The organism is Pseudomonas aegrilactucae, from assembly GCF_019168305.1.
Taxonomy (GTDB): Bacteria; Pseudomonadota; Gammaproteobacteria; order Pseudomonadales; family Pseudomonadaceae; genus Aquipseudomonas; species Aquipseudomonas aegrilactucae.
In genome coordinates, this window is sequence record NZ_JAHTBI010000037.1 from 1 (window position 1) to 112,209 (window position 112,209).

The window sequence follows — 112,209 nt, forward strand, 5'->3', positions numbered from 1 at the left end:
CACAACCTGTGGGAGCTGGCTTGCCAGCGAAGGGCCGCGCCGCAGACTAACGTTACTGAGAACTATTAACAAGTAGCCTTGCGGCGGAAAAGAATAGTGCGCTTGCTAACGAATTCTGGATAATTGGATCCCACTCTCCCGATGGACGTTTTTCCCATGGCCTTGAGTTCTGCCCCGTCAAGTACGCCCGCCGCCGCGACCGCTGCCAGCCAGAGCAGCCCGCTGGTGATGCGCATCATCGCCGCCTGTGCGCTGGCGCACTTGATCAATGACCTGATCCAGGCCGTGTTGCCATCGATCTATCCGTTGCTCAAGACCAATTACGGGCTGAGCTTCACCCAGGTCGGGCTGATTACCCTGACCTTCCAGATCACCGCCTCGCTGCTGCAACCGGCCGTCGGTTTCTACACGGACCGCAAGCCCATGCCGAACCTGCTGCCGCTGGGTACGCTGTGCACCCTGGTGGGCATTGTGATGCTGGCCTTCGTCGGCAGCTTCCCGATGATCCTGCTGGCCGCGGCGCTGGTGGGCATCGGCTCCTCGACCTTTCACCCGGAAACCTCGCGCATCGCGCGCCTGGCCTCGGGCGGGCGCTACGGGCTGGCGCAGTCGAGCTTCCAGGTCGGCGGCAACGCCGGTTCCGCCTTCGGCCCGCTGCTGGCGGCGGCCATCATCATTCCGTTCGGCCAGGGCAACGTGGTGTGGTTCGGCCTGTTCGCGCTGTTCGCGGTCGGGGTGACCTACGGCCTGAGCCGCTGGTACCGCGAGCACCTCAACCTGTTCAAGGCCAAGGCCGGCCAGACCGCCACCCACGGCCTGACCCGCGGGCGGGTGATCGGCGCGCTGGTGGTGCTGGGCCTGCTGGTGTTTTCCAAGTACTTCTACATGGCCAGCCTGACCAGCTACTACACCTTCTACCTGATCGAGAAGTTCGACCTGTCGGTGGCCAGTTCGCAGTTGTACCTGTTCCTGTTCCTGGGCGCAGTGGCGGCCGGCACCTTCTTCGGCGGGCCGATCGGCGACCGCATCGGGCGCAAGGCGGTGATCTGGTTCTCGATTCTCGGGGTGGCACCGTTCACCCTGATGCTGCCGTATGCCGACCTGTTCTGGACCAGCGTGCTGAGCGTGGTCATCGGCTTCATCCTGGCCTCGGCGTTCTCGGCCATCGTGGTGTACGCGCAGGAGCTGGTGCCGGGCAACGTGGGCATGATCGCGGGGATCTTCTTCGGCCTGATGTTCGGCTTCGGCGGCATCGGCGCGGCGTTGCTGGGGTATCTGGCGGATATCCACGGCATCGAGTACGTGTACACGCTGTGCTCGTTCCTGCCGCTGTTCGGCCTGCTGGCGATTCTGTTGCCGTCCACGCGCAAGCGCTAGACGGCCTTGACCCCTTGGGCCTAGCGGTGGCGGTGCGCACAACTCATGTGCTGCCCGCACAGGTCGCCGATCAACGCGGCCAGGCGCTCGGTCTGGGCGCGGTCCAGGCGGTCGGTGCGCAGCACCTGCTCGCCCACGCCAAAGCTGAAATCGAAGTCCAGCTCCATCAGGTGATAGTCCACCCCGTCGGCGCCCGACCACGTGGTGGTCGGCAGGTCGATGGCGTCACCGATGAATTCCATCAACGCCTCATCCGGCGTCTGGTCGTCTTGCCGTTGCCCTGGCAGGCAGGGGCCCGCGAAGTTCTCACCGATGCACACGAACGGGCTGCCGCGGGCGAATTCGAACAGTACCAGCACCTGTTCCTCGTCCGGCTCGACCTCCACCAGGCGAAACAGTTCATGGCTTGGCCGGTACAGCGGGCTTGTCCACAGGCAACCCTCGCTGTCCCCGGTTTCATCCAGCGCCTGCGCCGGCGCAGGTTCCAGCAAGCCCTGGCTCAGCAGACGGTGTTCGAGGCCTTTCCAGTCCGGCGCCTGAACATGCCGGTAGCGGGGGAAAATGAACTGGTGATGCTCGGACATGCGCAAACCCTCTTCCATGGTGGTGCGAGGTTAGCACGGCGCAATTGACGCCTGGCCCGGCCTTCACCTAGAGTGCCCGCCTTCCTTTCTCCTGTAGCCGCCCCATGAACCGTTTCTCCCGTCCTCGCGCAGCAAAGCCGCCGGTTGTCCAGGCCGTGCTGTGCGACTGGCCGTGCGACACGGTGCTCAAGCGTCGGCGCAGCGTGCTGTTCGCCTTCACCTTTTCGCCCCCCCGCGCCTGAACTGACAGCGGTTTTCAAAGCACAGTCATGTGGATGCCTGCGCGCGTTCGCGCGCCGGCGGGTTTGGAGTTTGAAGATGAACACGCGTTTGCTGGCGGGCCTTCTGTTCGCCGTTTCGATTGTCGGGTTGAGCCTGGGCGCAACCCTGCCACTGGTATCCCTGCGCCTGCTCGATGCCGGCGCCAGCACCCTGCACATCGGCGTCCTGTCGGCCGCCCCCGCAGCCGGGATGATGCTCTCGGCGTTCCTGGTGGACGCCTGCTGTCGCCACCTCACCCGGCGCACCATCTACCTGCTGAGCTTTGGCCTGTGTGCGCTGAGCGTCGGGCTGATCGACTGGGCGTTCGAGGCCACCTGGCTGCTGGGCCTGCTGCGCCTGGGCATGGGCGTGGGCATGGGCGTCGCGATCATCCTCGGCGAGTCCTGGGTCAACGAACTGAGCGAGGAGCACAACCGTGGCAAGGTCATGGCGTTGTACGCCACTGCGTTCACCGGCTGCCAGATGCTCGGCCCGACCCTGCTGGCGGTGCTCGGCGCGCACAGCCCATGGGTGATCATCCTGGTCAGCCTGTGCTATGCGCTGGCGCTGGTGTCGATCGTGTGGACGGTGCCCAACGACTACGTCGAGCATGGCGAGGAGGGCGACAAGCGCTTTTCGCTGGGCGGCTTCCTGCGCGTGGCCCCGGCCCTGTGCATGGGCGTGCTGTTCTTCTCGTTTTTCGATGCGGTGGTGCTTTCGCTGTTCCCCGTCTATGCCACCAACCATGCCTACGCCGTGGGCGTGGCCGCATTGATGGTCACGGTGATTCTTACCGGCGACATGCTGTTCCAGTTGCCGCTGGGCTGGCTGGCCGACCGCTGCGAGCGCACCACCCTGCACCTGGTGTGCGGCGTGGTGGCGATGCTGATCGGCCTGGCGCTGCCGTGGCTGATCCAGGTGCAGTGGCTGTTGTGGCCGGCGCTGGTGGTGCTGGGCGCGGTGGCGGGCGGGGTGTATACGCTGGCGCTGGTGCTGATCGGGCAGCAGTTCAAGGGCCAGGATCTGGTCACGGCCAACGCCAGCGTCGGCCTGTTGTGGGGCGTGGGCAGCCTGGTGGGGCCGCTGGTCAGCGGCGCGGCCATGGGCGTGGCGCCGCATGGCCTGCCGATGGCGCTGGCGGCGATGGCGGCGCTGTTCGTGTGCTTTGCCCGCGGCTCGCGCCGCAGGGCCTATGCGGCGCGCACGGCGCAGTAGCGGGCAGGCCTCAGAAGCTGCCGCGCAGGGTCAGCGAGACGTTGCGCGGGTCGCCGTAGTAGTAGCCGGTCGAGGTGGCGCCGACCTTCTTGTAGTAGTGCTTGTCGAAGATGTTGTTGGCGTTGAGCTGCAGCGAGTAGTGCTGATTCACGCGGTAGCCGAGCAGGGCGTTGTACACCGCGTAGCCACTTTGCGACGCCTCGGCAGCGCCGCTGCGCGAGTAGATGTCGCTCTGCGCGCTGACCCCGCCACCCACGGTCCAGGCGTCGTACTCGCCCGGCAGGCGGTAGCGGGTGAACAGCTTGAGCTGGCGCTTGGGGTCGGTGGAGCGGATCACCTCGCCGGTTCGGCTCGCGGTGTCCTTGAGGTACTCGGTGGTGGTGTAGGTGTAGCCACCCGAGACCTGCCAGCCCGGCAGCACTTCCCCGCTCACTTCCAGTTCGAAGCCTTCGCTGCGGTTCTTGCCGGCGGCGACCTTGCAGTAGCCGCTGGTGTAGTTGGGCAGGCACGGATCGGGGCTGGTCGGGTCGTCCAGGGCGTTGCCGACCTGGTAGATGCGAAACAGCGCCAGCGAGGTGTTGAGCCTGCCGTCGTAGAACTCGCCCTTGAGGCCCATCTCGTAAGCTTCGCCGGTCACCGGGTCGAGCACTGAATTGGCGCTGTCGGTGGCGCTTTGCGGGTTGAAGATCTCGGTGTAGCTGCCGTACAGGCTGAAGTTCCTGTTCAGGTCATAGATCAGCGCGGCATATGGCACGATCTCCTGGTCGACGCTGTACTTGCCTGACGTCTTGACGTTGTTTTCCTGCTCGTAGTCGTACCAGTTGATGCGCGCGCCGATGATCGCCGTCAGCGGATCGGCCAGCGAGATGCGCCAGGTGGCGTGCGCTGCCTGCTGGGTAGTACGGGTCAGCAGCGGGCTGGCCGTGATGTCGATCGAGGGTTCGGGCAGGCTGGTCTTCGGGTCCCAGTCGCGAATGTCGAAAACGCCGGAGGGGGTGAAGTGGGTGGCCGAGGCGATCGAGTCATTGCGAATGCGCTCCACGCCCACCATCAGTTCATGCTCGCGGCCGAGCAGGTCGAACGGGCCGTTGAGGGTGGCACTGAGGTTGGTCTGCTCGCTTTCGCCGCCATCGCCCTCGGTCACCTGGTAGTTCATCAGGTACGGGTTGGTGGTGCTGGCGCGGGTGAAGTAGGTCTGCTTGAAGCCATGGTCGTCCAGGCGAAAGTGCGTGCGCGTGCCCGACACCTTGAGCGTCCAGTCGTTGTCGAACACATGCTCCAGCTCGGCGAAGGTCTGCAGGTTGCTGCGGTTCCAGCGGTTCCAGTCGGCGCCCAGGTAGGTGCTGCGCGACAGCTTGAGCGGCGAGCCATCGAAGTCGGCAGGCAGGCCGCCCCAGGAGCCGGTGGCTTGGAGTTCGGTGTATTCGATGCCGCCGGTGAGCGTGGTGCGCTCGCCCAGGTCGGCGGCCAGCGCACCGTAGAACACGTTCTTGCGCTCCATGCGGCTGTCCTGGAAAAAGTCCTTGTCGTCATGCACGGCAATCATGCGGCCACGGATCGCGCCATTGTCGGTGAGCGGGCCGGACAGGTCGGCCACATAGCGTTGCGCGTCCCAGGAGCCGGCGGTGACGCTGGCCGAGGCCTGGAAGTCGCGGGTCGGGCGCTTGCGCACCAGGTTCACCGTGCCCGACGGGTTGCCGGCGCCGCGCAGCATGCCGGTGGCGCCGCGCAGGATTTCGGCGCGGTCGATGATGGCCGCATCGCTCTGGATGAACGCGCCACCGCCGCTGCCCTGCACCACGGTCGCGCCGTCGTACTGGATGGCATCGATCTGGTAGCCGCGCGAGTAGTAGGTCACGCGCTCGCTGTCGACGTAGTCGACCACCACGCCCGGGGTCTGCTCCATCATCGTGGTGAGGTTGGTGATGTTCTGGTCGTCGAGGCGCTGGCGGCTCAGCACCGACACCGATTGCGGGGTGTGGCGCAGGGTCTGGGGCATCTTGCCGATGGTCACCGCACCGGTGGTGTACGAGCCGGTGTTTTCGGTGGTTTCACCCAGGCGGTCGCTGGAGATGCTGGTGGCGCCCAGCTCCAGGGCATCGCCGCTGTCCACCGCAGGCACCAGCAGGAAGCTGTTGTCGGCTGTCTGCTGCACCTGCACGCCGCTGCCCTGCAGCAGCAGCGCGAGGGCCTGGGCACTGGCGTAGCTGCCCGACACGCCGTGGGTGGTCTTGCCGTGCAGGCTGGCGGCGTCATACGACAGGTTCAGCCCGCCCTGACGTGCCATCTGTTCGAGCGCTGCCGCCAACGGCCCGGCGGCGATGTTCCAGCGCTGCGTCGGCTGTGTGGTGGCAATCTGGTCCGCGGCCGCGTGCATCGGCACGCTCACAGTGGCCAGGGCAAGGCCCAACAGTGCGCCGCGCACGGCCTGCGGCAGGGGAGAGGGTCGAGCAACGCTTGGGCAGATCATTCGGGGCTCCTGTTGGGGAATGGCAGGCTGTGTCGCCTTTATCCCTACAGGCCGAACAGGAATGAGAAACCACCTCATTTATTTTTCAGGTTTTTTCAGACCGCTGAAACGCTCACCCAGTAGCGCGTGCGGTAGTCGATGCGCACTGGCAACGCCTGGGCGATCAGCGCCAGGATCTGGTCGGTGTCGGCCAGCTGATAGGTGCCGAACACCTTGAGCCCGGCCACGTCATCGGCGCAGCGCAGCACGCCTGGGCGGTAGCGCGACAGTTCGACGATGAACTCGCCCAGCGGCATCTGCTGCACGCTCAGTACGCCTTCGCTCCAGCCCCACGGGTCGACATGGCCGAGCGCCGGGCTGATGTGCCCGTTGGCGCGCAGCAGCAGTTGCTCGCCGGGGTGGGCGATGCGCAGTTCGGTGCCGTTGCCGGCAGACAGGGTCACGTTGCCCTCGCGCACCGCCAGGAACGTACCGTCGCTGCGCTCACGCACCAGCAGGCGCGAGTTGCGTGCCTGCAGCATGCCGTCACGGGTGGTGACGCGCAGGGGGCGCGGGTCGTTGCCGGTGGTGATGGCCACCTCGCCCTGGATCAGGCTCAGGCTGCGCAGGTCAGTGTCGAACCGCAGGTCGATGGCGCTGGCGGTGTTGAGTTGTATCAGGCTGCCGTCGGCGGTGTGGTAGCTGCGCCGCTCGCCGGTGGCGGTGTGCCTGTCGGCCAGCAGCGAAGGCAGGCCGAGCTGATCGCGACCGACCCAGCCCAGGGTGCCGGCTGCGCCGAGGATGCCCAGCAGCTTGAGGCTGTCGCGCCGGCTCAGGCTGCGCCGCTGCGCGCCGTCCAGGGTGCGGCGGCTGAGGTCGCGGGGCAGGGCGCTGAACTCATCGCTCATGGCCTGCACCTGGGCCCATGCCAGGGCGTTGTGCGGATGGCGTTCGAGCCAGTGCTGGAAGCGTTGTTCAGCCTGGGCGCTGGGCGTGTTGTAACGCAGTTGCACCAGCCATTCGATGGCCTGGTCGACGTGGGCCTGGCCCAGTGGGGCGTCAGGCCTGGGCATGGCGCAAGCGGTAGCAGACGCCCATGGCCTTGGCCAGGTCGCGTTCCACGGTGGCCCGCGAAATGCCCAGGTGCTCGGCGATCCTGGGGCAGCTCATGGCGTCCAACTGCGCGTGCAGGAACACCTGGCGCACCCGTGGCTTGAGTTGCGCCAGCAGGTGGTCGAGGCGTTCCAGGGTGTCGAGGATCATCCAGCGCTGTTCCTCGCTGGGCACCTCGGCGGGTGGCAGGTGAGCCAGGCTTTCGAGGTAGGCCTGCTCCAGGGCGCGGCGGCGGAAATGATCGATCATCAGGCCGCGGGCGATGCTGCTGAGGTAGGCGCGCGGCGCTTTGAGCGGGTGCACGTGGCGGGCCTTGAGCAGGCGCACGAAGGTGTCCTGGGCCAGGTCTGCGGCGTGGGCGTGGCAGCCCACACGGCGGCGCAACCAGGTGTTGAGCCAGGAGTTGTGGGTACGGTAGAGCAGGTCGACCTCGGACGGGGGGAGCGTGTCGCTGGTGTGCATCGTCGATCGAGGCCTGCGCGGGAGGAGTGATTGTGAATCGTTCGCATTCTATGTGGGCGGCCCTTCGCTGGCAAGCCAGCTCCCACAGGCAGGGCGCCAACCCTGAGAGCCATGCTGCCCCTGTGGGAGTTGGCTTGCCAGCGAAGCATTCAACCCGGTCTTCAGCCAGCCGCCTGCAACTGCCCCGAACTCGCCCGCACCTGCAACTGCGGCGCCAGAATGATCGACTCCGCCGGCTCGCCCTTGATGCGCTTGAGCAGCAACGCCACTGCATGGCACCCCATCTCGGCCAGTGGCAGGCGCACGCTGGTCAGCGGCACGATCAGCTCATTGGCCAGCGGCGTGTCGTTGAACCCGACCACCGCAATGTCCTTGCCCGGCACCAGCCCCCTGTCGCGCGCCGCGCCCCATCAGGCCGATCGCCAGGAAGTCGTTGACCGCAAAAAACGCCTGCGGTCGCGGGCTCAGCCCCAGCAGGTATTCACCCTGCTGGTGGCCCGTACGGCTGTCGAACGGACCATTGAGCGTCCATTGCGGGCGCAACGTGATGCCCTGTTCGCGGTAGTACCGGGTAAACCCGCGGGTACGGTCGGCACCGGTGGACGCATGCCGCTCACCGGCCAGGATCGCCACATCGCGCCAACCCGACTGGTACAGGTGCTCGGCCGCCAGCCAGCCGCCCAGTTCGTCGTTGCTGCCCGCCGTCAGGTGCCCGGCAATCTGCCGGCTGACCAGCACGTAGGGAATGTGTTTGCGCGCCAGCAGCTCAAGCAACGGCTGCTGCTCGCCCACATGCGAGTCACCCACGATCAGGCCCGCCACCGAGCGGCGCAGCGCGTGTTCGGCACGCGCCAGCTGGCGCGGTTGCTGGTCGTCGGTATTGGACACGAAGGTGAGGTAGCCGGCCTGCTCGGCAGCGCTGTCGATGCTGTCGTAGATGGTCGCCATCACAAGGTCCGTGAGGCGTGGCATCAGCACGCAGATCTCCTGACTTTTACGCAGTTTCAGGTTGGATGCCTGCGTGTTCGGCCGATAATCGAGCTCTTTGGCCAACGCGCGAATGCGCGCCACCACCTCGGCAGACGCCGCCCGCTCGACCCCGGCCGGGTCACCATTGAGGACCCGCGACACCGTCGAAACGTGTACCCCGAGTGCTGTCGCCATGGACTTGAGGGTGGCGGGGCGAGATGAATTGGGCATGTGTGAGCGGCTTCCAGGCATGGCGTGATTCAGCGCGCAATTCTACCCCAATCGATGCACAGCCTCTGAAACAAACCTTTACCCAAACGATTGACTAAAACTTTTTGCGTGGCTACATTCGCTCAACCCAAACGTTTGGGTAACACAATAAAAATACGCCGGACGCGGCCGACTTTTTGACTTCTGCCATCATTTGAAGAGTCAGATACCTATGAACAGCCCAGCTATTCCGCGTTTCCGCTACCAGATTTTCTTCCTGATCATGCTGATGGCGCTGCTCAACTACATCGACCGTGGCGCGATTTCATACGCCTCGGCGAGCATTCTCCCGGAGTACGGTTTCGACAAGGCAGACTGGGGCAACGTCCTGGGCTATTTCGGCTACGGCTACATCCTCGGTGCACTGATCGGCGGCATCCTGGCCGACCGCTTCGGCGCCAAGCGCATCTGGCTGATCGCCGGCGCCACCTGGTCGATCTTCGAGATTGCCACCGCGTTTGCCGGTGACCTGGGCCTGGCGTTCATGGGCGGCTCGGCCATGGCCGGCTTCGCCACCATCCGTGTGCTGTTCGGCTTTGCCGAAGGCCCGGCCTACTCGGTGATCAACAAGAGCGTGGCCAACTGGGCCACGCCCAGGGAGCGCGGCTTCGTGGTGTCGGTCGGCCTGCTCAGCACGCCGCTGGGCGCCTTGCTCACCGCCCCGGTGGCCGTGGGCCTGCAAACCCTGACCGGCGACTGGCGCAGCATGTTCGTGGTACTGGGTGTGGTCAGCCTGGCACTGCTGATCTTCTTCATGACGCGCTTCACCAACACCCCGGACGAAAACCCGCGGGTGTCCAAGGCCGAGCGCGAGTACCTGCGTCAGGAACGTGCCGCTGCCGCCAGCGCCACCACCCCGACCACCAGCGCCGCGCCGATCTGGCACTTCTTCAAGAACAAGGACCTGCTGCTCAACGCGGTCGGCTACTTCTCGTTCGTGTATGTGACCTTCCTGCTGCTGACCTGGACCCCCAAGTACCTGCAGGACGAGTTCCACTACAACCTGTCGTCGCTGTGGTACATGGGCATGATCCCGTGGACCGGCGCCTGCTTCACGGTGCTGCTGGGCGGCAAGATCTCCGACCTGCTGCTGCGCCGCACCGGCAACCTCAAGGTAGCGCGCAGCTGGCTGGCCGCGACCTGTCTGCTGCTGACCACGCTGTGCTTCATGCTGGTGTCGCAGGCGCAGACGGTGTGGGGCGTGATCGCCCTGATGACCCTGGCCAACGCGCTCAACGCGCTGCCCAACTCGGTCTACTGGGCCGTGGTGATCGACACCGCACCGTCCAACCGCGTCGGCGCCTACAGCGGCATGACCCACTTCATCGCCAACACGGCCTCGTTCATCGCGCCGATGCTCACCGGCTACCTGACCGTGCGCTACGGCTACTCGTCGATGTTCGTGGCGGCGGCAGTGGCCACGGCACTGGGCATGAGCGCGATGCTGATGGTGCGTCCGGGCAGCCGCCAGGTTGCCGCGTGCCCTTCCTCTTCACCTGCTGCGGTTTGATGGAGTTGTCTGTATGAACCAGGCCAAGCCTTCCCACGCCGGATACTTTCTCGGCCTTTCGATCGCCATGCTGGCCGAGCGCCTGCGCGCCGGCAGCGTGACCTGTGTCGCGCTGACCGAGGCTGCCCTGGACAGCATCGAGCGGCTCAACCCGGCCTTGAACGCCTTCGTCCACGTCGATGCGCCGGTGGCGCTGGCGCAGGCGCGCAAGGCCGACGCGCTGTTCGCCCAGGGCCTGGACCTGGGCCCGCTGCATGGCATACCGGTAGCGATCAAGGACAACATCGACACCTTCGACCACGTGACCACCTACGGTTCGGCGCATTTCGAAGGCTTTCGGCCGGCCCGCGATGCGCTGTGCGTGCAGCGCCTACGCGAGGCCGGCGCGGTGATCGTGGGCAAGACGCTGACCCACGAGTTCGCCTATGGCCCCACCGGCGATCGCTCGCTGCAGGGCGCGGCCCGCAACCCGTGGGATGCGCGCTGCATCACCGGCGGCTCGAGCGCCGGCAGTGCGGCGGCGGTGGCCAGCGGCATGGTGCCGTTGGCACTTGGCACCGACACCGGTGGCTCGATCCGCATTCCCACGGCGTTGTGCGGTGCGGTCGGCTTCAAGCCGTCGTTCGCTGCCGTGCCGCTGGAAGGGGTGTTCCCGTTGTCATCGAGCCTTGACCACGTGGGCCCGATCGCCAACCACATCGACGATGCCCGGGTGCTGTTCGAAGTAGTGGCCGCGCGTACCTGTGCACCGGCCACCCTGAGCCGGCCGTTGCGGGTGGGCTGGATCGAGCCAGGTGCCTTCGGGCCGCTGGACGCCGAGGTTCAAGGGCAGGTCTACCAGGCCGCGCAGCAGCTGTTTGGCGATGCACTGGAGCCCACTGCCGAGCTGGCGCCGCTGGTGGCGGAACTCAAGGACACCTTGCTGACCCTGCAACGCGCCGAGGCGTACGACGTGCACGCCGAGCGCATGCAGGCGGCGCCGCAGTTGTTCGAGCAGGAGGTACGCGAGCGCCTGGAGTTGTCGCGTGAGGTCAGGGGCTGGCAGTACATCCGGGCCCAGGCCAGCCAGGCCCGGCTCAAGGCGGCGCTGGCGCGGCTGTTCGAGCGCTATGACTTCCTGGTGTCGGCCAGCGTGCCGATTGTGGCGACGCCGGTGGATGCGCGCGAGGTGCAGGTGGGTGAGCAGCGCATCGACGTACGTGCAGCGGTGCTCAGCCATACCAGCGCCTGGAACCTCACCGGCCTGCCCGCCATCAGCCTGCCGGCGGGGCTGGTGCGGGGCATGCCGGTGGGGCTGCAGGTGATCGGTGCCGCCGGTGCCGACGATCGCCTGCTGCAGGTGCTGGGGCAGCGTTACGTGCGCTGAGCAATGGGTTCAGATCTGCGCCAGCGCCTGGGCCAGGTCTGCGCGCAGGTCGTCGACGTCTTCCACGCCCACCGACAGGCGCACCAGCGTGTCGCTGATGCCCAGCTCGGCACGGGTGTGGGCCGGGATGGTGGCGTGGGTCATGATGGCCGGGTGCTCGATCAGGCTTTCGACGCCGCCCAGGCTCTCGGCCAGGGCGAACAGTTGCACCTGTTCCAGAAAGCGTCGGGTGCTGTCCAGGTTGCCCTTGAGTTCGACCGAGATCATCCCGCCGAAGCCGTGCATCTGCTGTTTTGCCAGCGCATGCTGCGGGTGCGAGGGCAGGCCGGGGTAGTAGACCCGCGCCACCTGTGGCTGCGCCTGCAGCCATCGCGCCAGCGCCAGGGCATTGCTGCAATGGCGCTCCATGCGCAGGGCCAGGGTCTTGACCCCGCGCAGGGTGAGGAAGGCATCGAACGGGCCGGCGATGGCACCGACGGCGTTCTGGATGAAACCCAGGCGTTCGGCCAGGTCCGGGTTGGCGCCGACCACGGCAATACCGCCGATCACGTCCGAATGCCCATTGAGGTATTTGGTGCTTGAGTGCACCACGAGGTCGAAGCCCAGTTCCAGCGGGCGCTGGATCCACGGGCTGGCGAAGGTGTTGTCGGCCACGCACAGGATGCCGCGTGCGCGGCACAGGCGGGCAATGCCGGCCAGGTCGCTGAGGCGTAGCAGCGGGTTGCTCGGCGTCTCCACGCAGACCATGCGCGTGTCGCCTTCGAGCGCCGCTTCGAAGGCTGCCAGGTCCGACAGGTCGACGAAGCTGAAGCGATGCCCGGCACTGCGCCGGCGTACCCGCTCGAACAGGCGAAAGGTACCGCCATACAGGTCGTTGCCCGAGACCACATGGGCCCCGGCGTCGAGCAGTTCGAGCACCGCCGAGATCGCTGCCAGCCCCGAGGCGAAGGCGAACGCCTGGGTGCCGCCCTCAAGGTCTGCCACGCAGCGCTCCAGTGCCCAGCGCGTGGGGTTGTGCGAGCGCCCGTAGTCCAGGCCCTTGTGCACGCCGGGGCTCTGCTGCAGGTAGGTGGAGTTGGCGTAGATCGGCGGCATCAGCGCGCCGGTCGAAGGGTCGGGCGATTGACCGGCGTGGATCACGCGGGTGGCAAAAGCAGTCTTGTCGTGCTGGGTCATGGCAGTGCCTTGCGCAAGTGGTTGAGCAGATCTACACGGGTAATCAGCCCGTGAAAGCCGGTGGCGTCGGCGATGATCGCCACCAGCCCGCGGTCCAGTTCCGCCTGCAGTTCAGCCAGGCTGGCGGTGGGCGCCAGGGTTTCGAGCTGGCCGGTCATCGCGCTGGCGACGCTCAGGGAAAAGTGCGAGGGGTCTTCGTGCATGCCCAGCAGGATGTCGGACTCGTCGATCACGCCGACCAGGCGCTGGCCGTCCACCAGTACAGGCAACTGCGACACGTCGGCCAGGCGCATGCGCTGGAACGCGGTGAGCAAGGTGTCGTCCGGGCGCACGCTGATCACCCGGCCGTCTTCGAAGCGCCGTGCCACCAGGTCGCGCAGGTCACCGTAGCGGGTGCGTTGCAGCAGGCCCTGGTCGTTCATCCACTGGTCGTTGTAGACCTTGGACAGGTAGCGCGTACCGGTGTCGCAGACAAAGCTGACCACGCGCTTGGGCTCGGTCTGTGCGCGGCAGTAGCGCAGCGCCGCTGCCAGCAGGGTGCCGGTGGACGAGCCACCGAGGATGCCCTCGGCGCGCAGCAGCTGGCGGGCGTGGTCGAAGCTCTCTTCGTCGCTGATGGAGTAGGCCTGGCGCACGCTGGACAGGTCGGCAATCGAGGGGATGAAATCTTCGCCGATGCCTTCCACCGCCCATGCGCCTGGCGTGATCAGGGTGCCGCTGCGGCTGTACTCGGCCATCACCGAGCCGACCGGGTCGGCCAGCACGATCTCAAGGTCTGGCTGCACGCGCTTGAAGAAACGCGTGAGGCCGGTGAGGGTGCCGGCCGAGCCGACCCCGACCACGATGGCGTCCAGGTCGTGCTGGGTCTGGGCCCAGATCTCCGGGGCGGTGCTGCATTCGTGGGCCAGCGGGTTGGCGGGGTTGTTGAACTGGTCGGCGAAGAAGGCGTCGGGTATGTCCTGCGCCAGGCGTGCGGCCACGTCCTGGTAGTACTCGGGGTGGCCCTTGCCGACATCCGAACGGGTAATGTGCACTTCGGCGCCCATGGCCTTGAGGTGCAGCACTTTCTCGGTGGACATCTTGTCGGGTACTACCAGCACCACGCGATAGCCCTTGGCGCGGCCTACCAGTGCCAGGCCCAGGCCGGTGTTGCCGGCGGTGGCCTCGACGATGGTGCCGCCGGGGCGCAGGCGCCCGTCGCGCTCGGCAGCATCGATCATGGCCAGGCCGATGCGGTCCTTGATCGAGCCGCCAGGGTTCTGCGATTCGAGCTTGAGCAACAGCGTGCAGGGGCCGGTATCGAAGCGGCTCACCGTGACCATCGGGGTGTTGCCGATCAGGGCGAGCACGGCGGGGTTGGAGGGGTTGGGCATGTCGTCACCTCGCAACGGGCAGCGCGTCAGCGCAGGCTATACGTCGCTAGTACCCTAGGCGCTGATGGCGGGGCTCGCAACCTTGGGCAGCCCGGTGGTCGCGGGTGACGCTGAACGCCAGAAACACAAAACCCCGTCTCACGGGGTGAGGACGGGGTTGTGTTTGCAGCCGTGAGTGCCGCAGGGCGGCCGGCCGATCAGACGTTGAAGCGGAAGTGCATCACGTCACCGTCCTTGACGATGTAGTCCTTGCCTTCCAGGCGCCATTTGCCAGCTTCCTTGGCGCCGCTTTCACCCTTGAACTGGATGAAGTCGTCGTAGGCGATCACTTCGGCGCGGATGAAGCCTTTCTCGAAGTCGGTGTGGATCACGCCTGCCGCCTGTGGCGCGGTAGCGCCGACGCGGACGGTCCAGGCACGCACTTCCTCGACACCGGCGGTGAAGTAGGTCTGCAGGTGCAGCATCTCGTAACCGGCGCGGATCACGCGGTTCAGGCCGGGCTCTTCCAGGCCCAGGGCCTCGAGGAACATGTCCTTCTCTTCGCCGTCATCGAGCTCGGCGATCTCGGCTTCGATCTTGTTGCACACCGGTACCACGACCGCGCCTTCTTCTTCGGCAATGGCCTTGACCACGTCCAGCAGCGGGTTGTTCTCGAAGCCGTCTTCGGCAACGTTGGCAATGTACATGACCGGCTTGGTGGTCAGCAGGTGGAAGCCACGGATCACGACCTTCTCGTCGGTGCTCATGTTCTTCATCAGGCTGCGCGCAGGCTTGCCTTCGGTGAAGTGAGCGATCAGTTGCTCGAGCAGGCCCTTCTGCACGACGGCGTCCTTGTCACCACCCTTGGCGTTGCGCGCGACTTTCTGCAGCTGCTTCTCGCAGCTGTCGAGGTCGGCGAAAATCAGCTCCAGGTCGATGATCTCGATGTCGCGCTTGGGGTCGACGCTGTTGGAGACGTGGATCACGTTCTCGTCTTCGAAGCAGCGGACCACGTGGGCGATGGCATCGGTTTCTCGGATGTTGGCCAGGAACTTGTTGCCCAGGCCTTCACCTTTGGAGGCACCGGCCACCAGGCCCGCGATGTCCACGAATTCCATGGTGGTCGGCAGGATGCGCTTGGGGTTGACGATGGCTGCCAGGGCCGCCAGGCGCGGGTCGGGCATCGGCACGATACCGCTGTTCGGCTCGATGGTGCAGAACGGGAAGTTCTCTGCCGCGATACCCGACTTGGTCAGGGCGTTGAACAGGGTGGACTTGCCGACGTTGGGCAGGCCGACGATGCCGCAATTGAAACCCATGGTGAATCCCTCTTCGTGGAGTCAGGCCTTTTGGCTGTGCAGCGCTCTCATCGCACGCGTCCAATCGCCGGCGAGGATGTCCGGCAGCACGCCGAGGGCAAAATCGATACTGGCGTCGAGCTTGTCCTGTTCGGCGCGGGGCGCCTTGCCCAGGACAAAGCCGGATACCTTGCTGCTGTCACCCGGGTGGCCGATGCCAAGCCGCAGACGGTGAAAGTCTTTGTTGTTGCCCAGCTGCGCAATGATGTCGCGCAAGCCGTTGTGCCCGCCATGGCCGCCGCCTTTCTTGAGCTTGGCAACGCCGGGAGGCAGGTCGAGTTCGTCGTGGGCCACCAGGATGGCGTCTGGCTCGATTCGGAAAAAATTCGCCAGGGCCGCGACCGATTGGCCGCTACGGTTCATGTAGGTGGTGGGGATCAGCAGACGAACGTCTTGGCCCTGATGGCTGAATTTAGCCGTCAAGCCGAAATACTTGCGATCAGCGGTCAGGTTGACGCGCTGTGCGCTGGCAATGCGTTCCACGAAAAGAGCCCCTGCGTTATGCCGGGTCTGTTCGTATTCGGGGCCGGGGTTTCCCAGGCCGACGATCAGTTGGATGGCGGTCACGTCAGGGGCTCTTCCTTGGTGCTGTGGGCCACCGCGCTAAGCGTGCGGTGGCCCGGTCAACGCCGGCGTGTCGAGTGGATTACTCGGCAGCGCCTTCTGCTTCAGGCGCAACACGCGGAGCGTGAACGTTTGCAACAGCCTTGTCATCACCGTGGGCCAGAGCGACGAACTCGACGCCTTTCGGAGCCTTGAGGTCCGACAGGTGAACGATGGTGCCGACTTCGGCGTTGGCCAGGTCGACTTCGATGAACTCAGGCAGGTCTTTGGCTTCGCAGGACACTTCGATCTCGTTCAGGGTGTGCGAGATTTCGCCACCTTTCTTGACCGCTGCTTCTTCGTTGACGAAGTGCACAGGAACGATGGCGGTCAGCTTCTGGCCAGCAACAACGCGCACGAAGTCAGCGTGCATGATGAACTGCTTGGCAGGGTGACGCTGCATGGCTTTGACAACGACGTTTTCTTTCTTGCCGTCGATGTTCAGCTCGATAACGTGGCTGAAGGCAGCTTCGTTTTCGAACAGCTTGGCCACTTCTTTAGCCAGCATGGTGATGGAAGCTGGCTCTTTGTCGCCACCGTAGACAACGGCAGGGACTTGGGCGGCGAGACGACGCAGGCGGCGGCTCGCACCTTTCCCCAGGTCGGTACGCGCTTGGGCGTTCAGAGTGAAATCAGTCATTTTGTATCTCCAAAATAGCCAGACCCGGCAGGCGTTTGCGACCAGCGCCAAACCCGGGAGGGCAAAAAAGCCCCGCCCCAACAACAGGTGTTGGGGCGGGGCGCTTTACGTCAACGTGGTGTCGCGAGGGCGGTGCCCTCAGCGGAACATCGCGCTGATCGATTCTTCGTTGCTGATGCGGCGAACCGCTTCGGCCACGACCGGTGCAATATCCAGTTGACGGATACGGTCACAGGCTTGTGCTGCAGCGGACAGCGGGATGGTGTTGGTCACCACCAGTGCGTCCAGCACGGAGTTTTCGATATTCTCGATCGCCCGACCCGACAGCACAGGGTGCGTGCAATAGGCGTAGACCTTTGCTGCACCGTGTTCTTTCAGGGCCTTGGCCGCGTGGCACAGGGTGCCGGCGGTGTCGACCATGTCGTCGACGAGAATACACGTACGTCCTTCGACGTCGCCGATGATATGCATCACTTCGGAGTGATTGGCTTTCTCGCGGCGTTTGTCGATGATACCCAGATCAACGCCCAGGGACTTGGCGACGGCACGTGCACGCACGACGCCACCGATGTCCGGGGACACGATCATGAGGTTCTCGAAACGCTGGTCTTCGATGTCATCCACCAGAACGGGGGAGCCGTAGATGTTATCTACCGGAATATCGAAGAACCCCTGGATCTGGTCAGCATGCAGGTCGACCGTGAGAACACGGTCGATCCCGACGACGGTGAGCATGTCAGCGACCACTTTGGCACTGATGGCAACACGCGCCGAACGCGGACGGCGATCCTGGCGGGCATATCCGAAGTAAGGAATCACGGCAGTGATTCGAGACGCTGAGGAGCGGCGGAAGGCATCGGCCATCACTACCAGTTCCATCAGGTTATCGTTGGTTGGCGCGCAAGTCGGCTGAATAATGAAGACGTCTTTACCGCGGACATTTTCATTGATCTCAGTGCTGATTTCGCCGTCGGAAAACTTGCCGACAGAGACGTCACCGAGAGGGATATGCAGCTGACGTACGACACGCCGAGCCAGATCGGGGTTAGCGTTCCCCGTAAAGACCATCATCTTGGACACGCGCAGTACCTGAAGGCTGAGGGTATACCTGGATGAGTATAGGAAAATGGCAGGGGCGGCTGGATTCGAACCAACGCATGGCAGGATCAAAACCTGCTGCCTTACCGCTTGGCGACGCCCCTGTATCTGTTGCTGCGAGTACCTGGTACTCGATTCCTAGAGCAGGCTCTGTAGTGTGCGATGCAACATCGAAACGTTGCTTCCCTTTGCTACAAACCCTGATTGGGTATCTGCAAGAAGGGCCAAAACTTTATCAGCTTCAGCTTTGCTTGGGAAGGCCCCAAACACACAACTTCCAGTTCCGGTTAGCCTAGCATCAGTGAATTTGCCAAGCAAATTCAGTGAGTTACGTACTTCTGGGTAACTCTGCTCTACTACCGGTTGGCAGTCATTACGACTGTTTCCCTTGGGAACGGGGCGCATCTTAAGTGGCAAAGAATCACGTGTCAACAACGGATGCGAAAAAATTTCTGCTGTACTTACAAATACTTGCGGGACCAGCACGACATACCAGGGTTCTTCGGGGTCGACAGGGGTGAGCTTTTCGCCCACACCTTCGGCAAATGCCGCGTGGCCACGCACGAAAACCGGTACGTCGGCGCCCAGGCTCAGGCCCAGTTCAGCCAGTTGATCCTCGCTGCAACCCAGTTGCCAGAGGTGGTTCAGGCCCAGCAGGGTGGTGGCGGCATCCGAACTGCCGCCGCCGATGCCGCCGCCCATGGGCAGGATTTTCTTCAGGTGGATGTCCACTCCCTGCGTGCAGCCGGTCAGCTGCTGCAGTTTGCGCGCCGCACGTACGATCAGGTTGCTCTCGTGCGGCACGTCCTTCAGGTCGCTGCGCAGGTGGACCTGGCCGTCGTCACGGCACTCGAAGCTCAGTTCGTCGGCGTAGTCGAGAAACTGGAACAGCGTCTGCAGCTCGTGATAGCCGTCGGGGCGGCGTCCGAGAATGTGCAGCATGAGGTTGAGCTTGGCCGGGGCCGGGAGGGTCAGTGCGCGCATGTCAGTGCCCCAGTTGGCGAGGTTGCCAGTCCTTGACCACCACGGTCACGTCGATGTTCTGGCCGTGCAGCTTGAGGCGCTCTGGCAGCCAGTAGCCGTTCTGCTCGGTGTAGCTCAGGTACTCGACGCTCCAGCCGTCCTGCTTGAGGGCGGCCAGGCGGCTGTTGCCGTCCAGGGTCAGCTGGCTTTTGCTGTCGGGTGCGGGCAGGCCGCGCACCCACCACACCAGGTGCGACACCGGCAGCTCCCAGCCCAGTTGCTCGGCCAGCAGGCTTTCGGGGTTCTGCGCCTCGAAACGGCCCTGATTGGCCACCTCCAGCACCACCTGGCCCGGGCGGCCGGTGAGCCGCGCCGCGCCACGCCCCAGCGGGCCGGACAGGCGAATGTCGTAGTAGTCCTGGCGTTGCAGCCAGAACAGGGTGCCGCTGCCCGAATCCTTCGGCGCGCGGATACCGACCTTGCCGTTGATCTGCCAGCCGTCCAGGGTGCTGAGCTGCTGCTTGTGTTCACGCCACAGCTGCGGGCTGCCCTGGCCCTGCAGGGCCTCGCGGGAGCCGAAGCTGGTACAGCCGGCAAGCACGGCGATCAGGGTGAAGGTGATGCAATGGCGCAAGAACATAAGCTTATAAAGTCTCGGATCCGGTCAGGCGCAAGACGGTCTTGCGCAGAATAGGGCTTTCGGGCTGGCCTTCGAAGGCCTTGGCCCAGACCTGGCGGGCCTCGCGGCGTTTGCCGTTGGCCCACAGCACTTCACCCAGGTGCGCGGCGACCTCGTGGTCGGGGAAGCGCTCCAGTGCCTGGCGCAGCAGGCGCTCGGCTTCATCCAGATTGCCCAGGCGGTAGTTGACCCAGCCCAGGCTGTCGAGCACGGCGGGGTCTTCAGGGTTGATCTGCAGGGCTTTTTCGATCAGGCCCTTGGCCTCGGCGTAGCGCGTGGTGCGGTCGGCCAGGGTGTAGCCCAGGGCGTTGAGGGCCATGGCGTTTTCCGGCTCACGCTGGATGATGCTGCGCAGGTCCTTTTCCATCTGGGCCAGGTCGTCGCGCTTTTCGGCAAGCATGGCGCGGGTATACAGCAGGCTCAGGTCGTCGGGGTACTGCTTGATGGCCCGTTGCAGCAGCTGCAGGGCCTGGGTGTCCTTGCCATTGTTGCCAAGGGTCTCGGCTTCGATCAGGTACAGCTGGATGCCGTAGTCGGGCTGCGCTTCGCGGGCCTCGGCCAGGCGGCGGCCGGCCTCATCGGTACGGCCGTTGGCAATCAGGATGTCGGCCTGGCGCAGTTGCGCGGGCAGGTAGTCGTTGCCCGGGCCCACCTGGGCGTATTCGGCCAGGGCGCCCTCGGTATCGTTGCGCTCTTCAAGGATGCGGCCCAGGTTGAGGTGCGCGGCATCCACATGGCTGTCGCGCTCGATCAGTTCCTGCAGGTAGCCGGTGGCTTCGTCGAACGCCTTGGCTTCGAGGCTCACCAGTGCCAGCGAATAGCGCAGTTCGTCGTCCTCGGGGTACTGCTGCAGCAGGCTGGCGAACTCGACCTTGGCGTCATCCACGCGGTCCTGTTCCACCAGCATGCGTGCGTAGGTCAGGCGCAGGCGCTTGTCGTCCGGGTAGCGGGCGATGGCCTTGCGCAGCAGTGGCAGGGCCTCGGGGCCGCGCTCCATGCTTTGCAGCAGGCGTGCGCGCAGCAGGATGGGGGCGATTTCATCGTCGGCTGGCGGGTGGTCTTCGAGCAGCGTCAGCGCCGCCTGTGACTTGCCGTCCTGCTGCAGCAGCAGGGCCTTGCCGAACACCAGCTGGCTGTTGTCGGGATACTTCACCAGCAACCGGTCGAAACTTTTCTGCAGACCGTCGCGGGTGTCCTGGTCGGTTTCGGCCGCCGACAGTGCGAGAAAATCGAAATGCGTGTCGCCCTGGCCCTGCAGGACCTTTTCCATGTACACCATCGAATCGTCATAGCGCCCGCTGCGTGCCAGCTGAATGGCGGCGGCGCGCTGTGCGTCGAGGCTGTCGGGGGCGTTCCTGGCCCAGATCAGCGCGGTGTCGAGGGCTGCCTGGTCGGCGCCCAGGTACTCGGCGATGCGAAAGGCCCGCTCGGAGATGCCCGCATCCTGGGTGCTGATGGCCTGGCTGACGTAGTTGTCCAGCGCGATGTCGAAGCGGTTGCGCTGCCCGGCAAGTTCTGCGCTCAGCAGGCTGTACACGGTGTCCTGGCTGAACGAGCCGTACACCGTGGGCTTGGCCTCGACGGTCGGCGCGGCGTCATCGGCCGGTGGCGCGGCATCGCGGGCGCCCGGGGCCAACGTCTGGCAACCCTGGAGCAGGGCAAAGGCGAGGATTAACGCGGAAGATCTATTCATATAGGGGATTTGAGCGGCTTACCTGCGGTCGGATCATCATGACACAAGGATCATGGCAAACCCATCGTCGATGGGGCTTTTGGATACAGACTATAGAGACAATAACGAGCGGTGGTTGTTCTCGATCCAGCGAAGTAGGACAATTATCGGCTTCTCGTCACAATCAGCGACCTTGAATGGCCTTTCTTGCCCTCGGTATCAACCATAAGACTGCCTCGGTAGACGTACGCGAGCGCGTGGCGTTTACGCCCGAGCAGCTGGTCGAAGCCTTGCAGCAGCTCTGCCGACTGACCGCCAGCCGCGAGGCTGCGATCCTTTCGACCTGCAATCGCAGCGAACTGTACATCGAGCAGGACCACCTGGCGGCGGACAGCGTGCTGCGCTGGCTGGCCGATTATCACAAGCTCAGCCTCGAAGAGCTGCGCGCCAGTGCCTACGTGCACGAGGACGATGCGGCGGTGCGGCACATGATGCGGGTGGCCTCCGGGCTCGACTCGCTGGTGCTCGGCGAGCCGCAGATCCTCGGCCAGATGAAGTCTGCCTACGCCGTGGCGCGCGAGGCCGGCACCATCGGCCCGCTGCTGGGGCGCCTGTTCCAGGCCACCTTCAGTGCCGCCAAGCAGGTGCGCACCGACACCGCCATCGGTGAAAACCCGGTGTCGGTGGCGTTTGCCGCCGTGAGCCTGGCCAAGCAGATCTTCAGCGACCTGGGGCGCAGCCAGGCGCTGCTGATCGGTGCCGGCGAGACCATTACCCTGGTAGCGCGCCATCTGCACGAGCAGGGCGTACGCCGGATCGTGGTGGCCAACCGCACGCTGGAGCGTGCCAGTACCCTGGCCGAACAGTTCGGTGCGCATGCGGTGCTGCTGGCCGACATCCCGCAGGAGCTGGTCAACAGCGACATCGTCATCAGCTCCACCGCCAGCCAGTTGCCGATCCTGGGCAAGGGCGCGGTGGAAAGCGCCCTGAAGCTGCGCCGGCACAAGCCGATCTTCATGGTCGACATTGCCGTGCCGCGCGATATCGAGGCGCAGGTCGGCGAGCTCGATGACGTCTACCTCTATACCGTCGATGACCTGCACGATGTGGTCGCCGAAAACCTCAAGAGCCGCCAGGGCGCGGCCCAGGCCGCCGAAGAACTGGTCACCGTCGGCGCCGAGGACTTCATGCTGCGCCTGCGCGAGCTGGCCGCGGTGGACGTGCTCAAGGCCTACCGCCAGCAAAGCGAGCGCCTGCGCGACGAAGAGCTGCAAAAGGCCCAGCGCCTGCTGGCCAATGGCAGCAATGCCGAAGAGGTGCTGGTGCAACTGGCCCGCGGCCTGACCAACAAGTTGCTGCACGCGCCCAGCGTGCAACTGAAAAAGCTGTCTGCCGAAGGCCGCCTCGATGCGCTGGCCATGGCCCAGGAACTCTTTGCCCTCAATGAAGGCTCCACGGATAAAACCCCGCAATGAAAGCGTCGCTGCTGAATAAACTGGACACGCTCCAGGACCGTTTCGAGGAACTGACCGCCCTGCTGGGGGATGCCGAAGTCATTTCCGATCAGACCCGCTTTCGCGCCTACTCGCGCGAATATGCCGAAGTCGAGCCGGTGGCGGCTACCTATGCGCAGTGGCGCAAGGTGCAGGACGACCTGCACGGTGCCCAGGCGCTGCTCAAGGACAGCGACCCGGACCTGCGCGAAATGGCCGTCGAGGAGGTACGCGAGGCCAAGGAGCAGCTCGCTGTGATCGAGGGCCAGTTGCAACGCATGTTGCTGCCCAAGGACCCGAACGATGGGCGCAACGTGTTCCTCGAAATCCGCGCCGGCACCGGTGGCGACGAGGCGGCGATCTTCTCTGGCGACCTGTTTCGCATGTACTCGCGCTACGCCGAGCGTCGCGGCTGGCGGTTGGAGATCCTCTCCGAGAACGAGGGCGAGCACGGCGGCTACAAGGAAATCATCGCCCGCGTCGAAGGCGACAGCGTGTACGGCAAGCTCAAGTTCGAGTCGGGCGCGCACCGTGTGCAGCGTGTGCCGGAAACCGAATCCCAGGGCCGTATCCATACCTCCGCATGCACCGTGGCAGTACTGCCCGAGCCCGACGAGCAGGTGGCCATCGAGATCAACCCGGCCGACCTTCGCGTGGACACCTATCGCTCCTCCGGCGCCGGTGGCCAGCACGTGAACAAGACCGACTCGGCGATCCGCATCACGCACCTGCCCACCGGTATCGTGGTGGAGTGCCAGGAAGAGCGTTCGCAGCACAAGAACCGCGCCCGCGCGATGTCCTGGCTGTCGGCCAAGCTCAACGACATGCAGACCAGCGCCGCGCAGAACGCGATCGCCAGCGAGCGCAAGCTGCTGGTGGGCTCGGGCGACCGCTCCGAGCGCATCCGTACCTACAACTATCCGCAGGGGCGGGTAACCGATCACCGCATCAACCTCACCCTGTACTGCCTGGACGAAGTCATGGCGGGTGGGGTGGAGGCTGTGATCGAACCGTTGCTGACCGAATACCAGGCCGATCAACTGGCTGCACTGGGTGAATAAATGACGATTATTGCCAGCCTGCTGCGCGGTGCGCAGTTGCCGGACTCGCCGACGGCGCGCCTGGATATCGAACTGCTGCTGGCTGCGGCCATCGGCAAGTCGCGCAGCTACCTGCACACCTGGCCCGAGCGGATTGTCAGCAGCGAGGCCGCGCAGACCTTCGCCAGCTACCTGCAGCGGCGCAGCGCCGGTGAACCGGTGGCCTACATCCTGGGGCAGCAGGGTTTCTGGAAGCTCGACCTGGAAGTGGCGCCGCACACGCTGATCCCGCGGCCCGACACCGAGTTGCTGGTGGAGGCCGCATTGCAGCTGCTGCCAATCACCGCCGTGCCGGTACTCGACCTGGGCACCGGCAGCGGCGCGATTGCCCTGGCGCTGGCCAGCGAGCGCGGCGCCTGGCACGTGACGGCCGTGGATCGCGTGCTTGAGGCCGTGGCCCTGGCCGAGCGCAACCGCCAGCGCCTGCAACTGGACAACGTCACGGTGCTCAGCAGCCACTGGTTCAGCGCGCTGGCCGAACAGCGCTTTGCCCTGATCGTCAGCAACCCGCCCTACATCGCCGAGCAGGACCCGCACCTGGTGGCCGGTGACGTGCGTTTCGAGCCCAGCAGCGCGCTGGTGGCCGGCAGCGACGGGCTTGACGACCTGCGCCTGATCATCGCCCAGGCCCCGCAGCACCTGCTGCCGGGCGGCTGGTTGCTGCTCGAACATGGTTACGATCAGGCGCAGGCGGTGCGCGAGTTGCTGGCCAGGCAGGGTTTCGAACAGGTCGAAAGCCGTGTCGATCTGGGCGGGCATGAGCGCATCAGCCTGGGGCGCCTGGCATGCTGACCGACGAGGAGCTGTTGCGCTATAGCCGGCAGATCCTCCTGGCGCAGGTGGACATCGACGGCCAATTGCGGCTCAAACAGAGTCGCGCGCTGATCGTCGGCCTGGGCGGGCTCGGCTCGCCGGTGGCCTTGTACCTGGCCGCGGCAGGGGTGGGTGAACTGCATCTGGCCGATTTCGACAGCGTCGAGCTGACCAACCTGCAGCGTCAGATCATGCATGACAGCGCTTCGGTGGGTAGGGGCAAGGTCGATTCGGCGCTGGCTCGCCTGGGTGCGCTCAACCCCCGGGTGGCCCTGGTCGCCCATCGCCAGGCGCTGGATGAAGACTCCCTGGCTGCAGCGGTGGCGGCAGTCGACCTGGTGCTTGATTGCAGCGATAACTTTGCCACCCGCGAAGCCGTGAACGCCGCCTGTGTGGCGGCCGGCAAGCCACTGGTCAGCGGCGCGGCGATTCGCCTGGAAGGGCAGTTGTCGGTGTTCGACCCGCGCGATCCGTTCAGCCCTTGCTACCACTGCCTGTACGGGCATGGCAGCGAAGCCGAACTGAGCTGCAGCGAGGCCGGCGTACTGGGCCCGCTGGTGGGCCTGGTCGGCAGCTTGCAGGCGCTGGAGGCGTTGAAGCTGCTGGCCGGTTTCGGCCAACCGCTGGTAGGCCGCTTGTTGTTGGTGGATGCGCTGGGCAGTCGCTTCCGTGAGCTGCGGGTCAAGCGCGATCCGGCCTGCAGCGTGTGTGGCGATCACCATGGCTGAGGCGCCGGTCGGGGTATTCGATTCGGGCGTCGGCGGCTTGTCGGTACTGGCCGAGATCAGCCATCTGCTGCCCAACGAGTCGCTGCTCTATGTGGCGGACTGTGGGCATATCCCGTACGGCGAGAAGTCGCCCGAATTCATCCGCCAGCGTTGCCGCAAGGTCGCCGATTTCTTCCAGCAACAGGGTGCCAAGGCCATGGTGCTGGCGTGCAACACCGCCACGGTCGCGGCGGTGGCCGACCTGCGCGAACGCTACCCGCACTGGCCGCTGGTGGGCATGGAGCCGGCGGTCAAGCCGGCGGCGGCGGCCACCCGCAGTGGCGTGGTCGGGGTGCTGGCCACCACCGGTACCCTGCAGAGTGCGAAATTCGCCGCCCTGCTGGACCGTTTCGCCAGCGATGTGCGGGTCATCACCCAGCCGTGCCCAGGGTTGGTGGAACTGATCGAGACGGGCGAACTCGACAGCCCGGCGCTACGCCAGTTGCTGCGCAGCTATGTCGAGCCGCTGTTGGCGGCGGGCTGCGATACGCTGATCCTTGGCTGCACCCATTACCCGTTCCTCAAGCCGTTGTTGGCCCAGATGGTGTCACCGGCGGTGGCCATCATCGACACCGGCGCCGCTGTGGCCCGTCAGCTGCAACGCCTGTTGGGCGAACGCGGGCTGCTGGCGTCGGGGCCGGCGCGGGCTGCCCAGTTCTGGACCAGTGCCAGCCCCGAACATATGAGAAATATCCTGCCTGTGTTGTGGACTAAATCTGACAGTGTGCGAAGCTTTGCAATGTAAAAAAAGTGTGAAAAAACACCGGTATTTGCTGAACTAACGTGCCACTGTCGATTTCTACTAACGTGTCTGATGAGACAAAAAAACCACAACAGAGAATCAAGAAAAAGGATGTTTCTCATGAAGAAACTGCTTGGCTTGGCTGTGCTTGCAGCCGTTACCCTGGGGCAATCCTTCACCTCCGCCAGCGCGGCTGACGCGTCCTTCTCCGTCGGCCAGACCGGCGACTCGACCATGGTCTACCGCCTTGGGCTGCAATCGAACTGGGATGTCAGTTGGTGGCAGACCAGCGTAGGTCGCATCACCGGCTATTGGGACGGCGCCTATACGTACTGGGATGGCGACAAGACGGCGAGCAACCACAGCCTGTCGTTCGCACCGGTGTTCGTCTATGAGTTTGCAGGCGAATCGGTCAAACCCTACATCGAGGCCGGTATCGGCGTGGCCGCGTTTTCCAGTACCGAACTTGAAAGCAACAAGCTGGGGTCATCGTTCCAGTTCGAAGACCGTATCGGGTTTGGCCTGCGCTTTGCTGGCGGACACGAGGTGGGTGTTCGCGCCATCCACTATTCCAACGCTGGCCTGCAGACACCCAACGACGGTGTAGAGAGCTACGCGCTGCACTACCGCATGCCGCTCTGACGGCGAGGTTTCACGAAAAAGGCCCTGACGCGCAAGCGCAGGGCCTTTTTTTCAGGTGGGCAGTGGCCACAGGGTATCGGCTGAAAGTGCCTCCAGCACCAGCACTGGCGGGCGCTGCGCCAACCGCTGCAGGATGGCCTGCGCGGCCTGCTGCGCGGTCCATGGCTGAGGGGTGGCCAAGGGGGCACTGAGGGGGTGCTGCGCGGTTTGCGGTGCCACCACGGTCAGCGCAATGCCCTGCTCGTGCAGCACGTGGCGGGCATCGTCGAATACCTGTGCCAGGTGGTTGGCCGGGCGGGCAGGATGCTCGGGATCGTGCAGTTGCAGGGATGAAAAACGGTTGAGGATGCCTGTCACGTGCGGCGCGCAGCCCGCGCGCAGCAACGGCGTTGCCGCCTCCAGGCAATGGGTGGCGGCCGCCAGGTTGGTGCGCGGGATCTGCTCGATGAACGCCTCGCTCAGGGGCAGGTCAAGGTAGTCGCACGTGCCGGCATTGATGATCAGGCCGTCGAGCGCCTGCCAGTGCTCATAAAGCCTCGCGCAGACCTGTCTTGCCGTGAGCGGGCTGGCAAGGTTGCCCGCCACCACCAGCAGTTGTTGCCCAAAGCGGGCATGCAGTGAGCTGGCATCTTCTGCCCTTCGTACGCCCAGGGCCACCTCGCAGCCCTGTTCCAGCAAGGCCTGGGCCAAGGCGGTGCCAAGACCGCCGCTCCCACCGGTAATCCATATGCGACGAGGGCGAACAGTGTCCAAGGTGAACCCTTTTTAATCGTTGCGTTTAGGTAAGTGCTTGAAAGCATCCAGTGCACGAAGTCGACTTCGACCTAAGTCTACAATCGCCGAGGGGTAATCAGCCAGCGAAGAAAAGAGTTCACCGCTGTTATGGGGCAAATGGATGGATTTATCATCGAGTTCGGCGCGTTCAGGTAGCCAATGACGCAAAAAAGTGCCTTTGCTGTCGAAGCGCTGGGATTGGCTGACGGGGTTGAAAATACGGAAGTACGGTGCAGCGTCGGTGCCGGTCGACGCGCTCCACTGCCAGCCACCGTTGTTGGCGGCCAGATCGCCATCGATCAGATGGCGCATGAAGAAGCGCTCGCCTTCGCGCCAGTCGATCAACAGGTTCTTGGTCAGAAACATCGCGACGATCATGCGCAGGCGGTTGTGCATCCAGCCAGTGGCCAGCAACTGGCGCATTGCGCCATCCACGATGGGTATGCCGGTGCGCCCCTGTTGCCACGCCAGCAGGTCTTCGGGCGCTTTGCGCCAGGGCAGTGTCTCGGTTTCGACGCGAAAGGCGCGGTGCCGGGAGACACGTGGATAGCCAACCATGATGTGCTTGTAGAACTCGCGCCAGAGCAGCTCGTTGATCCAGGTCACAGTGCCGGGGTTGCCGCTGTCGAATTCGCCAACGTTTCCCGCCAGCGCTGCGTGCAGGCATTGGCGCGGGGAAATGACCCCGGCAGCGAGGTACGTCGACAGTTGACTGGTACCCGGTACAGCGGGAAGGTCGCGTTGTACCGGGTAATCCTGCACCGCGTCGTCGAGAAAGCGCGACAGACGTGCGTGGGCCTCGTCCTCACCCGCTGGCCACAGCTCGCGCAACGCGTCAGGCGGCGGTTCGAACCCCGCTACCCGAGTTGCAACCTCGTCACTGGCAATGCCCGGCGGTGCCTGTGTCGCGGGGGCCGCGACCTGGGCGGGCAACCCCAGGTGCAGGCGCTCGTAGCACACCTTGCGAAACTGGCTGAACACCTGAAAGTAGGTGCCTGTGCGGGTCAGTATGCTGCCGGGTTTGAACAGCAGTTGGTCAAGGTAGCTGTGCACCTCGATACCGGCCTGTTGCAGTTGGGCCTGCACCGCCTGGTCGCGGCGTTGCTCATGCACGCCGTACTCTTCGTTGAAGTGTACGGCGCTCACGCCATGCTGCTGGCACAGGCTCAGCAAGGTGTTCGGGGCGTCGGCCCACTGATCGGCATCGCGGATCAACAGGGGGATGTTCAGCACGGCGAGCGACTGGCGCAGGCTGCCCAGGCTACGCAGCCAGAAATCGACCTTGCACGGTGCGTCGTCGTGGGCCTGCCACTGGCCGGGGCTGACCAGCCACACGGCCAGGGTAGGCCCGCGGGAGCAGGCGGCCGCCAGGGCTGTGTTGTCGCGAATACGTAAATCGTTACGCAGCCAGATAAGTTGCATGGCAAGTCCTGATTTCAAGAAGGGATCGACGGGCGAACAGGGGTCAGCTGGGCAGATGCTTGAGCACCGCCAGCGGGGAAACTGCCGAACGCACCGGATGAAGGCCGGTCAACTGGTCCTGGAGGGCCTGTTGATGCAGCGTGACGGCGCTGCCGACCAGCAGTGTGGGAACATCGATCACACTCAGGTTGCGCAGCAGGTCGCGCGTGTCGACCACGGTGTTCAGGCACATCATCAGCATGCAGGGGCGCAGGCGTTGAATCGTCAATGCCAACTCGCGCGGCGGTACGGGCCAGTCGAATACCTCGACCGGGCAGCCGGCGTCGCTGGCCAGCCAGGCGCACAGCCAGAGCTGAGGGTCGAAGGGCAGGGGGCTGGCGTTGATCAGCAGAATCGGGGCCCCCGAGAGCTGACGGTTGTTGTGGTACACCCGCACGCCCAGCTTGCTGCGCAGCCAGGAATGGAAGAACACCTGCTCCATGCGCGCGGCGTTGTGCCCGTGCCAGCGCACTTCCAGTTGTTCGAGCAAAGGCAGTATCAACTGCTCGCACAGGGTGCAGACCGGGTACAGCGCCATGGCCTGGTTGAACTGCTGATCGAGACGGCGCTCGGCCAGCTCGGCAATGCTGTCGATCAACTGCGTGCGCAGCACTTGCCAGTCATCGCTCTGGTCTGGTGGCCTGGCATCGGAGGCGGCTTGCAGCAGTGGCTTGACCTGGCTCACGGCAATGCCGCGGTTGAGCCAATGCAGGATCTGGCGAATGCAATGCACGTGCTCGGCGCTGTACAGGCGGTGTCCCTTGCTGGTGCGGTGTGGCACCACCAGCCCATAGCGCCGCTCCCAGGCGCGCAGGGTGACCGGGTTTACCCCGGTCAGGCGCGTGACTTCACGGATTGGCAGCAGGTCGTGTTCAGATGGCATTGCGCAGACTCAGACCTTCCGGATGCGGCTGCAGGTAGACCTGTTGCATCAGGTAGGGGTCGGGGTGGTGGCGCAAGTGATGCTTGAGCAGCGTGAGGGGCACCACCAGCGGCACCACGCCAGCCTGATACTGCTCGATCAGCGTGCGGATCTCCTGTTTGTCTCGGGGGTCGAGTACACGACGCAGGTAGCCGCTCAGGTGCATCAGCACGTTGCCGTGGGTGCCGCGGCTGGCGCAGCGGGCCAGCGCCTTCATGAGCCGGCTGAAATAGTCAGGGCCGATCTGGGTGGCGTCATCACCGCGTTGCATGCTGCCCAGCAACGTGCCGAGCACCTTGTACTGCTGGGGGTTATGTGCCATCAGCTGGTATTTGTAGCGGGCGTGAAAGGTGATCAGGCCGTGCCGGCTCAGGCCGCTGGCCAGCAATTGTTGCCAGTCGGCGTAGGCGTACACGCGGGTGATGAAGTTTTCCCGCAGCACCGGGTCGCACAGCCGACCATCTTCCTCGACCGGCAGGTCCGGGCGCAGTTCACAGAAGCGCGCGGCATACAGGCCGCGTCCGCCCTCGCTGGCCGGATAACCGTTGTCCTGATACACCTTGACCCGTTCAAGCCCGCAGGATGGTGACTTGTGCATGAAGATATAGCCGCAGATATCCGGCAACTGGCCGGCCATCTGTTCGCCATAGGCCCCCAGGGCGTCGCTGACGTCCAGCGTGCTGTCACGGCTGCCCACCGCCCGGGGCTGCGTCGGGTCTCCGACCAGGCGGATGGCTGCGCGCGGGATACCCAGGCCGATGGCGACCTCGGGGCATATGTTGAGGAATTCGAAATAGTCGGCCAGCACGTCGGTGCACAGTCGTGATGCTTTGTGACCGCCGTTGTAGCGCACTTCCTCGCCGGCGAGACAGGCACTGATGGCAATTTTCGGTTTGTGCGTCGCCATGGAAGGCTCCCGACTAAAATCTATACAAAAATAAAATCATGTACAGCTTGGGTCATCATAGATAACACGCTGTACAAGTCAAATATTCTGTATAACTCCAGTCATCTGAGGCGATCACTCCAGGTGTTCGAGCAGTCGACGTGCCGCTTCCTGGCCACTGAGCCAGGCGCCTTCCACGCGCCCGGACATGCACCAGTCGCCGCAGGCATACAGGCCCATGTCGGCGTCGGCCAGGGCGCCCCACTCATGGCCTACGCAGGGGCGCGCGTACAGCCAGCGGTGTGCCAGGGTGAAGCTCGGTGCCGGCACGGCGCAGCCCACCAGCTCGGCGAAATTGCCCAGCAGGTGTTCGATCACCGCGTCCTTGGACAGGTCGATGTGCTGTTTGCTCCAGTTGGCGGTGGCATGCAGTACCCAGGTGTCGAGCTTTTCGTCGCGCCCAGGCTTGCTGCGGTTACGCGCCAGCCAGTCGAGGTCGCTGTCCTGCACGAAGCAGCCCTGCATGGGGGTTTGCAGGGGTGTTTCGAAGCCCAGGGCAATGGCCCAGGTGGGCTCCATCTGTACCCCGGCTGCCATGCCTGCCAGTTTGGGGGTAGCGACCAGCAGTTGCGTGGCCTGGGGCGCGGGCACGGCAATGATGACCCGGCTGTATGGCCCGTGGCTGCAGCCTTCGGTGTCCTGCAGGTGCCAGTACTGTTTGCCGCGGAACACTTCGGCGATCCGGCAACTGAAGTTGACCGTGACATCCTTGAGCAGGCCGCGGGTGATCGCACTCATGCGGGGCACCCCGACCCAGCGCACCTGTTCATCTGGCGAAGGGGTCAACTGGCCGTCGCGGTAGTTGTACAGCTGGGGCTTCCACTCGGCCACCCACCCCTTGGCCTGCCACGCCTGGACCTGCTCGACGAAACGTCGGTCGCGGGCCGTGAAGTATTGCGCGCCCAGGTCCAGCGCACCGGCGTCGCTGCGTTTGCTGGCCATGCGCCCACCGCTGCCATGGCCCTTGTCGAACAGATGCACGGTCTGCCCGGCCTTTTGCAGGGCCTGGGCGGCGGACAGTCCGGCAATGCCGGCGCCGATGATCGCAATAGGTACAGTCATGATGGCCTCTTCGAACCTTTTTTGAGGGTGCCTGCGCTGACGGCGCTAACCTGTACAATATCCTAATTCTGTATAAGATGAATCCGCTCGTTTCTACAGGTTGGCCTATGTTTATCCGAGAGCGTTCGGTCAAAAAAGTGCCTTGATCTTAAAAATAGACCAGCGCGCGCCATGTGAGGGCACAGCCATGCATATATTGCTGACCGGTGGTACGGGATTGATCGGCCGACACCTCTGCCGCTACTGGCTGGACCAGGGGCATCGCCTGACGGTCTGGAGCCGGCGACCGGAGCAGGTGGGTGCTGTGTGTGGCGCCGGCGTGCGCGGCATTGGCCGGCTGGATGAACTGGGTGATGAACCGCTGGATGCCGTGGTCAACCTGGCGGGAGCGCCGATTGCCGACCGTCCCTGGACGTCAGTGCGGCGTGCCCGGCTGTGGGCCAGCCGCATTACCCTCACCGAGCAACTGGTCGCCTGGTTGCAGGGCCGCGCGCAAAGGCCCGCGGTGCTGATCTCAGGCTCTGCGGTGGGGTGGTACGGGGATGGCGGCGAGCGTGAACTGACCGAGCTGTCGCAACCGGTCAAGGAGGATTTCGCCAGCCAGCTGTGCATTGCCTGGGAAGAAACGGCCCTGGGGGGCGAAGCCCTTGGCATGCGCGTGGTGTTGCTGCGCACCGGCCTGGTATTGAGCAGCGAGGGCGGCTTTTTGTCGCGCCTGCGCCTGCCGTTCAAACTCGGGCTGGGCGGGCCGATTGGCGACGGTCGGCAGTGGATGCCGTGGATTCACCTGCAGGACGAAATCGCCCTGATTGATTTTCTGTTGCAGCGCAGCGACGCCAGCGGTCCTTATAATGCCTGCGCGCCGGAGCCGGTGCGCAACCGCGAGTTTGCCCGTCGGCTGGGGCGTACGCTGCACCGCCCCGCGTTCATGCCGCTGCCGGCACTGGTGTTGCGTGCCGGGCTCGGCGAGTTGTCGGTGCTGCTGCTGGGTGGCCAGCGCGCGCGCCCGGTGCGTTTGCTGGCGGCGGGCTTCACGTTCCGTTTCAACGATGTGCAATCGGCGCTGGACGAGTTGTCCCCGCGCCTCTGAAAAGGATGTTGCATGACCGATCATGCTCTGCTGCTGGTCAACCTGGGTTCGCCGGCTTCTACCGCTGTCGCCGATGTGCGTCGTTACCTCAACCAGTTTCTGATGGACCCGTATGTGATCGACCTGCCCTGGCCGGTGCGGCGCCTGCTGGTGTCGCTGATCCTGATCAAGCGTCCGGAGCAGTCGGCGCACGCCTATGCCTCGATCTGGTGGGAGGAGGGCTCGCCGCTGGTGGTACTGACCCGGCGCCTGCAGCAGGCCGTGCGCGAGCATTGGCAGCACGGGCCGGTGGAAATCGCCATGCGCTACGGCGAGCCGTCGCTGCCCACCGTGCTGCAGCGCCTGGCCGCCCAAGGCGTGCGCAAGGTCACCCTGGCGCCGCTGTACCCGCAGTTTGCCGACAGCACCGTGACCACTGTGATCGAGCAAGCCAAGGCGGTGGTGGCCGAGCACAGGCTGGACCTGCAGATGCCGGTACTGCGCCCGTTCTATGACCAGCCGGTGTATATCGATGCGCTGGTGGCCAGCGCCAGGCCGTACCTGGAGCAGGGCTTCGATCATCTGTTGCTGAGTTTTCATGGCTTGCCCGAGCGGCACCTGAAAAAGCTCGACCCTACCGGCTCGCATTGTTTGCGCAATGCCGACTGCTGTAGCACTGCCTCGCCCGAGGTGCTTGCGGTGTGCTACCGCGCCCAGTGCCTGCGGAGCGCGCAGCTGTTCGCGCAGACAATGGGGCTGGCCGATGGCCAGTGGTCGGTCTCGTTCCAGTCGCGGTTGGGGCGGGCCAAGTGGATCGAGCCCTATACCGAGGCACGTCTGGACGAGCTGGGCAAGGCGGGGGTGAAGAAGCTGCTGGTGATGTGCCCGGCGTTCGTCGCTGACTGCATCGAGACGCTGGAAGAGATCGGTGATCGCGGGCGCGAGCAGTTTGTCGAGGCGGGCGGGGAGGAACTGGTGCTGGTGCCGTGCCTGAATGATCACCCGCAGTGGGCGCAGGCGCTGGCGCAGTTGTGTGAAGCGGCGGGTTAGCGTTCAGCCTGTGCCGCCCTCTTCGCTGGCAAGCCAGCTCCCACAAGGATTGCGGTGATCCTTGTGGGCGCTGGCTTGCCAGCGAAGCTTTTTCAGATCAAGGCAAATGGTCGTCCAGTACCTTGTTCTTCCAGCCATCGTTGCCCGGCAGCAGCAGGTTCAAGCCGATCGCCACCACCGCGCACAGCGCGATGCCCTTCAGGCCCCAGTCGTCCGGGCCGGTACCGGTGCCGACCAGCACGCCACCAATGCCGAACACCAGGGTCACCGACACGATCACCAGATTGCGTGCTTCGCTCAGGTCGATCTTGTGGCGGATCATGGTGTTCATCCCCACGGCCGCAATCGAACCGAACAGCAGGCACAGGATGCCGCCCATGACCGGCACCGGAATGCTCTGCAGCAAGGCGCCGAACTTGCCCACGAAGGCCAGGCTGATGGCGAAGATTGCCGCCCAGGTCATGATCTTCGGGTTGTAGTTCTTGGTCAGCATCACCGCGCCCGTCACTTCCGCATAGGTCGTGTTGGGCGGCCCGCCAAACAGGCCGGCGGTGGTGGTGGCGATGCCGTCACCCAGCAAGGTGCGGTGCAGGCCGGGTTTTTTCAGGTAGTCGCGCCCCGTTACGCTGCCCACCGCGATCACCCCGCCGATGTGCTCGATCGCAGGCGCCAGGGCCACTGGAACGATGAACAGGATTGCCTGCCAGTTGAACGCCGGCGCGGTGAAGTGCGGCAGGGCCAGCCACGGCGCTGCGCCGATTTTGGCCGTGTCGACCACGCCAAAGTAGAACGACAGGGCAAAGCCCACCAGTACCCCGGCCAGGATCGGCACCAGGCGGAACATGCCCTTGCCGAACACGGCCACGATCAGGGTGGTGAGCAGCGCCGGCATCGAGATCATCATGGCGGTGCTGTACGGTAGCAACTCGGCACCGTCACCGGCCTTGCCCATGGCCATGTTGGCGGCAATCGGCGCCATCGCCAGGCCGATCGAGATGATCACCGGGCCGATCACCACCGGCGGCAGCAGGCGGTCGATGAAGCCGGTGCCCTTGATCTTCACCGCCAGGCCCAGGAAGGTGTAGACGAAGCCGGCGGCCATCACCCCGCCCATGGTCTCGGCCAGGCCGAACTGGCCCTTGGCGAGAATGATCGGGGTGATGAAGGCGAAGCTCGACGCCAGGAACACCGGCACCTGACGCCCGGTAACCACCTGGAACAGCAGAGTTCCCAGGCCCGCAGTGAACAGCGCAACGTTGGGGTCGAGGCCGGTGATCAGCGGCATCAGTACCAGTGCGCCAAATGCCACGAAGAGCATCTGCGCGCCGGAGACGACCTGGCGCCAGAGCGGGTCGTTGAACGCGTCCTGCATGCTCAGGTGTCCTTCTGCTTGGTGCCGAAGATCTTGTCACCGGCATCGCCCAGGCCGGGGATGATGTAGCCGTGTTCGTTCAGGCGTTCGTCGATCGATGCGGTGTAGATCTGCACATCCGGATGGGCGCGCTCGACGGCGGCGATGCCCTCGGGGGCGGCGACCAGCACCATGGCGCGAATGTCCTTGCAGCCGGCTTTCTTGAGCAGGTCGATGGTGGCGATCATGGAGCTGCCGGTGGCCAGCATCGGGTCGATGATCATGGCCAGGCGCTCGTCGATCTCGGGTACCAGTTTTTCCAGGTAGGTGTGCGCTTCGAGGGTTTCCTCGTTGCGCGCCACACCCACTGCGCTGACCTTGGCGCCCGGGATCAGGCTGAGCACGCCGTCGAGCATGCCGATGCCGGCGCGCAGGATAGGCACGACGGTGATCTTCTTGCCGGCGATCTTCTCGACCTGCACGGTGCCGCACCAGCCTTGAATGTCATAGCTTTCCAGCGGCAGATCCTTGGTCGCCTCGTAGGTCAGGAGCGCGCCGACTTCCTGGGCGAGTTCGCGAAAATTCTTCGTGCTGATATCGGCGCGGCGCATCAGGCCGAGCTTGTGACGGATCAGCGGGTGGCGGATCTCACGGGTTGGCATAGGGAAAAGGCTCCGGGGGCGGGCAAAAAAACCGCGCTAGATTAATCTATTCAGTCGCGGGTGTCCTGTAGGCAATGTGCACGTTAGTCCATAAACGCTTGATCTGATGCGTGCGGGTGCGTACCTTTGCCCGCTTTTCTCAATAGCTGCCCCCCGGAGAGCATCATGTCTGCCGATCTCGAGCACATCCGTCAAGTCATGCGCGAAGCAGACTGCCTGCACAGCGAAGCCGATGTCGAAGCGGCCATCGCCCGCGTCGGTGCGCAGATCAGCGCCGACCTGGCCGACAGCAATCCGGTAGTGTTCTGCGTGATGAACGGCGGGTTGATCTTCGCCGGCAAGCTGCTGACACATTTGCAGTTCCCGCTGGAGGCCTCGTACCTGCACGCCACCCGCTACCGCAACCAGACCAGTGGCGGCGACCTGTTCTGGAAAGCCAAGCCGGAGGTGTCGTTCATCGATCGTGAGGTGCTGATCATCGACGACATCCTGGATGAAGGGCACACCCTCAGCGCGATCATCGACTTCTGCAAGCATGCCGGCGCCAAGGCGGTGTACACCGCCGTGCTGGTGGACAAGGAACATGATCGCAAGGCCAGTGCCGAGCTCAAGGCCGACTACTGCGGCCTGAGCTGCGTGGACCGCTATGTGTTCGGCTACGGCATGGACTACAAGGGCTACTGGCGCAATGCGGCGGGTATCTATGCCGTGAAGGGCATGTAAACCGCGTCGACCCCTTCGCTGGCAAGCCAGCTCCCACAAGGGCTGCAGTGATCCCTGTGGGGGCTGGCTTGCCAGTGAAGAGGCCGTCAGCTTCACCGAAAACTCATGCTAGAGTGCCAGGCCGCCCCCAAGGAGCCTGCCATGCGCGCCATCCTCGCCCTGCTGCTGCTGACCAGCCTGCCACTGGCCGCCGCCCCCCTGCACAGCCAGTTCCTGCCGCCCGACGACCTCACCCTGCGCCAGGAACCCCCCGAAGCCCAGCAACTGCTGCAGGTCACCCAGTACTCGGTGGTGGTCGGCAATCAGCGCCCGTCCAACCAGCAGCCGATCCCGGTGACCGCGCCGCTGCTGATGCGTCTGAAGGGCAAGCCGATGAACAAGGGCGCCACGATCAGCGACGTGCTGGTCAGTTTCGACGGTGAAGGCAAGAGCCTGCGCAAGCCGGTGTTCGACGCCAAGACGCGCACCCTGACCCTCAATTACCCTGCCAGCCAGTACCGCGTGATCCTCGACCTGCTGCGCAATGACACCGTCTATGTGCAGTTCCTCAGCTACCCCAACGGGCATATCTGGGCCGATCTGCACACCGGCACCCTACGCGCGCGTTGAGCCGCAACGCCGCGCAGGGGTAAACTGCCGGCCCGTGAAAAATGTCCGTGATGGTTCAGCTGGAGTCGGCAATGCGTAAAGACAAGAAGCAAGTGATTGGTGATGAGATCAGCGACGAGTACATCAAGTCGTTCCTCCAGTACGAACCGGCCGATGCTGTCACCTCCCCCTCGCAGCACAAACTGATCAAGGCCTACCGTGGCCTGCGCATCGATGACTTCGAGCGCTTCGTCGGGTTCTTCGTCGAGGCCGGGTACGACCTGGACGGCAAGGACGAGCACGGCCTGACCTTTGTCGAGGTGATCAAGGATCAGCGCAACGCGCCCGAGTACGTCGAGATCATCGACAAGGCTCGCGGCTGAGCTTCAAGCGCCCATGAAAAAACGCCCCGAAGGGCGTTTTTTTATGCGTCACGCTCAGGCGTAGCTTTGCGTCGGCTGGTTCTCGACCAGGCCCAGGGCCTCGTCGTTGTGCGTGCTGACCTTGTGGTACAGCGCAGCGTCGCTGGCCAGGACCTTTTCCCGCGCCGGGAAGATTTCCTTGAGCTTGGCTGCCCAGGCACCGCTGGCCTGCTCGGGGAAGCAGCGCTCGATCAGTTCGAGCATGATCGAGACCGTCACCGAAGCGCCTGGGGAGGCGCCCAGCAGGGCGGCCAGCGAGCCGTCCTTGGCCGCGACCAACTCGGTACCGAACTGCAGGATGCCGCCTTTTTTCGGGTCTTTCTTGATGATCTGCACCCGTTGGCCGGCCACTTCCAGGCGCCAGTCTTCGGCCTTGGCTTCAGGGTAGAAGCGGCGCAGCGACTCCAGGCGTTGCTCCATCGACTGCATCACTTCGCTGACCAGGTACTTGGTCAGGTCCATGTTGTCGCGGGCCACGGCCAGCATCGGGCCGATATTGCCGGCACGTACCGACAGCGGCAGGTCGAGGAACGAGCCGTGCTTGAGGAACTTGGTGGTGAAGCCGGCGTACGGGCCGAACAGCAGCGAAGTCTTGCCGTCCACCACACGGGTGTCCAGGTGCGGGACCGACATCGGCGGCGAGCCTACGGCGGCCTGGCTGTAGACCTTGGCCTGGTGGTGCTTGACCACCTCGGGGTTGTCGCAGCGCAGCCACTGGCCACTGACCGGGAAGCCGCCAAAGCCCTTGCTCTCCTCGATGCCCGACAGTTGCAGCAGCGGCAGCGCCGCGCCGCCGGCGCCGAGGAACACGAAGCGGGCGTCGACGTCGCGGCTGCTGCCGCTGTTGACGTCCTTGATGGTCACGGTCCAGCCACTGCCGTTGCGGCGCAGGCCGGTCACCTTCTTGCAGTACTTGACCTGCGAGTCGGGGGTGTCGGCCAGGTGCTTGAGCAGCTTGTTGGTCAGCGCGCCGAAGTTGACGTCGGTGCCCTTCATCACGCGGGTGGCGGCGATCTGCTGATCGGCCGGGCGGCCCGGCATCATCAGCGGCATCCACTCGTTCATCAGCGCCTTGTCTTCGGTGTATTCCATCTCGGCGAAGGCGTGATGCGGCTTGAGCGACTCGAACCGCTTCTTCAGGAACGCGACGCCCTTGTCGCCTTCGACATAGCTCAGGTGCGGGATCGGGTTGATGAAGGCACGCGGGTTCTTGAAGGCACCCTTTTTGCTCAGGTAGGCCCAGAATTGCCGGGACACCTCGAACTGGGTATTGATGTGCACCGCTTTCTTGATATCGATGCTGCCGTCGGCGGCCTGCGGCGTGTAGTTCAGTTCACACAGCCCGGCATGGCCGGTCCCGGCGTTGTTCCACGGGTTGGAACTTTCCGCGGCACCCGAATCCATCAACTCGACGACTTCCAGCTTCATCGCCGGGTCGAGTTCCTTGAGCAGTACGGCCAGGGTGGCGCTCATGATGCCGGCCCCTACCAGTACTACATCGACTGCTTCGTTCTGCGCCATTAACGCGTCTCCAAAATCTTCAGCACCAAATTGACAGCATAGGATCCCAGGCTTGGCCGGGACCGCCATGTCCGCTACTTCGCAGGTTTTTCAACTTCCACGGACACCAGCAACAGGGCTTTGCGTTGCCTATGAACGCATTTTACCGCCCGTGCGGCAATTCGACTTATGGTCAAGGTGTCCATCGTGCGCTATGGGCCGGCTTCAGTCACCCATCTCAGATGGGCGCTGTTGCCAGCAGTTCGGGGCTGTTCGGGACGCTGTTGATGCTTTTACACCTGCCAGACTGTTCATTGCTCGCCACACTCTTGTGAAGTTGTGAAAACCGTTTTTTCACGCTCTTTTGGAGTCGTGAACCTCAAAAAGGGTGTGCGCGGTGGCAAACCCGCAGGTTCAGGCAGAGCGCAGTGGCGACGAAAAAGCACACGCACCGGCTTGGCAAGACCTGTGTGGGCGGCTCTCTGTGGGCGTTTTGGGAGTGCCGATGCAGTGACATTGGCGGTGTTGCGGGGCCCGATCAGGAGACGTCCTTATAATCGGGGGGAGATTATAGCGAGGTCGCGGGCAGAAACGATCTTTATTAATGACTTTTATTGCTGTTTGCTCAGGCGACCACTGCGCGGGCGAGCCGGTTGTGGCGGGCACGCGGCAGAACCCGGGCGCTGGCAGGCAGCGGGCGGTTCATCCAGTACAGGCGGATTTCGTTGATTTCGACCCAGCCGGCCCCACTGGGCGCCTGCTGGCATTGCCTGAAGGCCAGGCAGTGGCCGTGGGCATCCAGGCGTGCGAACTGGCGTGGGGTCGGGCGGGGGAACAGCAGGGTCCAGAGTGAGCGCATGGCGGGCTACCTGTAGGAAACTGACGCCAGCTTACGGTGAAAGTGATGAAACGATTATGACAGTGGCCCGCCGATAGCTGGGGTGGGCCGCGCTGGTTATACTGGCGGCCTTTACTGCTATTCCTGGAGAGATGAGCATGTTGCAACGTTTGTTGTTCGGTTTGATCGCTGTCACCAGCCTGACCCTGGCCGGTTGTGCCCACAGCCCGCAACAACTCAGCCCGCAACCCAAACTCACTGCCCAGCTCGCGCCGGTCGGTCACGGCCAGCCGGTGGTGGTGAAGGTGGTCGACGGCCGCGCCTCGCAGACCCTGGGCACCCGTGGCGGGCTGTACCCGGAGACCAGCGCCATCAGCGTCAGTGGCAACGACATCCTGCCAAAACTGCAGGCCCAGGCCGAAGCTGCCGTGCGCCTGCTGGGTTTCACCCCGACGCCCAACGCCTACAACGCGCCGCAACTGACCGTGACCCTGGCGGAACTGAAGTACCAGTCGCCCAAGGAAGGCCTGTACGTGACCGAGGCCACCATTGGTGCGACCTTCCGTGCCGACGTGGCCAATGCCAACCGTCGCTACAGCGGCCGCTACGGTGCCTCGCTGGACCAGCGCTTCGGCATGGCGCCCAACCAGGAAACCAACACCAAGCTGGTGGGGGACGTGCTCAGCGATGCATTGACCCGCCTGTTCAAGGACCCGACCGTCGGTCAGGTGCTGGGCGAGTAACGCCCGCCCCGGCTACCCACAAGAAAGCCCGATGTCTGCGTGGCAGGCATCGGGCTTTTTTGTGGGCAGGACGAGGCTCAGGCGGCTTCGATGTAGAAGTCCAGCAGGCTGATGCCGGTGCCGTGGTCCACTTCCGGCAGGTCGTGGTGGGCATGCCCGCCGAGGGCGCAGTACACCAGCCATTGGCGGTCCTGGACGTTGAAGGCCAGGCCGTCGATCAATGCCTGTTGTTCGTCGCTGGGGGCGATCAGATAGAGGCGGTCCTGGTTTTCGGCGTGCAGCATGACAAGCTCCGGTGGTGGTGAAGGCCGATAGGGTGGCGTGTCTGGATGACGAACGTGTGACGGCCGGAATTAATTGTCATCGGTCGTAAAGTGCGGGTGCGCTGCCAAGGCTTGGGTAGAATGCGCGGCGTCCTGATGGTTTCGCGGTTTTTTCGAGGTTTTGCGATGTCGTTGCAAGTGATTTGGGGGCTGTTCGCGGCCCATCCGGCCAAGCTGATCAATCTGCTGGCCCTGTTGATAACCTGCCCGGGCGGGCTGTTGCTGCAGGCGGCTCGCCGCCGTGGCGCGCAGGCGCTGGCGGGAATGGCACGCGATGATCTGAGGGTGGAGGGGATGAACCTGCGGGTGAACCGGTTCTACTACATCATGGGTTTTGCGTGCCTGGCGATGGCGTTGCTGCTGTCGTGGTTCAGTACCTGGATCTGAGGCGTGCCCTTCGCTGGCAAGCCAGCTCCCCCAGGGTCATGTGAGCACCAGAAACCCTGTGGGAGCTGGCTTGCCAGCGAAGCAGGCGACGCGGTCTAGAGCGCCAGCCCGGCCTTGACGCGGTACTGGTTGCGCACCGGCATCGCGTACTGCAACACCAGGTACGGCCGGTGCTCTGCCGGGCAGGCGTCAAGGCGACGCTGCCACTCGGCCTGGGCGCGCGCCAGTTCTTCGGCCGGGAACACCTCGGCCGCCTTGGGCACCTGCAGCTGCGGGTCGGCATCGGCCCACTGCGCATACGCCAGGTAATGCGCCGGGAACAGCCGGTAGCCACCCAGAATCTGCCGGTCGATTTCCACTGCCAGTTGCTTGGTGTCTTCGAAGTACGCACTCACGGGCGGTGCAAAGTTGATGTGCACCCGGCCCTTGTAGCCGGTGATGCCCTGGGCGATGCTCACGTCGTCCTCGCCCGGCACCTTGCTGTAGGTGCCGGTGGTGGCGCGGATGTACAGCTCGCGCGCCTTGGCCTGGTCGCACGGGTCGTACTCGTAGCTGATCGACACCGGGCTCAGGTTCAGCGACTGGATCACCGCACCGAACGGCTCGTCCTTGCGGCTCATGTGGAACATCTTGAGGATGGCCGAATCGGTACGGTCGTCGCCGTCCTTGGCCCGGCCCTCGGCCTGGGCGATCCAGATCGAGGCGCAGTCGTTGCGAATCGAGTGGTTGATGTAGGCCGACAGCAACTGGTAGGCCGCGAGTTTTTCGCGGCGCCCGCTGATGGAGCGGTGCACGATGAAGCTCTTGTTCAGGCGCATCATGTCGCTGACGAAGGGCTTTTGCAGCAGGTTGTCGCCAATGGCGATGCGCGGCGTCGGCAGGCCCGCGTGGTACACCGCATAGTTGACGAAGGCCGGGTCCATCACGATATCGCGGTGGTTGGCCAGGAACAGGTAGGCGCTGCCTGACTTGAACTGCTCGACACCGGTATAGGTGACGCCGTCGGTGGCGCGGTCGATGGTGTGGTCGACGTAGTACTCCACCTTGTCCTGCAGGGTCGACACGCAACTGACCCCGGCAAACTCCTTGCGCAGGCGCCGGGCGATCAGCGGCTTGAGCAGCCAGCCCATGGCCCCGGCCATGCGCGGGAAGCGAAAGTGCGTGAGGATATCCAGGAATGCCGGGTCGCTGAGCAGGCGCGCCAGCACGGCGGGCACCTCGGCGTCGTTGTACGGTCGGATGGCATCGAATTCGCCCATCATGCTCTCTTGTTGGAAACGGCTAGGGTAATAGGTAAGGCTGCGGACTGAAAAAACGGTTCAGACACCGGCAGGGCCTGACAATAGACCGGCAATTATACGCACAAGTCACTTGGGAGGCCGCGATGCTCGAATCTGCTACCTATGATTGTCCTTACTGCGGCGAGGAAGTGGAAACCACCGTGGACCTGTCCGGTGGCGACCAGACCTATATCGAGGACTGCCAGGTGTGTTGCCGGCCCATCACGTTCATCCTGCAGGTGCACGGCGACGAATGGATGCTCGAAGCGAAGAGCGAGAACGACTGATGCAACGAATCTACGAGCCGGAAAGCCTGCTGGAGGCCGAATTGCTGATCGGCATGCTGCGCAGCGAAGGGGTCAAGGCGCACCTGAGCGGACGCGACCTGATGGGCGCCATCGGCGAGTTGCCGATGCAGGGCTTGCTGGGCCTGGCGGTACCCGACGAGCAGGCCGAGTACGCACGCCAGCTGATCGCTGCGTACAATGGCGCCCAGCCGCTTGCTGGCGACGAACCGGAGAGCCTTCCGGGAATACTGATTTGCTAGGTTTTGCTCATGTGTGGACGTTACGCCCTGTTTCGCTGGTCTTCGGCCTTTGCCGCATTGCCGGGCTTCCCGGCTGACCAGCAGGCGCAATGGAACATCTCGCCGGGGGCCTCGGTGCTGATCCAGCGTCAGCTCGACGGCCAGTTGCAGCTGGCGCGTGCGCGCTGGGGCCTGACCCCGGCCTGGCTCACCGACCTGTCGCGCACGCCGGCCCAGGCGCGCGCCGAAACCCTGGCCGAGCAACCGATGTTTCGCGAAGCGTTTCGCCTGCGCCGCTGCCTGTTGCCGGCCAACGGTTTCTACGAATGGCGCGGTACGGCACGCAAGCGGCCGTACTGGCTGACGCCGGGGGAGGGCTCGTCACTGTTCTTTGCCGGGGTGTGGGAAGCGTATCCGGTGCAGGACCAGGTGTGGCTGAGCACGGCGGTGGTGACCCAGGCGGCGGTCAATCAGCGTCGGCCGCTGATTCTGGACGCAGCCGGGCAGGCCGCCTGGCTCGACCCGCAGACGCCACTGGTGAAGCTGCAGGAATTGCTGGCGGGGCCACAGGCGGCGCTGCGCGAGCGGGTGCTGGCCAACCTGGTGAATGATCCGAAGCTCAATGCCCCTGAGTGCCTGACCCCGGCCTAAGGGCGCGCCTGGCAAGCCAGCTCCCACAGGGTTCGGCGAACGCCGAAAACCCTTGTGGGAGCTGGCTTGCCAGCGAAGCTTTTGCGGCTAGACGCGGAACTGATTGATCAGTCGGCGCTGCTGCTCTGCCAGCTTGGTCAACTCCGCACTCGCGCTGCTCGACTCATCCGCGCCACCGGCCACTTCATTGGCCACCTGGCCGATATTGATCACGTTGCGGTTGATGTCTTCAGCCACCGCACTCTGCTCTTCGGCTGCACTGGCGATCTGGGTGTTCATGTCATTGATCACCGACACCGCCCGGGTGATGCTCTCCAGTGCCTGGGCCGCTTGCGCCGCCTGCTGCACGCTGACCTCGGTCTTGCCCTGGCTGTCCTCCATCACCCGCACCACATCACGTGTGCCCTGCTGCAACTGCTGGATCATCTGCTGGATTTCTTCGGTGGCCTGCTGGGTCTTCTGCGCCAGGTTGCGCACTTCATCGGCCACCACGGCAAACCCGCGTCCCTGCTCGCCGGCCCGTGCCGCCTCGATCGCGGCATTGAGCGCCAGCAGGTTGGTCTGTTCGGCAATCGCACGGATCGCCACCAGAATCGCATTGATGTTCTCACTGTCGCGCGCGAGCGCCTGCACCACGCCCACCGCACGGCCGATTTCCTCGGCCAGCGCGCTGATCGAGCTCGACGTGCTGCGTACGATCTCCAGGCCCTGGTTGGCCGCCTGATCGGCGTTGCTCGCCGCTTGCGCGGCATGGGTGGCATTGCGTGCCACGTCCTGGGCGGTGGCGGTCATCTCGTGCACCGCCGTGGCCACCAGGTCGATCTCGGCCATCTGCTTGTGCACGCCCTGGTTGGTACGGATGGCGATGTCGGCAGTGTGCTCGGAGGAATCGCTGACCTTCTGCACCGAGGCCACCACCTGGCTGATCATCGCCTGCAACTTGGCCAGGAAGGTGTTGAAGCCCTTGGCGATCGAGCCCAGCTCGTCGGCACGGTCACTGCTCAGGCGGCGGGTCAGGTCGCCTTCGCCCTGGGCGATGTCGTCAAGCATGCTGACCATCTGGCGCAGCGGGCGGGCAATGCCGTGGGCCAGCAGCCAGATTACCAGCAGGCCGATGGCGGCGATGGCCAGGCCCACCAGGGTCATGCCGGTGATGTCGGTGGCACGCTGGGCACTGAGGTCGTTCTGCAGCGCATCGGCGTCGCTCATCACCGCGCTGGTAGGCAGTTGCAGCATGAGCGTCCAGCGCGCACCGGTGTTGCCGATGATGAAGGGCAGGTACAGCTCGATATGCCCGCCGACGGCATCGAATTCATAGCGCAGGTCGGTGCTGTTGATCTGCTTGAGGTTGTCGATCTCGTTGGCGTCGAGCACGTCTTCGATCTTTTCGCCGAATTTGCTCGCGTCCTTGGTGTAGGCCACGAGGCGATTGTTGCCCGCCACCAGCGCCAGTTCCCCCGCGCCATCGTAGAGCTGGCGGTCGGCCGCGTTGAGCATGTCCTGGATGAAGTCCAGCGACAGGTCGGCGGCGGCGATGCCCTGGAAGGCGCCGTCGACCAGGATCGGTTCGACGAAGGAGGCGAGCATCACGGTCTTGTTGCCGACCTTGTAGGGCGCCGGGTCGATCGCGCAGGCCTTGCGGCTTTCCTTGGCGCACAGGTAGTACTCGCTGGCGCGGATGCCGGTGGGCAGCATGCTCTGGTTGTCGACGTCCTCGAGCTTGTCCAGGCTCAGGCTGCCATCTTCGTTGCGGTACCACCAGGGCAGGAAACGCCCGGTCTTGCTGTCGATGGCCTTGAGCGGGGTGCCGAGGAAGCGTGCGTCATCGCGGTCCAGGGCATTCGGTTCCCAGGCTACATACACGCCCAGCAAGGAGGGGTTGGCCAGGGCGGTCTGGCGGACCAGCTCGACCATCTGTTCGCGCTCGATACGCAGTTGCGGGTTGTCAGTCGCATCGCGCATGCCGATCATCGCGTTGGTGGTGGCAAGGCCGCGGGCAACCAGCAGCGGCGCTTCGAGACCGCGCTGGATCTGGCTTACCTGGGTTTGCGCCAGGGCGCTCAGGCGTTGCTTGATCAGGGCCTCGAACTGCTGCTGGGTACGTGCCTGCACCAGCGCCTGGGTGTGTGCACCGGCATACACCGCATACGCCACCAGGGCGGCGACGATGCTCAGCACGATGGCACCGGCCAGTGCGGCCACGGAAAACTGGATCGACTTGAACTTCATGGGAGCTCCGAGCGCAAAGTAGGTCGCTTGCCTTGCGTTATCGGCGCGGGAGCAGAAAAGCATGAGTGCGTTCACGGAATTCTTCGCGAACGGCGGTAGCGCGTTTATGATGCGCGTCCTAGGATACGCCGCATGTTCGAAGGGAGTGTTTTCATGCGTAGATCAGTTGTTATCGGTGCCTTGAGCGCCAGTGTGCTGCTGGGTGGTTGCCAGGCCGTGAGTACCACCAGTGGTGGTGCGGTGGGCGTGGAGCGCAAGCAGTACATGTTCAGCATGCTGTCGACCGACGAGGTCAACCAGATGTACGCGCAGTCTTACCAGCAGACGCTGGGTGAGGCCTCGAGCAAGGGGGTGCTGGACAAGACCAGCGCCAACGCCAAGCGCGTACAGGCCATCGCCGATCGGCTGATCGTGCAGGCGCCCAAGTTCCGCCCGGATGCCGCGCAGTGGAAGTGGGAAGTCAACCTGATCGACAGCGACGAGCTCAACGCCAACTGCGGGCCTGGCGGCAAGATCATTTTCTACTCCGGGCTGATCGACAAGCTCAAGCTGACCGACGACGAGATCGCTGCGGTGATGGGCCACGAGATTGCCCACGCCCTGCGTGAGCATGGTCGCGAGGCAATGTCCAAGGCGTACGGCGTAGAGATGGCGCGCCAGGGCGCGGGTGCATTGCTGGGCCTGGGTCAGGACAGCATGGCGATTGCCGACACGGTGGTGCAGTACAGCATGACCTTGCCCAACAGCCGCGCCAACGAGAACGAGGCTGACCTGATCGGCCTGGAGCTGTCGGCGCGCGCCGGTTACAACCCGAACGCGGCAATCACGCTGTGGAACAAGATGAGCGCTGCCTCGGGTGGTTCGCAACCGGAGTTCATGAGCACTCACCCGGCGTCCACCAGCCGTATTGCCTCGTTGCAGGCGGCGATTCCGAAGGTGATGCCGCTGTACGAGCAGGCCAAGAAGTAAATCTTCGGCGGGCCTTTCGCTGGCAAGTCAGCTCCCACAGGGATGGCACTGATCTTGAGAGCAGTGGGGTATCTGTGGGAGCTGGCTTGCCAGCGAAGGCTTCACCGCCGGTTGCCGGTCAGCCCACCCACCCGCTGACCTTCATCGCCGAATACACCGCCACCAGCGCCAGCACCACGAATGCCGTGGCCGCCAGGCGACGGATCAGGGTCAACGGCAGTTTCTCCGCGGCAAAATTCCCCGCCAGTACCACCGGCACGTTGGCAATCAGCATGCCCAGCGTGGTGCCGATGATCACCATGATCAGGTGCGGGTACTGCGCCGCCAGCATCACCGTGGCCACCTGTGTCTTGTCACCGATCTCGGCAATGAAGAACGCGATCAGCGTGGTCAGGAACGGCCCGAAGCGTCGCGCCGTGCTGGCCTCATCGTCATCCATCTTGTCCGGCACCAGCGTCCACAGGGCGGTGGCCGCAAAGCTTGCAGCCAGGATCCAGTGCAGGGTGGCTTCGGAGAAGAAACTGCCGAACCAGGCGCCCACCGCGCCGGCCGCCGCATGGTTGGCCAGGGTCGCAGCAACGATACCGGCAATGATCGGCCAGGGTTTGCGAAAGCGTGCAGCCAGAATGAGCGCGAGCAATTGCGTCTTGTCGCCGATTTCGGCGAGCGCAACGATAGCGGTGGGGACGAGCAATGATTCCAGCATCAGGATTCCTACGGGGGCGGGTCGACACGGCTATGACACGTACAGCCTTCCCGCCCCGGGTAAGGTGTGCGTGTCATAGGTCTTGTCAAACCCTGGATCCGTCTGTGCGGACCGTGGGTCGTACGCGCCATGGTCTGAGGACCAAGTATGTTGACGCGTACCGGGCGAGCTGGGTGCTCGCGGGAGACTACTCCCCTAGGACGGAGCGGATTCTGCCTAGGCAAAACCGTTTGGGCAAGCGAAGTTTTTACCGACGTGTTGCCTGATAAATCCGGAAGCCCTGGCCTTCGTCACGAATCGCGCAGTTGCCCAATGCGCCTTCGATCAGCGGTTGGTAGCGCAGGAAGCTGTTGGCCACAAGCCGAAGTTCGCCGCCTTTTTTCAGATGATCGGCCGATTTTTTCAGCAATGTTTCCGATGCCTGGTAATTGGTGTGCACCCCGGTATGAAACGGCGGGTTGCTCAGGATCACGTCCAGATCACGCGGCGCGGCGTCGATGCCGTCACCGCTGATCACCTCGCCTTCCAGCGCGTTGGCGGCCAGTGTCAAACGGCTGCTGGCCACGGCAAAGGCGTCCACATCCAGCAGGGTTACCCGGCTTTGCGGGTAACGGCGCTTGATCGCCGCCCCCAGCACGCCGGCGCCGCAGCCGAAGTCCAGCACATGGCCCAGCGGCAGCTGGTCGAGGTTGTCCAGCAGCAGCGCACTGCCACGGTCCAGCCGCCCATGGCTGAAGACGCCGGGCAGGCTGACGATCTGCAACGGGCCTTCGGCCAGCGCCAGCTCGAAACGTTGCGCCAGGCTCTCCAGTGGCTGGGCCTGGGGCGGCGTGTCGATGTTCACCTGCCACAACTGGCAGTGGCGGGCGCTGTCGAGCTTGCGCGGCTTGCCGAAGGCGTGCAGTTGCCTGGCCGCGCCCTCGATGCCGCCGCGCTTCTCGCCCACCAGGTACAGCGTGCGACCGCCCAGGCGCGAGGCCAGGGCGTTGAGCAGGTAGTTGGCCAGCTCGCGCGACTTGGGCAGGAACAGCACCGCGCTGTCGAAGCTTGCCGGCGGCACCTCCACACCGTAGTGGCTGCGCCCGGCAAAACGCGCCTCCAGTGTCGCCTGGTCACCGGCGTGCCAGCTCCAGCCGTGGGCGGCGGGCAGGCTGGCGAGCAGGTCGTCGGCGGGCAGCCCGGCCAGCAACAAGGGGCCTTTGAACAGCTCGGCCTGACGGAGCAACACTTCACTACGCGGGTCCATGGTCGGCGCCCCTCTGCAAAAAGTCGCGAATTCTAGCAGAACTTAGCTGACCACTCGGCGCGGGCTGCCTGCGAGGAAGGCCTGGGCGTTCTCGGTCAGTTGGCCGACGATGCGCTGGCGCGCCTCGACCGCGCCCCAGGCGCTGTGCGGGGTGACGATCAGGCGCGGGATGTCGGTGGCCAGCAGCGGGTTGCCGTGCACGGGCGGTTCCACGCTGAGCACGTCGGTGGCGGCGCCGCCCAGGTGACCGCTGCGCAGGGCATCGGCCAGCGCCTGCTCGTCGATCAGCCCGCCGCGGGCGGTGTTGACGATAAACGCGCCAGGCTTGAGCAGGGCCAGTTCGGCGGCGCCGAGCATGTGCCGGGTGCTGTCGTTGAGCGGGCAGTGCAGGGTCAGGGCATCCACTTGCGGCAGCAACTCGTCCAGGCTCAGGCGATCGTCGCGGGCTGGGCGCCCAGGCAGTTGGCCGGCCAGCACGCGCATGCCGAAGGCTTCGGCCAGGCGTGCCACCGCACCGCCCAGTTCACCGTGGCCGAGCAGGCCGAGGGTCTTGCCCTCCAGCTCCACGATGGGGAAGTCGAGCAGGCAGAACTGCTTGGCCTGGGCCCATTTGCCCTCGGCCACGGCCTGCTGGTAATCGGGCAGGCGCGTGGCCAGTGCCAGCAGCAGTGCCAGGGTGTGCTGCGCCACCGAAGGGGTGCCGTAGCCCTGGCAGTTGCTGACCACGATGCCCTGGGCGCGGGCGGCCTGCAGGTCGACGTTGTTGGTGCCGGTGGCGGCCACCAGGATCAGCTTCAGGTCGGGGCAGGCGGCCAGGGTGGCAGCGTCGAGTGGCACCTTGTTGCTGATGGCCACGCCCACGCCTTGCAGGCGCTCGACCACCTGGTGCGCCGCGGTGCTCGGGTACAACTGCAGGTCATCGAAGCAACCACGCAGGCTGCTCAGGTCGAGGTCACCCAGGTCCAGGGAACTGTGGTCGAGAAAGACAGCGCGGCGCAGCGTCATGGTGCAGGCTCCTGAGTCGGGAAGAGGTTAGCGGGGCATCGGGTACAGCGCATAGCAGTCGTCGGGCAGTTGCTCCAGGCTTGCCTCGAATTCGCGCAGCCCGTCGAACTGCGCCTGCAGGCTGTCGATACGCGCCTGCAACTGTGTCTGCTTGACGGCAATGGCCAGGCGCAGGCGTTCACGCGGTGCGCTCGAGTCGCCCTGCATTAGAGCCTGCATCTCCTTGAGCGTAAAGCCGAGCTTCTGTGCGCACTTGATCAGCGCCAGCAGCTCGACGCTGCGCTGGTCATAGACGCGGTAGCGGCCCTGGCGACGGGCCGGCGGCAGCAGGCCGATGGTTTCGTAGTGGCGGATGCACTTGATGGTCGCGCCCGACAGCTGGGCGGCTTTGCCGATGTACATGGAGGTCCTTCTCAGCGCATGGCCAGGGCTCGGACCTTGCGCAGCCAGGTATCGCGCCGGGCGGGCGTGGAGCCGAGAATCGGCCCGAACGTTAACGTCTTTTTCGGGGTGATGCCACAGAAGGCCAGTGTGGTGCGGCGCATCTGGTGCAGGCCGGGCATCGCATACACCCAGCGGTAGTACCAGGGCGGGGTGTCCATGCTCACCAGCAGGTCGGCGGTGCGCCCGTGCAACAGTTTTTTCGGGAACGGCGAGCCGCCCTGGTAGCTGAAGGCGAACCCCGGCAGCAGCGTGCGGTCGAGAAAGCCCTTGAGCAGCGCCGGCACGCCCCCCCACCAGATGGGAAACACCAGCACCAGGTGCTGGGCCCACAGCAACTGCGCCTGGGCCTGGACCAGGTCGGCCTCCAGCGGCTGCGGTTCTCGGTAGCCCTGGCGCAGCACCGGGTCGAACGCCAGGTCGCCCAGTGCCAGCACACGTACCTCGTGGCCAGCGCTGCGGGCAGCCTCGGCATACTGCGTGCCGAGCGCACCACAGAAGCTCGTTTGACTTGGGTGGCCAAGGATCACCAGCACACGTTTTTGCATCGGGCATGCTCCAGGGGGCAAAGCGCGCAGGCTAGCGTCTGCCCCCTGGGGGAGAGTCAAGCATCGGGAATGCCCTGGGCAAGGTGTTTCGGGCACTGCTGGCCACTGGCCGCTCATCCCTGTTGTGCGCAAATCATTCCTTTGGCTGATTTGAGCGTCACAATCGCGTTCTAGAGTGAGGGCTGTACCGCTATGCAAGCGCACTCGAGAAAAGGGACTCCCATGTTGCAGACTCGCATTATTGCCCCCGCTGAGGGCGCCTACGATTACCCGTTGCTGATCAAGCGCCTGCTGATGTCGGGCAGCCGCTACGAGAAGACCCGCGAGATCGTGTACCGCGATCAGTTGCGCTACAACTACCTGACCCTCAACGAGCGCATCGCGCGGCTGGCCAACGTGCTGACCGAGGCCGGGGTCAAGGCAGGCGACACCGTGGCGGTGATGGACTGGGACAGCCATCGCTACCTCGAATGCATGTTCGCCATCCCGATGATCGGCGCGGTGGTGCACACCATCAACGTGCGCCTGTCGCCGGAACAGATCCTCTACACCATGAACCACGCCGAGGACCGCTTCGTGCTGGTCAACAGCGATTTCATCGGCTTGTACCAGGCCATTGCACCGCAACTGACCACGGTGGAGAAGACCCTGCTGCTGACCGACGGCGCCGACAAGACGGCCGACCTGCCCAACCTGGTGGGCGAGTACGAGCAGTTGCTGGCCGCTGCCGACACCACCTACGACTTCCCCGATTTCGACGAGAACTCGGTGGCCACCACCTTCTACACCACCGGTACCACCGGCAACCCCAAGGGGGTGTACTTCACCCACCGCCAACTGGTGCTGCATACCCTGGGCGTGGCCACGGTCACCGGCAGCATCGACAGCATCCGCCTGCTGGGCACCGATGATGTGTACATGCCCATCACGCCGATGTTCCACGTGCATGCGTGGGGCATTCCCTACGTGGCCACCATGCTCGGCCTCAAGCAGGTCTACCCGGGGCGTTACGAGCCGGAGATGCTGTGCCAGCTGTGGCGCACCGAGAAGGTCACCTTCTCGCACTGCGTGCCCACCATCCTGCAGATGCTGCTCAATGCCAAGGGCGCGCAGGCCCAGGACTTCGGCGGCTGGAAGATCATCATCGGCGGCAGTGCCTTGAACCGGGCACTGTACGAAGCCGCCAAGGCCCAGGGCATCCAGCTGACCGCGGCCTATGGCATGTCGGAAACCTGCCCGCTGGTGGCGTGTGCGCACCTCAACGAAGAGCTGCTGGCCGGCAGCGACGATGAGTGCATCACCTATCGCATCAAGGCCGGGGTGCCGGTGCCGCTGGTGGAGGCTGCGGTGATCGATGGCGAGGGCAACTTCCTCCCGGCCGATGGCGAAACCCAGGGCGAACTGGTACTGCGGGCGCCGTGGCTGAGCATGGGGTATTTTCGCGAGCCGCAGAAGGGCGTCGAGCTGTGGCAGGGCGGCTGGCTGCACACCGGTGATGTCGCCACCCTCGACAGCATGGGCGTGATCGATATTCGCGACCGCATCAAGGACGTGATCAAGACCGGTGGCGAATGGGTCTCGTCACTGGAACTCGAAGACCTCATCAGCCGTCACCCGTCCATCCGCGAAGTGGCAGTGGTGGGCGTGGCCGATCCGCAATGGGGCGAGCGTCCGTTCGCCTTGCTGGTGGTGCGAGAGGGGGCGGCTATCGATGCGCGAGAACTGAAGGAACACCTCAAGCCCTTCGTGGAACTGGGCCTGATCAACAAGTGGGCGATCCCCAGCCAGATTGCCCTTGTTACCGAAATTCCCAAGACCAGTGTTGGCAAGCTCGACAAGAAACGCATTCGGATCGATATCAGTCAGTGGCAAGAAAGTAACAGCACATTTCTGTCTACCCTGTGATGCCTGGCGGGTCGTGCCCTGGGGGGCGCGACCCGCATTCCAGACACTCGCCAACCTTGTCAAATGGCAAAATTGAGCCATCCTTGCCGCTGCCTGCGCTTCGATCGGTTCGCCACCACGTCGGGTGCGGTACGAACGTGCAAATCACACTTTAGAGGGATCAAGCACGGGTACCTGCTGGCTATAGTCGGTTCAGGGGATTTTTAGGGACGGGGGCCGCGCAATTGACTGCGCACTGCCAACTCTGGCGACCAGCAGGCGTGTTCACGTCGGTCGTTCGATGCGTTTCTTAAAGGACTCACTGCCATAAAAATAAAGTACATGGAGTAGCGTCGATGACATCAGTAAATCTGTTCTGGCGCCGGGCGAAACTGCCATTGGCCGTCAGCCTCGCTTCTACGCTCGCCGGTCCTGCATTCGGCGTCAGTTTCAATATCGGTGAAATCGAAGGCCAGTTCGACTCGTCGCTGTCGGTGGGGGCCAGTTGGTCGACAGCCAGTCCGAACCGCGACCTGATCGGCGTGAACAATGGCGGCAAGGGCCTGTCGCAAACCTCCGATGACGGCCACCTGAACTTCAAGCGCGGCGAGACCTTCTCCAAGATCTTCAAGGGTATCCACGACCTCGAGCTCAAGTACGGCGACACCGGCGTGTTCGTGCGCGGCAAGTACTGGTACGACTTCGAGCTCAAGGATGAACACCGCGAGTACAAGGACATCAGCGACTCCAATCGCAAGGAGGGCGCCAAGTCCTCCGGCGCCCAGATTCTCGACGCCTTCGTCTACCACAACTATTCGATTGCCGATCAGCCGGGTTCGGTGCGTTTCGGCAAGCAGGTGGTGAGCTGGGGCGAAAGTACCTTCATCGGTGGCGGCATCAACGCCATCAACCCGATCGACGTGGCCGCGTTCCGTCGCCCGGGGGCCGAGATCAAGGAAGGCCTGATCCCGGTCAACATGTTCTATATCTCCCAGAGCCTGACCGACAACCTCTCTGCCGAGGCGTTCTACCAGCTGGAGTGGGACCAGACCGTCGTCGACAACTGCGGGACCTTCTTCTCCCAGCCCGACATCATTGCGGACGGCTGCACCGACAACCTGCGCGTGCTGTCCAGCAGCCGCACGCTGACCCCTGCGCAGATAGCCGGCCTGGGCAGCTTTGGTGTCGACGTCAACGAAGAGGGCATTCGCGTGGCCCGCGGCCCTGACCGCGATGCGCGTGACAGCGGCCAGTTCGGCGTGGCGTTCCGCTACATGTTCGAGCCACTGAACACCGAGTTCGGTGTCTACGCCATGAACTACCACAGCCGTGCGCCGATCTTCAGTGCCACTGGCGCGTCCTCGCAGGCCTACGCGATCGCCGGCCTGGTCGACCCGCGAACCGGTGCCGCCATCGTCGCCGGCAACTCCAAGTACTTCGTCGAGTACCCTGAAGACATTCGCCTGTACGGCCTGAGCTTCTCCACCACGCTGCCTACCGGCACCGCCTGGAGTGGTGAAATCAGCTACCGGCCGAACGCACCGGTGCAGTTGAACACCACCGACATCCTGTATGCGGGTGTGACTCAACTGGGCGGCGCGTTCGGCAACGCCTCGTTGCTCAAGGGCCAGGCCGATACCGACCTGCACGGTTACCGGCGCAAGGAAATCACCCAGTTCCAGACCACCCTGACGCACTTCTTCGACCAGGTGATGGGCGCCAGCCGCATGACCGTTGTGGGTGAAGTGGGCGTGACCCACGTGGGCGGCCTGGAGAGCGCCGACAAGCTGCGCTACGGTCGTGACCCGGTGTATGGCCCTGGCCCGCTGCCCGATACCTTCGGCCTCAATACCTGCTCCGACATCCTCAACGCCGGCACCATCGGTGGCGCAGGTGCGGGTGCCTCGAGTGCCAACCTCAACCGCAAGTGCGAAAAGGACGGCTACACCACCAGCACCTCGTGGGGCTACCGTGGCCGCGTCATCTGGGACTACAACGATGTGTTCGCCGGGGTCAACCTCAAGCCGAGCGTGGCCTGGTCGCATGACGTATCCGGCTACTCGCCAGGCCCTGGCGCCAACTTCGAGGAAGGGCGCAAGGCTGTCAGCCTGGGGCTGGACGCCGAGTACCAGAACACCTACACCGCCAGCCTGTCGTACACCAACTTCTTCGATGGCAAGTACACCACCGTGGATGACCGCGACTTCATCGCCCTCAGCTTCGGCGTGAACTTCTAAGCACTGATTCGGGAAGACAAGAGCATGAAAACCACCAAGAGTCTGTTGCAAATCGGTGTGCTGGGCCTGTCGTTGCTGGCCACCAGCGTGATGGCGGCCGTGTCCGCCACCGAAGCCGCCAAACTGGGCACCACCCTGACCCCGATGGGCGCGGAAAAAGCCGGCAACGCCGACGGTTCGATCACCGCCTGGAAGCCGCTCGGCACCACGGCTGGCGCAGTCGATGCCAAAGGTTTCCTGGCCGACCCGTATGGCAGCGAAAAGCCGTCGTTCACCATCACCGCGCAGAACGTCGACCAGTACAAGGACAAGCTGTCGCCGGGCCAGGTGGCGATGTTCAAGCGCTACCCCGACACCTTCAAGATCCCGGTTTACCCGACCCATCGGGGGTCTACCGTGCCGGATGCGGTGTTCGCCGCGATCAGGAACAACGCCACCAAGACCAACCTGGTGGCCGGCGGCAACGGCCTGGAGAACTTCGAGACGGCCATCCCGTTCCCGATTCCGGCCAGCGGTGTCGAGGTGATCTGGAACCACATCACCCGCTACCGTGGCGGCAGCGTCACGCGCCTGGTGACCCAGGCCACGCCACAGGCCAATGGCAGCTACAGCCTGGTGTACTTCCAGGACCAGTTCGTGTTCCGCGACCGGATGAAGGACTACGACCCGGCCAACCCCGGCAACGTGCTGTTCTACTTCAAGCAGAAGGTGACGGCGCCGGCGCGCCTGGCCGGTACCGTGCTGCTGGTGCACGAGACCCTCGACCAGGTCAAGGAGCCGCGCAAGGCGTGGGTGTACAACGCCGGTCAGCGCCGTGTGCGCCAGGCCCCGCAAGTGTCGTATGACGGGCCGGGTACCGCAGCCGATGGCCTGCGTACCTCCGACAACCTGGACATGTTCAACGGTGCACCCGACCGCTACGACTGGAAGCTGGAGGGCAAGAAGGAGCTGTACATCGCCTCCAACAGCTACAAGCTCGACTCACCGACGCTCAAGTATGCCGACATCCTCAAGGCCGGCCACATCAACCAGGACCTGACCCGTTACGAGTTGCGCCGGGTCTGGCACGTGGTTGCCACGCTCAAGCCGGGCCAGCGCCATATCTATGCCAAGCGTGACTTCTACATCGACGAAGACACCTGGCAGGCGGCGGTGATCGACCAGTACGACGGTCGTGGCCAGCTGTGGCGCGTGTCCGAGGCGCATTCCCAGGACTACTACAACGTGCAGGTGCCGTGGTACACCGTGGAAACCATCTACGACCTGCAATCGGGCCGTTACCTGGCGCTGGGCATGAAGAACGAAGAGAAGCGGGCGTATGACTTCGGCTTCACCGCCAGCAAGAGCGATTTCCAGCCAGCGGCACTGCGCCAGGAAGGCGTACGCTGATCTAGCCTCATCCGTGTGATCCCCAGAACGCCCCGGCTTGCCGGGGCGTTTGTGTCTGTGCACGCGATCGCCGGCAATACCTGCGCCAGGGGGAAATGCGCCGGACGCTTTTTGTTGTAGTCTTTTTTCCTGCCTATGCGCCAATCATCTTCAAATGTGCCGCTTAAAGCGCTAGTCTCGGCGGGTCCGATCTGCCGAAGACTTTCCAACCAAACGAGCCGGCCATGACCGATCTGTCGCGTATGCAAGGGTTCGCCAGCCAGGCCGTGAGCGCTGTGGAGGGCCGTTTTTTCCGACCGCCACTGCCTGAGGGGCATGTGCCGCGCCCGCGTTTGTGCCAGCGCCTGCTGGCCGGGCTGGGTGGGCGCCTGTTGCTGGTGTCGGCGCCCGCCGGGTTCGGCAAGAGCTCGCTGGCGGTGGAATTCTGCCAGGCCCTGCCCAGCCAGTGGGGCAGCCTGTGGCTGGGGCTGAGCCCGCGCGACAACGATCCGGGGCGTTTTCTCGAGCGCCTGCTCGAAGGCCTGCAGCAGTTCTGCCCGGCACTCGGTGGCCAGGCCCTGGGCCTGCTCAAGATGCGCCAGCGCCACCAGCCCTTCGCCTTCGAAGAGTGGCTCGACAGCTTGCTCGACGAACTGGCCCTGCACCTGCAACCGCAGAACCCGCTGTTGCTGGTGCTCGACGACTATCACCTGGCCCAGGGCCCGGTGCTCGACCGCTGCCTGCAGTTCTTCCTCAATCACCTGCCGCCGGGGCTGGTGCTGCTGGTCACCAGCCGCCAGCGCCCGGACTGGCACCTGGCGCGCCTGCGGTTGTCGCAGCAACTGCTCGAACTCAACGAACAGGACCTGCGCCTGAGCCCCGAAGAATCCCTGGCCGTGCTTGGCCAGCACCCAGCGGCCCTGCGCGGCCAGGCCCTGGACAACCTCATCCAGCGCAGCGACGGCTGGGTCGCCGGCTTGCGTTTCTGGCTGCTGGCCTGCGCCGAGGCCGGCAGCGACAACGCCTTGCCGCAGGCCCTGCATGGCGGGGAAGGATTGATCCGCGACTACCTGCTGGAGGAGGTGATCGACTGCCTGCCGGGCGAGGTCCAGGCCTTTCTCTACGACACCGCCTGCCAGGAACGTTTTTGCGCCGAACTGTGCGACGCGCTGCGCGAAAACCATGACAGCGCACAGATCCTGCTCTACCTGCAAGCGCACCAGGTCTTTCTGGTACCGCTGGACGAGCATGGCCGCTGGTTTCGCTACCATCACCTGTTTTCCGATCTGCTGCGTACCCGCCAGGCCAGCCAACCGCTGGCCAGCCTGCATCTGCGCGCCTGTCGCTGGTTTCACGCGCAGGGGCTGCTCGATGAAGCGGTGGAGCAGGCGTTGCGCGCCGGTCACCTCGACGTGGCGGCCAACCTGGTGCAGAACCTCTCCGAAGAGCAGCTGCTGGCCGAACAGAACGTCGGCATGCTGCTGCGCTGGAAGATGGACCTGCCCGACAGCCTGCTGATCAGCACGCCACGCCTGATCGTGCTGTACAGCTGGGCACTGGGGCTGGCCTGTCAGCTGGATGCGGCCGAAGAGCTGGTCAGCCACCTCAGCCGCTTCCTGCCCGCCCCTTCGGCGACGGCGCAAAAGTCGATGCTGGCCCAGTGGCTGGCGTTGAGCGGGATCATCGCGCGCGGGCGTGGCGACCGCCTGCTGACGCGCTCCTACTGCCAGCAGGCGCTGCGCAGCCTGCCCAGAAAACGCTACGGTCAACGCCTGATGTGCCTGTCGACGCTGTCCAACCTGGCCATTGCCGAGGGCGACTTCTGGCACGCGCGTGGCTGGAACCGCGAAGCCCTTGAGCTGGCACGGCGGGTCGGCAACCCGCTGTTCGAGGCACTCACCCACTACGATCGCGCGCGTGTGCTGCATGCCCGTGGCGAGGTGCTGCGTGCCATGGAAGAGGTGCGCCAGGGCCTGCAGCGCCTGCAAGGGCTGTCGGCGCAACGGCTGTATGCCGTGCGTGCGCGCCTGACGCTGTACGAAGGCTACCTGCTGGTCACGCGCCTGCAGCCGCACGAGGGGCGACAGCGTCTGCGTGCCGGGTTGAGCGAGGCGCGGGCCTGTCGCGACATCAGTGTGCTGATCGGGCATTGCGCACTGGCTACGCTGGACGGGCGCGAGGGGCGGTTTACCGAAGCGTTCGGCGAGCTGGCCGAAGCCGAGCGGCTGATGCACATCTGGGATGTGCCGCCGGTGTTCTACCTGGCCATGATCACCCTGGTCAAATGCGAGCTGTGGCTGGCCCAGGGGCGCATGGACCTGGCCGAGTCGTGGCTGCTGCGCCTTGGCCAGACCTACGGTGGCGAACGCGCCGCCGCGGCCCCCGAGTTTCATCCATTGCTGCCCTTGCACATCGAGCTGCAGCAGGCGCTGCTGGAGCAGGCCCAGGGGCGAACGGTGCAGGCTGCCGAACGGCTGCAGGCGTTGACCGCTCGTGGGCGTACCAATGGTGGTCATCTGCTGTGTGTGACTGCGTTGTGTCAGCATCTGGGCCTGCTACTGGCCAACGGCGAGAGCGGCCCTGCGCGCCAGGTGCTGGCGCAGAGCCTGTGCGCTGCGCAAGGCGGTGTGCTGCAGCCGTTCCAGCCACTGCTGAGCGAGCATCCGGGCTGGATGCGCGAGCAGTTGCTGGGGCAGGCGGCCGGCCCGGCCCAGGCCCGCCTGCTCGAACTGCTGCCGGCGCCTGAGGTGCCAGACGCCTCGGTGGTCGGTATCGAGGCGCTGAGTGCCCGCGAAATGTCGGTGCTCACGCTGATTGCACAGGGCTGCTCGAACCAGCAGATCAGCGAGCAGTTGTTTATCTCGCTGCACACCGTCAAGACCCACGCCAGCCACATCAACAGCAAGCTGGGGGTCGAGCGCCGTACCCAGGCCGTGGCACGGGCCAAGTCACTTGGGTTGCTGTAGGCCTGCACGGGCGCGGGTATGGCGTTGAGCCATCATTTGTTATCCTGTCGCTGCACGGGATGCCACCGCTTTAACCGAATGGTCCAGGTGCCTCAAGCAAAGCACACGTGCTGCCGATAGCCTTTCGGGGGGCCCGCACCTGTGAGGTTGCTTGCCAAGCAAGGCGCACTGGCTATTATCGTCGCGCCGCAATGTGTCCTGAAGCCGAGCCTGTCCTTGTAGGCGTCTCTGCGCCTCTCTTCTTTCTTTCAAGTCAGGTTTTGTGGATGTTGGTGTACAGCCAAAAAAGCTTTCTGATCGTCGATGACTTCACCGACTTCCGCACGTCTGTGCGTTCGATGCTGCGTGAGATGGGTATCCGCGACGTGGACACCGCCGAGAGCGGTGAAACGGCGATTCGCATGTGCGGGCAGAAGCGCTACGACTTCATCCTGCACGACTTCCATATGGGCGACGGCAAGAAGAACGGTCAGCAGGTGCTCGAAGACCTGATGCTCGACAAGCTGATCAGCCACGAAGCGATCTTCGTCATGGTGACGGCCGAGAGCAGCCAGGCGGTGGTGCTCAGTGCCCTGGAGCACGAGCCGGATGCCTACCTGACCAAGCCGTTCAATCGCCTGGGCCTGACCCAGCGCCTGGACAAGCTGGTGCAGCGCAAGACCCTGCTCAAGCCGATCCTGCAGGCGCTGGACCGCGCCCGCCCGGCCGAAGTGCTGGTGGCCTGCGACAACCTGTGCAAGCAGGACCCGCGCTTCGCCCCGTTGTGCCTGCGTTACCGCGCCGATGCCCTGGGCGCGCTCAACCGGCATGAAGAACTGGAGCGGTTTCTCAAGGCGATCCTGGCCAACCGCCCCACGCCCTGGGCCTATTCGGCACTGGGCAAGCTGCTGTTCAAACGTGGCCAGGCCGCCCAGGCCAAGGAAATCTACGAGCAGGCGATCAAGGCCTTCTCGATGATGCCCGGCCTGTACGACGGCCTGGCCGAAGTGCTGGCCGCAGCCGGTGAAAATCGTCGCGCGCAGTCGGTACTCGAAGAGGCGGTGCGTCTGTCGCCCCTGGCGGTGCGCCGGCAGATGCAGCTGGGCAAGCTGGCGCTGGGCAATGCCGACTTCGATACCTCGTCGCGGGCCTACCGCCAGGCCGTCAGCCAGGGCCAGAATTCACGCTTCAAAGACCCCGAAAGCAACCTTGGCCTGGCCCAGGCACTGATCCAGAAGAATGCCGGCAACGGCCTGGATGCGCGCACCCGGGTGGAGCTCAACCAGGTGCTGGGCGATGTGGCCAAGGAGTACACCGACGACCAGGGGTTGCAGGTGCGGGCGCGCTTGATCAAGGCCACGGGCCTGGCCCAGGCTGGTGATGCCGAAACGGCGGCCAAGCTCACCGAGGCGGCTATCGCGCGCCTGGAGAACATGGACCAGTTCTTTTCGGCCGAGACCGCCCTGGCGGTGGCTGCGCAGTTGCAGCAACTGGGCCAGGAATCGGCCGGCGCCACCATCCTGAAGAACTGCGTGGAAGTCTATGGCGACGATGCGGCGGTGATGCAGAGCGTTGCCAAGCTGACCGACGACCCGACCATTCTGGGCGCCGGCAACGAAGCCGTGGACCTCAATCGACTGGGCGTGCGCAGCTACCAGGCCGGCCAGGTGGCCGAGGCGCTGGAGCAGTTCCGCCGCGGGTTGGCGCTACAACCCAAGAACATCAGCATTGCCTTGAACACGGCCCAGGCACTGTTGCGCATGGCGGGCGAAAACCCTTCCAGCGCCGCGTTGGAAGAGTGCCGCGCCTGCCTGGCCAAGGTGGCGGGCATGCCCAACACCGACCCGCGCTACGAGCGCTACCGAAAACTGCGTATCCGGGCGGTGGGATCATGAGTGGACGCGAGCCGGGGCTGGATTTTTCCACGGTTATCGCCTCCACCGTGCACGACATGAAGAACTCCCTGGCGCTGCTGATGCAGGCCCACAGCCAATGGCTGGCGCGCTTGCCGGCGGCGCAGGCGCAGGGCCCCGAGCAGGCCGTGGTGGAGCATGAGTTCGCCCACCTCAATGGCATGCTGGTGCAACTGCTGGGGCTGTACAAGCTCGGCGTCAACCAGTTGCCGATGTGTCCCGACTACCATGACCTGGACGATTTCATCGGTGGCCTGCTGGCGTCCAACCAGCCGATCATCGACAGCCGCGAGATCATCGCGCGCTATGAGGTGGATACGTTCAGCCCGTTGGGCTTCTTCGACCGCGAGCTGGTCGGCTCGGTCATCTCCAACGTCATCAACAACGCCATCCGCTATGCCGGGCACGCCTTGCTGATCACCGTGACCGAGGAGGGCGAGCAACTGGTGCTGAGTGTCAATGATGACGGCCCGGGTTATCCCCAGGTGATGATCGACCGCCAGGCCGACTACGTGCAGGGCATCAACCTGCACACCGGCAGCACAGGGCTGGGGTTGTACTTTGCCGAGCGCATCGCCGCGCTGCACGAGCGCGATGGCATTTGCGGACGCATCGAGATCGCCAACGGCGGTACGCTGGGCGGTGGGTTGTTCCGCTTGTACCTGCCCTGAACCGGGAACCCCGAGACCAACAGCGCGTCGCCGGCAGTGCACCATGGCGCAGGAGGCCAGCCTTGCTGGCGCCCCCCACACACGTCACCCAGTGCGTCACGGCACAAGGCATGCCATCATCCGGCGCTCGAACCGCCCAGGATGGCCTTGCATTCATGCTCCGAACCTCTCTGTTTACCCTTGCCCTGTTCTCTCTCCCGACACTCGCCCACGCCGCCCCGGCCGCCTCGGACAAAAGCTGCAGGGGCGACGATTATGTATGCCCGGACTGGATGCCGACCCAGGGGCAGGTACAGGCCGCAGTCGCCGAGCTTACCCGCAAGCTCCACGACAGCGGCCGCATGACATCGCCCATCAACACCCTGCGCGGCGTCGATGTCTCGACGGTGTCGTGCGGGTCCATGGGCTCTGACCGAGACTCGAATTTCGTCTGCGGTGGCCAAGCTACCCTGCGTGGCTACTTCTGGCAGGCCCATGTCGTGCAGTTCTCCTACACCCTGCAGTTGTCCGAATCGAACCGGTTCAGCGCCTACGTTCAAGGCGAATGGGTTGAGTTGTAAGGCGATTCATGGCTGACTGCGCGCTCTTTTTTACCGAACCGTCCAAGTGCACCCCATGAGCGAACTCACCGTCGAGCTGATCCAAACCGGCCCCGAGCATATCGAGCTGATCCGCAACCTGTACCAGTTCTACGCCTACGAGTCCTCTGACTGGGAGCAGGAAGACGTGGAGGCGGATGGCCGTTTCTACATCCATGACGAGCACCTGGCCCGTTACTGGCAAGCGCCGCAGTGGAGCGCCAACCTGATCCTGGTCGATGGCTACATTGCCGGTTTCCTGCTGGTCGAGCGCAGCGAACTGGCAGGTATCGAGGCGCTGGAGCTGGCTGACCTGTTCATCCTCAAGCGCTACCGGCGCAAGGGCATCGGCGGCGCGTTGGCGACCCAGGTGCTGATGAGCGCGGAGCACGACTGGCTGGTGCGCTTCTATGACCAGGATGAAACATCGCAGGCCTTCTGGCGCAGTGTGCTCGACAACCTGCCGCGCCCGGTGCAGGCGATCGAGCTGGATGACGAGCCGCAGTTGCTGACCTACCGCATCACACGGGCGGTGCTGCACTGATTCGATCGGGTGTGCCGAGTGATGGACTACAGTGGTGGGGAGGGAATTATTTGCGGCGGTCGTGTTCCAAGCCTGGCAGGGCACCGTAAGTGGCCCGCTGCACACACGAATTCTGTAGGAGCTTGTCCATGTTCACCATGCGTCGTTTGATTATCGTCGCCACAGCGGCTGCCGTGATGACCGGTTGTGCCGGCCAGAACCCTTATGACAATCAGGGGCAGGCGCAGCAAGGGTCCAGCGGGATGAGCAAAACCGTCAAGTACGGCGGCCTGGGTGCGCTGGCCGGTGCCGTTGCCGGCGCGGCCATCGACCACAACAACCGCGGCAAGGGGGCACTGATCGGTGCGGCGGCCGTGGGCGCCGCTGCGGCGGGCTACGGTTACTACGCCGACCGGCAGGAAAAGGCACTGCGTGAAAGCATGGCCAACACCGGTGTAGAAGTGCAGCGTGAGGGCGACCAGATCAAGCTGATCATGCCGGGCAATATCACCTTCGCCACCGATTCGGCGAACATCGCGCCCAGTTTCTATTCGCCGCTGAACAACCTGGCGAACTCGTTCAAGCAGTACAACCAGAACACCATCGAAGTGGTGGGCTTCACCGACAGCACCGGCAGCCGTCAGCACAACATGGACCTGTCCCAGCGTCGTGCGCAGGCGGTGGTGACCTACCTTACCTCGCAGGGTGTTGACGGTTCGCGGGTGAGTGCCCGTGGCCTGGGCCCGGATCAGCCGATCGCGAGCAATGCCGATGCCAACGGGCGGGCGCAGAACCGTCGCGTCGAGGTGAACCTCAAGCCGATTCCCGGCCAGCAATACCAGTAATACAGAAGCTTCGCTGGCAAGCCAGCTCCCACAGGGTTCTGCAGTGCTCACAAAACCCTGTGGAGCTGGCTTGCCAGCGAAGGGCTGCAACGCAGCCCCGAGGCTCACCGCTGGCGCATCTTCTCCAGCACAACGTCCTTCTCTTCCCACAACCGGTTGATCCACTGCTGGAACGCCAGCCGGTAGGTCTCGTCCTGGTCATAGCTGCGCCCCAGAAACGCCTCGGGGATCGCCAGTTCCTCCACCTGCACCACGATCTGCGTCACGCGCCCACACAGCAAGTCCCAGAACCCGGGATTGCCTTGCGGGTAGTGAAGGGTCACGTTGACGATCGACTCCAGCTGTTCCCCCATCGCATCCAGCACGAACGCGATCCCGCCCGCCTTGGGCTTGAGCAGGTGCCGGAACGGCGAGCCCTGCTCGGCATGCTTGGCCGGGGTGAAGCGCGTACCCTCGGCAAAATTGAAGATGGCCGTGGGCTTGCCGCGGAACTTCGCGCAGGTGCGGCGGGTGGTTTCCAGGTCCTTGCCTTGCTTTTCCGGGTGCCTGGCCAGGTACGCCTTGGAGTAGCGCTTCATGAACGGAAAGCCCAGCGCCCACCAGGCCAGGCCGATCACCGGCACCCAGATCAGCACCTGCTTGAGAAAGAACTTCAACGGCCGGATGCGCCGGTTGAGCACGTACTGCAGCACCAGGATATCCACCCAGCTCTGGTGGTTGCTGGTCACCAGATAGCTGTGCTGGTAATCCAGCCCGGCCAGCCCGTCGACCTGCCAGCGGGTAGTGCCGAGCAGGTTCATCCAGCCCTTGTTGTTGCTGATCCAGGCTTCGTGGATATGGCGCATCAGCTCATCGGTCACACGCTGCGCCGCCGCGAACGGCAGGCACAGCTTGAACAGGCTGACGATGAACAATGGGGTGCAGCAGACGAGGGTGTTCAGCGCCAGCAGCAGCGAGGCAATCACCCCGCGCAGCGGCGCGGGCAAACAGGCGAGCATGGTCAGTTATCCCGCGAACGGTTGGCCTGAATCGCAGTCAGGGCAATGGTGTAGACGATATCGTCGACCTGGGCACCGCGCGGCAGGTCGTTGACCGGCTTGCGCAGGCCTTGCAGCATCGGCCCCAGGCTCACGCAATCGGCGCTGCGCTGCACGGCCTTGTGCGTGGTGTTGCCGGTGTTCAGGTCGGGGAACACGAACACCGTGGCACGCCCGGCCACCGGGCTGTTGGGCGCCAGCTGGCGGGCGATGTCCTGATTGGCGGCGGCGTCGTACTGCAACGGGCCGTCGATCTGCAGGCCGCGCTGGGTTTCCTGGGCCAGCAGGGTGGCCTCGCGGACTTTCTCCACCTCTTCGCCGGTGGCCGAATCGCCGCTGGAATAACTGATCATCGCCACCCGCGGGGTGATGCCGAAGGCCTGCGCCGAGTCGGCGCTCTGCAGCGCGATTTCGGCCAGTTCGCCGGCGCTGGGGTGCGGGTTCATCACGCAGTCGCCGTACACCAGCACCTGTTCGGGGAACAGCATGAAGAATACCGACGACACCAGGCTGCAGCCCGGCGCCGTCTTGATCAGTTGCAAGGCCGGGCGGATGGTATTGGCGGTGGAGTGCACCAGCCCCGAGACCAGGCCGTCGACTTCGTCCAGCGCCAGCATCATGGTGCCGATCACCACCGGGTCTTCCAGTTGCTGTTCGGCCATTGGCGCGTTCAGGCTCTTGCTCTTGCGCAGGTTGACCATGGGTTCGACGTAGCGCTCGCGGATCAGGTCCGGGTCGAGGATCTCCAGGCCTTCGGGCAGGCTGATGCCCTGGGCGCGGGCGACCGCCTGCACGTCTTCGGGCTTGGCCAGCAGCACGCAGCGGGCGATGCCGCGGGCCTGGCAGATGGCGGCCGCCTGCACGGTCATGGGCTCGGCGCCCTCGGGCAGCACGATGCGCTTGTTGGCCTGCTGGGCGCGCTGGATCAACTGATAACGGAACACCGCCGGCGACAGGCGCATTTCACGCGGGGTGCCGCAGCGCAGGTTGAGCCAGTCGGCATCCAGGTGGCTGGCGACGAAGTCGGTGATGATTTCCGCGCGCTCGCGGTCATCCACCGGGATCTCCTTGTTCAGCTGGTTCAACTGGTTGGCGGTGTCGTAGGAACCGGTGCTCACCGACAGCACCGGCAGGCCGGCCAGCAGGGCGCCCTGGCACAGCTCGAGGATGCGCGGGTCGGGCTTGCTGTCGCTGGTCAGCAGCAGGCCGGCCAGCGGCACGCCGTTGATCGCCGCCAGGCTCACCGCGAGGATGATGTCGTCGCGGTCGCCCGGGGTCACCACCAGCGTGCCGGGCTTGAGCAGCGGCACGGTGTTGGCCACGGTACGTGCGCAGAGGATGATCTTGTTCATGCGCCGGGTTTCATAGTCGCCGGCGTTGAGCACCTGGGCGCCCAGCAGCTCGGCCACGTCGCGGGTGCGTGGGTCGTTCAGGCCGGCCTGGAACGGGATGCAGCCGAGCAGGCGGAACTCGCCGCTGCGCAGCAACGGCGAATGCTCCTGCAGGCGGCTGGCGAAGGCGTCCATCGGCTCGTCGCTGCGCACCTTGTTGAGAATCACCCCCAGCACTTTGGGGTCACGCGGGCCGCCGAACAGCTGCGCCTGCAACTCCACACGGCCGGACAGCTCGGCCAGCACGTCGTTTTCCGGCGCCGACACCAGGATCACCTCGGCGTCCAGGCTCTTGGCCAGGTGCAGGTTGACCCGCGCGGCATAGCTGGCATGGCGGGTTGGCACCATGCCTTCGACCACCAGCACGTCCTTGCCGATGCAGGCCTGCTGGTAGAGGGTGATGATCTGCTCGAGCAGTTCGTCCAACTGCCCATCGCCCAGCATGCGCTCGACGTGCGCCAGGCTTAGCGGCTGCGGCGGCTTGAGGCCGTGTGTGCGCGCGACCAGTTCGGTGGAGCGCTCCGGGCCGGTATCGCCGGGGTGCGGCTGGGCGATCGGCTTGAAGAAGCCGACCTTCAGCCCGGCGCGCTCCAGGGTACGCACCAGGCCCAGGCTGATGGAGGTCAGGCCGACACCGAAGTCGGTCGGCGCGATGAAAAATGTCTGCATGCGAGCTTCTCGAAGTGAGCTGTTGCAAAAGAATCAAGTGCCAAGGGTATCGCTATCGACCCCCTGAGCGCACCCGCTGGCAGTAAAAGGCAGGTGCGGCGGATGCGTTCCGTTTGTCCGGGTTGCGTTCGCTTTCGGGCGATGCGTTGGTTACACTTGCTCGTTCTACATTCTTATGCAAAAGGTCTCGCCCCATGCCGATCGCCGCCAACAAGGCTGTCTCCATCGACTATACCCTGACCAACGACGCTGGTGAGGTCATCGATAGCTCCAACGGCGGCGCGCCGCTGGTTTACCTGCACGGTGCAGGCAACATCATTCCAGGCCTGGAAAAAGCCCTGGAAGGCAAAGACGCCGGCGCTGAGCTGGACGTCGCCATCGAGCCGGAAGACGCCTACGGCGAATACCTGGCCGAGCTGGTCAGCACCCTGAACCGCAGCATGTTCGAAGGCGTCGACACGCTGGAAGTGGGCATGCAGTTCCACGCTTCCGCGCCCGATGGCCAGATGCAGATCGTGACCATCCGTGACCTGGACGGCGATGACGTGACCGTCGACGGCAACCACCCACTGGCTGGCCAGCGCCTGAACTTCAAGGTCAAGGTCGTGGCGGTACGTGATGCCAGCGAAGAAGAAATCGCCCATGGCCACGTGCATGGCGAAGGTGGCCATCAGCACTGATTTTCTGCGCTAAGCTCAGAGAGTCGCTAAGGCGCCCGGGCAAGTCCGTCGTGTTCTCCCAGGAGGCAGACGGCTTGGACGGGCGCTTTTTTAGTGGGCTGAATTCGTTGCACCAGCCGGGAACGCAAAAGGGGAGTTCGTCATGAGTGCATTTCACGACCTGAAGCTGCAGGCCCTCGACGGCCAGGAGCTGCCATTGGCGCCGTTCAAGGGCCAGGTAGTGCTGGTGGTCAATGTGGCCTCCAAGTGCGGCCTGACGCCACAGTACGCGGCGCTGGAAAATCTCTATCAGCAGTACAAGGACCAGGGCTTCAGTGTACTGGGCTTGCCGTGCAACCAGTTTGCCGGGCAGGAGCCTGGCAGCGAGCAGGATATTGCCGCGTTCTGCAGTCAGACCTACGGAGTGAGTTTCCCGTTGGGTGGCAAGCTGGAGGTCAACGGCCCTGACCGGCACCAGCTGTACCGCTTGCTGGCCGGTGAAGGCGCCGAGTTCCCCGGGGACATCACCTGGAACTTCGAGAAGTTCCTGGTGGGCAAGGACGGTCGGGTGCTGGCGCGGTTCTCGCCGCGTACGGCGCCGGATGATGCCACGGTGGTGCAGGCGATCGAAAAAGCCCTGGCCTGATGGGCCCCATCGCCGGCAAGGCCGGCTCCTGCAATGGCTGCACAGTCGTCTGCAGGAGCCGGCCTTGCCGGCGAAAAATCCACCCCGATCACCGCTATCAATAGTAGTGGGGTCGCCGACAATCCCGCCCTATGCTCAGGCGCCATTCCTCCAAAGGAGCGCCGCATGCCCGCCCAAACCCTGTTCACCCCCTTTACCCTGGGCGCCCTCGAGCTGCCGACCCGCGTGGTCATGGCGCCGATGACCCGTACCTTCTGCCCCGGCGGCGTGCCCCACGCGCAGGTGGTCGAGTACTACCGGCGCCGCGCCGCCGCCGATGTCGGCCTGATCATCACCGAAGGCACCACCGTCGACCACCCGGCCGCCAACGGCTACCCCAACGTGCCGCGCTTCCATGGCGCCGATGCCCTGGCCGGGTGGAAGCAGGTGGTGGATGCGGTGCACGCCGAGGGGGGCAAGATCGTGCCGCAGCTGTGGCATGTGGGCAATGTGCGACGCCTGGGCACCGAGCCGGACGCCAGCGTGCCGGGCTACGGCCCGAGTGAAAAACGCAAGGACGGCCAGGTGGCGGTGCACGGCATGACCCACGCCGACATCCGCCAGGTGATCGACGCCTTCGCCCGGGCCGCCCGCGACGCCCAGGCCATCGGCATGGACGGCGTCGAGATCCACGGTGCCCACGGCTACCTGATCGACCAGTTCTTCTGGGCTGCCAGCAACCAGCGCAGCGACGAATACGGCGGCGACCTGGCCGGGCGCTCGCGCTTTGCCATCGAGCTGATCCAGGCCGTGCGCGCCGCCGTAGGGCCCGACTTCCCGATCATTTTCCGCTTTTCACAATGGAAGCAGCAGGACTACAGCGCCCGCCTGGTCGACAACGCCGAGGCGCTGGGGGCGTTCCTGCAGCCGTTGGCCGCAGCCGGGGTAGATATCTTCCACTGCTCGACACGCCGCTTCTGGGAGCCCGAGTTCGACGGCAGCGACCTCAACCTGGCCGGCTGGACGCGCCTGCTCACTGGCAAGCCGACCATCACCGTGGGCAGCGTCGGCTTGGACGGCGAGTTTCTGCAGTTCATGGTCGACACCGACAAGGTGGCGCAACCGGCCAGCCTGGAGCACCTGTTGCAACGCCTGGGCAACCAGGAGTTCGACCTGGTGGCGGTGGGCCGTGCGTTGCTGGTGGATGCGCAATGGGCGACCAAGGTGCGCCAGGGGCGCGAGCAGGACATCCTGGCGTTCAGCCGCGCGGCGCTGACGAGCCTGGCTTGACCTGCAGCGCGGGGTCGGCGCGGCGCGGCTGAGGCGCTGGCGCCGCCTGGCAGGCACTGCGCAGGTGCGCCTCGAACTGCTCGACGATGGCCGGCCAGCCCTGGCGGCTGGCATGCTGGCGGGCATTCAGGCGCACCCGGCGCAGGGTTTCGCTGTCTTCCAGCAGCCAACTGGCGGCATCGATGAACGCCTCGCTGTCGCCTGGCATCGCCAGTGCGCCACTGTGCCCATGGCGAATATGCTGGGCCGCCGCGGCTTCGTCGTAGGCCACCACGCCCAGCCCCGAGGCCAACGCTTCGAGCACCACGTTGCCGAAGGTTTCGGTCAGGCTCGGGAACAGAAAGATATCCCCCGAGGCATAGTGTTCGGCCAACGACTCGCCACGCTGCAGGCCGCAGAACACGGTATCGGGCAACTGCTGCTGGAGCGTGCCGCGTTGCGGGCCGTCACCCACCACGACCAGGCGGATGGTGCGCGCAGGGTAGGCTTGGCGCAGCGCCAACAGGCATTGTCCGAGCAGGCCGAGGTTCTTTTCCGCCGCGAGCCGCCCCACATGCAGCAGCGCGATATCGTCATTGCCCAGGCCCCAGGCCTGGCGTAGCGCGGGGTTGCGTCGTGCCGGATTGAACAGGCCGCTGTCGACCCCGCGTGCCAGCAGGGTCAGGCGTTCGAAGCCGCGCCGCTGCAGCTCCACGCGCTGGCTGATGCTGGGCACCAGGGTGCTGTGGCAGCGGTGGTGGAACCCGCGCAGGTAATGGGTGACCAGGCGTGTCATCAGGCCGAAGCCGTACTGGCTGGAGTACTGCTGGAAGTTGGTGTGGAACCCGCTGACCACGGCAATCCCGAGGCGCCGTGCGGCGCGCAGGGCGCTCAGGCCCAGCGGGCCTTCGGTGGCGATGTACAGCACGTGCGGCCGCTCGCGGCGCCAGCGCCGCAGCAGCTTGTGCATCGACACCTGGCCCCACTGCAGGCCGGGGTAGCCGGGCAGCGGCCAGCCACGGCACAGCAGCAGGTCGGCGTCGTGCGCCGCGCTGCTGTCGCCGGCCTGGCGCGGGCGCACCAGCTCCACGCGATGCCCGCGCAGGCGCAGGCCCTCGCAGAGGCGGCCGAGGGTATTGGCCACGCCATTGATTTCCGGTGGGAAGGTTTCGCTGATCAGGGTGATGTGCAGGCTGGGGCTGGTCATGGGCTGATGTTCCGGTGCGCCGGTTGCGCTCATATGACCGCCGGATGACGGATTCGTGACGCCTGATCACCGGCGCCTGCGCCGCCTGAAAATATGCCGGTGAAGCGGCTCAAGATTGTCCGGCAATCTGCCGATGCAGAGGCATTCGAAACAGGCTTGCGCTCCAGGAGCGGTAATGTTCAACAGCAAACTGAAACAAGAGAATGTCCGGCTGCGTGAAGAGCTGCTGTCCATGGAGCAAGTCAAATGCAGCCTCGACAGCGAGATGCTGGTGCTGCAACTCGATCCCCAGGGGCGCATCGAGTCGGTCAACGGCAACTTCGAGAAAGAGATGCTCTATTCCAGCCAGCAGTTGCTGGGGCGCAACATCGAAGACATCGTGCCGGCGCATGTGAAGCCCCTCGATTTCTATAAACGCATGAAGCAGGCCCTCAGCCGTGGCGAGCACCTCAACGGCGCATTCCGGCTGCTGCGTGGCGATGGCGAAGAGGCCTGGCTGCGCTCGATCCTGCAGCCGGTGAAAAATGCCGAGGGCCGCCTCAAGTACTTCACCCTGCACTCCAGCGACCTGACCCGCACCATCGCCACCTCGCGCGAGCACGAAAGCCTGATCAAGGCCCTGATGCGCTCCACGGCGGTGATCGAGTTCAACCTCAATGGCGAAGTACTGACGGCCAACGATCGTTTCCTGCACACCATGGGCTACTCGCTGGAGCAGGTGCGCGGCAAGCACCACCGCCTGTTCTGCGAGCCTGAAGAGTACAACTCGGCGGCCTACCAGCAGTTCTGGGACAAGCTGCGCCGGGGCGAATTCGTGGCCGAGCGCTTCAAGCGCATCGACGCCCACGGGCGTGTGGTGTGGCTGGAGGCGTCCTACAACCCGATCATCGATGCCCATGACGTGCTGTACAAGGTGGTCAAGTTCGCCACCGTGATCACCGAGCAGGTCAACCAGGAAGCGGCCGTGGCGCATGCCGCGGACATCGCCTACACCACGTCCCTGGACACCGATGCCAGTGCGCGCAAGGCGACTGCGGTGGTGACCCAGAGTGTCGAGGTGATGCGCGGCCTGGAGACCTGCATGCAAGAGGCTGCCGAAGGCATCGAGGCGCTCGACAAGCAGTCGCAGGTGATCGGTTCGATCATCAAGACCATCAGCGACATCGCCGGGCAGACCAACCTGCTGGCACTCAACGCGGCGATCGAGGCGGCACGCGCCGGCGAGCAGGGGCGCGGTTTTGCCGTGGTGGCAGACGAGGTACGCCAACTGGCCTCGCGCACCAGCACCGCCACCGAGGAGATTGCCCGGGTGGTGCAGCAGAACGCCCAGCTGGCCAAGGCCGCGGTCGACATCATCGACAACAGCAAGCGCCAGGCCGAGCAGGGCTTGTCGCTGGCAGGCGAGACCGGCACCGTGATCGTCGAGATTCAGGATGGGGCGAAGAAAGTGGTGGACGCGGTGGGTCAGTTCTCCAACCAGCTGACGTCCTGACCCCTCGCGGGCGGCAGCATTGCGCCGCCGCCCGCGTGCACACCGTCAGGCGCGCTCGCGCACCCAGAACAGTGTTGCACCGGCCACCGCTGCCGGCATCATCAGGATGTTGAGGAACGGGATCAGCAGCACCAGGTACACCGAGCCGCCAAAGCCCAGGCTCTGCCAGCGCTTGGCGCGCAGCCAGGCGAGCATGTCCTGCCAGCTCAGCTTGTTGTTGTCCGCCGGGTAGTCGATGTACTGGATGGCCATCATCCAGATACCGAACAGCAGCCACAGCGGTGCGGCGATGATGTTCACCACCGGGATCCACGACAGGATGAACAGTGCCAGTGCACGCGGGGCGAAGTAGCCCAGCTTGCGCAGCTCACGGCTCAGGGTGCGTGGCACCATGGCGGTCAGTTCGGCCCAGCTGAAGGCGGGGAAGGGATCGTTGCCACGTACCACCACTTCGACTTTTTCGGACAGGAACCCGTTGAACGGCGCGGCGATGACGTTGGCCAGCAGGGTGAAGGTAAAGAACACCATCAACCCCACCAGCACCACGAACAGCGGCCACAGCAGGTAGTTGAGGGCGCTCAGCCAGCTGGGCAGGGTGGGCATCAGGGTGTCGACCCACAGGCTGAACTGGTGGCCGGCAAAATAGATCAGGCCCACGAACAGCAGCAGGTTGACCGCCAGCGGCAGCAGCACGAACAACCGCAGGCCAGGGCTGAGGATCAGCTTCAGGCCTTCGCGCAGGTACTGAGGGCCGGAAAGGACAGGGGCTTGCATAAAACGCTCCGAGCGGTGGTAAACGCGCCGACCTTACCGAGTTTGAGCCAGCGGTGAAAGCGCGGCGGAAAATGAGCAACGGGCGGTAACAAATCCCTGGCAGTGCATTTCATAGGTAAAGTGGCGCCAGGCCAGGGCATGGATAGAGCTCGTCTATAAGGTGGATTGTCTAAGGATATTTCCTTAATCTCTGCCCCCTCGATACAGTCACACCCATTACGGTTTTCAGAACCTGCGGCCATAAGCCTTCCCCAAGTGCTTCGCGGGTTCTTTTTTATTCCAGCCGGTGCGCCGGGCGTCACGACGCTGGCGCGCCCGTTCGACAGGAGAGAGTCATGTCTGAAGTACGTCATTCGCGGGTGATCATTCTCGGTTCCGGCCCTGCCGGTTACAGCGCCGCCGTGTACGCGGCCCGTGCCAACCTCAAGCCGCTGCTGATCACCGGCATGCAGGCTGGCGGCCAGCTGACCACCACCACCGAAGTCGACAACTGGCCGGGCGACCCGCACGGCTTGACCGGCCCGGCCCTGATGCAGCGCATGCAGGAACACGCCGAGCGTTTCGAGACCGAAGTGGTGTTCGACCACGTCAACGCCGTCGACCTGGCCAGCAAGCCGTTTACCCTCAAGGGCGACAACGCGACCTACACCTGTGACGCACTGATCATCGCCACCGGCGCCAGCGCCCGCTACCTGGGCCTGCCTTCGGAAGAAGCGTTCATGGGCAAGGGCGTTTCGGCCTGCGCAACCTGCGACGGTTTCTTCTACCGCAACAAGCCGGTGGCCGTGGTCGGTGGTGGCAACACCGCTGTAGAAGAAGCCCTGTACCTGGCCAACATCGCCAGCAAGGTGACCCTGGTGCACCGTCGCGAGACCTTCCGCGCCGAGAAGATCCTGATCGACAAGCTCAACGCGCGTGTGGCCGAAGGCAAGATCGAGCTCAAGCTCAACGCCACCCTCGACGAAGTGCTGGGTGACAACATGGGCGTGACCGGTGCGCGCCTGAAGAACAACGACGGCAGCTTCGACGAAGTGAAGGTCGACGGCGTGTTCATCGCCATCGGCCACACCCCGAACACCTCGCTGTTCGAAGGCCAGCTGACCTTGAAGGACGGTTACATGGTGGTCAATGGCGGGCGTGAGGGCAATGCCACCGCCACCAACATCGAAGGCGTGTTCGCCGCTGGCGACGTGGCCGACCACGTGTATCGCCAGGCGATCACCTCGGCCGGTGCCGGCTGCATGGCGGCGCTGGATGTGGAGCGTTACCTGGACGGCCTGCAGAACGCTTCGTTCTGACGGCGGCTTAGGGCTGCCTGGCAGCCCTTCGCTGGCAAGCCAGCTCCCACAAGGGCAGCGATGATCCCTGTGGGGCTTGCCAGCGAAGCGCTTAAAGGCTCAAGCGCATCGACAGGTCCACCGCCTTCACGTCCTTGGTCATCGCACCAATCGAGATGTAGTCCACCCCCGTCTGGGCAATCACCCGCAACGTGCTTTCGTTGACCCCGCCGCTGGCCTCAAGCTTCGCTTTGCCCGCATTCAGGCGTACCGCCTCGCGCATTTCATCCAGGCTCAATTCGTCGAGCATGACGATATCGGCACCGGCCTGCAGCGCTTCACGCAGTTCATCCAGGCTTTCCACTTCGACTTCCACCGGCTTGCCGGGGGCAATGCGTCGTGCCGCCGTGATCGCCTGGGCGATGCCGCCACTGGCAGCGATGTGGTTTTCCTTGATCAGGAAGGCGTCATACAGGCCGATGCGGTGGTTGTGGCAACCGCCGCAGGTCACCGCGTACTTCTGCGCCAGGCGCAGGCCCGGCAAGGTCTTGCGGGTATCGAGCAGCTTGACCTGGGTGTCGGCCACCAGGTCTGCCAGGTGTTGCGCATGGGTGGCCACCCCCGACAGCAGCTGCAGGAAGTTCAGCGCGCTGCGCTCGCCGGTCAGCAGCGAGCGCGCCGGGCCTTCCAGGTGGAACAGTGCCTGATTGGCCTTGGCCCGTTCACCGTCGCTGACCTGCCAGTGCACCGCCACCCGGGGGTCGAGTTGCCGAAATACCGCATCCACCCAGGCCGTGCCGCTGACGATGCAGTCATCGCGGGTAATGATGGTGGCCTTGGCCAGACGTTCAGCCGGGATCAACTGGGCAGTGATGTCGCCGCTGCCCACGTCTTCGAGCAACGCGCGGCGCACATTGGCTTCGATTTCGGCAGTCAGGTCGGCAAGGCGTAAATTCGGCATGGTGGGCTCCACAAGCTAAGTGGCCGGGATTATAGGGCAGGCCGGGGCGCCGATGCAGCAAGCACTGCCACGGCTGTCGGCATTGCACCTTTGGTCGGCAGGAATTGAGCTTTTCAGGTGGGCGAAGGTCTATCTCAAGGCCTGCGGAAATGTACTGCACAGTTCGCTGGCAGGACGCGCGGTTTTGCCAGATAATGCGCGCCTTGTAATTGGCGTCATGTCTTTGACAGCCCTTTCACTTATTCGCTGCACAACCCTGCAAGGAGACCGGGATGCCCAACGACGGCAAAGTGGTGCCGTTCAAGGCGGCCGCCGACCAGGCGTCAGCCACGCCCGCGGCGCGCTTGCCGGTCATCCTTCTGCAGGTGCGCGACAAGGCCGCGCAACATTTGCGCCAGGCCTTGCAGGGCCTGTTCGACAACGCTGACGACACCCTGTTCGAGATGGCCGACACGGCCCCCGACAACCTCCAGCAGAGCCTGTTCTTCGAAGCCATGCGCGACCTGCGCCTCAAGCGCAAGAGCATCGAGCGCGCATTTCTGGACCTCTTCTACGAAGCGTTCATCGATATCGTCGGCCACAACCCGGCGGCATCCCTGACGCGTACTACCCGCGGTTATGACCAGCTGGCGCTGGTGGCCCACGATGCGCGCGAGCGTGGCGCGGCGGTCGAGGCGATGGTGGGCCGTGTACTGGCACGCGACGGCTTTGCCCTGGGCCAGCTGACCCTGCGCTTCAACAGCCTGATCAGCCTGCGCCTGGACGATCGCGCCAACCCACTGGGCCCGGCGCTGCTCTGTGAGTACTTCCTGCAGGCCGGGCGCAGCCTGGGCGTGGGCATCAAGGTCAAGCTGATCCTGCTCAAGTTGTTCGAGCGCTATGTGCTCAGCGAGGCCGGGCAGTTGTACGGCGAAGCCAACCAGCTGCTGAGCGCCACCGGCATCCTTCCCGAACTCAAGAGTGTGCACAGCCGCCGCGCGGCGCAGCCTGCGCCGGCCAACGTGGTGCACCCGGCCAGCCAGGGGGCGCGGCACGCCCCGGCCATGGCCGACGCGGGGGTGCAGGCAGCGTTCGCCTCGCTGCAGGCATTGCTGTGGCCGGTGCGCGGGCGCGTGGCGCCACGCCTGGAACTCAGTGGCGGGGTGCACCTGCTCAGCAGCCATGACCTGCTGCGCCTGCTGTCGCATCTGCAGCAGTTCGTGCCGGCGGCGGGCGAGGTGCAGGATTTCGACCTGCGTCACCAGCTCGAGCAGTTACTGACCCGGGTCAGCGTGCAAAGTGGCAAGTGCCGCAAGGTCGAAGGCGGCGACGAGGATGTGATCAACCTGATCGCCATGCTGTTCGAGTACATGCTCGCCGACCGCAATCTGCCGTATTCCCTGCGCCAGCTGATTGCACGCCTGCAGATCCCCATGCTCAAGGTGGCGATGCTCGACAAGAGCTTCTTCAGCCGAGCCACCCACCCGGCCCGGCGCCTGCTCGACGAGATCGGCGCGGCGGCGATGGGCTGGGGCGCGCGTGACGACTGCCAACGCGACGAACTGTACGTACGCGTGGAGGCGATCGTGCAGCGTTTGCTCAGCGAGTTTGCCGACGACCCGCAGATATTTGCCGAGCTGCTGGCGGAGTTTCTGGCGTTCAATGCCGATGAGCGGCGCCGCACCGAGTTGCTCGAACAACGCACCCGCGATGCCGAAGAGGGCCGCGCGCGCACGGTGCTGGCGCGCCAGCAGGTTCAGCACGAGCTCAATCGACGCCTGCTGGGCAAGCGCCTGCCGCACGCTGTGGTGCGGGTGCTGGAGCAGGCCTGGAGCCAGGTGCTGCTGCTGGCCTGCCTCAAGCATGGCGAGGGGGCGACGCAGTGGCAGCAAGCCCTGGCCACCATGGACGCGTTGCTCTGGAGTGTAGAACCGCATACCGGCGCCGAGGCGCGCGAGCGGCTGCTGGCGCAGGTGCCGGGCCTGCTCAAGGCGCTGCGCGAGGGGCTGACGGCGGTGGCGTTCGACCCGTTTGCCACCAGCGAATTCTTTGCTCAGCTTGAGGCCCTGCACCTGCAGGCACTGGAGGCGCCGGTGGAGCGGGTGCTGGTGCGTGCCCCGATCACCTTGCTGGGGCCCGAGCCGGTACAGGTCGGGGGGCTGGCGGCGTGCCTTGCCGACGATGACCCGGCGTTGTTGCAGGTGCGCGGGCTGCGCCCCGGCGCCTGGATCGAGTTGCGCGACGAGGGTGAGCCTGTGCGGGGCAAGCTGATTGCCGTGATGCAGAGCACCGACAGCTACGTGTTCGTCGACCGTACCGGGCGCAAGTTGCGTGAGTGGTCGTCGGCGGCGCTGGCCATGGCGTTGCGCCAGGGCGAGGTGCGCATGCTGGATGCCAGCCTGCTGTTCGAACGGGCCCTGGGCTCGGTGGTCAGCCAGCTGCGCAAGCGTCAACCGTAGGGCCTGCCTTGTCGACGAAGCGGCCAGAGGCTGCAACACAACCGGCCCGCTCCGACACTTTTTAACGATGCATCCGCCCGCCCCTCGGGGCATACTCGACCCGAGCCCTCATGCTTCAGGATTTTCTATGCAACTGGACCACGCTACTGGCTGGGTCGCTGGTGTCACCCATTGTCCGTCCCCCAATTTCAATGCGCGCCCTGAAGGCGAAGCGATCAGCCTGCTGGTGATCCACAACATCAGCCTGCCGCCCGCGCAGTTCGGTACGGGCAAGGTTCAGCAGTTCTTCCAGAACTGCCTGCCCACGCAGGAACACCCATTTTTCGAAGAGATCGAGCACCTGCGCGTGTCGGCGCATTTCTTCATCGAGCGTGACGGCAAGGTCACCCAGTTTGTCTCTTGTCTGGACCGCGCCTGGCACGCGGGCGTGTCGTGTTTCGACGGACGTGAGGGGTGCAACGATTTTTCCCTCGGCATCGAGCTTGAAGGCACTGATCAACTGCCGTTCACAGACGCCCAGTACACTGCCTTGCAGCAGTTGACCCGACAGTTGCAGGGCGCCTGGCCGACGCTCGACCAAGGGCATATCCGCGGCCACAGCGATATCGCGCCGGGGCGCAAGACCGACCCGGGGCCGGCGTTCGACTGGGCGCGTTACCACGCCGGTGTGCAGGATTTGGAGGACAGAGCATGAGTTTTCTGGTGTTACTGCTGGTGTTGTGGGTCGAGAAGTTCTCGGCCTTGCGCCAGCGCGTGCAGCGCGACGGTTTCTTCCTGACGGAACTGCTGCGCCTGGAACGCAACGGCAAGACTGACCCCTGGTGGGTGCTGGCTGTGCTGGTGCTGCTGCCGGTGGCGGTGCTGGCATTGCTGCTGCATGTGCTGGAGCCGGTGGCCTACGGCCTGCTGGCCCTGCCGATCCACCTGCTGGTGGTGGTCTACAGCCTGGGGCGGGGCGATGCCAAGGCGGCGCTGGGGCCGTTTCGCGATGCCTGGCGTCGGGGCGACGAGCAGGCGGCGGTACACGTGGCCGAGCGCGATCTGGGGGTGAGTGCCGATGACGCCCAGCAATTGCTGGGCAAGGTTCAGGGCCACCTGCTGTGGCACGCCTACCAGAGCTTCTTTGCGGTGATCTTCTGGTACAGCCTGCTGGGCCCTGCGGCCGCGCTGGCCTATCGGCTGCTGGCCCTGACTGCCGAGCAGTCACACAACGCGGCGGTGCAGGAGCGCGCCCGGCAGTTGCGCCATGCCTTCGACTGGGCGCCGGTGCGCGTGCTGGCGGCAAGCTTTGCGTTGGTCGGCAACTTCGTCGCACTCAGCCGGGTGATGCTCAACGAGCTGCTCAACTGGAACATCGGCGCCGCGCGCCTGGTGGAGCAGGCGGGTAATGCCGCCGCTGAAATTCCTGCTCACCTGGAGGCCGGCCCTGACGGCCTGGCCGGCCTGGACAGCCTGTGGGAACTGCTGCTGCGCTCGGCGGTGCTGTGGTACGCCGGCCTTGCGCTATGGACCGTGCTTGGCTGACGCACAAGGTTTAACCGGGCTGCCGCAATGGCGGCCCGCTCCTAGGCACGGTTAACCTTAAGTTACAAAACTCCCTTTCGATATGCGCTATACAGGTGCAACTGACGGTTGCCAGTGGCCCAGTGCCATTGTGCGCAGAACAATAAGAAATCGAAGGAGACGACACGTGAAGCGCCTCTTGTACCCTGCCATCGCGCTGATGAACCGCTTGAGCTTCGGCATGAAATTCAGCCTGATCAGCGTTTTGTTTTTCCTGCCCATGCTGGTCACCAACTTCTACCTGGTGCGTGACGCCTATGCCAAGTTCCATGCCACCCAGGTCGAGCTGCACAGCCTCGACCTGTTGGCTGGCAGCCTGGCGTTGCGTGGCGACCTGGAGACACTGGGCAACCTGGTGCAGATCAATGCGGTGCTGGGGCAGTCGGGCAAGGCCGAGGATGTCGAGGTGCGTATCACGGCGCTGGAACAACAGGCTGTCGAGCGCTTGAGCGGCCTGGCCCCAGTGAGTATCGATGAGGTGCAGGCCCAGGCTTTTCTGGCCAGGCGCGACGAGCTGCTCAGCGGTTTCAAGGCGGCCCAGGCCGAGCGCTCATTGCAGGCCAGGGCGGCGTTGTACGACGCACTGCTGGCCCAGGCGCAGTTGCTGAGCCGGCTGGTGGCGAGCCAGGCGGGCCTGAGCCAGGACAGTGACAGCAACGTGCGTCAGATGGCAGAACTGTTGACTGCGGTGACCGCGCAGGTTACCCAGACCCTCGGTGAAGGCCGCGCCATGGGCGCCTACTCGCTAGGGCAGGGGTTTCTCAACTCGTCGGCCAGTACACGCTTCGAAGACCTGCTGCAAAAGCTCGACACGTTGTCCGCCGATTACGCCATCCGGCTGCAGGACGCGCTGGGCCATGAGCCGCGCCTGGCCGCTCAGGCTGCCAGCAGCCTGGCCTCGCTCAAGCAGGCCAGCGAGCTGTTCGAGACCCAAGTGGTGGTGGCCGAAACGCTGGATGCGCCCTGGCCGGCGTTCTATCAACAGGTCAGCGACCTGATCGAGCAGACCTATCAGCTCGACCGCGCCACCCTTGCATCGCTCGACCAGCAATTGCAGGCGCGCCTGGCCGCCTACCGTCAGCACATGGTGTTTCTGGTGGTGGCGCTGGGCGCAGTGTTCCTGCTGATCGTCTACCTCTATGGCGGTTTCTATGCCTCTACCCGCAGCACCCTGAGCCGGCTTGGGGCGGTGATGGACAAGGTGGCTGGCGGTGACATGACGGTGACCTTCCAGGCCCACAGCCGTGATGAGCTGGGCGAACTGGGGCGGGTATTCAATGCCACGGTGCGGCGCATTCACGACCTGATCGAGCGGGTTGGGGTGACGGTGGCCGACGTCGAGCACCAGGCCGAGCAGGTGCATGGGGTGTCGGCGCGCACTACCCAGGCAGTCAATGGCCAGCGCGGCCAGATCGAGCAGGTGGCCACGGCCATGAACCAGATGTCGGCCACTGCCCAGGAGGTGGCGCGCAGCGCCGCGGCGGCGGTCAGCAGTGCGCAGGGGGTCAATCGCGAGACGCTGAGCGGGCGTGAGCTGGTGCAGTCGCAGCAGGGCAGCATTGCTGGCCTGGCGGCCGAGATCGATCAGTCGGTGGTGGTGATCAACCAGCTGGCCAGTGATAGCCAGGCGATCAGCCAGGTGCTGGAGGTCATCCGCAGTATTGCCGGGCAGACCAACCTGCTGGCGCTCAATGCCGCCATCGAGGCGGCGCGCGCGGGTGAGCAGGGGCGTGGTTTTGCGGTGGTGGCCGACGAAGTGCGTACCCTGGCCAAGCGTACCCAGCAGTCGACCGAGCAGATCGACCAGATGATTTCGCAATTGCAGGGTGGGGTGGGGGCGGCGGTGCGTGCGATGGACAGCAGCCATCAGTTGGCGGCGGGCACGGTGAGCCAGTCGCAGCAGGTGCAGCAGGCGCTGGCGAACATTCTTGGGGCGGTAGACAGCATCGTGGAGCAGAACCAGCAGATTGCGGCGGCGGTCGAGCAGCAGACGGCGGTGGCGCATGACATCGACCAGAACATCGTGCAGATCAACCGTGCGGCCGAGCACACGACGCAGGGTGCGCACCAGACCGAGGATGCCAGCCGGCAGTTGTCGGCGCAGGTGGTGGCGTTGAAGCAGCTGATCGGGGCGTTCAGGGTGTGAGGGTGCAAGAGCGCCATGGTGATCTGTTGCGCTGTCCCTGCAGGAGCCGGCCTTGCCGGCGAAGCGGCCAGCACTACCAGCCAAACACCTCACAGGCATTGCGCGTACTCGCCTCGGCCAGCGCCTCGAGCTCAACGCCCATCACCTCGGCCAAGGCCTGCGCAATCTGCGGCAGGTGCACCGGGCTGTTGCGCACCCCGGCATGCATCACCGGCGCCATGTCCGGTGCATCCGTCTCCAGTACCACACTCTCCAGCCCCAGGCGCGCCAGCACCTTGCGCAGGCGCAGCGCCTGCGGCCAGGTCGCCGCGCCCCCAAGCCCCAGCTTGAAGCCAAGCTTCTGGTACTCGCGCGCCTCCTCGAAACTGCCGGCGAACGCATGGATGATGCCGCCGCGGGCCAGCCTGTAGCGCTTGAGCCGTGCAATCACGTCGGCATGGCTACGCCGTACATGCAGCAGCGCCGGCAGGTCGAGATCCATCGCCAGCTGCAGCTGCGCCTCGAACAGCGCCTGCTGACGCTCGCGGTCCAGCTCGGCCACGTAGTAGTCCAGGCCGAACTCGCCCACCGCACACAGCTGCCGGTCACCGCGCCGGCGGCTGAGCCAGTCGCCCAGCTCGCGCACATGCTCGGCACGATGCTGCTCCAGGTACACCGGGTGCAGCCCAAACGCCGCGTACAACTGCGGCTGGCGCGTGACCAGGTCCCACACCCGCTGCCAGTTGCACCGGTCCACCCCCAGCACCACCATGCGCTCCACCCCGGCCTGGCGCGCCTGCGCCAGTACCTCGTCGCGGTCGGCGTCGAAGTCGGGAAAGTCCAGGTGGGTGTGGGTATCGACCAGGCGCATGCTCAGCCCTTGAAGATCCGCTGCTTGAAGGTGCGCGCCACCGCGTGCACGCCGGGTGCGTACTCTTGCTTCTCCACTGCCGCCAACGCCAGGCGCAAGGCCGTCTGGGCCATCAGCCCATGCTGCTGGGCCATGGCATTGACCGGCAAGGGCAGGAAGTCCAGCAGTTGGGTATCGCCAAAGGTACCCAGGTGCAGGCTGCGCGAATCTGCCGGGCGCGTCTGCAGCACGTCGAACACCCCTTGCAGCAGCACGTAGGAGGTGGTGATCAGGGCATCGGGCAGGCGCCCGAGTTCGGCCAGCAGTTCGCTCATCAGGCGCCGCCCGCATTCACGGCTGAACGCTTCGCCCTGGTGCTGGCTGGCGCGCCCGCCAAAGCCCTGCAAGGCCTGGTCGAAGCCGCAGGCGCGGGCACGGCTGACGCTCAGTTCCGGGCGCGCACCGATCAGCGCGATATGCGCGGGCTGGGTGTCGAGCAGGCTGCGGGTCAACTGCAGGCTGGCGTGCTCGTCGTCGCTGAGCACCGAGCAGAACTGCGCCGGGTCCAGGCTGCGGTCGATGCCGATGATCGGCAGGCCCTTGGCCTGCAACTGGCGGTAGCTGTCATCGTCTTCAGGCAGGCAACTGGCGACGAACAGCGCATCGCAGCGCCGCGCCTTGAACAGCTGCTGCAACTGGCGCTCGCTGTCGGGCTGGTCATCGCTGCTGGCGATCAGCAACTGGTAACCCTGGGCACGGGCGCCTTGCTCCAGCTGCTTGGCGATGCGCGCATAGCTGGGGTTCTCGAGGTCGGGCAGGATAAAGCCCAGGGTACGCGTATGCCGGCTGCGCAGCCCGGCCGCCTGGGGGTTGGGCGTGAAGCCATGCGCCTCGACCACCGCGCGCACGCGCTCGACCGTGGTGGTGCTGATACGTTGCTGTTCGGCCTTGCCATTGATGACATAGCTGGCCGTGGTGACGGAGACACCGGCCAGACGGGCAATATCGCTGAGTTTCACCGCATTTTCCTTGTTATTACCGGGGCTGACTGCAGAGCCTGGCCGGGCATTGTGGCCGATTCGAAAGCGTCGGCGCAGACGACCATTGTCGCAATTGTCCGACAAAATGGGGCTTTCATTGTTCGCAGGTTATCGAGTAACGTGCACGCTATTCTAGATTAAACGTTTCAGCAGGCGATTTTTCTGCCGTGGCCGTCGCTTGCGCCGGGATCAGGATCGGGTCCTATGCTGTTAAATTCACAACAATACCTCGGCGCCAGCCCGGCGCTGCAAAGGAGAGGTTCATGCTCGAGCTCACCATAGAGCAGATATCCATGGGCCAGGTGGCTGTGGATAAGTCCGCCGCCTTGCACCTGCTGGCTGAACGTCTGGTCGCCGATGGCCTGGTGGCCGAGGGTTACCTGGCCGGGCTGCAGGCGCGCGAAGCACAGGGTTCGACCTTTCTCGGCCAGGGCATCGCCATCCCCCACGGCACCCCGCAGACCCGCGACCTGGTGTATGCCACCGGGGTCCGTCTGCTGCAGTTCCCCGACGGGGTGGACTGGGGTGACGGGCAGATCGTGTACCTGGCCATCGGCATCGCCGCGCGCTCCGACGAGCACTTGCGCCTGCTGCAGTTGCTGACCCGCGCCCTGGGCGAGACCGACCTGGCCCAGGCACTGCGCCGGGCCGGCAGCGCCGAAGCGCTGCTCAAGCTGCTGCAGGGCGCGCCGCAGGAACTGGCGCTGGATGCGCAGATGATCGGCCTGGGCGTGCCCGCCGAAGATTTCGAAGAGCTGGTGTGGCGTGGCGCCCGCCTGCTGCGCCGCGCCGAGTGCGCCGGCAACGGCTTTGCCGCCGTGCTGCAGCAGGTCGAGGCGTTGCCGCTGGGCGATGGCCTGTGGTGGCTGCATAGCGAACAGACCGTGCGCAAGCCTGGCCTGGCCTTTGTCACCCCACAGCAGCCGCTGCGCTACCTCGGCCAGCCGCTCAACGGGCTGTTCTGTCTGGCCAGCCTGGGCGCGGCGCATCAGGCGCTGCTCGAGCGCCTGTGCACGCTGCTGATCGAAGGCCGTGCGCAGGAACTGTTCCGTGCCACCAGCAGCCGTGCGGTGCTCGAAGTGTTGGGCGGCGAGCTACCGGCCGACTGGCCGAGCGCGCGCATTGGCCTGGCCAACGCGCACGGGCTGCATGCGCGCCCGGCCAAGGTGCTGGCGCAACTGGCCAAGGCGTTCGACGGTGAAGTTCGGGTACGCGTGGTCGACAGCGGCGAAGCGGCGGTGTCGACCAAGAGCCTGAGCAAGTTGCTGAGCCTGGGCGCCCGGCGTGGCCAGGTGCTGGAGTTCATTGCCGAGCCGAGCGTGGCGGATGATGCCCTGCCGGCGTTGCTGGCGGCGGTGCAGGCCGGCCTTGGCGAAGAGGTCGAGGCCTTGGCCCCGGTGGCCGAGGTGGTCGAGCAACTGCTGCCCGAGCCCGTAGTGCTGGCGCCAGTGGCGGGCGCGCAGATCCAGGGCGTGGCGGCGGCGCCTGGTATTGCCAGCGGCCCGGCGCACATCCAGGTCGAGCGCAGCTTCGACTACCCGCTGCGCGGCGAGTCGCCGGTGATCGAGCGCGAGCGTCTGCAACGCGCCTTGAACGCCGTGGGCAGCGAGATCGAGGCACTGATCCAGCGCAGCCAGGCCAAGGCCATTCGCGAGATTTTCATCACCCACCAGGAGATGCTGGCCGACCCCGACCTGGGCGACGAAGTGGAACTGCGCCTGTTGCAGGGCGAAAGCGCACCGGCCGCCTGGATGGCCGTGATCGACGCGGCGGCGCGTCAGCAGGAGGCACTGCATGACGCCCTGCTGGCCGAGCGCGCTGCCGACCTGCGCGACGTGGGCCGGCGCGTGCTGGCCACCCTGTGCGGGGTGGCCGATGTGCCTGAGCCACAGCAGGCCTATGTACTGGTGATGGACGAAGTGGGCCCTTCGGACGTGGCCCGCCTCGACCCTGCGCGGGTTGCCGGGATCCTTACGGCGCGTGGTGGCGCAACCGCCCACAGCGCGATCGTGGCGCGCGCGCTGGGTATTCCTGCGGTGGTCGGTGCCGGTGAGTCGGTGCTGCTGATCGAGCCTGGCACGGCGTTGCTGCTCGATGGCCAGCGCGGCCGTCTGATCGTGGCCCCGGCGCCGGATGAACTGCAGCGGGCCCTGGCCGAACGCGAGCAGCGTGAGCAACGCTTGCAGGCGGCCCAGCTGCGGCGCCTGGAGCCTGCGGTGACGGCTGACGGGCACGCGGTGGAGGTGTTCGCCAACATCGGCGAAAGCGCGGGTATTGCCAAGGTGGTCGACCTGGGTGCCGAAGGCATCGGCCTGCTGCGTACCGAGCTGATCTTCATGGCCCACCCGCAAGTGCCGGATGAGGCCACCCAGGAAGCCGAGTACCGCCGTGTACTCGACGGCCTGGGCGGGCGGCCGCTGGTGGTGCGCACCCTGGACGTGGGGGGGCGACAAGCCATTGCCATACTGGCCGATCGCCAAAGAGGAAAACCCGTTCCTGGGCGTGCGTGGCATCCGCCTGACCCTGCAGCGCCCGCAGATCATGGAAAGCCAGCTGCGTGCACTGCTGCGCGCCGCCGATGACCGGCCGCTGCGCATCATGTTCCCGATGGTCGGCCAGGTGGAGGAGTGGCGTCAGGCCCGCGCCATGGTCGAGCGCCTGCGCCAGGACATCCCGGTCAGCGACCTGCAGGTGGGGATCATGATCGAAGTGCCCTCGGCCGCCCTGCTGGCCCCGGTGCTGGCGCAGGAAGTGGACTTCTTCAGTGTCGGCACCAACGACCTGACCCAGTACACCCTGGCCATCGACCGTGGCCACCCGAGCCTGTCGGCCCAGGCCGACGGCCTGCACCCGGCCGTACTGCAACTGATCGACATCACCGTGCGTGCCGCACATGCCCATGGCAAGTGGGTCGGCATCTGCGGTGAGCTGGCCGCCGACCCGCAGGCGGTACCGGTACTGGTCGGCCTGGGCGTGGACGAACTGAGCGTGGCCGCGCGCAGCATCGCCGAGGTCAAGGCCGAGGTGCGCGGATTGAATTTTGAACAGGCCCGGCAACTGGCGCGCCAGGCGCTGCTGCAGGGCAGTGCCGCCGAGGTGCGTGCCCTGGTGGAGACGCATTGATGGCCCGGATACTCACCCTTACCCTCAACCCGGCGCTGGACCTGACCGTGAGCCTGGACGTGCTGCGCGAGGGGCAGGTCAACCGCAGCCTGGCGCAACACAGCCACGCCGCCGGCAAGGGCCTGAACGTGGCGCAGGTGCTCGCCGACCTCGGCCACAGCGTGACCGTAAGCGGCTTTCTCGGCCAGGACAACCTGCCACCGTTCCAAGCGCTGATGGCCCGTCGCGGCTTTGTCGACTGCTTTGTACGCGTGCCGGGTGAGACGCGCAGCAATATCAAGCTGGTGGAAGATGGCGGGCGCGTCACCGACATCAATGGGGCTGGCCCGCAGGTCGACGAGCAGGCGCAGAGTGCGTTGCTGGCGCGCCTGCAACAGGTCGCGCCAGGGCATGACGCCGTGGTGGTGGCCGGCAGCCTGCCACCGGGGGTCAGCCCGCAATGGTTGCAACTGCTGGTGGCCTGGCTGCGCTCGATGAACCTCAAGGTGGTGCTCGACAGCAGCGGTGCGGCCTTGAGCGCCGGTCTGCAGAGTGCGCCGTGGCTGGTCAAACCCAACACCGACGAACTGTCCGAGGCGCTGGGCCGCCCGGTGCACACCTTTGCCGAGCAGCAGGCCGCCGCCGTGCAACTGATCGCCCAGGGCGTGGAGCATGTGGTGGTGTCGCAGGGCGAGCACGGCGTGATCTGGTTCAGTCGCGATGCGACGTTGCAGGCGCTGCCGCCCAAGGTGGTGGTGGCCAGCACGGTCGGCGCAGGGGATTCGTTGCTGGCCGGCATGCTGCACGGCTTGCTCAGCGGCGAATTGCCGGCGCACACCTTGCGCCGCGCCACCGCCATCGCCGCCCAGGCGGTAACCCAGATCGGTTTTGGCATCAATGACCGGGCGCAACTGGCGCAGCTGGAAGCGGATGTCGTGGTACAGGCCCCGAGTGCACAAGAGGGTAAACAATGAAAATCGCGATCATCACGGCCTGCCCCAACGGCCAGGTGTCGAGCCTGCTCAGCGCGCGTCTGCTGGATGCCGCCGCGCAGCGCCGGGGCTGGAGTACCAGCGTGGAAGTGCACGACGCCGATCACCCCGAACGCCAGCTGTCGGCGGCGGTGATCGCTGCCGCCGACTGGGTGCTGGTGATCAGCACCGGGCCGTTCGACCTGCAGCGGTTTGTCGGCAAGCGCCTGTTCCAGAGCACCCCGGCGCAAGCCCTGCAGGACGTGGAAAGTTTCCTGCGCCTGGCGGCCGAACAGGCCCAGGTGCATCAGCCGTGCGCCGAGGCGCCTGCGCCTGCTGCGGTGCCGGGGGTCAAGAAGATTGTCGCGATCACCGCCTGCCCCACGGGTGTGGCGCATACCTTCATGGCCGCCGAGGCGCTGCAGCAGGCGGCGCAGCAACTGGGCCATCAGTTCACGGTAGAGACCCAGGGCTCGGTAGGCGCGCGCAATCCGTTGAGCGCTAACGCCATCGCCGAGGCCGACGTGGTGCTGCTGGCGGCAGATATCGAGGTGCCCACCGAGCGCTTTGCCGGCAAGCGCATCTACCGCTGCGGTACCGGGATTGCGCTCAAACAGGCGCAGGCCACGCTGACCAAGGCCCTGGCCGAAGGACGCGAGGAGCGTGCCGCCGGCAGTGCCGATGGCGCGCCGGCGCGCAGCGAAAAATCGGGGGTGTACAAGCACCTGCTGACCGGCGTGTCGTTCATGCTGCCGATGGTGGTGGCCGGCGGCCTGCTGATCGCACTGGCGTACATGTTCGGCCTGGAGGCCTACAAGGAACCCGGCACCCTGGCGGCTGCCCTGCACCAGATCGGCGCGGACGCGGCATTCGCCTTGATGGTGCCGTTGCTGGCCGGCTATATCGCCTACTCGATCGCCGACCGGCCGGGCCTGGCCCCCGGCATGATCGGCGGCCTGCTGGCCAGCAGCCTGGGCGCCGGCTTCATTGGTGGGATTGTCGCCGGCTTCGTGGCCGGCTATGCGGCCAAGGCCATCAGCCAGTGGGTGCGCCTGCCCAGCAGCCTGGAGAGCCTCAAGCCGATCCTGATCATCCCGTTGCTGGCGAGCATGTTCACCGGCCTGGTGATGATCTACGTGGTGGGCAAGCCGGTGGCCGGGATGCTTGACGGCCTGACGCAGTTTCTCGACAGCATGGGCACGGCCAACGCGGTGCTGCTGGGCATCCTGCTCGGGGCGATGATGTGCGTGGACCTTGGCGGGCCGGTGAACAAGGCGGCCTATGCGTTCTCGGTGGGCCTGCTGGCCAACCAGAGCATGGCGCCGATGGCCGCGACCATGGCCGCCGGCATGGTGCCGCCGATCGGCCTGGGCATTGCCACCTTCATTGCCCGGCGCAAGTTCGCCCAGAGCGAGCGCGAGGCCGGCAAGGCGGCGCTGGTGCTGGGCATGTGCTTCATTTCCGAGGGCGCGATCCCGTTCGCTGCCAAGGATCCGTTGCGCGTCATCCCGGCCTGCATTGCCGGCGGTGCACTGACCGGGGCACTGTCGATGTACTTCGGCTGCAAGCTGATGTCACCGCACGGCGGGTTGTTCGTGATGCTCATCCCGAATGCCATCAACCACGCGCTGCCGTACCTGTTCGCGATCGCGGCGGGCAGCCTGGTGACGGCGGTGGTCTACGCCGTGCTCAAGCGCAAAGAGGCGGTGGACCTGGCGCTGGAGCCGGCCAAGGCCTGATCAGGGGCGCGGGCGCGGGTGCTTTTTGCGCAGCGGTTCAAGCAGGTCGGCCAGGCCGTTGTGGTCGACCTCGTGCATCAGGGCCAGCAACCCGCCCAGCTCGCCCTTGGGAAAGCCCTGGCGGGCGAACCAGTTCAGGTAGTGGCCGGGCAGGTCGGCGATCAGCCGGCCCTGGTACTTGCCGTAGGGCATTTCACGGGTGACCAGCAGTTCGAGCGATTCGGGGGTCATGGGGCTCAGCGCAAGGTGTTCAGGAAAGCCTGGACGATACATGCAATCTGCATGAAGGCCAAAGGACAGTTCATGCAAAACGCGACCTGCTGAAGGTTCATTTTGTTTTCAGGTTATTGATTTATATGGATATTTTTTAATACAAAAAGCTGGCATGAACACTGCTCTCTTCCTGGGCATCTATCCTCATGCAAAGGAGCACTGTCATGACCACCGATCTGAACAAAGACGTAATCTCGGTTCTGAATGATTTGATCGTGTACAGCAAGGACGGCCAGAAAGGTTTCAAAACGTCGGCCGAGGACGTCAAGGATCCTCAGCTCAAATCCTTTCTCACTCAGCGTGAAGTTGAGTGTGGTAGCGCGGCAGCAGAGTTGCAGGCCCAGGTAAGAGCGCTGGGTGGCGATCCCGAAACCTCCACCAGCGTCAGTGGTGACCTACACCGCGGTTGGGTAGACCTGAAGTCAATGCTGACCGGGAAGGATGAAGAAGCAGTCCTGAACGAAGTTGAGCGTGGAGAGGATCATGCGTTGAAGGCCTACAAGGAAGCGCGCGAAAAACTGGTCAAGTTGGGCTTGGGCATAACAGACGCCTCTTACGTTCTGGTTGAGCGTCAGCTTGGTGGGGTACAAAAGAACCACGATCTGGTCAAAGGCTTGCGCGACGCTGCCCGCGCGCGTTCTTAACCGGCGTAGGTTTCCACGCGGTTGCGTCCGTTGCGTTTGGCGCAATAAAGCGCATCGTCCGCACAGCCCAGCAAGGTCGAGAGATCTTGCTGGGCTTCTGGCGTCAGCATGCCCACGCCGATGCTCACGGTGACGGGCTGCAGGTCTTTGCCAAACGGCGGCAATGCCTCGACGCTGCTGCGAATGCGCTCGGCCAGGGTCAGCACGCCCTTGAGCTCGGTCTCGGGCACGATCACCAGAAATTCCTCCCCGCCATACCGCGCCGCCAGGTCGGCCGGGCGCCGGATGCTGCGTGCGATCGCCGCGGCTACCTGGCGCAAGGCTTCATCCCCGCCCTGATGACCGTGGCGCTCGTTGAACGCCTTGAAGTGGTCCACATCCACCATCAGCACGGCCAATGGACGATGGCTGCGTTGGGCCCGCGCCCATTCGCGGCGCAGCACCTGGTCGAGCTGGCGGCGGTTGGCCAGCCCGGTGAGGCTGTCGGTGGCCGCCAGCGCCGCCAGGCCCTGTTCGGCACTGTGCCGACGGCGCAGTTCGCGCCCCAGCAGCAGCGACAGCCAGAGGATGCCGATGCACAGTACGCCAGTGGCGATACTGACCACCAGCACGGTACGCCGCCACGAGCCGTACACCTCGTCGGAAGACAGCGCCACCACCACCAGCAAGGGCAGGTTGGCCACCTGCGAAAAGGTGTACAGGCGATTCTTGCCGTCCAGGCTGGAGTGAGCGGTGAAACTGCCGCTGCCCATGGCCTGGGCGCGGTTGAAGTTGGCCTGGCCTGACAGGTTGGTGCCGATCAGCGGGTCATCCGGCATGGAGGGGTGGCGCGCGAGCATCACCCCGTCGCTGTTGATCAGGTTGACGCTGCTGTCATGGCCGATCTCCAGGCGCTGGAACAGCTCGCTGAAATAGGTCAGGCGCAGGGCGCCGGCGGCCATCCCGGCAAATCCGCCGTTGGCGTCGTTGATGCGCCGGCTGAAACTGATGCACCAGTCCAGCCCGCCCAGGCGTGCCTTGAACGGCGGGCTGACGACCAGGCCCAGGTCGGGGTCGCTGCGGTGCGCCTGAAACACCGCGCGGTCGGCAAAGTTGGCCTGGCGCGGTACCACGCTGGTGGAGTCGGCGACCACGTTGCCCTCGCGGTCCAGCCACAGGATGTCGCCGCGTACAGGCGCGGTGAATGCCTGGTTGAACAGCACCTGCTGGCGCAGCGGGCCTTTTATGCTCATCAGTTCGGGGCGCTGGATGGCCCAGATCAGGCCTTGCAGCGAGAGGTCGTAGAGTTCGGCGTTGCGCACGATATCGGTTTCGATCAACTGCACGATGTTGCGCGCCGAGCGTGTGGCGGCCTGTTCGGCGTTGGCCCGTTCACGCAGCAGCAGGAAGCTGACAATGGCAACGATAGCCAGAACGGCCAGGCAACTGCCCAGGTTCAGGATCAACTCGGGATGAGTCCTGTACAGGGAAATGCGCTGAGGCGATGGGCGCGAAGGCATGATCGGCGTGTTCGGACCGCTGGCAATAAAGGAGGGATGAGAAGCGGCGGTATTCTAGGTGGGGGCCGATTGTCGGACAAGGTGTTAATGGCGCGCGATGATGTACGGCACGTTGCCGGTTGTTGTAGGCAATGAGCCGCAGGATGCCGGCTCATTGCCATGTTCTACCTGCTCAGAACAGGTTGAGCGGGTATTGCACGATCACGCGGTACTCGTCCACGTCGTTGTCGACCTGCGCGTAACCCTGGGTGCCGCGGTGCGAGGCCCAGCGCAGCAACACGCTGAGGTCCTTGAGGGTGCCCTGCTGGAACACATACGCCAGGTCCATGTCGCGTTCCCAGTGCCGGGCGTTGTCGCCGTCCGCGCTGTACCAGTTGCTGTAGCCGGGGCTGTTGGGGTCGACCTTGCTCAGGTCCAGTTCGCCGCGCGAGTACGACACCGCGCTGGTCAGGCCGGGCAGGCCCAGGCCCTGGAAGTCATAGGTGTACTTGAGTTTCCACGAGCGCTCGCCGGGCCCGTTGAAGTCCGAATACATCTGCGAGTTGTCCAGGTACACGCTGTCGCCCAGGGTGATGTAGTCGAACGGGGTGTTGCCGTTGACCCGCTGGTACACCGCGGTAACGCTGTGGTCGCCGACATTGAGCGCCAGGTGCAGGCTGTAGGTGTTGTTGTCGATACGGCCCAGCAGCGACTCGCCGGTGTCCTGGGTGTGGTAGTAGTGCAGGCCCGGGTTGAGGCTGACCTGCTCGCTCAGTTGCCAGGTGTAGTCCAGGTCGAGGTAGTACTGGTTCCACACGTCCTTGAGTTCGGCAGCGTACAGGCTGCCGGTCAGGCCTTCGCTCGGCGCCCAGGCCGCACCGGCCCAGTTCAGGTGACGGCTTTCGCGGTCATCGGGGAGTGCCCCGTAGGTGGCGCCGATGCGCTTGTGGCCACTCTGGTTGTAGAGCTTGGTGAAGCTCGCCTGGCCGCCTTCCAGCTGCAGGCCTTCGATGCTGGTGTTGGTCAGGCTGACGCCCCGGAAGGTCTGCGGCAGCATGCGCGATTCGCCGCCGGCGATCACCGGGTTGGTGAGGAACAGGTCACCGGCTTTCAGTACGGTGTCGAATGCCTTGAGCTTGACCGCGGCGCCGGCGTTGGAGAACGCGTCAGGGGCCTTGCCCAGTTCATCGTCGGTCTTGTTGTTGTACGGCAGGATGCTGGAGCCAGCGGTGCCGCCACCGCCGTCGAGCTTGAGCCCGAGCATGGCGTGGGCGTCCAGGCCAAAGCCGACGGTGCCTTGGGTGAAACCCGATTCGAACGTGCCGATGAAGCCCTGGCCCCATTCGCGGTTGTCGTGATTGCCACGTTGCAGTTGGTTGCGGTTCAGGTAGTAGTTGCGGCTCAGCACATTGAGGCTGGCGCCTTCGACGAAGCCTTCGGCCTGGACGGGGTCGGCATGGGCCTGCAGCGGCATCGTTGCAGCCATTGCAATGAACAGCGGGGTAAAGCGAACAGCGTGGGTCACCGGTGAAACTCCTTGAGGTGAAAAGTACGAGAGCTCTAAGGGTGCGAAGCGGTGTTTCCCCGCGAGGTCACAGAATCGGTGCTGGTACTTTTCACCCAACCCAGAAAAGCCGCTGATGGGCAGCGGCTTGGCATGGAGCGCAGCGGTTGGCAGCTGTCAGCTGTCCTTGTCGACACTCGTGGCACTTTTCGCGGCGGTCTGCTCCAGACCCTTGGCATGCTGCTGTTGCTGGGCCAGGGCTTGGCGGCCCTGTTGCGCAGCGGCGGCGCGGGCGGCATTCTGGGCCACGAACGCCGGGGATTCCTCGGCCATGGCGAGCGGCGAGAGCAATACGCACGACAGGACGAAAATACTGGCAATACCCCTACTGTTGGACATTTGAAGCTACCTTCTTGCTTAGCAAGCTATCTATTTGGTCCGGGTACGATAGTCTTCGGTGGTGCGTTGAAACAGAGGATATCGGGCAATGCACTGTTGCGTTTCTGGCAACAGTCGAAGCATGCGGTGCGCCTTTCGCTGGCAAGCCAGCTCCCACAGATACTGCGCTGCCCTGACAAACGACACTGTCCCTGTGGGAGCTGGCTTGCCAGCGAAGGGGCACTCAAGTCGGCAACAGCATCCCGAAGGTATTGGCCCCCGCCTGGCTGCGCGCAAACACGCTGCCCCCATGCATCAGCGCAATCGCCTTGACGATGGCCAGCCCCAGCCCATGGTTGCCGGTGGCGCCATGGCTGCGCGCCGCATCCACCCGGTAGAACCGTTCGAACAGGCGCGCCAGATGCTCGCCGTCGATCGCCGGCCCCGGGTTGCTCACCGCAATGCACACCTGCTCGCCCGTCTGCTCGATGCTCACCCGGATCACCTGCTGGCGCGCCGTGTGCTGCACCGCATTGTTGAGCAGGTTGATCAGCGCGCGGCGCATCTGCGCCTTCTCGATCCTGGCCCGCGCATCTCCCCGGACCTCCACCCGTACCTGGGCGTCTTCGAGGATGTAGTCCAGGTAATCCAGGGTGGTCGCCACCTCTTCGGCCAGCGAACTGCTGGTCAGCGCGGTGGCCTTGTTGCCCTGGTCGGCACTGGCCAGGAACAGCATGTCGTTGACGATGCTGCGCAACCGCTCCAGCTCTTCGAGGTTCGATTGCAGTACCTCGAAGTAGTGCTCGGCACTGCGCCCGCGGGTCAGTGCCACCTGGGTCTGGCCGATCAGGTTGGTCAGCGGCGAGCGCAGCTCATGGGCCACATCGGCATTGAACCCCTCCAGCCGCGAGTAGGCCTGGTCGACCCGTTCCAGGGTGGCATTGAAGGCACGGGCGAACTGCTCCAGCTCCGGCGGCAGATCGGCCACGCGCAAGCGCCCGCTCAGGCGTGGCGGGGCCAGTTGCTGCACCTCCATCGACAACGCGCGCAAAGGCCGCAGGCCGATACGCGCCGCCCAGTAGCCCAGCGCCGAAGCCAGCAGCACGCCGACCACCGCCAGGCTGATCAACGCCACCAGCAAGGTGTGCTGGGTGTGCCCGAACGTCTCGGTGTCGATGCCCAGCAGAAAGCGCAGCGGCGGGCGCTGCGCCTGCGCCGGCAGTTCGCTGACCAGCACCTTGTACGGGTAAGGGTGGTTACCCAGGTGCAGGTCGCGCATGCCCACGGGGCCTGCGGCGAAGGCGCGGATGGCAGCGTCCGGCTGGCCGTATTCGTAGTGGGCATCGGGGCTGACCACCCAGAAGCGGATGCGCCGGTCTTCCTCGCCCAGCAGGGTGAGCTTGTTGCTGATCCTGGCCCAATGCTCGGGGGTGCCGTAACGGGTCAGGGCCGATTCGAGCACGCTGTAGCGGGCCGCGAGCTCGGCCTGCGGCAACAGGTCGAGGCTGCGGTCGACCTGCTTGTACAGGGCGCCGCCGATCAGCACGAACACGCCCAGCGCCACCGCACTGAACAGCAGCGCCAGGCGCAGTGCGAGGGCATTAGTGCGCACGGCTTTCCAGTACATAGCCCATGCCTCGGATGGTATGCAGCAGCTTGGCGTCGAATGGCCCGTCGAGCTTGGCGCGCAAGCGCTTGATCGCGACTTCGACGACGTTGGCGTCGCTGTCGAAATTGATGTCCCACACCAGCTCCGCGATCGCGGTCTTGGACAGGATCTCGCCCTGGCGCCGGGCCAGCACGCTGAGCAGCGAGAACTCCTTGGCGGTCAGGTCCAGGCGCTGGCCGGCGCGGCTGGCCTTGCGGCTGATCAGGTCGACCCACAGGTCTGCGACCTGGATCTGCACCGGTTCGTGGCCGCCACTGCGCCGGGTCAGGGCCTGCAGGCGCGCCACCAGTTCGAGAAACGAGAAGGGCTTGCCCAGGTAGTCGTCGGCCCCTTCGCGCAGCCCATGAATGCGGTCTTCGACGCGCTCGCGGGCGGTCAGCATGATCACCGGCGTCTGCTTGCGCGCACGCAGGGCGCGCAGCACGCCATAGCCGTCCAGGCCCGGCAGCATCACGTCGAGCACGATCACCGAGTAGTCGCCTTCCAGCGCCAGGTGCAGGCCTTCGATGCCGTCCGGTGCCAGGTCCACGGTAAAGCCCTGTTCGGTCAGGCCGCGGTGCAGGTAGTCGGCGGTCTTCTGTTCGTCTTCGATAATCAGCACGCGCATGGTCGGCTCTCAGTTCTCAATCGGCCGGGCCGCCGTAGCGGCTGCCTGGCGGCGGTGGAACAGGCGTTCCAGGGCCAAGTATATGACCGGGGTGGTGAACAGTGTCAGCGCCTGGCTGACCAGCAGCCCGCCGACCACGGCAATCCCCAGCGGCTGGCGCAGCTCGGCGCCGGCGCCGGCACCGAGCATCAGCGGCACGGCGCCCAGCAGGGCGGCCAGGGTGGTCATGATGATCGGCCGAAACCGCGTCAGGCAGGCCTCGTGGATCGCCGCCTGTGGCGACAGGCCGCGGCTGCGCTGGGCGTCCAGGGCGAAGTCGATGAGCAGGATGCCGTTCTTCTTGACGATACCGATCAGCAGCACCACGCCGATCAGGCCCATGATGGTGAAATCCTGGCCCATCAGCCACAGCAGCGCCAGCGCGCCCAGGCCGGCCGAGGGCAGGGTGGAGATGATGGTCAGGGGGTGCACGAAGCTCTCGTACAGCACGCCCAGGATGATGTACACCGCCACCAGCGCGGCCAGGATCAGCCACGGCTGGCTCGACAGCGAACGCTGGAACGCCTGCGCTGCGCCCTGGAAGGTGCCGCTGATCGAAGCCGGCATGCCCAGCTCGCGCTGGGTGCGCTCCAGGATGCTCACCGCGTCGCCCAGCGCCACGCCTGGCGCCAGGTTGAACGACAGGTTGGCGGCCGGGAACAGCCCGTCATGGCTGATCGACAACGGCCCGGTGCTCGGTGCAGCAACCTTTGCCAGCGCCGCCAGCGGCACCATCTCGCCACTGAGCGGGGAGCGCAGGTAGAAGTAGTTGAGGCTTTCGGCCTTGCCGCGCTGGCGGGCGTCGAGTTCGAGGATCACCTTGTACTGGTTGGTTTCGGTCTGGAATTCGCTGATCTGGCGCTGGCCGAAGGCGTCGTACAGCGCCTGGTCGACGTCGGTGGTGGTCAGCCCGAAGCGCGCTGCGGCCTGGCGGTCGATGTCGATGCGGGTGACGCTGGCGCCCAGTTGCAGGTCGTTGGACAGGTCGCGAAACGCCGGGTTGGCGCGCAGGCGCTCGGTCAGGCGTTCGGTCCACAGGTTCAGCGCCGCGCCGTCGTTGCTCTTGAGCACGTACTGGTACTGGCTGCGGCTGGGGCCTGAGCTGAGATTGATGTCCTGCCCGGCGCGCAGGTACAGCACCATGCCCGGTACCTGGGCGACCTTGGGGCGCAGCCGGTCGATGAATTCGCTGGCCGACACGTCACGCTGGCCGGGGGCCTTGAGGGCGATCCAGAAGCGCCCGTTGGCAATGGTCTGGTTGCTGCCGGTGACGCCCACCGAGTGCGAGAACGCACGCACTGCCGGGTCGGCCTCGATGATTTTGGCGAGTGCCTGGTGCTTGCGGATCATGTCCGGGTAGGACACGTCGGCCGCAGCCTCCGTGGTGCCGAGGATGAACCCGGTGTCCTGCACCGGGAAGAATCCCTTGGGGATTGCCACGTAGCCGCCGACGGCCAGCGCCAGGGTCAGGCCGAACAGCCCGAGCATCAGCCGCTGGTGTGCCAGGGCCTTGACCAGCAGGCGCGCGTAGCCGGCCAGCAGGCGTTCGCCAAAGGTCGGTGCCGCGTGCTCGGGGTGCTGCGGGCGGCGCATGAACAGCGCGCACAGCGTGGGCGCCAGGGTCAGTGAGACCACCACCGAGATCAGGATGGTGGAGGTCGCGGTCAGCGCGAACTCCTTGAACAGGCGCCCGACCACACCGCCCATGAACAGCAGCGGAATGAACGCGGCCACCAGCGAGAAGCTGATCGAGATGACGGTGAAGCCGATCTCGCCCGCACCCTTGATCGCAGCCTCGCGGCTGCTGTCGCCGGCTTCCAGGTGACGGTGGATGTTTTCCACCACCACGATCGCATCGTCCACCACGAAGCCGACGGCGATGACGATGGCCACCAGGGTGAGGTTGTTCAGGCTGAAGCCGAACAGGTACATCAGCGCAAAGGTCGCCACCAGCGACACCGCCAGCACGCTGGAGACGATCAGTGTCGCCGACCACTGGCGCAGGAACAGCGCCATCACCGCAATCACCAGCAGCACGGCGATCAGCAGGGTCAGCTCCACCTCGTGCAGCGAGGCGCGGATGGTCTGGGTGCGGTCGTTGAGCACCGACACCTGTACCGCCGCCGGCAGCCTCTCTTCCAGGTGCGGCAGCGCCTCCATCACGCGGTCGACGGTGTCGACGATATTCGCCCCGGGCTGGCGGAACACCACCAGGTTCAGCCCCGGCTGGTGACCCGACCAGGCCTGCACATAGGCGTTCTCGGCGCCATTGATGACCGTGGCCACGTCCTTGAGGTGCACCGGCGCGCCGTCGCGGTAGGCGACGATCAGTTGCGCGTATTGCTCGGGGTGGAACAGCTGGTCGTTGGTGGCCAGGGTGGACACGCTGTGCTGGCCATACAGCGCGCCCTTGGCCAGGTTCAGGCTGGTCTGCTGGATGGACTGGCGCAGGTCGGCCAGGGTCAGGCCGATGGCCGCGAGTTTCTCCGGCTGGGCCTGCACGCGAATCGCCGGGCGCTGCTGGCCGGTGATGTTGACCAGGCCCACCCCGTCGATCTGGCTGAGCTGGCGCGCCAGCAGGGTTTCGGCATAGTCGCTGAGTTCGTTGGCCGGCATCTGCGCGGAACTGACGGTCATGATCAGCACCGGGCTGTCGGCCGGGTTGACCTTGCGCCAGGTCGGCAGGCTGGGCATGTCCTGCGGCAGGCGCGAAGACGCGGTGTTGATCGCGGCCTGGACTTCCTGGGCCGCGGTGTCGATGTTCTTGTCCAGGGTGAACTGCAGGATCAGGCTGGTGGAGCCCAGTGCACTGCTGGAGGTCATCTGGGTCATGCCGGGGATGGCGCTGAACTGCACCTCCAGCGGAGTGGCCACCGACGAGGCCATGGTTTCGGGGCTGGCGCCGGGTAACTGGGCGCTGACCTGGAGGGTCGGGAAGTCCGCCTCGGGCAAGGGCGCCACCGGCAACTGAGGGAATGCCACCACGCCCAGCAGCACCAGGGCGAAGGTCAGCAGCAGGGTCGCGACGGGGCGGTCGATGCACCATGCACTGATCGAGCTGCGCCCGTTCATGGCTGCGCTCCGGTGCGGGCGACCTCTTCAGTGGCCGGCGGGGTGGCCAGCACCTCGACCCGCGCGCCGGGCTTGAGGCGCGATTGCCCGTCGGCCACCAGCGTGTCGTCCACCGTCACGCCGCTGATCACGTTGAGGTTGCTGTCCTGGTACAGCACCTTGACCGGCACCGAGGCGACCTTGTCGCCCTCGACCCGGTACACGAAATGTTGCTCGACGCCGCGCTGCACCACTCCCGGCGGTACCACCAGCGCATTGCGTTCGATACGGGTCTGGATCTTCAGGCTGACCAGCTGCCCCGGCCACAGGCGTGCCTGCTCATTGGCGAACAGCGCCTTGGCGCGCAGGGTGCCGGTGCTGGCGGCGATCTGGTTGTCGATCAGGCTCAGGTGGCCTTCGCCCAGCAACAGCCCGCCGCTGTCGCCGTCGCCATCAAGGTAGGCCTTGATCGGTGCCGGCTGCGCCTGGGCGACCAGCGCCTGCAAGGTCGGTAGCCATTGCTGCGGCAGCGCGAACTCCACGGCGATCGGGTTGATCTGGGTGACGCTGAACAGCCCCTGGGTGTCGCTGGTGCGCACCAGGTTGCCTTCGTCGACGTTGCGAATGCCGACCCGGCCGGTGACCGGGGAGCGGATCTGGGTATACGACAGTTGCACCTGGGCGGCGGCAATCGCGGCCTGGTTGCCGAGAATGCCAGCCTTGAGCTGGTTGACCAGCGCCTGCTGCTGGTCGAGGGTCTGGCGCGAGATGCCGTTGTCTTCACTGAGCAGGCGGTAGCGCTTGAGGTCGACTTCGGCCACCTGCTGCTGCGCCTGGCTCTGGCCCAGCTGGGCACGCGCCTGGTCGAGGCTGGCGCGGATGCTGCGATCATCCAGGGTGGCCAGCAGCTCGCCCTTGTTCACCCACTGGCCTTCCTTGACCAGCAAGCGGGTCAGCACGCCTTCGAGCTGCGGTCGGATCACCACGCTGTGCAGTGACTGCACAGCGCCGATGGCGCTCAGGTAATGCGGCACGTCCTGCTGGCGCACCTTGATCACGGTGACCGGTACCGCGCGCGGTGTGGCGGGCTGGCTGACCTTGGGCCGCCCCAGCATCAGGTACAGCGCCAGGCCCACGGCCAGCGCGACCAGGCCGAACAAAACCACTCGTGAGCTAGAAATTCGCATGCGTGCAGGGCGCCAGAACAGGAAAGAGAGGGCTGTCAGCAGTTTATAGCCGTTGCTGCAGGTCAGCAGCGTGACCGCTACCTGTCCGCACTGTCAGCAACCAATGGCCAAGTGCCAATAGTCTGCCCTGGATCAAGGTTTTACTGAATGTTGCGCCGTAGAGTCTCAGCCCCTGCCGATCTTCCACCTATAAAAACGCGAGCGCTTCGATGAAGAGCAATCTGCCTGTGACCGGCCGCAATGTAGATTATCCCGCTGACGCCAATATCCTCTCGACCACCGACCTGACCAGTGCGCTCACCTACGCCAACGATGACTTTCTCAAGGTCAGCGGCTTCACGCGTGAAGAGCTGATCGGTAGCCCGCACCACATCGTGCGCCACCCGGACATGCCGCCCCAGGCCTTCGCGCAGATGTGGCAGACGCTCAAGGCCGGACGGTCATGGATGGGCCTGGTGAAGAACCGCTGCAAGAATGGCGACCATTACTGGGTCAGTGCCTTTGTTTCGCCGGTCACCAGCGTCGGGCAGACGGTGGAATACCAGTCGGTGCGTACCAAGCCCGGCGCCGCCCTGGTCGAAGCGGCAGAGCGTTGCTATGCGCGGCTGCGCAGCGGCCGTGCAGCGTGGTGGCAGCGCCTGCCGGTGCCTGGCCTGGCCGTGCAACTGGGCCTTGGGGTCGGTCTGGTGCTGGCGGCGGTGCTGGGCACCAGCCGGCTGTTGTTGCCGCCAGTGCCACTGCAGGGGTTGCTGGAACTGGTGGTGGCCGGTGGGCTCAGCGCGCTGCTGATCGCGATTTTGCTGCGGCCTTTCGAACAACTGCGCCAGCGGGCCCAGGCCATTGCCGACAACCCCTTGAGCCAGCAGTTGTATACCGGCAAGCGTGGTGCCGTGGGCCAGGTGGAGTTTGCCCTGTTGATGCTCGAAGCCCAGTTGGGCGCGGTGGTGGGGCGCATTGGCGATACCTCGCAGCGCCTGGCCGGGCATACCGCAGAGCTGGCCTGTCACCTGCAGACCAGCCATACCACTACCCTGGGCCAGCAGGGCGAGGCCGACCAGGTGGCTGCGGCGATCAACCAGATGACGGCCAGCGTGGCCGAGGTGGCCAACAGCGCGCAGCAGGCCAGCGAGGCCGCCGAGCACGCCGAAGGCGCGACCCAGACCGGCCATCAACTGGTGGACCAGAGCCGCAGCAGCATTCTGGAACTGGCCGGCGCGCTGGCCGCGGCCACCGAGGTTGTGCACACGCTGGAAGGGCACAGCACGGAAATTTCCGGGGTGCTGTCGGTTATCCACAGCATCGCCGAGCAGACCAACCTGCTGGCGCTCAATGCGGCCATCGAGGCGGCGCGGGCGGGGGATCAGGGGCGTGGTTTCGCCGTGGTGGCCGACGAGGTGCGTGGCCTTGCCCAGCGCACGGCGCAGTCCACCGGTGAGATCCAGCGCATGATCAGTGCATTGCAGCGCGGTGCACGCGATGCGGTGCACGCCATGCAGGAAAGCCGCGAGCACGCCGGGCAGAGCGTGGACCAGGCGCAACTGGCGTCCAGTGCGCTGGACGGTATCAGCCAGCGGGTCAACCAGATCAGCGAGATGAGCCTGCAGATTGCCGCTGCGGTGGAGCAGCAGAGCCTGGTCAGCGAAGACATCAACCGCAACATCATCAGCATCCGCCAGGCCAGTGAGCACAGTGTGCTAGCTGGCCAGCAAGGGCATGCCACTGCCAGTGACGTGGCGGGGCTGGCCGAAGACCTGCGCCGCCTGGCCGAGGAGTTCTGGCAGCGCCGCTAGGCGGCGCGGCTCAGAAGGCGATGAAGCTGTAGTGGCTGGCGGGGGTGCTGCACACCTGGGCGCCGGCCTGCTGCAATGATGCGACCAAGGTGGGCTCGACCACGTGCAGGGCCCAGGGCGCCAGCGCGTCGTCGCCCGGGGCGAGGAGGGCGGCGTGCAGGGCGTGGGTGTCGGGCAGGTACGCGGTGAAGCCGTTGCCCTTGAGTGCGCTGGTGGTGATGCCCAGTTGCTGGCAGATCAGCGCCTTGCTGTGGATGTCCTCGCGGTCGGCCTGGCGTGAGCGCTCGATCAGTTCGGCGAGCTGACGGTCCATCAGTTGGCTGCCGTGGATCAGCACCGGGCCGCGCTGCCAGGCTTCGTCGGGGCAGTCCTTGGCGTCGGGGCGCAGTGGAATGTGCGGGTTGATTTCCATCGGGTAGATGCGGCACACCAGCGGGCGGCGTTCATAGATGCGGCACAGGTTGTCGGCATCCAGGTTGCGGCAGGCGCCGGGGTTGAACGCGGCGAAGGTGATGGCTACATGGGCCTGGGTGCTGCCGCAGGGCACGGCGCAGGCGCGGCGCAGGGCGTGCTCGCGCTGTTCGGCGGGCAGGCCCAGGCCGTTGGCCAGGAAGGCTTCGACCAGCACGATCACCTGGCCGCCGTCAGCGACCCATTGGCGGGCCTCGTCCAGGGTCAGGGGCACGTGGTGGCCGTTGCAGCATTTGCCGCAGCCGGTGCAATCGAACTGGATGGAGGTTGCAGCGTTGTTCACGGTTTGATGGGTATCCATTCGGTGACGAAGGCGGTTTTACGCTGTTTGTCGAACAGACAGAGTTCGGTACCTTGCTGGTTTTTCATGTGTTTTTGCGGGTAGTGGCCGCTGACCAGCAGGGCGCTATAGCCGACGCGGTCGTCGAATTCGGCGGGGGTGCTGGCGGGTTTTGCGTCCTTGAACTGGCTGGCGGCCAGGCAGGCTTTGGTCAGGGCCTTGTCGTGGTCGGCCCAGGCTTGCTCGCTGGCGGCGTGGGCGCCGAGGCTGAACAGGGCCAGCAGGCTGAAGATCAGGGTTTTCATGGCGGGCGACTCCGGGAGACAGGTCGCTGATTATGCCAGAGCCGTGATTTTTGCAGCAGCGGTAGCGTTTCCGCGTTTGTCAGGGCCCTTCGTCCTGCAGGGGATTCCCTCAACTCTTGTTGACGGACCACCATGGCCTGCAGGATCGGCGTTGTCAGCCTTGGTCGTTCGCCCCAGCCTCAGTGCTCCGCATACGCCACAGTACGTGCCGCCACGATCAGGCAATCGGTCAGGTCCGGCGACGAGAATTTGGTCAGCACCGCATTGGCACCCGCCAACTTGGCCTTCTCGCTGTTCATCGCACTGTCCAGCGAGGTGTGCAACAACACATATAGATGCTGGAAGTCCGGCGTCTCGCGCAAGGTCCGCGTAAACGCATAACCATCCATCTCGGACATTTCGATGTCCGACACCACCACGTTGATCTCCTGGTCGGTGCCCTGCAGCTCCAGCAAGGTGTTGATCGCGTCCTTGGCGCTGCGTGCGGTATGGCACTCCAGCCCCAGCCCGCGCAAGGTGTGCACCGACTGCTGCAGCGCCACATGGCTGTCATCCACCACCAGGATGTTGGTGGCCTGCAGCACCGCTGCATCCTCGGCGCTGAGTTCGCTGGTGTGCATCTCGCGCGGTGGCGGCGCGATGCCGTGGATGACCTTTTCGATGTCCAGCACCTGCACCAGCGTGCCGTCCACCTGGGTTACCCCGGTGATGAACGCCCTGCTGCTCGACCCATAGGGCGGCGGCTTGATGTCGGTGCTCAGGCAATGCACGATCTTGCTCACGGCCTGCACATGCAGGCCCTGCTTGGTACGGCTGATGTCGGTGACGATCAGGCAGCCACCATTGGGGTCTTCCAGCGGCCGCTCGCCGATGGCCCGCGACAGGTCGATCACCGACAGCGAGTTGCCACGCAAGGTGGCCACGCCTTTGACGTGCGGGTGCGACTCCGGCAGCTTGGTCAAGGGCGGGCAAGGGATGATCTCGCTGACCTTGAGCAGGTTGATTGCCATCAGCTTGCCGCTGCGCAAGGTGAACAACAGCAGCGACAGCGAGTCGGCGCGGGCATTTTGCGAGGCCATAGGCACCTTCAGGGCAAATAGAACACGGGAGATGCCGGGTTATCGACCCGACCACGCCAGGCTTTAATCCGGCGCTGCACTTCAGCGTAGCCCCAGTCGCCGTGCCAGGCGACTGAGGTTGGCACGGTCCAGTCCAAGCTCGCGTGCAGCGCTGGCCCAATTGTGCTGATGGCGCGCCAGGCACGCCTCGATCAGTTGGCGCTGATACAGCTCCAGCGCCTGGCGCAGGTCGCCCGAAACCGCCGGCGTCAGCGGCGCGACAGCGCTGGTGGGCGCCACGGGGCCTGCGCCCGGCAGGTCGAAGTCGCGGGCGTCCAGGGTAAGGATCTTCGGCCGTTCGCGGTGCTGGCCCAGCGCCTTGAGCGAGGAACGCCCGATCAGGTGCTCCAGTTCGCGCACATTGCCAGGCCATGCATATGCCAGCAGCGCGGCCTGGGCCGCAGCGCTCAGGCGCAGGCTGTTGAGGCCCATGCGCGAGCGGTTCTGCTCCAGGAAGTAGCCACTGAGCAGCAATACGTCGCGCCCGCGCTCGCGCAGCGCCGGCACCCGCAGCGGGTACACGCTCAGGCGGTGGTAGACGTCGGCGCGGTAACGCCCGGCGCGCACCTCTTCGGCCAGGTCGCGGTTGGTCGCGGCAATCAGGCGCACGTCGACCTGATGCTCCTGGTCAGAGCCCAGGCGCTGCAATTGCCCGCTTTGCAGCACGCGCAGCAGCTTGGCCTGCACGCTCAGCGACAGCTCGCCCACCTCGTCGAGGAACAGCGTGCCGCCGTTGGCCAGTTCGAACTTGCCGCGGCGCTCGCCGACCGCGCCAGTGAAGGCGCCGCGCACGTGGCCGAACAGTTCGCTCTCGACCAGGGTGTCGGGCAACGCGGCGCAGTTGAGGCTGATCATCGGCTTGTCGGCGCGGGTCGAGGTCTGGTGGATGGCCTGGGCCACCAGTTCCTTGCCCACGCCGGTTTCGCCGGTGATCAGCACGGTCAGGTCGCTGCCGGCCACCAGGCGGATCTCTTCGAGCAGGTGCTTGTGGGCCTGGCTCTGGCCGATCAGTTCCTGGTGCTGCTGGCCGCTGGCCTGGCGGTAGATTTCGGCACGCTGGTGCTCATCTTCGGCGCGCAGGGCCAGGCGTTCGATGCGCCGGGCCACGTTGACCGTGGCAGCGGCCAGGCTGGCGAAGGCCTGCAGGGCGTCCAGCTCGACCTGCTGGAAGCGCTCCGGGTCCAGCGCATCCAGGGTGATCAGGCCCCACGGGCGTTCGTCCACGAACAGCGGGCAGCCCATGCAGTCATGCACCTCCAGGTGCGGGTGCAGGCCTTCGACCAGGCCGTCGTACGGGTCGGGCAGCTCGCTGTCGCTGGCAAAGCGGGTGGGTTCGGCGCGGCTGAGCAGTGCTTCGAAGCGCGGGTGTTCGCTGACCTTGAAGCGCCTGCCCAGCGTATCGGCGCTCAGCCCGTCCACTGCCAGCGGCACCAGCCATTCACCCTCCAGGCGCAGCAGGGCGGCCGCATCGCACGGCAGCAGGGCGCGCATGGCTTCGAGCAGGCGCCGGTAGCGCTCGCGTTCGGGCAGCTCGCGGGACAGGTCGCTGACCAGGGGCAGCAGGGCAGTAAGCAGAGGTTTTGCGGTCATTTTGACTCCTTGGAGTCATTATGACTCTAGCAGGCCTGTGGTCATTGTGACTCTTTTGTTTTTAAGTTATTGATTTTTAAGCAATAAATTATTGGCATGAAACATGAAATAGCCAAGGCAGTTCATCTAGAAGCCAAAGGCCCAGGAGTTCACCCATGCTCAATGCCCAAGACCGTGCGATCGTCAAAGCCACCGTGCCCCTGCTGGAAAGCGGCGGCGAAGCGCTGACCACGCATTTCTACAAGCTGATGCTCAGCGAGTACCCCGAGGTGCGCCCGCTGTTCAATCAGGCCAACCAGGCCAGCGGCGACCAGCCGCGTGCGCTGGCCAATGGCGTGCTGATGTATGCGCGGCACATCGACCAGCTCGAGCAACTGGGCGGCCTGGTGGGGCAGATCATCAACAAGCATGTGGCCTTGCAGATCCTGCCCGAGCACTACCCGATCGTGGGTACCTGCCTGTTGCGCGCGATCGAAGAGGTGCTGGGCAAGGACATCGCCACCCCTGAAGTGATCGCGGCCTGGGGCGCGGCCTACCAGCAACTGGCCGATATCCTGATCGGCGCCGAGGAGGGCATGTACCAGCAGAAGGCCGAGGCCGTGGGCGGCTGGCGCGGGGCGCGCGGGTTCCGCCTGACGGCGCGGGTGCAGGAGAGCAGCGAGATCGTCTCGTTCCACTTCGCCCCGGTCGATGGCGGCCCGATCCTCCAGGCCGAGCCTGGCCAGTACCTGGGGCTGCAGGTGTTCATCGAGGGTGAGGAGCACCGGCGCAACTATTCGCTGTCGGCGCTGAGCGACGCGGGTGAGTACCGCATCAGCGTCAAGCACGAGGCCGGCGGCAAGGTGTCCCGCTTCCTGCATGAGCACCTGCAGGTGGGCGATACGCTGAACCTGTTCCCGCCTGCCGGCGATTTCACCCTGAGCGCCAGCGACAAGCCGCTGGTGTTGATCAGTGGCGGGGTAGGCATTACGCCGACCCTGGCGATGCTGGATGCTGCACTGGCCAGCGGGCGCCAGGTGCATTTCATCCACTGCGCGCGCAATGGGGCGGTGCATGCGTTCCGCGACTGGGTCGACCAGCGTGCGGCGGGTCATCCGCAGCTCAAGCGCTTCTACTGCTATGACGAGGATGACGGGGTGAGCCCGCCGGCCGATGCCGTGGGCCTGCTGAGCATGGACCAGTTGGGGCAGTGGTTGCCGGTCGAGCGTGACCTGGACGCGTACTTCCTCGGGCCCAAGGGCTTCATGGCAGTGGTCAAGCGCCACCTCAAGGGATTGGGCGTGCCCGAGCAGCAGAGCCGCTACGAGTTCTTCGGACCGGCTGCCAGCCTCGAGTAAAGGCGAAGCGTTTGACCTTAATCCTCGTTTAATCGGTTTATCCTTCACTCCCAGTGGTCAGGGTCGGTGTGTAGAATTGCGCCCTGGCTTGAGCCACCTACTAGTGAAGGAAACGGGAATGAACGAGCAAACGCAGCGCCTGAATCGGGAACGGCGCTTTCTGGTACTGCTGGGCGCCATCTGCCTGGCCCTGATCGGCGGCGCCCTGTACATGCAGGTCGTGCTCGGCGAAGCCCCCTGCCCGCTGTGCATCCTGCAACGCTACGCACTGCTGTTCATCGCCCTGTTCGCCTTCATCGGCGCCGCCATGCCAGGGCGTCGCAGCCTGACGCTGTTCGAAGGGCTGGTGGTGCTCAGCGCCTTCGGCGGCATCGCAGCGGCCGGCAACCATGTCTATATCCTCGCCAACCCGGCCGTCAGTTGCGGTATCGATACCCTGCAGCCGATCGTCGACGGCCTGCCGCTGGCCTCGGTGCTGCCGCTGGTATTCCAGGTCGATGGCTTCTGTTCCACGCCGTATCCGCCGGTGCTGGGGTTGTCGCTGGCGCAGTGGGCACTGGTGGCGTTTGTGCTGACGGCCGTGCTGGTGCCGCTGGGGATCGTGCGCAATCGTCGTCGTGGTTAGACAAAAGTCCTGTGTTCAAGCAAGCGCGCAGCGCTTCGGAATTTTCTGCGGATGTCGCGCAAGGGTTGATCTGAATCAAGGTGCGAGCCTTGCTGTACGGGCGTTTCAGGTCTATAGCCGGGGGTGCGACAAACTGTCGCGAAACTGATTTTGAAGGGTTGATTGTTACACATCCTGTAAAGGACTGTTGCTCAATAAGTCATAGTCACAGCCAGGTTACGTCACTACAATCGCCCCCAATTTCCGTTCGGCACCGCTTGCGAGTCGCAGGATTAAAGGAGCTCCGGCCCCTTTCGTGACTCTGACGAGCATCGCCTGCGGCGATGCCGGGCTGACCCCCCTCCCGTGATTTCCCGCACCAAATGGATTGGTCCGTGTACAGGCCCGATTGCCTACGAAGTCAGAATAATAAGCACCGTTCTACACCGGTTCTGCCGAGCAGCCGCAGCTGAATTCCGGCGTGACCGTATTCGATCCCATAAATGCTGACGCTTGGCAGGACGAAGTGTTGGCGACCAAAACACAAATTGCATTGAAGCAAGCTGCTCTAGAGGTCGTGAGATGAGTAAAAAGCGTTACCCCAGACTGTTTGGCATTCTGCCCTTTTTAGGCATGCTTTTACTCAGTGGGTGCAACTGGACCCTGCTCGACCCGAAGGGCCAGGTCGGCATTGAGCAAAGGAACCTGATCCTGATCGCTACCGGCCTGATGTTGCTGGTGGTGATTCCTGTCATTTTCATGACGATCGCGTTCGCCTGGAAATACCGGGCCTCCAACAAGGCTGCCACCTACACCCCCGACTGGTCGCACTCGACCAAGATCGAAGTGGCCGTATGGACCATCCCGGTGCTGATCATCATCGCCCTGGGTTACGTCACCTACATCTCCACCCACAAGCTTGACCCGTACCGTCCACTGGATTCCGACGTGAAGCCGGTGCAGATCGACGTGGTCGCGCTGGACTGGAAGTGGCTGTTCATCTACCCGGAACAGGGCATTGCCACGGTCAACAAGATCGTCTTCCCGGCCAATACCCCGGTCAACTTCCGCGTGACCTCCGACGCCGTGATGAACTCGTTCTTCATCCCGGGCCTGGGCGGCCAGATCTACGCGATGGCGGGCATGACCACCAAGCTGCACCTGATTGCCAACGAGAACGCCGAGTTCGACGGGATCTCCGCCAACTACAGCGGTGCCGGTTTCACCGGTATGAAGTTCAAGGCCATCGCCACCTCCCAGGCCGATTTCGAGGCATGGGTCAGCGAAGTCAAGCAGTCGCCGAATCAACTGGACAAGGCTACCTACGAAGCCCTGACCAAACCTAGCGAAAACAACCCGGTTGCGCTCTACAGCGTTGCCCCGGAAAACATGTTCCAGTCCATCGTCGACAAGTACGAAGGCATGAACCGTGGCAAGCCGGTGGTGCACGAGAAGAAAGAGCACAAAGAAGCGGCCGAAGGGATGGACGTGAGTATGCATTCAGCTGCTGGGGCAGAGGAGTAAAAGATGTTCGGTAAACTAAGTCTGGACGCGATCCCGTATCACGAGCCGATAGTCATGGTGACCATTGCCATGATCGCGCTCGGCGGTCTCGCGTTGGTTGGTGCAATCACCTATTTCCGCAAGTGGACCTACTTGTGGACCGAGTGGCTGACGTCGGTCGACCACAAGAAAATCGGGGTGATGTACATCATCGTCGCGATGATCATGCTGCTGCGCGGCTTTGCCGACGCCATCATGATGCGTACCCAGTTGGCCATGGCCACGGGTGGCGGCGAGGGCTATCTGCCGCCTGAGCACTATGACCAGATCTTCACCGCTCACGGTGTGATCATGATCATCTTCATGGCAATGCCATTCTTCACCGGCCTGATGAACCTGGCCCTGCCTCTGCAGATCGGTGCGCGTGACGTTGCCTTCCCGTTCCTCAACTCCCTGAGCTTCTGGCTGCTGGTGTCCGGCGTTGCGCTGGTCAACATCTCCCTGGGCGTGGGCGAGTTCGCCAAGACCGGCTGGGTGGCGTATCCACCGCTGGCGGGTATCCAGTACAGCCCTGGGGTCGGTGTCGACTACTACATCTGGGCGCTACAGATATCCGGTTTGGGGACAACGCTGACGGGCGTCAACTTCCTTGCCACCGTGCTGAAAATGCGCGCCCCTGGCATGAAGCTGATGGACATGCCGATCTTCACCTGGACCTGCACCTGGGCCAACATCCTGATCGTGGCTTCGTTCCCGATCCTGACCGCGACCCTGGCACTGCTGACGGTTGACCGTTATCTGGACTTCCACATTTTCACCAACGAGCTTGGTGGGAACCCGATGATGTACGTCAACCTGTTCTGGGCGTGGGGTCACCCTGAGGTGTACATCCTGATCCTGCCGGCGTTCGGCGTGTTCTCGGAAGTCATCTCCACGTTCACCGGCAAGCGTCTGTTCGGCCACAAATCGATGATCTACGCCTCGGGTGCGATCTCGGTACTGGGCTTTGGCGTATGGCTGCACCACTTCTTCACCATGGGTTCGGGGGCCAGCGTCAACACCTTCTTCGGCCTGGCGACGATGCTGATTTCGATCCCGACCGGTGTGAAGCTGTTCAACTGGCTGTTCACGATCTACCAGGGCCGTCTGCGCTTCACCGCGCCAGTACTCTGGACCCTGGGCTTCATGGTGACCTTCTCGATCGGTGGCATGACCGGCGTACTGCTGGCCGTACCGGGCGCTGACTTCGTGCTGCACAACAGCCTGTTCGTGATCGCTCACTTCCACAACGTGATCATCGGTGGTGCGGTGTTCGGCTACATTGCCGGCTTCGCCTTCTGGTTCCCGAAAGCCTTCGGTTTCACCCTGAACGAGAAGTGGGGCAAGGCTGCCTTCTGGTTCTGGATCTCCGGTTTCTACGTGGCTTTCATGCCGCTGTACGCACTGGGCTTCATGGGCATGACCCGTCGTCTGAACCACTCGGACAACCCTGCGTGGGAACCGTACCTGTACGTGGCCGTGGTCGGTGCCGTGCTGATCCTGTTCGGTATCGCCTGCCAGCTGATCCAGCTGTACGTATCGATCCGCGATCGCAAGGACAACATGGACGTCACTGGCGACCCATGGAACGCGCACACCCTGGAATGGTCGACCTCGTCGCCACCGCCGTTCTACAACTTCGCCACCATGCCTGAGAAAGTCGGCCTGGATGCCTGGACCGAAACCAAGCGTGCCGGTATCGCTTACAAGGCTCCGGCCCAGTACGCACCGATCCACATGCCGAACAACACCGCTACCGGTCTGTACATGGGCGCGCTGTTGACCGTCTTCGGTTTCGCTGCCATCTGGCACATCTGGTGGTTGGCCGCGGCCGGCCTGATCGGCACCATCGCTGTCTTCGTTGCTCACGCTGCACGTGACGACCAGGGCTACATGGTTCCGGCCGAAGAAGTGGCACGTATCGAAGGTGAGCGTCTGAAGCACCTCGGTCTGGCTACCGGCTCGCCAGTCGGTGCGCCTGTCGAATCGTTTGAACGGGTTTAATCAATGTCCAGTCATGTAATCAATGCTGATGCTGCTCATGGTCACGACCATGGGCACGAAGAACACCACGACTCGGGCCAGATGACCGTATTCGGTTTCTGGCTGTACCTGATGACCGACTGCATCCTGTTTGCGTCGATCTTCGCAGCCTACGCGGTGCTGTCCGGCAATTTTGCCGGCGGCCCGTCGGGTCATGACATCTTCGAACTGCCGTACGTACTGGCCGAGACCGCGCTGCTGCTGTTCTCCAGTATCACCTTCGGCTTCGCCATGCTGCAGATGTACAAGGGCAACAAGAACGGTGTACTGGCCTGGTTGGCCGTCACCTTCCTGCTGGGCCTTGGCTTCATCATCATGGAAGTCAACGAGTTCCACCTGCTGATCAGCGAAGGCTTCGGCCCGCAGCGCAGCGGCTTCCTGTCGGGCTTCTTCGCCCTGGTCGGCACCCACGGTCTGCACGTGACCGGTGGTCTGATCTGGATGGCGGTGATGATGTACCAGATCCAGAAGAAGGGCATCACCGGCTCCGCCAAGACCCGCATGGGTTGCCTGAGCCTGTTCTGGCACTTCCTGGACGTGGTCTGGATCTGCGTGTTCACCGTTGTCTATCTGCTGGGGGTTCTGTAAATGGCTAACGCACATAACGAGCACGCCGAGGGCAACCACGGCAGCGTGAAGTCGTACGCAATCGGCTTCGTGCTGTCGGTGATCCTGACCCTGATCCCGTTTGGCCTGGTGATGTACCCGACCTTGCCAAAAGACATGACCATCCTGATCGTGGTGGCCTTTGCGGTCATCCAGATCGTCGTGCACCTGTACTACTTCCTGCACCTGGACCGTTCGCCAGAGCAGCGTGAGAACGTCAGCGCCTTCCTGTTTACCGGGTTGGTGATTGCACTGTTGGTCGGCCTGTCGCTGTGGATCATGTTCAGCATCCACACCAGCATGATGGCGAAGTGAGGTAAGACGGCATGTCCTTTAAGCACTTTATCCAAATCACCAAACCGGGGATCATTTTCGGTAACGTGCTTTCTGTGGCAGGCGGTTTCTTCCTTGCCGCGCAAGGGCATGTGGACTTCATGCTGTTCC

At 64.7% G+C, this 112,209-nt stretch carries 99 protein-coding genes, 1 tRNA gene, 7 pseudogenes and 1 riboswitch (1 of these 108 only partly in view); of the genes and pseudogenes, 54 read left to right on the top strand and 53 right to left on the bottom strand.

Annotated elements, in window-relative coordinates; translation table 11 throughout:
- Window positions 1-156 precede the first annotated feature (156 nt).
- Window positions 157-1,377 carry an MFS transporter gene (locus KUO17_RS10730; RefSeq protein ID WP_217975544.1) on the top strand — a complete coding sequence of 407 codons (1,221 nt, stop codon included), beginning with the start codon at window positions 157-159 and terminating at the stop codon, window positions 1,375-1,377.
- Between the two features lie 20 nt (window positions 1,378-1,397).
- On the opposite strand, the gene KUO17_RS10735 is transcribed toward KUO17_RS10730, so the two are convergent.
- A complete protein-coding gene (locus tag KUO17_RS10735) occupies window positions 1,398-1,961 on the bottom strand; it encodes a hypothetical protein (RefSeq protein ID WP_217975545.1) in 564 nt (187 codons plus the stop codon).
- Between the two features lie 104 nt (window positions 1,962-2,065).
- On the opposite strand from KUO17_RS10735, the gene KUO17_RS10740 reads away from it, so the two are divergent.
- Window positions 2,066-2,203, top strand: coding sequence for a hypothetical protein (locus KUO17_RS10740; protein WP_178116559.1), 138 nt, complete (start codon window positions 2,066-2,068; stop codon window positions 2,201-2,203).
- 76 nt (window positions 2,204-2,279) lie between these two features.
- Window positions 2,280-3,437, top strand: a complete 1,158-nt coding sequence (locus KUO17_RS10745; RefSeq protein WP_217975546.1) for an MFS transporter — start codon at window positions 2,280-2,282, stop codon at window positions 3,435-3,437.
- A gap of 10 nt (window positions 3,438-3,447) precedes the next feature.
- Here KUO17_RS10745 and KUO17_RS10750 read toward each other — a convergent pair whose 3' ends face one another.
- The 4 genes and pseudogenes from KUO17_RS10750 to KUO17_RS10765 form a co-directional block, all read right to left on the bottom strand.
- Entirely contained in the window at window positions 3,448-5,907 is a 2,460-nt protein-coding gene (locus KUO17_RS10750; RefSeq protein ID WP_217975547.1) for a TonB-dependent siderophore receptor, read from the bottom strand.
- A gap of 95 nt (window positions 5,908-6,002) precedes the next feature.
- Entirely contained in the window at window positions 6,003-6,959 is a 957-nt protein-coding gene (locus KUO17_RS10755) for a FecR domain-containing protein (RefSeq protein ID WP_217975548.1), read from the bottom strand.
- On the bottom strand, window positions 6,946-7,461 hold the full coding sequence (locus tag KUO17_RS10760; RefSeq protein ID WP_217975549.1) for a sigma-70 family RNA polymerase sigma factor: 516 nt from the start codon (window positions 7,459-7,461) through the stop codon (window positions 6,946-6,948). Before KUO17_RS10760 ends, KUO17_RS10755 begins: the two co-directional genes overlap by 14 nt.
- A 161-nt stretch (window positions 7,462-7,622) precedes the next feature.
- Window positions 7,623-8,661: pseudogene (locus tag KUO17_RS10765) on the bottom strand (LacI family DNA-binding transcriptional regulator).
- Between the two features lie 211 nt (window positions 8,662-8,872).
- Here KUO17_RS10765 and KUO17_RS10770 point away from each other — a divergent pair.
- On the top strand, window positions 8,873-10,210 hold the full coding sequence (locus KUO17_RS10770) for an MFS transporter (protein WP_217975550.1): 1,338 nt from the start codon (window positions 8,873-8,875) through the stop codon (window positions 10,208-10,210).
- A gap of 13 nt (window positions 10,211-10,223) precedes the next feature.
- A complete protein-coding gene (locus KUO17_RS10775) occupies window positions 10,224-11,576 on the top strand; it encodes an amidase (protein ID WP_217975551.1) in 1,353 nt (450 codons plus the stop codon).
- A gap of 9 nt (window positions 11,577-11,585) precedes the next feature.
- Here KUO17_RS10775 and KUO17_RS10780 read toward each other — a convergent pair whose 3' ends face one another.
- From KUO17_RS10780 to KUO17_RS10825, 10 genes are all read right to left on the bottom strand, one after another.
- Window positions 11,586-12,752, bottom strand: coding sequence for a trans-sulfuration enzyme family protein (locus KUO17_RS10780; protein WP_217975552.1), 1,167 nt, complete (start codon window positions 12,750-12,752; stop codon window positions 11,586-11,588).
- A complete protein-coding gene (locus KUO17_RS10785; protein WP_217975553.1) occupies window positions 12,749-14,125 on the bottom strand; it encodes a pyridoxal-phosphate dependent enzyme in 1,377 nt (458 codons plus the stop codon). The genes KUO17_RS10780 and KUO17_RS10785 overlap by 4 nt, the downstream gene beginning before the upstream one ends.
- Window positions 14,126-14,322: 197 nt before the next feature.
- Window positions 14,323-15,423: a redox-regulated ATPase YchF gene (gene ychF, locus KUO17_RS10790; RefSeq protein WP_217975554.1), complete on the bottom strand. Its 1,101-nt coding sequence runs from the start codon at window positions 15,421-15,423 to the stop codon at window positions 14,323-14,325.
- A 21-nt stretch (window positions 15,424-15,444) separates the two neighbouring features.
- Window positions 15,445-16,029: an aminoacyl-tRNA hydrolase gene (gene pth / locus KUO17_RS10795; RefSeq protein WP_217975555.1), complete on the bottom strand. Its 585-nt coding sequence runs from the start codon at window positions 16,027-16,029 to the stop codon at window positions 15,445-15,447.
- 79 nt (window positions 16,030-16,108) lie between these two features.
- The gene (locus KUO17_RS10800) at window positions 16,109-16,705 is read right to left on the bottom strand and encodes a 50S ribosomal protein L25/general stress protein Ctc (RefSeq protein WP_217975556.1); all 597 of its coding nucleotides are present in this window, start codon (window positions 16,703-16,705) and stop codon (window positions 16,109-16,111) included.
- 138 nt (window positions 16,706-16,843) lie between these two features.
- Window positions 16,844-17,785, bottom strand: a complete 942-nt coding sequence (locus KUO17_RS10805; RefSeq protein ID WP_010225730.1) for a ribose-phosphate pyrophosphokinase — start codon at window positions 17,783-17,785, stop codon at window positions 16,844-16,846.
- Between the two features lie 47 nt (window positions 17,786-17,832).
- Window positions 17,833-17,907 (bottom strand) — tRNA-Gln (locus tag KUO17_RS10810).
- Window positions 17,908-17,941: 34 nt separating this feature from the next.
- Entirely contained in the window at window positions 17,942-18,787 is an 846-nt protein-coding gene (ispE, locus tag KUO17_RS10815; protein WP_217975557.1) for a 4-(cytidine 5'-diphospho)-2-C-methyl-D-erythritol kinase, read from the bottom strand.
- Between the two features lies 1 nt (window position 18,788).
- Window positions 18,789-19,406, bottom strand: coding sequence for a lipoprotein insertase outer membrane protein LolB (lolB, locus tag KUO17_RS10820; protein ID WP_217975558.1), 618 nt, complete (start codon window positions 19,404-19,406; stop codon window positions 18,789-18,791).
- A 4-nt stretch (window positions 19,407-19,410) separates the two neighbouring features.
- A complete protein-coding gene (locus tag KUO17_RS10825) occupies window positions 19,411-21,138 on the bottom strand; it encodes a tetratricopeptide repeat protein (RefSeq protein WP_217975559.1) in 1,728 nt (575 codons plus the stop codon).
- Between the two features lie 176 nt (window positions 21,139-21,314).
- Here KUO17_RS10825 and hemA point away from each other — a divergent pair, with 176 nt between their 5' ends.
- The 6 genes from hemA (at window position 21,315) to KUO17_RS10855 (ending at window position 26,674) form a co-directional block, all read left to right on the top strand.
- Complete coding sequence (hemA, locus tag KUO17_RS10830; RefSeq protein ID WP_217975560.1) at window positions 21,315-22,592, top strand: glutamyl-tRNA reductase; 1,278 nt, start codon at window positions 21,315-21,317, stop codon at window positions 22,590-22,592.
- Window positions 22,589-23,671: a peptide chain release factor 1 gene (gene prfA, locus KUO17_RS10835; RefSeq protein ID WP_217975561.1), complete on the top strand. Its 1,083-nt coding sequence runs from the start codon at window positions 22,589-22,591 to the stop codon at window positions 23,669-23,671. The genes hemA and prfA overlap by 4 nt, the downstream gene beginning before the upstream one ends.
- A complete protein-coding gene (gene prmC, locus KUO17_RS10840; RefSeq protein WP_217975562.1) occupies window positions 23,672-24,502 on the top strand; it encodes a peptide chain release factor N(5)-glutamine methyltransferase in 831 nt (276 codons plus the stop codon).
- The gene (locus KUO17_RS10845) at window positions 24,496-25,251 is read left to right on the top strand and encodes a molybdopterin-synthase adenylyltransferase MoeB (RefSeq protein WP_217975563.1); all 756 of its coding nucleotides are present in this window, start codon (window positions 24,496-24,498) and stop codon (window positions 25,249-25,251) included. The genes prmC and KUO17_RS10845 overlap by 7 nt, the downstream gene beginning before the upstream one ends.
- Window positions 25,244-26,035, top strand: a complete 792-nt coding sequence (gene murI, locus KUO17_RS10850) for a glutamate racemase (RefSeq protein ID WP_217975564.1) — start codon at window positions 25,244-25,246, stop codon at window positions 26,033-26,035. The genes KUO17_RS10845 and murI overlap by 8 nt, the downstream gene beginning before the upstream one ends.
- 117 nt (window positions 26,036-26,152) lie before the next feature.
- Window positions 26,153-26,674 (top strand): acyloxyacyl hydrolase, encoded by a 522-nt coding sequence (locus KUO17_RS10855; protein ID WP_217975565.1) that lies wholly within the window; start codon window positions 26,153-26,155, stop codon window positions 26,672-26,674.
- A gap of 51 nt (window positions 26,675-26,725) precedes the next feature.
- On the opposite strand, the gene KUO17_RS10860 is transcribed toward KUO17_RS10855, so the two are convergent.
- The 5 genes from KUO17_RS10860 to KUO17_RS10880 all read right to left on the bottom strand — a co-directional run bounded on the left by KUO17_RS10860 (window position 26,726) and on the right by KUO17_RS10880 (window position 31,839).
- Window positions 26,726-27,427, bottom strand: a complete 702-nt coding sequence (locus KUO17_RS10860) for an SDR family NAD(P)-dependent oxidoreductase (protein WP_217975566.1) — start codon at window positions 27,425-27,427, stop codon at window positions 26,726-26,728.
- A gap of 12 nt (window positions 27,428-27,439) precedes the next feature.
- Complete coding sequence (phrB, locus tag KUO17_RS10865; RefSeq protein WP_217975567.1) at window positions 27,440-28,870, bottom strand: deoxyribodipyrimidine photo-lyase; 1,431 nt, start codon at window positions 28,868-28,870, stop codon at window positions 27,440-27,442.
- A 43-nt stretch (window positions 28,871-28,913) separates the two neighbouring features.
- Window positions 28,914-29,792, bottom strand: coding sequence for a MerR family transcriptional regulator (locus tag KUO17_RS10870; protein ID WP_217975568.1), 879 nt, complete (start codon window positions 29,790-29,792; stop codon window positions 28,914-28,916).
- The gene (locus KUO17_RS10875; RefSeq protein ID WP_217975569.1) at window positions 29,782-30,738 is read right to left on the bottom strand and encodes a YbgA family protein; all 957 of its coding nucleotides are present in this window, start codon (window positions 30,736-30,738) and stop codon (window positions 29,782-29,784) included. The genes KUO17_RS10870 and KUO17_RS10875 overlap by 11 nt, the downstream gene beginning before the upstream one ends.
- A gap of 114 nt (window positions 30,739-30,852) precedes the next feature.
- On the bottom strand, window positions 30,853-31,839 hold the full coding sequence (locus tag KUO17_RS10880) for an NAD(P)/FAD-dependent oxidoreductase (RefSeq protein ID WP_217975570.1): 987 nt from the start codon (window positions 31,837-31,839) through the stop codon (window positions 30,853-30,855).
- A 187-nt stretch (window positions 31,840-32,026) separates the two neighbouring features.
- Here KUO17_RS10880 and KUO17_RS10885 point away from each other — a divergent pair, with 187 nt between their 5' ends.
- On the top strand, window positions 32,027-32,929 hold the full coding sequence (locus KUO17_RS10885) for a TIGR01777 family oxidoreductase (RefSeq protein WP_217975571.1): 903 nt from the start codon (window positions 32,027-32,029) through the stop codon (window positions 32,927-32,929).
- 12 nt (window positions 32,930-32,941) lie between these two features.
- Window positions 32,942-33,958, top strand: a complete 1,017-nt coding sequence (hemH, locus tag KUO17_RS10890) for a ferrochelatase (protein ID WP_217975572.1) — start codon at window positions 32,942-32,944, stop codon at window positions 33,956-33,958.
- 97 nt (window positions 33,959-34,055) lie between these two features.
- On the opposite strand, the gene KUO17_RS10895 is transcribed toward hemH, so the two are convergent.
- Complete coding sequence (locus KUO17_RS10895) at window positions 34,056-35,330, bottom strand: uracil-xanthine permease family protein (protein ID WP_217975573.1); 1,275 nt, start codon at window positions 35,328-35,330, stop codon at window positions 34,056-34,058.
- A gap of 2 nt (window positions 35,331-35,332) precedes the next feature.
- Window positions 35,333-35,971 (bottom strand): uracil phosphoribosyltransferase, encoded by a 639-nt coding sequence (gene upp, locus KUO17_RS10900; RefSeq protein WP_217975574.1) that lies wholly within the window; start codon window positions 35,969-35,971, stop codon window positions 35,333-35,335.
- A 165-nt stretch (window positions 35,972-36,136) separates the two neighbouring features.
- On the opposite strand from upp, the gene KUO17_RS10905 reads away from it, so the two are divergent.
- The 3 genes from KUO17_RS10905 (at window position 36,137) to KUO17_RS10915 (ending at window position 37,665) form a co-directional block, all read left to right on the top strand.
- Window positions 36,137-36,694 carry a hypoxanthine-guanine phosphoribosyltransferase gene (locus KUO17_RS10905; protein ID WP_217975575.1) on the top strand — a complete coding sequence of 186 codons (558 nt, stop codon included), beginning with the start codon at window positions 36,137-36,139 and terminating at the stop codon, window positions 36,692-36,694.
- Between the two features lie 141 nt (window positions 36,695-36,835).
- Complete coding sequence (locus tag KUO17_RS10910; protein WP_217975576.1) at window positions 36,836-37,303, top strand: hypothetical protein; 468 nt, start codon at window positions 36,836-36,838, stop codon at window positions 37,301-37,303.
- A 71-nt stretch (window positions 37,304-37,374) separates the two neighbouring features.
- Window positions 37,375-37,665, top strand: coding sequence for a PA4642 family protein (locus tag KUO17_RS10915; RefSeq protein WP_217975577.1), 291 nt, complete (start codon window positions 37,375-37,377; stop codon window positions 37,663-37,665).
- Window positions 37,666-37,719: 54 nt separating this feature from the next.
- On the opposite strand, the gene mqo is transcribed toward KUO17_RS10915, so the two are convergent.
- Both mqo and KUO17_RS10925 read right to left on the bottom strand, forming a co-directional pair.
- Window positions 37,720-39,225: a malate dehydrogenase (quinone) gene (gene mqo / locus KUO17_RS10920; protein ID WP_217975578.1), complete on the bottom strand. Its 1,506-nt coding sequence runs from the start codon at window positions 39,223-39,225 to the stop codon at window positions 37,720-37,722.
- A gap of 604 nt (window positions 39,226-39,829) precedes the next feature.
- The gene (locus tag KUO17_RS10925) at window positions 39,830-40,063 is read right to left on the bottom strand and encodes a hypothetical protein (RefSeq protein WP_217975579.1); all 234 of its coding nucleotides are present in this window, start codon (window positions 40,061-40,063) and stop codon (window positions 39,830-39,832) included.
- A gap of 137 nt (window positions 40,064-40,200) precedes the next feature.
- On the opposite strand from KUO17_RS10925, the gene KUO17_RS10930 reads away from it, so the two are divergent.
- Window positions 40,201-40,785, top strand: coding sequence for a YajG family lipoprotein (locus KUO17_RS10930; RefSeq protein WP_217975580.1), 585 nt, complete (start codon window positions 40,201-40,203; stop codon window positions 40,783-40,785).
- 77 nt (window positions 40,786-40,862) lie between these two features.
- Here KUO17_RS10930 and KUO17_RS10935 read toward each other — a convergent pair whose 3' ends face one another.
- Window positions 40,863-41,069 (bottom strand): hypothetical protein, encoded by a 207-nt coding sequence (locus KUO17_RS10935; protein ID WP_217975581.1) that lies wholly within the window; start codon window positions 41,067-41,069, stop codon window positions 40,863-40,865.
- 165 nt (window positions 41,070-41,234) lie between these two features.
- On the opposite strand from KUO17_RS10935, the gene KUO17_RS10940 reads away from it, so the two are divergent.
- Window positions 41,235-41,495: a hypothetical protein gene (locus KUO17_RS10940; protein WP_217975684.1), complete on the top strand. Its 261-nt coding sequence runs from the start codon at window positions 41,235-41,237 to the stop codon at window positions 41,493-41,495.
- A 95-nt stretch (window positions 41,496-41,590) separates the two neighbouring features.
- Here the strand turns inward: KUO17_RS10940 and KUO17_RS10945 are convergent, their stop codons facing one another.
- A complete protein-coding gene (locus KUO17_RS10945) occupies window positions 41,591-42,754 on the bottom strand; it encodes a 1-acyl-sn-glycerol-3-phosphate acyltransferase (RefSeq protein WP_217975582.1) in 1,164 nt (387 codons plus the stop codon).
- A gap of 125 nt (window positions 42,755-42,879) precedes the next feature.
- Here KUO17_RS10945 and KUO17_RS10950 point away from each other — a divergent pair, with 125 nt between their 5' ends.
- From KUO17_RS10950 to KUO17_RS10960, 3 genes are read left to right on the top strand one after another with little or no spacing between them, the layout of a single operon-like run.
- Window positions 42,880-43,062, top strand: a complete 183-nt coding sequence (locus KUO17_RS10950) for a CPXCG motif-containing cysteine-rich protein (protein WP_217975583.1) — start codon at window positions 42,880-42,882, stop codon at window positions 43,060-43,062.
- Window positions 43,062-43,322 carry a putative signal transducing protein gene (locus KUO17_RS10955; protein WP_217975584.1) on the top strand — a complete coding sequence of 87 codons (261 nt, stop codon included), beginning with the start codon at window positions 43,062-43,064 and terminating at the stop codon, window positions 43,320-43,322. Before KUO17_RS10950 ends, KUO17_RS10955 begins: the two co-directional genes overlap by 1 nt.
- A 9-nt stretch (window positions 43,323-43,331) precedes the next feature.
- Window positions 43,332-43,952 (top strand): SOS response-associated peptidase, encoded by a 621-nt coding sequence (locus KUO17_RS10960; protein WP_163943331.1) that lies wholly within the window; start codon window positions 43,332-43,334, stop codon window positions 43,950-43,952.
- 87 nt (window positions 43,953-44,039) lie between these two features.
- Here KUO17_RS10960 and KUO17_RS27140 read toward each other — a convergent pair whose 3' ends face one another.
- Window positions 44,040-44,882, bottom strand: a complete 843-nt coding sequence (locus KUO17_RS27140) for a methyl-accepting chemotaxis protein (protein WP_425274847.1) — start codon at window positions 44,880-44,882, stop codon at window positions 44,040-44,042.
- A gap of 12 nt (window positions 44,883-44,894) precedes the next feature.
- A pseudogene (locus tag KUO17_RS27145) lies at window positions 44,895-46,244 on the bottom strand (methyl-accepting chemotaxis protein); the annotation flags it as partial.
- Window positions 46,245-46,334: 90 nt separating this feature from the next.
- Here KUO17_RS27145 and KUO17_RS10970 point away from each other — a divergent pair.
- Window positions 46,335-47,150 carry a M48 family metallopeptidase gene (locus KUO17_RS10970; protein WP_217975586.1) on the top strand — a complete coding sequence of 272 codons (816 nt, stop codon included), beginning with the start codon at window positions 46,335-46,337 and terminating at the stop codon, window positions 47,148-47,150.
- 118 nt (window positions 47,151-47,268) lie between these two features.
- Here KUO17_RS10970 and KUO17_RS10975 read toward each other — a convergent pair whose 3' ends face one another.
- From KUO17_RS10975 to KUO17_RS10995, 5 genes are all read right to left on the bottom strand, one after another.
- The gene (locus KUO17_RS10975) at window positions 47,269-47,856 is read right to left on the bottom strand and encodes a TMEM165/GDT1 family protein (protein ID WP_043864356.1); all 588 of its coding nucleotides are present in this window, start codon (window positions 47,854-47,856) and stop codon (window positions 47,269-47,271) included.
- 87 nt (window positions 47,857-47,943) lie between these two features.
- A riboswitch (yybP-ykoY riboswitch) is annotated at window positions 47,944-48,065 on the bottom strand.
- 38 nt (window positions 48,066-48,103) lie between these two features.
- On the bottom strand, window positions 48,104-49,102 hold the full coding sequence (locus KUO17_RS10980; protein ID WP_217975587.1) for a class I SAM-dependent methyltransferase: 999 nt from the start codon (window positions 49,100-49,102) through the stop codon (window positions 48,104-48,106).
- 42 nt (window positions 49,103-49,144) lie between these two features.
- Entirely contained in the window at window positions 49,145-50,107 is a 963-nt protein-coding gene (locus KUO17_RS10985; protein WP_217975588.1) for a 2-hydroxyacid dehydrogenase, read from the bottom strand.
- Window positions 50,108-50,134: 27 nt separating this feature from the next.
- The gene (locus tag KUO17_RS10990) at window positions 50,135-50,509 is read right to left on the bottom strand and encodes a MerR family transcriptional regulator (protein ID WP_217975589.1); all 375 of its coding nucleotides are present in this window, start codon (window positions 50,507-50,509) and stop codon (window positions 50,135-50,137) included.
- 11 nt (window positions 50,510-50,520) lie between these two features.
- Window positions 50,521-51,096 carry an NAD(P)H-dependent oxidoreductase gene (locus KUO17_RS10995; protein ID WP_217975590.1) on the bottom strand — a complete coding sequence of 192 codons (576 nt, stop codon included), beginning with the start codon at window positions 51,094-51,096 and terminating at the stop codon, window positions 50,521-50,523.
- Window positions 51,097-51,318: 222 nt separating this feature from the next.
- Here KUO17_RS10995 and KUO17_RS11000 point away from each other — a divergent pair, with 222 nt between their 5' ends.
- The 9 genes from KUO17_RS11000 (at window position 51,319) to KUO17_RS11040 (ending at window position 64,060) form a co-directional block, all read left to right on the top strand.
- A complete protein-coding gene (locus tag KUO17_RS11000) occupies window positions 51,319-53,001 on the top strand; it encodes a fatty acid--CoA ligase (protein ID WP_217975591.1) in 1,683 nt (560 codons plus the stop codon).
- Window positions 53,002-53,336: 335 nt separating this feature from the next.
- Complete coding sequence (locus KUO17_RS11005; protein WP_217975592.1) at window positions 53,337-55,217, top strand: DUF1302 domain-containing protein; 1,881 nt, start codon at window positions 53,337-53,339, stop codon at window positions 55,215-55,217.
- A 24-nt stretch (window positions 55,218-55,241) separates the two neighbouring features.
- Window positions 55,242-56,606 carry a DUF1329 domain-containing protein gene (locus tag KUO17_RS11010; protein ID WP_217975593.1) on the top strand — a complete coding sequence of 455 codons (1,365 nt, stop codon included), beginning with the start codon at window positions 55,242-55,244 and terminating at the stop codon, window positions 56,604-56,606.
- A 224-nt stretch (window positions 56,607-56,830) separates the two neighbouring features.
- Complete coding sequence (locus KUO17_RS11015; RefSeq protein ID WP_217975594.1) at window positions 56,831-59,551, top strand: winged helix-turn-helix domain-containing protein; 2,721 nt, start codon at window positions 56,831-56,833, stop codon at window positions 59,549-59,551.
- Window positions 59,552-59,817: 266 nt separating this feature from the next.
- On the top strand, window positions 59,818-61,425 hold the full coding sequence (locus KUO17_RS11020) for a tetratricopeptide repeat-containing response regulator (RefSeq protein ID WP_217975595.1): 1,608 nt from the start codon (window positions 59,818-59,820) through the stop codon (window positions 61,423-61,425).
- On the top strand, window positions 61,422-62,114 hold the full coding sequence (locus tag KUO17_RS11025; protein ID WP_217975596.1) for a sensor histidine kinase: 693 nt from the start codon (window positions 61,422-61,424) through the stop codon (window positions 62,112-62,114). Before KUO17_RS11020 ends, KUO17_RS11025 begins: the two co-directional genes overlap by 4 nt.
- Window positions 62,115-62,269: 155 nt before the next feature.
- Entirely contained in the window at window positions 62,270-62,674 is a 405-nt protein-coding gene (locus KUO17_RS11030; RefSeq protein WP_217975597.1) for a hypothetical protein, read from the top strand.
- A 55-nt stretch (window positions 62,675-62,729) separates the two neighbouring features.
- Window positions 62,730-63,236 (top strand): GNAT family N-acetyltransferase, encoded by a 507-nt coding sequence (locus KUO17_RS11035; RefSeq protein WP_217975598.1) that lies wholly within the window; start codon window positions 62,730-62,732, stop codon window positions 63,234-63,236.
- A 128-nt stretch (window positions 63,237-63,364) separates the two neighbouring features.
- Window positions 63,365-64,060 carry a YiaD family glycine zipper/OmpA-like lipoprotein gene (locus tag KUO17_RS11040; RefSeq protein ID WP_217975599.1) on the top strand — a complete coding sequence of 232 codons (696 nt, stop codon included), beginning with the start codon at window positions 63,365-63,367 and terminating at the stop codon, window positions 64,058-64,060.
- A gap of 104 nt (window positions 64,061-64,164) precedes the next feature.
- On the opposite strand, the gene KUO17_RS11045 is transcribed toward KUO17_RS11040, so the two are convergent.
- From KUO17_RS11045 to KUO17_RS26625, 3 genes and pseudogenes are all read right to left on the bottom strand, one after another.
- Window positions 64,165-65,058, bottom strand: a complete 894-nt coding sequence (locus KUO17_RS11045; RefSeq protein ID WP_217975600.1) for an acyltransferase — start codon at window positions 65,056-65,058, stop codon at window positions 64,165-64,167.
- 2 nt (window positions 65,059-65,060) lie between these two features.
- The gene (gene pta, locus KUO17_RS11050) at window positions 65,061-67,157 is read right to left on the bottom strand and encodes a phosphate acetyltransferase (protein ID WP_217975601.1); all 2,097 of its coding nucleotides are present in this window, start codon (window positions 67,155-67,157) and stop codon (window positions 65,061-65,063) included.
- Between the two features lie 94 nt (window positions 67,158-67,251).
- Window positions 67,252-67,383 (bottom strand): annotated as a pseudogene (locus KUO17_RS26625) (DUF3565 domain-containing protein); the annotation flags it as partial.
- On the opposite strand from KUO17_RS26625, the gene KUO17_RS11055 reads away from it, so the two are divergent.
- The 3 genes from KUO17_RS11055 to KUO17_RS11065 all read left to right on the top strand — a co-directional run bounded on the left by KUO17_RS11055 (window position 67,352) and on the right by KUO17_RS11065 (window position 69,731).
- Complete coding sequence (locus tag KUO17_RS11055; protein ID WP_217975602.1) at window positions 67,352-67,837, top strand: FKBP-type peptidyl-prolyl cis-trans isomerase; 486 nt, start codon at window positions 67,352-67,354, stop codon at window positions 67,835-67,837. The pseudogene KUO17_RS26625 and the gene KUO17_RS11055 sit on opposite strands and share 32 nt — an antisense overlap.
- 142 nt (window positions 67,838-67,979) lie before the next feature.
- Window positions 67,980-68,462, top strand: a complete 483-nt coding sequence (locus tag KUO17_RS11060) for a glutathione peroxidase (RefSeq protein ID WP_217975603.1) — start codon at window positions 67,980-67,982, stop codon at window positions 68,460-68,462.
- Window positions 68,463-68,627: 165 nt separating this feature from the next.
- A complete protein-coding gene (locus tag KUO17_RS11065) occupies window positions 68,628-69,731 on the top strand; it encodes an NADH:flavin oxidoreductase (protein WP_217975604.1) in 1,104 nt (367 codons plus the stop codon).
- On the opposite strand, the gene KUO17_RS11070 is transcribed toward KUO17_RS11065, so the two are convergent.
- Window positions 69,700-70,917 carry a glycosyltransferase family 4 protein gene (locus KUO17_RS11070; protein WP_217975605.1) on the bottom strand — a complete coding sequence of 406 codons (1,218 nt, stop codon included), beginning with the start codon at window positions 70,915-70,917 and terminating at the stop codon, window positions 69,700-69,702. The two genes, KUO17_RS11065 and KUO17_RS11070, sit on opposite strands and share 32 nt — an antisense overlap.
- A 265-nt stretch (window positions 70,918-71,182) precedes the next feature.
- Between KUO17_RS11070 and KUO17_RS27150 the strand changes: the two are divergent.
- Both KUO17_RS27150 and KUO17_RS27155 read left to right on the top strand, forming a co-directional pair.
- Window positions 71,183-71,821 (top strand): annotated as a pseudogene (locus KUO17_RS27150) (PAS domain-containing protein); the annotation flags it as partial.
- 228 nt (window positions 71,822-72,049) lie between these two features.
- A pseudogene (locus KUO17_RS27155) lies at window positions 72,050-72,409 on the top strand (methyl-accepting chemotaxis protein); the annotation flags it as partial.
- 45 nt (window positions 72,410-72,454) lie between these two features.
- Here KUO17_RS27155 and cysZ read toward each other — a convergent pair.
- Window positions 72,455-73,183, bottom strand: a complete 729-nt coding sequence (gene cysZ / locus KUO17_RS11080; RefSeq protein ID WP_217975607.1) for a sulfate transporter CysZ — start codon at window positions 73,181-73,183, stop codon at window positions 72,455-72,457.
- A gap of 335 nt (window positions 73,184-73,518) precedes the next feature.
- Between cysZ and trxB the strand changes: the two genes are divergently transcribed.
- Window positions 73,519-74,481, top strand: coding sequence for a thioredoxin-disulfide reductase (trxB, locus tag KUO17_RS11085; RefSeq protein ID WP_217975608.1), 963 nt, complete (start codon window positions 73,519-73,521; stop codon window positions 74,479-74,481).
- Between the two features lie 91 nt (window positions 74,482-74,572).
- Here trxB and nadC read toward each other — a convergent pair whose 3' ends face one another.
- Entirely contained in the window at window positions 74,573-75,421 is an 849-nt protein-coding gene (gene nadC / locus KUO17_RS11090) for a carboxylating nicotinate-nucleotide diphosphorylase (protein ID WP_217975609.1), read from the bottom strand.
- 272 nt (window positions 75,422-75,693) lie between these two features.
- On the opposite strand from nadC, the gene KUO17_RS11095 reads away from it, so the two are divergent.
- The 4 genes from KUO17_RS11095 (at window position 75,694) to KUO17_RS27160 (ending at window position 81,568) form a co-directional block, all read left to right on the top strand.
- Window positions 75,694-77,859 (top strand): DUF1631 domain-containing protein, encoded by a 2,166-nt coding sequence (locus tag KUO17_RS11095; RefSeq protein ID WP_217975610.1) that lies wholly within the window; start codon window positions 75,694-75,696, stop codon window positions 77,857-77,859.
- Window positions 77,860-77,986: 127 nt separating this feature from the next.
- Window positions 77,987-78,553 carry a 1,6-anhydro-N-acetylmuramyl-L-alanine amidase AmpD gene (ampD, locus tag KUO17_RS11100; protein WP_217975611.1) on the top strand — a complete coding sequence of 189 codons (567 nt, stop codon included), beginning with the start codon at window positions 77,987-77,989 and terminating at the stop codon, window positions 78,551-78,553.
- The gene (gene ampE, locus KUO17_RS11105; RefSeq protein WP_217975612.1) at window positions 78,550-79,383 is read left to right on the top strand and encodes a regulatory signaling modulator protein AmpE; all 834 of its coding nucleotides are present in this window, start codon (window positions 78,550-78,552) and stop codon (window positions 79,381-79,383) included. The genes ampD and ampE overlap by 4 nt, the downstream gene beginning before the upstream one ends.
- A 1,480-nt stretch (window positions 79,384-80,863) precedes the next feature.
- Window positions 80,864-81,568: a methyl-accepting chemotaxis protein gene (locus tag KUO17_RS27160; RefSeq protein WP_425274848.1), complete on the top strand. Its 705-nt coding sequence runs from the start codon at window positions 80,864-80,866 to the stop codon at window positions 81,566-81,568.
- 73 nt (window positions 81,569-81,641) lie between these two features.
- Here the strand turns inward: KUO17_RS27160 and KUO17_RS11115 are convergent, their stop codons facing one another.
- Complete coding sequence (locus KUO17_RS11115; protein WP_217975614.1) at window positions 81,642-82,418, bottom strand: TatD family hydrolase; 777 nt, start codon at window positions 82,416-82,418, stop codon at window positions 81,642-81,644.
- A 2-nt stretch (window positions 82,419-82,420) separates the two neighbouring features.
- Window positions 82,421-83,416: a catabolite repressor/activator gene (gene cra / locus KUO17_RS11120; protein WP_217975615.1), complete on the bottom strand. Its 996-nt coding sequence runs from the start codon at window positions 83,414-83,416 to the stop codon at window positions 82,421-82,423.
- 284 nt (window positions 83,417-83,700) lie between these two features.
- Here cra and ptsP point away from each other — a divergent pair.
- The 3 genes and pseudogenes from ptsP (at window position 83,701) to KUO17_RS11135 (ending at window position 89,249) form a co-directional block, all read left to right on the top strand.
- Window positions 83,701-86,560: pseudogene (gene ptsP, locus KUO17_RS11125) on the top strand (phosphoenolpyruvate--protein phosphotransferase).
- Complete coding sequence (gene pfkB / locus KUO17_RS11130; RefSeq protein WP_217975616.1) at window positions 86,560-87,513, top strand: 1-phosphofructokinase; 954 nt, start codon at window positions 86,560-86,562, stop codon at window positions 87,511-87,513. Before ptsP ends, pfkB begins: the two are co-directional and overlap by 1 nt.
- On the top strand, window positions 87,510-89,249 hold the full coding sequence (locus KUO17_RS11135; RefSeq protein WP_217975617.1) for a PTS fructose-like transporter subunit IIB: 1,740 nt from the start codon (window positions 87,510-87,512) through the stop codon (window positions 89,247-89,249). Before pfkB ends, KUO17_RS11135 begins: the two co-directional genes overlap by 4 nt.
- On the opposite strand, the gene KUO17_RS11140 is transcribed toward KUO17_RS11135, so the two are convergent.
- Window positions 89,250-89,480 carry a DUF3820 family protein gene (locus KUO17_RS11140; RefSeq protein ID WP_217975618.1) on the bottom strand — a complete coding sequence of 77 codons (231 nt, stop codon included), beginning with the start codon at window positions 89,478-89,480 and terminating at the stop codon, window positions 89,250-89,252.
- 206 nt (window positions 89,481-89,686) lie between these two features.
- On the opposite strand from KUO17_RS11140, the gene KUO17_RS11145 reads away from it, so the two are divergent.
- Window positions 89,687-90,166 carry a ferritin-like domain-containing protein gene (locus KUO17_RS11145; RefSeq protein ID WP_217975619.1) on the top strand — a complete coding sequence of 160 codons (480 nt, stop codon included), beginning with the start codon at window positions 89,687-89,689 and terminating at the stop codon, window positions 90,164-90,166.
- On the opposite strand, the gene KUO17_RS11150 is transcribed toward KUO17_RS11145, so the two are convergent.
- The 7 genes from KUO17_RS11150 to KUO17_RS11180 form a co-directional block, all read right to left on the bottom strand.
- On the bottom strand, window positions 90,163-91,665 hold the full coding sequence (locus KUO17_RS11150) for a GGDEF domain-containing protein (RefSeq protein WP_217975620.1): 1,503 nt from the start codon (window positions 91,663-91,665) through the stop codon (window positions 90,163-90,165). The two genes, KUO17_RS11145 and KUO17_RS11150, sit on opposite strands and share 4 nt — an antisense overlap.
- Window positions 91,666-91,837: 172 nt before the next feature.
- A complete protein-coding gene (locus tag KUO17_RS11155) occupies window positions 91,838-93,130 on the bottom strand; it encodes an OprD family porin (RefSeq protein WP_255263532.1) in 1,293 nt (430 codons plus the stop codon).
- A gap of 195 nt (window positions 93,131-93,325) precedes the next feature.
- On the bottom strand, window positions 93,326-93,547 hold the full coding sequence (locus tag KUO17_RS11160; RefSeq protein WP_217975622.1) for a hypothetical protein: 222 nt from the start codon (window positions 93,545-93,547) through the stop codon (window positions 93,326-93,328).
- Window positions 93,548-93,770: 223 nt separating this feature from the next.
- Window positions 93,771-95,153, bottom strand: coding sequence for a heavy metal sensor histidine kinase (locus KUO17_RS11165; RefSeq protein WP_217975623.1), 1,383 nt, complete (start codon window positions 95,151-95,153; stop codon window positions 93,771-93,773).
- Window positions 95,128-95,802: a heavy metal response regulator transcription factor gene (locus KUO17_RS11170; protein ID WP_217975624.1), complete on the bottom strand. Its 675-nt coding sequence runs from the start codon at window positions 95,800-95,802 to the stop codon at window positions 95,128-95,130. Before KUO17_RS11170 ends, KUO17_RS11165 begins: the two co-directional genes overlap by 26 nt.
- 9 nt (window positions 95,803-95,811) lie before the next feature.
- Window positions 95,812-98,913, bottom strand: coding sequence for a multidrug efflux RND transporter permease subunit (locus KUO17_RS11175; RefSeq protein WP_217975625.1), 3,102 nt, complete (start codon window positions 98,911-98,913; stop codon window positions 95,812-95,814).
- Window positions 98,910-100,079, bottom strand: coding sequence for an efflux RND transporter periplasmic adaptor subunit (locus tag KUO17_RS11180; protein ID WP_217975626.1), 1,170 nt, complete (start codon window positions 100,077-100,079; stop codon window positions 98,910-98,912). Before KUO17_RS11180 ends, KUO17_RS11175 begins: the two co-directional genes overlap by 4 nt.
- A gap of 209 nt (window positions 100,080-100,288) precedes the next feature.
- Between KUO17_RS11180 and KUO17_RS27165 the strand changes: the two are divergent.
- Together KUO17_RS27165 and KUO17_RS11185 are read left to right on the top strand one after the other, a co-directional pair.
- A pseudogene (locus KUO17_RS27165) lies at window positions 100,289-100,618 on the top strand (PAS domain-containing protein); the annotation flags it as partial.
- Between the two features lie 159 nt (window positions 100,619-100,777).
- Window positions 100,778-101,869, top strand: coding sequence for a methyl-accepting chemotaxis protein (locus KUO17_RS11185; protein ID WP_425274849.1), 1,092 nt, complete (start codon window positions 100,778-100,780; stop codon window positions 101,867-101,869).
- 10 nt (window positions 101,870-101,879) lie between these two features.
- Here the strand turns inward: KUO17_RS11185 and KUO17_RS11190 are convergent, their stop codons facing one another.
- The 4 genes from KUO17_RS11190 to norR form a co-directional block, all read right to left on the bottom strand.
- The gene (locus KUO17_RS11190) at window positions 101,880-102,641 is read right to left on the bottom strand and encodes a YkgJ family cysteine cluster protein (protein WP_217975628.1); all 762 of its coding nucleotides are present in this window, start codon (window positions 102,639-102,641) and stop codon (window positions 101,880-101,882) included.
- The gene (locus tag KUO17_RS11195) at window positions 102,620-102,925 is read right to left on the bottom strand and encodes a hypothetical protein (RefSeq protein ID WP_217975629.1); all 306 of its coding nucleotides are present in this window, start codon (window positions 102,923-102,925) and stop codon (window positions 102,620-102,622) included. Before KUO17_RS11195 ends, KUO17_RS11190 begins: the two co-directional genes overlap by 22 nt.
- A 179-nt stretch (window positions 102,926-103,104) precedes the next feature.
- A complete protein-coding gene (locus tag KUO17_RS11200; RefSeq protein WP_217975630.1) occupies window positions 103,105-104,004 on the bottom strand; it encodes a chemotaxis protein in 900 nt (299 codons plus the stop codon).
- 81 nt (window positions 104,005-104,085) lie between these two features.
- Entirely contained in the window at window positions 104,086-105,633 is a 1,548-nt protein-coding gene (gene norR, locus KUO17_RS11205) for a nitric oxide reductase transcriptional regulator NorR (protein WP_217975631.1), read from the bottom strand.
- Between the two features lie 155 nt (window positions 105,634-105,788).
- On the opposite strand from norR, the gene hmpA reads away from it, so the two are divergent.
- The 7 genes from hmpA to cyoE form a co-directional block, all read left to right on the top strand.
- Window positions 105,789-106,970 (top strand): NO-inducible flavohemoprotein, encoded by a 1,182-nt coding sequence (hmpA, locus tag KUO17_RS11210; protein ID WP_217975632.1) that lies wholly within the window; start codon window positions 105,789-105,791, stop codon window positions 106,968-106,970.
- Window positions 106,971-107,088: 118 nt separating this feature from the next.
- Entirely contained in the window at window positions 107,089-107,595 is a 507-nt protein-coding gene (locus tag KUO17_RS11215) for a disulfide bond formation protein B (RefSeq protein ID WP_217975633.1), read from the top strand.
- 561 nt (window positions 107,596-108,156) lie between these two features.
- Window positions 108,157-109,098, top strand: a complete 942-nt coding sequence (gene cyoA, locus KUO17_RS11220) for a ubiquinol oxidase subunit II (RefSeq protein WP_217975634.1) — start codon at window positions 108,157-108,159, stop codon at window positions 109,096-109,098.
- Between the two features lie 3 nt (window positions 109,099-109,101).
- On the top strand, window positions 109,102-111,120 hold the full coding sequence (gene cyoB / locus KUO17_RS11225; protein WP_217975635.1) for a cytochrome o ubiquinol oxidase subunit I: 2,019 nt from the start codon (window positions 109,102-109,104) through the stop codon (window positions 111,118-111,120).
- Between the two features lie 3 nt (window positions 111,121-111,123).
- On the top strand, window positions 111,124-111,747 hold the full coding sequence (gene cyoC, locus KUO17_RS11230) for a cytochrome o ubiquinol oxidase subunit III (RefSeq protein WP_163941191.1): 624 nt from the start codon (window positions 111,124-111,126) through the stop codon (window positions 111,745-111,747).
- Window positions 111,748-112,080, top strand: a complete 333-nt coding sequence (cyoD, locus tag KUO17_RS11235; RefSeq protein ID WP_217975636.1) for a cytochrome o ubiquinol oxidase subunit IV — start codon at window positions 111,748-111,750, stop codon at window positions 112,078-112,080.
- Between the two features lie 11 nt (window positions 112,081-112,091).
- A protein-coding gene (gene cyoE / locus KUO17_RS11240; RefSeq protein ID WP_043864408.1) for a heme o synthase crosses the window boundary here: on the top strand, window positions 112,092-112,209 show its 5' end (the start). Its footprint extends 770 nt past the window's final position; only the first 118 of its 888 coding nucleotides appear in the window; it begins with the start codon at window positions 112,092-112,094; the stop codon falls past the right edge of the window.

Bases quoted from the DNA above. Each gene is read 5' to 3' on its own strand.
- KUO17_RS10730 (WP_217975544.1), top strand. From the start codon at position 157: ATGGCCTTGAGTTCTGCCCCGTCAAGTACGCCCGCCGCCGCGACCGCT.
- KUO17_RS10995 (WP_217975590.1), bottom strand. From the start codon at position 51,096: ATGCAAAAACGTGTGCTGGTGATCCTTGGCCACCCAAGTCAAACGAGC.
- KUO17_RS10950 (WP_217975583.1), top strand. From the start codon at position 42,880: ATGCTCGAATCTGCTACCTATGATTGTCCTTACTGCGGCGAGGAAGTG.
- KUO17_RS11160 (WP_217975622.1), bottom strand. From the start codon at position 93,547: ATGTCCAACAGTAGGGGTATTGCCAGTATTTTCGTCCTGTCGTGCGTA.
- KUO17_RS10955 (WP_217975584.1), top strand. From the start codon at position 43,062: ATGCAACGAATCTACGAGCCGGAAAGCCTGCTGGAGGCCGAATTGCTG.
- KUO17_RS11135 (WP_217975617.1), top strand. From the start codon at position 87,510: ATGAAAATCGCGATCATCACGGCCTGCCCCAACGGCCAGGTGTCGAGC.
- pfkB (WP_217975616.1), top strand. From the start codon at position 86,560: ATGGCCCGGATACTCACCCTTACCCTCAACCCGGCGCTGGACCTGACC.
- KUO17_RS11000 (WP_217975591.1), top strand. From the start codon at position 51,319: ATGTTGCAGACTCGCATTATTGCCCCCGCTGAGGGCGCCTACGATTAC.
- KUO17_RS11065 (WP_217975604.1), top strand. From the start codon at position 68,628: ATGCCCGCCCAAACCCTGTTCACCCCCTTTACCCTGGGCGCCCTCGAG.
- lolB (WP_217975558.1), bottom strand. From the start codon at position 19,406: ATGTTCTTGCGCCATTGCATCACCTTCACCCTGATCGCCGTGCTTGCC.
- KUO17_RS11115 (WP_217975614.1), bottom strand. From the start codon at position 82,418: ATGCGCCTGGTCGATACCCACACCCACCTGGACTTTCCCGACTTCGAC.
- KUO17_RS11215 (WP_217975633.1), top strand. From the start codon at position 107,089: ATGAACGAGCAAACGCAGCGCCTGAATCGGGAACGGCGCTTTCTGGTA.
- KUO17_RS10755 (WP_217975548.1), bottom strand. From the start codon at position 6,959: ATGCCCAGGCCTGACGCCCCACTGGGCCAGGCCCACGTCGACCAGGCC.
- KUO17_RS10910 (WP_217975576.1), top strand. From the start codon at position 36,836: ATGCGCGCCATCCTCGCCCTGCTGCTGCTGACCAGCCTGCCACTGGCC.
- cyoA (WP_217975634.1), top strand. From the start codon at position 108,157: ATGAGTAAAAAGCGTTACCCCAGACTGTTTGGCATTCTGCCCTTTTTA.
- KUO17_RS11070 (WP_217975605.1), bottom strand. From the start codon at position 70,917: ATGACCAGCCCCAGCCTGCACATCACCCTGATCAGCGAAACCTTCCCA.
- KUO17_RS11190 (WP_217975628.1), bottom strand. From the start codon at position 102,641: ATGGATACCCATCAAACCGTGAACAACGCTGCAACCTCCATCCAGTTC.
- phrB (WP_217975567.1), bottom strand. From the start codon at position 28,870: ATGCAACTTATCTGGCTGCGTAACGATTTACGTATTCGCGACAACACA.
- KUO17_RS11060 (WP_217975603.1), top strand. From the start codon at position 67,980: ATGAGTGCATTTCACGACCTGAAGCTGCAGGCCCTCGACGGCCAGGAG.
- KUO17_RS10800 (WP_217975556.1), bottom strand. From the start codon at position 16,705: ATGACTGATTTCACTCTGAACGCCCAAGCGCGTACCGACCTGGGGAAA.
- KUO17_RS11195 (WP_217975629.1), bottom strand. From the start codon at position 102,925: ATGAAAACCCTGATCTTCAGCCTGCTGGCCCTGTTCAGCCTCGGCGCC.
- KUO17_RS11175 (WP_217975625.1), bottom strand. From the start codon at position 98,913: ATGAACGGGCGCAGCTCGATCAGTGCATGGTGCATCGACCGCCCCGTC.
- hemA (WP_217975560.1), top strand. From the start codon at position 21,315: ATGGCCTTTCTTGCCCTCGGTATCAACCATAAGACTGCCTCGGTAGAC.
- KUO17_RS10975 (WP_043864356.1), bottom strand. From the start codon at position 47,856: ATGCTGGAATCATTGCTCGTCCCCACCGCTATCGTTGCGCTCGCCGAA.
- KUO17_RS10760 (WP_217975549.1), bottom strand. From the start codon at position 7,461: ATGCACACCAGCGACACGCTCCCCCCGTCCGAGGTCGACCTGCTCTAC.
- KUO17_RS10825 (WP_217975559.1), bottom strand. From the start codon at position 21,138: ATGAATAGATCTTCCGCGTTAATCCTCGCCTTTGCCCTGCTCCAGGGT.
- KUO17_RS10905 (WP_217975575.1), top strand. From the start codon at position 36,137: ATGTCTGCCGATCTCGAGCACATCCGTCAAGTCATGCGCGAAGCAGAC.
- KUO17_RS11095 (WP_217975610.1), top strand. From the start codon at position 75,694: ATGCCCAACGACGGCAAAGTGGTGCCGTTCAAGGCGGCCGCCGACCAG.
- KUO17_RS10745 (WP_217975546.1), top strand. From the start codon at position 2,280: ATGAACACGCGTTTGCTGGCGGGCCTTCTGTTCGCCGTTTCGATTGTC.
- KUO17_RS10960 (WP_163943331.1), top strand. From the start codon at position 43,332: ATGTGTGGACGTTACGCCCTGTTTCGCTGGTCTTCGGCCTTTGCCGCA.
- norR (WP_217975631.1), bottom strand. From the start codon at position 105,633: ATGACCGCAAAACCTCTGCTTACTGCCCTGCTGCCCCTGGTCAGCGAC.
- KUO17_RS11165 (WP_217975623.1), bottom strand. From the start codon at position 95,153: ATGTACTGGAAAGCCGTGCGCACTAATGCCCTCGCACTGCGCCTGGCG.
- KUO17_RS10845 (WP_217975563.1), top strand. From the start codon at position 24,496: ATGCTGACCGACGAGGAGCTGTTGCGCTATAGCCGGCAGATCCTCCTG.
- KUO17_RS10770 (WP_217975550.1), top strand. From the start codon at position 8,873: ATGAACAGCCCAGCTATTCCGCGTTTCCGCTACCAGATTTTCTTCCTG.
- KUO17_RS10985 (WP_217975588.1), bottom strand. From the start codon at position 50,107: ATGACGCTGCGCCGCGCTGTCTTTCTCGACCACAGTTCCCTGGACCTG.
- KUO17_RS10895 (WP_217975573.1), bottom strand. From the start codon at position 35,330: ATGCAGGACGCGTTCAACGACCCGCTCTGGCGCCAGGTCGTCTCCGGC.
- KUO17_RS11150 (WP_217975620.1), bottom strand. From the start codon at position 91,665: ATGCCTTCGCGCCCATCGCCTCAGCGCATTTCCCTGTACAGGACTCAT.
- KUO17_RS11145 (WP_217975619.1), top strand. From the start codon at position 89,687: ATGACCACCGATCTGAACAAAGACGTAATCTCGGTTCTGAATGATTTG.
- KUO17_RS11025 (WP_217975596.1), top strand. From the start codon at position 61,422: ATGAGTGGACGCGAGCCGGGGCTGGATTTTTCCACGGTTATCGCCTCC.
- ispE (WP_217975557.1), bottom strand. From the start codon at position 18,787: ATGCGCGCACTGACCCTCCCGGCCCCGGCCAAGCTCAACCTCATGCTG.
- KUO17_RS10980 (WP_217975587.1), bottom strand. From the start codon at position 49,102: ATGGACCCGCGTAGTGAAGTGTTGCTCCGTCAGGCCGAGCTGTTCAAA.
- prmC (WP_217975562.1), top strand. From the start codon at position 23,672: ATGACGATTATTGCCAGCCTGCTGCGCGGTGCGCAGTTGCCGGACTCG.
- KUO17_RS11170 (WP_217975624.1), bottom strand. From the start codon at position 95,802: ATGCGCGTGCTGATTATCGAAGACGAACAGAAGACCGCCGACTACCTG.
- KUO17_RS10970 (WP_217975586.1), top strand. From the start codon at position 46,335: ATGCGTAGATCAGTTGTTATCGGTGCCTTGAGCGCCAGTGTGCTGCTG.
- KUO17_RS11040 (WP_217975599.1), top strand. From the start codon at position 63,365: ATGTTCACCATGCGTCGTTTGATTATCGTCGCCACAGCGGCTGCCGTG.
- KUO17_RS10855 (WP_217975565.1), top strand. From the start codon at position 26,153: ATGAAGAAACTGCTTGGCTTGGCTGTGCTTGCAGCCGTTACCCTGGGG.
- KUO17_RS10990 (WP_217975589.1), bottom strand. From the start codon at position 50,509: ATGTACATCGGCAAAGCCGCCCAGCTGTCGGGCGCGACCATCAAGTGC.
- KUO17_RS10925 (WP_217975579.1), bottom strand. From the start codon at position 40,063: ATGCGCTCACTCTGGACCCTGCTGTTCCCCCGCCCGACCCCACGCCAG.
- KUO17_RS11005 (WP_217975592.1), top strand. From the start codon at position 53,337: ATGACATCAGTAAATCTGTTCTGGCGCCGGGCGAAACTGCCATTGGCC.
- KUO17_RS10915 (WP_217975577.1), top strand. From the start codon at position 37,375: ATGCGTAAAGACAAGAAGCAAGTGATTGGTGATGAGATCAGCGACGAG.
- KUO17_RS10775 (WP_217975551.1), top strand. From the start codon at position 10,224: ATGAACCAGGCCAAGCCTTCCCACGCCGGATACTTTCTCGGCCTTTCG.
- ychF (WP_217975554.1), bottom strand. From the start codon at position 15,423: ATGGGTTTCAATTGCGGCATCGTCGGCCTGCCCAACGTCGGCAAGTCC.
- nadC (WP_217975609.1), bottom strand. From the start codon at position 75,421: ATGCCGAATTTACGCCTTGCCGACCTGACTGCCGAAATCGAAGCCAAT.
- KUO17_RS11180 (WP_217975626.1), bottom strand. From the start codon at position 100,079: ATGCGAATTTCTAGCTCACGAGTGGTTTTGTTCGGCCTGGTCGCGCTG.
- KUO17_RS11200 (WP_217975630.1), bottom strand. From the start codon at position 104,004: ATGGCCTCGCAAAATGCCCGCGCCGACTCGCTGTCGCTGCTGTTGTTC.
- pta (WP_217975601.1), bottom strand. From the start codon at position 67,157: ATGCAGACATTTTTCATCGCGCCGACCGACTTCGGTGTCGGCCTGACC.
- prfA (WP_217975561.1), top strand. From the start codon at position 22,589: ATGAAAGCGTCGCTGCTGAATAAACTGGACACGCTCCAGGACCGTTTC.
- cyoD (WP_217975636.1), top strand. From the start codon at position 111,748: ATGGCTAACGCACATAACGAGCACGCCGAGGGCAACCACGGCAGCGTG.
- KUO17_RS10870 (WP_217975568.1), bottom strand. From the start codon at position 29,792: ATGCCATCTGAACACGACCTGCTGCCAATCCGTGAAGTCACGCGCCTG.
- mqo (WP_217975578.1), bottom strand. From the start codon at position 39,225: ATGGCGCAGAACGAAGCAGTCGATGTAGTACTGGTAGGGGCCGGCATC.
- KUO17_RS11045 (WP_217975600.1), bottom strand. From the start codon at position 65,058: ATGCTCGCCTGTTTGCCCGCGCCGCTGCGCGGGGTGATTGCCTCGCTG.
- KUO17_RS10785 (WP_217975553.1), bottom strand. From the start codon at position 14,125: ATGCCCAACCCCTCCAACCCCGCCGTGCTCGCCCTGATCGGCAACACC.
- hemH (WP_217975572.1), top strand. From the start codon at position 32,942: ATGACCGATCATGCTCTGCTGCTGGTCAACCTGGGTTCGCCGGCTTCT.
- KUO17_RS10940 (WP_217975684.1), top strand. From the start codon at position 41,235: ATGTCGTTGCAAGTGATTTGGGGGCTGTTCGCGGCCCATCCGGCCAAG.
- KUO17_RS10735 (WP_217975545.1), bottom strand. From the start codon at position 1,961: ATGTCCGAGCATCACCAGTTCATTTTCCCCCGCTACCGGCATGTTCAG.
- cyoC (WP_163941191.1), top strand. From the start codon at position 111,124: ATGTCCAGTCATGTAATCAATGCTGATGCTGCTCATGGTCACGACCAT.
- hmpA (WP_217975632.1), top strand. From the start codon at position 105,789: ATGCTCAATGCCCAAGACCGTGCGATCGTCAAAGCCACCGTGCCCCTG.
- KUO17_RS11155 (WP_255263532.1), bottom strand. From the start codon at position 93,130: ATGGCTGCAACGATGCCGCTGCAGGCCCATGCCGACCCCGTCCAGGCC.
- KUO17_RS10740 (WP_178116559.1), top strand. From the start codon at position 2,066: ATGAACCGTTTCTCCCGTCCTCGCGCAGCAAAGCCGCCGGTTGTCCAG.
- trxB (WP_217975608.1), top strand. From the start codon at position 73,519: ATGTCTGAAGTACGTCATTCGCGGGTGATCATTCTCGGTTCCGGCCCT.
- KUO17_RS11015 (WP_217975594.1), top strand. From the start codon at position 56,831: ATGACCGATCTGTCGCGTATGCAAGGGTTCGCCAGCCAGGCCGTGAGC.
- cyoB (WP_217975635.1), top strand. From the start codon at position 109,102: ATGTTCGGTAAACTAAGTCTGGACGCGATCCCGTATCACGAGCCGATA.
- KUO17_RS27140 (WP_425274847.1), bottom strand. From the start codon at position 44,882: ATGATCAGCCAGGTGGTGGCCTCGGTGCAGAAGGTCAGCGATTCCTCC.
- upp (WP_217975574.1), bottom strand. From the start codon at position 35,971: ATGCCAACCCGTGAGATCCGCCACCCGCTGATCCGTCACAAGCTCGGC.
- KUO17_RS10880 (WP_217975570.1), bottom strand. From the start codon at position 31,839: ATGACTGTACCTATTGCGATCATCGGCGCCGGCATTGCCGGACTGTCC.
- KUO17_RS10930 (WP_217975580.1), top strand. From the start codon at position 40,201: ATGTTGCAACGTTTGTTGTTCGGTTTGATCGCTGTCACCAGCCTGACC.
- KUO17_RS11055 (WP_217975602.1), top strand. From the start codon at position 67,352: ATGCCGATCGCCGCCAACAAGGCTGTCTCCATCGACTATACCCTGACC.
- KUO17_RS10780 (WP_217975552.1), bottom strand. From the start codon at position 12,752: ATGACCCAGCACGACAAGACTGCTTTTGCCACCCGCGTGATCCACGCC.
- KUO17_RS27160 (WP_425274848.1), top strand. From the start codon at position 80,864: ATGTCGGCCACTGCCCAGGAGGTGGCGCGCAGCGCCGCGGCGGCGGTC.
- cysZ (WP_217975607.1), bottom strand. From the start codon at position 73,183: ATGCAAGCCCCTGTCCTTTCCGGCCCTCAGTACCTGCGCGAAGGCCTG.
- ampE (WP_217975612.1), top strand. From the start codon at position 78,550: ATGAGTTTTCTGGTGTTACTGCTGGTGTTGTGGGTCGAGAAGTTCTCG.
- ampD (WP_217975611.1), top strand. From the start codon at position 77,987: ATGCAACTGGACCACGCTACTGGCTGGGTCGCTGGTGTCACCCATTGT.
- murI (WP_217975564.1), top strand. From the start codon at position 25,244: ATGGCTGAGGCGCCGGTCGGGGTATTCGATTCGGGCGTCGGCGGCTTG.
- KUO17_RS11010 (WP_217975593.1), top strand. From the start codon at position 55,242: ATGAAAACCACCAAGAGTCTGTTGCAAATCGGTGTGCTGGGCCTGTCG.
- KUO17_RS10875 (WP_217975569.1), bottom strand. From the start codon at position 30,738: ATGGCGACGCACAAACCGAAAATTGCCATCAGTGCCTGTCTCGCCGGC.
- KUO17_RS10935 (WP_217975581.1), bottom strand. From the start codon at position 41,069: ATGCTGCACGCCGAAAACCAGGACCGCCTCTATCTGATCGCCCCCAGC.
- KUO17_RS11030 (WP_217975597.1), top strand. From the start codon at position 62,270: ATGCTCCGAACCTCTCTGTTTACCCTTGCCCTGTTCTCTCTCCCGACA.
- KUO17_RS10885 (WP_217975571.1), top strand. From the start codon at position 32,027: ATGCATATATTGCTGACCGGTGGTACGGGATTGATCGGCCGACACCTC.
- KUO17_RS11035 (WP_217975598.1), top strand. From the start codon at position 62,730: ATGAGCGAACTCACCGTCGAGCTGATCCAAACCGGCCCCGAGCATATC.
- KUO17_RS11140 (WP_217975618.1), bottom strand. From the start codon at position 89,480: ATGACCCCCGAATCGCTCGAACTGCTGGTCACCCGTGAAATGCCCTAC.
- KUO17_RS11020 (WP_217975595.1), top strand. From the start codon at position 59,818: ATGTTGGTGTACAGCCAAAAAAGCTTTCTGATCGTCGATGACTTCACC.
- KUO17_RS10945 (WP_217975582.1), bottom strand. From the start codon at position 42,754: ATGGGCGAATTCGATGCCATCCGACCGTACAACGACGCCGAGGTGCCC.
- KUO17_RS10750 (WP_217975547.1), bottom strand. From the start codon at position 5,907: ATGATCTGCCCAAGCGTTGCTCGACCCTCTCCCCTGCCGCAGGCCGTG.